The following is an 81,774-nucleotide window of genomic DNA, read 5'->3' on the forward strand; positions in this document are numbered from 1 at the left end:
ACAGACGCCACAGCACGTCGGTCGCCGACAGGTTGAACAGCTCTTCCGCTTTGACGGTTTCGGTCAGCGTCGCCAGGTGCTCAAAGTCGTTGGTCTGGGCATCCTGTGCAGGCAGAACCTGCAGCAGCATGCCGCCCGCAGCAGGCTGACCGTCCACTTCACCGGTGCGGATGAACAGACGCGTTGGCAGCTGTTCAGAACGCATGAAGTAGTCTTCCAGGCAGGCTGCCAGGGTATCGCCTTCCAGACCGACCACGCCCTGATAGCGCTCGCCTTCCTCCGGAGAGATGGTGATCACCAGATAGCCGTTGCCGACCAGCGTTTTCAGATCCGCATTTTCAGGGACTTCGCCCTGAACGCGCGCGACGCCGCGCATCTGCTGCTGGTTGTTGCCGTTGATCACCGCCAGCGTCATCGGGCCGTCCCCCTGCAGCTGCACGGTGATATCGCCAGCGAATTTCAGCGTGGCGGTCAGCAGGCTGGTGGCAACCAGCAGTTCGCCCAACAGGGTTTTCACCGGCAGCGGGTAGTTGTGGTTTTCCAGAATCTGTTTCCAGGTTTCGGATACGGTGACCAGCTCGCCGCGCACGGCGAATTGTTCAAACAGATAGCGGTGTAATTGGTCGTGTTGGGCCATTTTCATCTCTCGTGCAGGTGAGGGTTACTCGGTCTCACCGTGTTTAAATTTCATCAGATCGCGACGCTCTTTTTTATCCGGTCGCCGGTCCGGGTGAGGCATCGTCAGCGCGTTCATTTTGCGCGCCAGCGCGGTTTTCTCACGCTTTTCAATGCTTTCAGCTGTCTCTTCATAAAGCTGTGTGGCTTCGGTTGCGGGACGTCGCTGTTCGGTAATGGCTTTAATCACTACCGTTTTTTCATCATTACCCTGGCGCAGCGTTAAGGTGGCATTCAGCTCAACCATCTTGCTCGGTTTGCTGCGCTGACCGTTGTAATGCACTTTGCCACCATCAACCATTTCGCGGGCAAGGGCGCGCGTTTTATAAAAGCGGGCCGCCCATAGCCATTTATCCAGTCTTACCCCATCAGCGGGTTTTTCTTTCATGGCGTCTCCTTCACGGTGAGTGAGGGGATCATCCGGCGATAGTCGTTCATCCCCGGATGCCGCAGGTAGCTTTTTTCAGCCAGTCCGGAATCAGGATTGGTCACGCCCAGACAATAGCGAATGCCAAACGTCGCGGCGGCATCCAGAATCGGCTCGCTGTCATCAATAAACAGCGTACGTTCCGGCTGCAAACCGGTCTCTTCCACCACCGCATGCCACAACCGTTGATCCTCTTTCGGATAACCAAATGTGTGGGTGGAAAGTAATAAATCAAGGTGTGACGCCAGACCGGTATGTTCCAGCTTCACGGCCAGATTGTGGGGATGCGCATTAGTGAGCAAAATGCGGCGCTTACCGCTGGCTTTCAGGGCATCCAGGAAAGGAACCGTATCGTCGCGCAGCACCGCGCGCGGTCCCTGGGCGGTGGTCATGGCACAAATATCCAAACCGAGGCGCTCGCTCCAATAGTCCAGACAGTACCAGTTTAGCGTATGCTGCACCGCGCTATATTGCGAACGAATGAATTCCTGCGCTTCTGCCGGAGAGATACCCTGCTGTATACCGTATGTTTCGGGCACCAGCTGTTGCCAGAAAAAGTTATCAAAGGCGAGATCGAGCAGCGTGCCGTCCATATCCAGCAGGACGGTATCAACCTCCTGCCAGGCAATATCAAGATGCATTTAGGGGAACTCCAGCCAGAAGAAACGTGCGCGACAGGGTAGCACAACTTGCCGCGCAGTGACGTTATCCGATCAGGCTCTCGGAAGAGGAGATGAGTTTAGGATTGAGGCAATTTTCGTAATACTGCTGAATCTCAGCAAGCCGGGTGCGCGAACGCTGATAGCGGCGCAAGGCCATAAAGCCGTTCCAGAAAATGCATGCCAGCATCGCTATCATCAGCAGGGATGTGCCGATATAACGCCACAATCCTGCGCTGTCCGGCATCCGGTGCAGGTCGACATGGCGGGTGCCGTTAGCGTCTGTGAAGATACGTGTGACGATCCCTTCCGCGCTGAACGGCGTTTGCATCAGCATCTGAGCAAGGCGCTGGAATTCTCCCCACTGCTCCTGAGCCGGGTAGTCATATAACGCGACTTGCGGATAAGGCTGATCGACCAGATCGCTCCCCTCATCGCTGACAATTACAAAGCCGCCCGGTGCCGGGCTGTTTAACGCCTGGGCTGCACGGGTGGTTTCGCGCATCACAAACGGCGCGGTGGAGGTGGCGACGAGGTTATCCAGAGATTCGGCGCTGACCGGACGCAGCAGCACGTTGACGCCGTCCAGGCGTCCCGCTTCCGCGCGTTTCACCAGTGCATCCCAGTCCTTGCTGTTCCCGAGGTTCACCAGGGCATTTTTAAGCCGCACGCACTCGTCCTGGGCAGAACAGAGATCCTCTGTTTTCAGGACGATTTCACCAAAGTCGTCCAGCAGTACCATGCCAGATTTCTGAATCGCCGAGCGCAGGGCAGGGCTAACGCGGGAATCGTCATCCGGTTTCGGATGCAGCTGGCGGCTGACCGTCTCGGTGAGCGCCGTGGCCTTATTCACGACATCGGATTCCGGCAGCGGCAGCGGAGGCGCATCGTTCCAGATAATTTGCGAACAATCAAACGGCATAAACGGCGAATTCTGACGTGTGCTCCATGCGCCAGGCGCATGGATGTTACACATTCCGGTCCCTTGCAGACGCAGCGTATCGCCCACGCGTATGCCGGCATCTTCCAGCTGCTTCACGCTGGTGGCTTCAACCGTTTGCGCCCCTTTAATCCATGAAAGGGTGAACTTAATGGGCATATCCAGCGGCACGAAAAGGAGCAGCATCGCAAAGACCAGCGCTGCGCCGCCAGCAATGACCGTGCTGCGAAGCCAGTGCTGAAGCGGGAAGTTTTTCACTTCATCATGCAGAGACAGGAAGCGCCCCTGACGCACCACGTGGCGGTCAAGGTAGATATCGATATCGGTTTTATGCCCTAAATCCTGGGCGATCCACGGCTGCCAGTGGCGCGGATAGATGAGGTCGATAATACCGAGCGAGATATTATTGAGGTGCTCCTGATCGTTCTCGCCGAAGAGACCCCAGCGCTTTGGCGTGCCGCGCAGGCAGTGAATTTCACGCAGCGACGTTTTCGTCGGAGGGGCAAACAGACCCCACAATCCGGCGGCCAGAAGCAGAACTGCGCCGCCCGCCAGCCAGGGAACGAAAACATCTGGCGTGAGCAGGCAGAAGAAAAAGAGCAGAAATGCCGCAACGATCAGCACCGCTTCACGAATACCGTCCGGGCGGCTTAAGGCGTACTCTTCATGCGTCTCCTGACGAATGTTCAGCAGTTCAATCTGCTCTGTCTCTTCACCGCGAATGCTGGCCTGCGTTGAACTGACGCGTTCCAGCGCGAAGCGCGGCGCCTCATGTACGTACTCATTGAGGTGATGGCCGTTTAGCGAGATAACCAGCGGCAGGGAGTCGGTATGAATCAGCTCTACGCTGTTTTCATCATTAATGTACTGTTCCCAGAATGGCGGCAGATGGACCTCGACAGAATCCAGGTAATAACGCCATTTGTTGGGGTCGTCAGTGGTAATGCCGTAACGGGTGATCGAGCGCGTCACGCAGAGCACGGTGTCGCTTTGTGCGTTAAGATTGAGGGAAACTGGCGCAGCGCTGGCACCCGTTGGCCCCGGCGACTGCTGAGCGCGGTTCAGGTTATCGAGGTAGTGTTCAATGGCGCTGCGTTCTTCAGGCGCGAGCTTACGTGTCGTCGCACCCGCAAAAGCGTTTAAAAAGGGCAGTCGATATCGACGCTGTACGCGACGCCTGTACGCCCACCCTGCAACCAGCGCGGCGGCCAGCATAGCAGCGAGAACAATCAAAATGGTGCTCATGCTTTCCCCATCTTACTTATCTTACAGGTGTAGTCAGTAGCACCTTTAACATGAATGAGAGTCTGTGGTTGGCTATCGGCAAGTATGGAGTCGAACTTGAGCATTCTGAAGCGCATCCCAGTGACCGAAGATAATAGCAAAGCCTGTGGTGGCGCGATATCAGCAAATTCCTGGAAACATTTCAACCTCTTGACATTTGTTTTGAATTAAGGATTGATTCCAGTTACGTTGCATAAATGTAAATAAAGTACAATTGACATTGCCCAAACCGTGCGGCATATCGCACAATAACGCCAGTTCACACAGCAAAGACCCGTCAAGATGAGCAAACCACTACAAAAACCCACCATTCTGAGCGTTGAAACCGTCGCTAAATCGCGCCTGTTTAATGTGGAAAGTGTGGACCTGGAGTTCAGCAACGGTGTGCGTCGCGTTTATGAACGTATGCGCCCCTCTTCGCGTGAAGCGGTGATGATTGTCCCCATCGTTGACGATCACCTGATCTTGATCCGTGAATACGCTGTAGGAACTGAATCTTACGAACTGGGATTCTCCAAGGGGCTGATCGATCCGGGCGAGACCGTTTTCGAAGCCGCCAACCGTGAACTGAAAGAAGAGGTCGGTTTTGGCGCGAATGAGCTGTCGTTCCTGAAAAAACTGAGCATGGCACCGTCCTATTTTTCCAGCAAAATGAATATCGTGGTGGCGGAAGATCTCTATCCAGAATCGCTGGAAGGAGACGAGCCGGAGCCGCTGCCGCAGGTTCGCTGGCCGCTGGCGCATCTGATGGATTTACTGGAAGACCCGGACTTTAACGAAGCGCGCAACGTGAGCGCCCTGTTCCTGGTACGGGAGTGGTTGAAAGGGCAGGGGCGCCTGTAGTGGCCTGATGCCCTCACCCCAACCCTCTCCCACGGGAGAGGGAGCAAACACAAAAACGGCAACCTGAGGTTGCCGTTTTGCTTTGTTGTCAGAACAACTCGTGCGTTTCGCCGTTATCGATAATTTCTGTTCCCACCTCATGCACCGCCTGCCTGGTTGGCTGCGTGCCTTCGATGAAATACTCTTCACGGCTATTTCCGCCATTGGCGAGCTGCCCGGTGTTGCGGTCAATATTGACCGTCACAATGCCCGGCGGAGGCGTTAGCGGCTGCTCCGGCACGCCTTCCAGAACGGATTTCATGTAGGCATCCCACGCCGGTTGCGCACTCTTCGCGCCGCCTTCGTAACCGGAGATCTGATCTTTAATCGCGCCGGAGGCCGTGGTACGACCCAAATCGCGGCGGTGATCGTCAAAGCCGATCCAGACGGAGGTCACCACACCCGGCCCGTAACCGGAGAACCACGCATCTTTAGAGCTATTGGTGGTCCCCGTTTTCCCGCCGATGTCGCGGCGCTGCAAATCGCGTCCGGCACGCCAGCCGGTGCCTTGCCAGCCCGGCTCACCAAAGATATTGGTATTCAGCGCGCTCTTAATCAGGAACGACAGCGGCGTGTTGATCACGTGCGGGGCATACTCCTGCGCACCGGTCTGGGCAACAAGTGCCTGGTTAGCCTGCTCAAGCTGAGGCTTTGGTACCGCGGAGTTCTGCTGTTCCTGAGAAACGGCGACATCTTCCATGTCTTTGTTTTCAAGCACGTTGGACTTCTGCGTATCGCCGTAAATGACCGGAATATCGCACTCTGCACAGGCGATTTTCGGTTTCGCCTCGAACAGCACGCCGCCCTGGTCGTTCTCGATTTTACTGATGAAATACGGATCGATCAGGAACCCGCCGTTCGTCATTACCGCATAACCGCGCGCGACCTGAAGCGGCGTAAAGGACGCGGAGCCGAGCGCCAGCGATTCGGTATGGACGATATTCTGCGCCGGGAAGCCGAAGCGTTGCAGATACTCTGCCGCATAGTCAACGCCCATGGCGCGCATGGCGCGAACCATCACCACGTTTTTCGACTGTCCCAGACCCTGACGAAGACGGATTGGGCCTGCATATTGCGGTGGAGAGTTCTTCGGCTGCCAGTCAGAACCCGCCCCGGCATCCCAGCGGGAAATCGGTACGTCGTTGAGAATACTGGCGAGCGTCAGCCCTTTATCCATCGCGGCGGTGTAGAGGAACGGCTTGATGTTAGAGCCAACCTGACGCAGCGCCTGAGTGGCACGGTTAAATTTGCTCTGGTTGAAATCAAACCCGCCGACCAGCGCCATCACCGCACCATTTTGCGGATTAATGGAGACGAGCGCGGAGTTCACGTCTGGCACCTGCGCCAGCCACCACGCATCGCCCACCTGGCGAACCCAGATTTGCTGACCCGTCTGCACCGCGTCAGTCACTTTGCGCGGCGTCGGGCCTTGCAGCGTGTCAGAGCGGTACGGACGTGCCCAGCGGATCCCGTCCATACGCAGCGAGACGGACGTGCCGTCTGCCAGCAGTGCGACAGCCTCCTGCGGATCGGCCTGTGTAACGACCGCTGGCAGCAGCGGGCCATAGGTTGGCAGTGTTTTTAGCGAGTCGGTGATTTTCTTGCTGTCCCACGCGCTTTCGCCCACTTTCCACAACACGTTCGACGGGCCGCGGTAGCCGTGGCGCATGTCGTAATCCATCACGTTGTTACGCACTGCCTGCTGTGCCGCCTGCTGAACTTTGCGGGTCACCGTGGTGTATACGCGATAGCCGTCTTCATAGGCTTTCTCGCCATAACGGCTCACCATCTCCTGACGAACCATCTCGGTGAGATACGGTGAGGAGAAGGCGATTTCCGGCGCATGGTAGTTGGCGTCGATAACATCGCTGCGTGCCTGGTCGTACTCGGTCTGGCTGATGTAGCCTTCGCTCAGCATACGCGACAGCACCACGTTACGACGCGCAGTCGCACGGTCCATGGAGTAGAGCGGGTTGAACGTGGAGGGCGCTTTCGGCAGACCGGCGATGGTCGCCATTTCGCTCAGCGTCAGTTGCTCCACCGGCTTACCGAAGTACACCTGCGCCGCAGCACCGACGCCATAGGCGCGGTAACCGAGATAGATTTTGTTGAGGTAAAGCTCAAGGATCTCGTCTTTGCTCAGCAGCTGCTCGATGCGGATCGCGAGGAATACCTCTTTGATCTTACGCGTCAGCGTCTTTTCAGGGCTGAGGAAGAAGTTACGCGCCAGCTGCTGCGTAATGGTACTGGCCCCCTGAGAGGCATGACCGGAGAACAACGCAATGCTGGCGGCGCGGAAAATCCCCACCGGATCGACGCCGTGGTGCTCGTAAAAACGGCTGTCCTCGGTGGCGATAAAAGCGTTCACCATCACGGGAGGAATTTGTTTTAAGGTCAGCGGGATACGGCGTTTTTCGCCATATTGCGCCATGAGCTCGCCATCGGCGCTATAGACCTGCATAGGGATCTGGAGTCGCACATCACGAAGCGTGGCGACATCAGGTAGCTGCGGCTCAATATATTTGTACAAACCATAAATCGAGCCTGCTCCCAGCAGAATGCAACAGACTGCAAGGATCAATAAATACTTTACGAACTTCACCGGAGATTTCCCATCTGGTTTCACTTGGGCAGTTTCTAAACAATCGCGCGGTAGTATAAAGGCAAGCCTGATTCAATGATATAGCCGTCACTCTGACGGGCGATAAGGAGATCGTGAAGTATGGCTTTCAAGTCCTGGCAAACGGGCATTCATATTCAACAAGATAGGGTGCGCATCGTAGCGCTGACCAAAGAGAAGTCAGGGTGGCGTTTACGGCGCTGGTGGGCTGTTTCTCTGGCAGACGGCATTATCCGCGACGGGAAAATTCTCAAGCCAGAACACCTGGCTGACGCGTTGCGCGACTGGCGGCGGGCGTTGCCCCATTACCACCGGGTATTCCTCTCATTTCCCGCTGCGCGCACGTTGCAACGGTCGCTGCCGCGTCCGTCCATCGCCCTTCGTGACAGCGAGCAGGTTTCCTGGATGGGATCCACGCTGTCCCGGGAGCTGGAGATGTCCACAGACGGGCTGTGCTTTGACTATGTGGAGGACACGTTCAGCAACACATTTCATGTTACAGCGGCGCAAAACAACGAAGTCGAGGCCCTTTTACTGCTGGCAAAAACGCTGCGCTTGCGGTTAGCGGCAATCACGCCGGATGCAGGCGCGTTAGGGAATCTCCTCCCTGCCGTTGCCCCTGCTCAGTGCGTCGCCTGGCGGGATCGGCACCAGTGGTTGTGGGCGATGCGCCACCAGTGGGGGCGGCGCTACGCCACAGAAGCGAAAGACGTCACCGAACTGGCGGCACTGCTTGCGCTCTCTTCTGACGATATCGTTCAGTTCGATGCCACACGTGACCCCTGGAAACTGCTGGCCAGCTGCCAGCCTCCCTTGCCCGAGAGCGGGGCTGATTTTACCGTCGCGCTGGCGTTGGCCATGAGTGAGGGACCTGAATGAGCATGACGAATTTTTTACCGTGGCGACAGCAGCGTCGGGTGCGCTGCCTGCGATTCTGGGGCGTGTTGTTCATCACATCGTTGCTGGTGACGCTGGCCGTCGGGCTTGGCCTGCGGGTGAACCATGACGTGAGGCTGCGTGCGCTACAGAGTGAACTGGCGGGAATCCACGCGGTGCAAAAGATACTGAAAACTCGTCAGCCCCCCTCTGCGCCTCCAGCAGCGTCTGGGGTGGAATCGCGGCCCGTAGCATGGCAACCGGCGCTGGAATCACTCTCAGCCGTGATGCCAGCGCAGGCCTGGCTTTCAGCGCTACGTTATCAACCGCCTGTGCTTACGGTGAGCGGTTATGCCTCCGCCCTCCCGGCACTTGCGGCCATGACGGATGCGCTGAAACAGGTGGCTGGGTTCAGCTTCGGGTCTGCTGGTGAACTGCAGCAGGATAGCCAGGGCCGCTGGGTGTTCACTTTTCAGCTTAAGCGCCGGGGGTAGGCCGTGGAACAACGTTTGCAACGCTGGGTAGAAAGCCGCGCTTCTGTGCGGGTGATCTGCTGGTGCGTGGTGTCCGGGGTGATTGCAGTGGCCGTATGGGGGCTTCTGGTCCGGCCCGTCGACTTGAAGTGTAAAGAACTCGAGGCCTTATCCTTTCGCGCCAGGCAATTGAATGCCGCGTTGTGGCCTCAGGCCGGTCGGCAACCCGTAGCACCAGCCCAGCGCGAAACGCAGCCCGTCCAGCCCTTCTCGCCGCTGGATTTTCAGGACAAGAGAACCGCGCTGGTGTACTGGAAACCGCAGCTGAACGGCGGGGAACTGGTGCTGGATGCGCTATGGTCAGACATCCCCGCGCTGTTTTCCCGCCTGGCACAGCAGGCGGTGAGCGTCAGGGCGTTTAGCCTTGCACCTGAGGGCACAAGGCTACGCCTGAGCCTGCAGCTGGAGAGCGATCATGCGCGGTAAGGTGCGCTACCTGATTCTCTGCTTGCTGCTGTTTCTGACCGGAATGCGCGATCCCTTCCAGCCTCCGGAGGATAGCTGCGCGGTTGGGCAGCTCGCCCGGTGGCGTTATCAGGGAATGGTGAGTGGCAGCATGGATACCGGCATTTTGCGCGACGGGCAACAGCGCTGGCACCGGGTGAGAAGGGATGAACGTTTACCGCCTGGCTGGCGGGTGAGCAAGATGGATCAACAACAGCTGACCGTGGATGTCGGTGACATGTGTGAGCCGACGCAATGGACATGGCAACGAGAAGGAACGAATAAAAGTGACGTTAAGGATACTGCTGTTACTGCTGGCGTTGAGCCAGCCCCTGTGGGCCGCCGTGCCAAAACCGGTCAGCCTCGTGGTGGATGATGTCCCTGTCGTACAGGTGCTCCAGGCGCTGGTGGCACAGGAGAACCGTAATCTGGTGGTATCACCGGATGTGACGGGCTCGCTTTCGTTGAATTTAACGCGGGTGCCCTGGCGACAGGCGCTACAGACGGTGGTGAACAGTGCCGGGCTGGTCCTGCAGGAAGATGGCGGCATCTTTTATGTCCATACTGCCGCGTGGCAGCGCGAGCAGCAGGCACGGCGGTTGCTTGAGGCACCGCTCGTCTCACACAGCATTCCGTTCACCTGGGCGGATGCCGGAGACGTGCAAAAAGCGGCGGAAAAGCTTCTGAGCCCGAAGGGCAGTTTATCCGTCGATAAGCGCACGAACCGCCTGTGGGTGCGGGATAACCAGAGCGTCGTGGACGTGCTAAAGCGTTGGGCGGATCAGATGGACCTGCCCGTTGAGCAGGTGGAGCTTTCGGCCCATATCGTCACCATTAACGAAAAAAGCCTGCGTGAACTGGGGGTGAAATGGAATCTCGCAGAGGCTACGGAGGCTGGCAAGGTTGGGCAGGTCACGACGCTTGGGGCAGATCTGTCGGTCGCCAGTGCGACCACGCACGTCGGGTTTAACATCGGGCGCATCAACGGCAGGCTGCTGGATCTGGAACTGTCTGCACTTGAGCAAAAACAGCAGGTGGATATTATCGCCAGCCCGCGATTGCTGGCGTCCCATATGCAGCCGGCCAGCATCAAGCAGGGCAGCGAAATTCCGTATCAGGTCTCCAGCGGCGAGAGCGGCGCGACCTCCGTGGAATTTAAAGAGGCCGTGCTGGGGATGGAGGTCACGCCGGTGGTGCTGCCGGGAGGGCGCGTGCGTCTGAAGCTTCACATCAGCGAAAACATGCCGGGCCAGGTGCTTCAGCAGGCCGATGGCGAAACGCTGGCCATTGATAAGCAAGAGATAGAAACGCAGGTGGAGGTAAAAAGCGGAGAAACGCTGGCGCTGGGCGGCATTTTCTCGCAAAAGAATAAAACCGGGAGTGACAGCGTGCCGGGGCTGGGGAAAATCCCCTGGATTGGGCAACTGTTCCGTCATGACGGCAAAGATAACGAGCGGCGCGAGCTGGTGGTATTTATTACGCCACGCCTGGTCGGTATTCATTAACGGGTAACGATCCCCGCAATGATTTTGCATTCAGTTTGTTGCAGATGTTTGACGTGGGGCATGAATTAGCATACAAGGAGTACCGATTTGAGTTGGACTTACGTCTTATTACCTTATGCGTCTGGTGCGGTGATTTAATCAGTTGCCAAACAAGCCGGAGTATTGAGATAATTTTTAGTCTGACTCTCGCTCTATTGCATATGAGGTTTCAGTTCATGTCCTGCTACGCTGGGTGTCTGCGAAGCGGGGATTACCATTAACGAATAGTCTTAGTAGTACCGAAAAAATGGCAGAGAAACGCAATATCTTTCTGGTTGGGCCTATGGGTGCCGGCAAAAGCACTATTGGGCGTCAGTTAGCTCAACAACTCAATATGGAATTTTACGATTCTGATCAAGAGATTGAGAAACGAACCGGAGCGGATGTGGGCTGGGTCTTCGATGTAGAAGGCGAAGAAGGTTTCCGTGACCGAGAAGAAAAAGTGATCAACGAACTCACGGAAAAACAGGGCATCGTGCTGGCAACTGGCGGCGGCTCTGTTAAATCTCGCGAAACCCGCAACCGTCTCTCCGCCCGTGGTGTAGTGGTCTATCTTGAGACGACTATCGAAAAACAGCTGGCACGTACGCAGCGCGATAAAAAGCGCCCGCTGCTGCAGGTTGAAACGCCACCACGTGAAGTTCTGGAAGCCCTGGCAGGCGAACGCAATCCTCTGTACGAAGAGATTGCTGATGTGACCATTCGTACTGACGATCAGAGCGCTAAAGTGGTTGCAAACCAGATTATTCATATGCTGGAAAGCAACTGATTCTGGCTTTATATACACTCGCCTGCGGGTAAAAGCATTTAAGGTGGATGTCGCGTCATGGAGAGGATTACAGTTACTCTCGGGGAACGTAGTTACCCTATCACCATCGCGGCTGGTTTGTTTAACGACCCAGCTTCCTTCTTACCACTGAAAGCGGGTGATCAGGCGATGCTGGTCACCAATGAGACACTGGCTCCGCTTTATCTTGACCGCGTGCGCCACCTGCTTGAGCAGGCGGGCGTGAAGGTCGACAGTGTGATTCTGCCCGATGGCGAGCAGTATAAAAGCCTGACGGTGCTTGATACCGTCTTTACCGCACTTCTGCAAAAACCGCACGGTCGCGATACGACACTGCTCGCCCTCGGCGGCGGTGTTGTAGGCGATCTCACCGGCTTTGCGGCCGCCAGCTACCAACGTGGCGTGCGCTTTATTCAGATCCCAACGACCCTGCTGTCGCAGGTCGACTCTTCTGTTGGCGGCAAAACCGCGGTCAACCATCCGCTCGGCAAAAACATGATTGGCGCATTCTACCAGCCGGCATCGGTGGTGGTGGATCTCGACTGTCTGAAAACCTTACCTGAGCGTGAGCTGGCGTCTGGTCTTGCAGAAGTGATCAAATACGGCATTATTCTTGACGGTGAGTTCTTCACCTGGCTGGAAGAGAATATGGATGCCCTGCTGCGCCTTGACGGGCCAGCGTTGGCGTACTGTATTCGTCGTTGTTGTGAGCTGAAAGCAGAAGTCGTTGCAGCAGACGAGCGCGAAACGGGCTTACGTGCTTTACTGAATCTGGGGCATACGTTTGGTCACGCGATCGAAGCTGAAATGGGCTACGGCAACTGGCTTCATGGCGAAGCGGTCGCGGCCGGTATGGTCATGGCTGCGCGTGCGTCTGAGCGCCTGGGTCAGTTCAAACCGGAAGAGACAGCGCGCATTATTGCGCTGCTTGAACGTGCCGGGTTGCCAGTGACAGGGCCGCAGGAGATGTCTGCGCAGGCGTATCTACCCCACATGATGCGCGATAAAAAAGTATTGGCAGGTGAGATGCGTCTGGTACTCCCGCTTGCAATAGGGAAGAGTGAAATGCGCGGCGGAGTGCCGCACGATGTCGTTCTTGGCGCTATCGCTGATTGTCAGCAGGCGTAACAACTAGAAAGGTCAGGCCACTGTAACCGGTGGTCGTTTAGCTTCAGGTGAAATGCAAAGTCGTTGGCATAAGCCTTTGAGTGGGGTGTTAAATGGATGAATTCAAACCAGAAGACGAGCTGAAACCCGATCCCAGCGATCGTCGTACTGGTCGTTCTCGTCAATCTTCAGAACGTGATAACGAGCCGCAGATCAACTTTGACGATGTTGATCTGGATGCAGACGATCGTCGCCCTTCACGCAGCCGTAACGCGCGTGATGAGCGAGAAGAAGAGGATTATGAGTCCGAAGAAGATTCAATGGACGAAGAGCCTGTAGAGCGTCGCCCGCGTAAACGTAAAAAAGCGGTAGCGGCGAAACCGGCTTCCCGCCAGTACATCATGATGGGGCTGGGCGTTCTGGTACTGCTGCTGCTGATTGTCGGCATTGGTTCCGCGCTGAAAGCACCCTCAACGAATTCAGCCGATCAGACGGCGTCTACTGAGAAGAGCATCAACCTGTCAGGTAACGATGCGACCGATCAGGCAAACGGTGCGCAGCCAGCACCGGGTACCACGTCTGCTGAGCAGACTGCGGGTAATACAACGACTCCGCAGGATGTGTCTTTGCCGCCAGTCTCTTCTACCCCGACCGAGGGGCAGGCACCTGCTACGCCAGAGGGCCAGCAGCGTGTAGAGGTTCAGGGCGATCTGAATAACGCACTGACGCAGCCTCAGAACCAGGATCAGATGAACAACGTGGTGGTCAACTCTACGCTGCCAACTGAACCTGCAACCGTCGCGCCGATTCGCGGTAGCAATGCACAACCGCAAGCAACGGAAACCGCGCCGACAACGGAAACCAAGCCGCGCCAGACGCAGACTGCACCGCGTCAGGAACGCAAACAGGCCGTGATTGAGCCGAAGCGTGAAAGCAAGCCGCAGACTGTGGCTAAAGCGCCTGAAGTGAAAGCGCCAGCGCAGACCAAACCTGCAGTGAGCGAGCCGGTAAAAGCGCCAGCGGCAACAGCAGCGCCAAAAGCGACAGCAACCACAACGGCACCAGCAGCGACGGCAGCACCAGCAGCAACGGCGACCACGACCACTTCCAGCGCAGCAGCAGGTAAAACGGCAGGTAACGTGGGTTCTCTGAAATCTGCGCCATCCGGCAATTACACCCTGCAGCTGAGCAGCTCGTCTAACTATGACAACCTCAACGGTTGGGCGAAGAAATCAAATCTGAAAAACTACGTTGTTTATCAGACCACCCGCAACGGGCAGCCTTGGTATGTGCTGGTGAGCGGTGTGTATGCTTCTAAAGATGAAGCGAAACGCGCCGTTGCAACACTGCCCGCTGATGTCCAGGCGAAGAACCCGTGGGCGAAGCCGATTCATCAGGTGCAGGCCGATCTGAAGTAATGTTTAAAGCGCAGGATGCTGTCGGAGCTTTCTCCACAGCCGGAGAAGGTGTAATCAGTTAGTCAGCATGAAAAAAAATCGCGCTTTTCTGAAATGGGCAGGGGGGAAATACCCCCTGCTCGACGATATTAAAAAGCACCTGCCGAAAGGCGAGTGTCTTATCGAGCCCTTCGTGGGCGCTGGATCGGTATTCCTTAATACCGATTTTTCTCGTTATATCCTGGCGGATATCAACAGCGACCTTATCAGCCTCTATAACATTGTTAAGCTGCGTACCGATGAGTATGTGGAAGAGGCGCGGAAGCTGTTTACGCCTGAGAACAACCATCCTGACGTTTACTATCAGTTCCGCACTGAGTTTAATCAGAGCCAGGATCCGTTCCGTCGCGCACTGTTGTTCCTCTACCTCAACCGTCATGGCTACAACGGCCTGTGCCGGTATAATCTGCGCGGTGAATTTAACGTGCCGTTTGGTCGCTACAAGCGTCCTTACTTCCCGCAGGATGAGTTGTACCACTTTGCTGAAAAAGCGCAGAATGCAGAATTCCACTGTCTCTCCTATGAGGAGTGCATGGAGCTGGCAGGCGTAAACTCGGTCGTTTACTGCGACCCGCCTTACGCTCCGCTTTCTGCGACGGCGAATTTCACCGCTTATCACACCAACAGCTTCAGCCCTGCCGAGCAGGCGCGTCTGGCGGAGATGGCGGAAAAGCTGGTCAGCAAAAGAATTCCGGTGTTAATTTCGAATCACGATACCCCTGATACGCGCGAATGGTACAAAGCCGCGAAGCATTTTCAGGTCAAGGTGCGGCGTAGCATTAGCAGCAACGGCGGCACACGTAAAAAGGTGGACGAACTCCTGGCTCTTTATCGCCCCTGAGCCGTTTTGCCCGCCGGTAAATACATTTCAAGGAGATGCGGATGAAACAGTTTTTGATTGCTCCCTCAATTCTGTCGGCCGATTTTGCCCGCCTGGGTGAAGATACCGCCAACGCACTGGCGGCTGGCGCGGATGTCGTCCATTTTGACGTTATGGATAACCACTACGTTCCCAATCTGACCATCGGTCCGATGGTGCTCAAGGCGCTGCGTAGCTACGGCATTACCGCACCGATTGACGTGCACCTGATGGTAAAACCTGTCGATCGCATCGTGCCTGATTTCGCCGCTGCGGGAGCCAGCATCATCACTTTCCACCCGGAAGCCTCCGAACACGTTGACCGCACGCTGCAGCTGATCAAAGAGAACGGCTGTAAAGCGGGCCTGGTCTTTAACCCGGCCACGCCGCTGAGCTATCTCGACTACGTGATGGATAAGCTGGATGTGATCCTGCTGATGTCCGTTAACCCGGGCTTTGGCGGTCAGTCGTTCATTCCTCAGACGCTCGATAAGCTGCGTGAAGTGCGCCGTCGTATTGACGAGTCGGGTTACGATATTCGTCTGGAAGTGGATGGCGGTGTGAAAGTGAATAACATTGGTGAAATTGCGGCTGCGGGCGCGGATATGTTCGTTGCTGGCTCAGCTATTTTCGACCAACCGGATTACAAAAAAGTCATTGATGAAATGCGCCGTGAACTGGCGAAGGTAAGTCATGGATAAATTGCAGGCAATTCGGGGTATCGCATTTGACCTCGACGGCACGCTGGTGGACAGCGCGCCTGGCTTAACGAGCGCCGTCGATCAGGCGCTGTATGCTCTCGAATTACCCGTTGCGGGCGAAGAGCGCGTGGTGACGTGGATTGGCAACGGCGCAGATGTGCTGATGGATCGCGCCCTGACCTGGGCGCGTCAGGAACGCGCATCGCAGCGTTCCGCGCAGGGTAAACCGAGCGTTGATCACGCTGATATTCCTAAAGATGAGCAGCTGCGTATTCTGCGTAAACTGTTCGATCGTTTCTACGAAGAGACCGTTGAAGAGGGCAGCTTCCTGTTCCCGGATGTTGAACAAACGCTGAGCGCACTTCACGCCAAAGGCATCCCGCTGGGGCTGGTGACCAACAAGCCAACCCCGTTCGTTGCGCCTCTGCTGGAAGCGCTGGATATCGCGAAGTATTTCTCCGTGATTGTGGGCGGCGACGACGTGCAGAATAAAAAGCCGCACCCGGAACCGCTTCTGCTGGTGGCAGGAAAATTATCCTTAACGCCTGCGGAGCTGCTCTTTGTCGGTGATTCCCGTAATGATATTCTGGCTGCCAGAGCGGCAGGCTGTCCTTCCGTGGGATTAACCTATGGCTACAACTACGGTGAGGCCATCACGCTGAGTGAGCCGGACGTTGTGTTCGACCACTTCAAAGATTTGTTGCCCGCACTCGGGCTTTCGCACAGTGAACATCAGGAATTGAATAATGACTAAGCCCATCGTTTTTAGTGGCGCACAGCCTTCAGGTGAATTGACCATTGGTAACTACATGGGTGCGTTACGTCAGTGGGTTAGCATGCAGGATGACTACCATTGCATTTATTGCATTGTGGATCTCCATGCTATCACCGCGCGTCAGGATCCTGAGAAGCTGCGTAAAGCCACGCTGGATACGCTGGCGCTGTACCTGGCCTGCGGCATCGATCCTGAGAAAAGCACCATTTTCGTTCAGTCTCACGTGCCGGAGCACGCGCAGCTGGGCTGGGCGCTGAACTGCTATACCTATTTCGGCGAGCTGAGCCGCATGACCCAGTTCAAGGATAAATCCGCGCGCTACTCTGAAAACATTAACGCCGGTCTGTTCGACTATCCGGTGCTGATGGCGGCAGACATCCTGCTGTATCAAACCAACCAGGTGCCGGTGGGTGAAGACCAGAAGCAGCACCTTGAGCTGAGCCGCGATATCGCCCAGCGCTTCAACGCGATTTACGGTGATGTGTTTAAAGTGCCAGAGCCGTTCATTCCGAAATCCGGCGCACGCGTGATGTCGTTGCTGGAGCCGACCAAGAAGATGTCCAAGTCTGACGATAACCGCAACAACGTTATCGGCCTGCTGGAAGATCCGAAATCAGTGGTGAAAAAGCTCAAGCGTGCGGTCACCGATTCCGACGAGCCGCCTGTTGTGCGCTACGACGTGCAGAACAAAGCGGGCGTTTCCAACCTGCTGGATATTCTCTCCGGTGTCACCGGCCAGAGCATTCCTGAGCTGGAGCAGCACTTCGAAGGCAAGATGTATGGCCACCTGAAAGGTGAGGTTGCAGACGCCGTTTCCGGCATGCTGACCGAGCTTCAGGAGCGCTACAACCGCTATCGCAACGACGAAGCTTTCCTGCAAAAGGTGATGAAAGAGGGTGCGGAAAAAGCCAGCGCGCGCGCGTCCGAAACCCTGAAAGCGGTATACGAAGCGATTGGATTTGTTGCGAAGCCGTAAGTCTGCTTGCCGGGTGGCGGCTTCGCCTTACCCGGCCTACGGACAGTGTAGGTCGGGTAAGCGTTAGCGCCACCCGACAAAAAAAACGCTCTGCACCAACAAAAAAAACCGGGAAATCCCCGGTTTTTTTACGCCTGAAAAACGCTTACTGCTGTGACGCCGGGCCGCAGCCGCCGATGATCTTCGAAATGGAGATCGCCGGGTGCAGCAGATAATCGTAGCTGCAGTTATTTTTGGTGTTTTGAACGTGACCGGTGCAGGCGGTCAGAGTTGATAACAGGCCAACCAGAACGGCGGCTTTTGCCAGTTTGAACATACGCATTCCTTGTCTTGAAACTTAAATTGGATGTAACACGAGGGAATAAATGGAAAAGTTCCATTTCAGGGCGGTATGTTATCGACAGCGGTAACAGGGGAGTAGTCCGGTTAAGGACTACTCGAAGAAGGGCGGATATGCGTTAGTGATTAGAGAACCAGTTGAGCTTGTCGCGCAGTTCAACCACGCGGCCAACAATAATCAGCGCCGGGCTTTCAACCTGCTGTGCCAGTTCACCAAGCTGCGTCAGCACGCCATCCACCACGCGCTGCGTAATGGCGGTTCCGTTTTCCACCAGCGCAACCGGCATATCTGCCTCCATGCCGTGCTCCAGCAGCTTCGCCTGGATGGTCGCGGCCTGATTAAGCCCCATGTAGAACACCAGCGTCTGCTTTTCGGCGGCCAGGTTATGCCAGTCCAGCTCGCTGCCGGTTTTCAGGTGGCCCGTCACCAGACGCACGCTCTGGGCGTAGTCGCGATGGGTCAGCGGAATGCCAGAGTAGGCTGAACACCCGGACGCCGCAGTAATGCCCGGCACCACGGAGAACGGAATGCCTGCGTGACACAGGGTTTCCAGCTCCTCGCCGCCGCGGCCAAAGATAAACGGATCGCCACCCTTAAGGCGCACCACGCGCTTACCTTTCTGCGCCTCGCGCAGCAGGATCTGGTTAATCTCCTCCTGCGGCACGCAGTGGTAGCCCGCACGCTTGCCGACGAAAACGCGGTCGGCGTCGCGGCGCACCAGGTTCATGATGTCATCGGAGACCAGACGGTCGTAAACCACGATATCGGCCTGCTGGATCTGCTGCAGCCCTTTCAGCGTCAGCAAACCTGCATCGCCGGGGCCTGCGCCCACCAGCACCACTTCACCGCGATGATCCAGCGGTTCGCTTAGCAGCTGTTCGGTCGTCTCTTCAACGGCTTTCGCGTCCTGATTCGCCAGAGACTGTGCCAGCCTGTCGTTAACAAAGAATTTCTCCCAGAAGCGGCGACGCTCGCCCACGGTGGAGAAAGTTTGCTTCACGCGGGTACGAAGCTGCCCGGCGTAATGGGCTATCTGACCAAGATGCTGGGGCAGCACGGCCTCCAGCTTTTCCCGCAGCAGGCGGGCGAGAACCGGCGAGCGACCGCCGGACGACACCGCAATCATCAGCGGCGAACGGTCGATAATCGACGGCATGATAAAGCTGGCCTCTTTCGGCGCATCTACCACGTTGCAGAAGATGCGGCGCGCTTCACAGGCGTCGCTGACGCGCTGGTTCACTTCATCGTCATCCGTCGCGGCAATGGTCAGCCAGCAGGTATCCAGCAGGGATTCATTAAACTCACCCTGTTCCAGCGTGAGCATCCCTTCCTGAGCCCAGACCTCAAACTGTGGGGCGAAGTCGAGGGCGTTGACGGTCAAGCGAGCACCTGCCTCTAACAGCAGGCGTGCTTTGCGTTCAGCCACGTCTCCGCCGCCCACGAGCAGGCAGTCGCGGTTGCGTAATTGACAAAAAATCGGCAGGTGATCCACGACGTTACCTCGCAGCATTCATGGAGGGGGTAATAATTGACGTCAGGATAACAGCAGGAATCGTACAGAACATACGGTTTTTCCTGCCGTTACCCATAAGGGGTCATAAGCTTTTCGTATTGAAAAGGCGGGGGATTAGCCTTTCAGCTGCACCTTGCCGCCCTTCACGCGGGCGTCGTAGTGCTTCACGGAGACATTTTCGTCTTCCATGCAGCGTCCGTCAGTTAAGCTGAAACGCTGCTTTTTCAGCGGGCTGGCAACCCACAGTTCGCCCTGATGCTCGGCAATCAATCCACGGGAGAGCACGCTGGCCTCGAAGAACGGGTCAATATTGCTGATGGCAAAAACCTGTTCATCGTGGCGAGGGCGGAAAATCGCGACCTGTTCTTTGCCCAGCAGCGCGCACACGCCTGTGGCAGGAATGATGTCGTTAATATCGCAAATGTCTATCCACTGGCTCATGCGTTTTCCTCCACCAGCGTCACCGGAATACGTTCATACGGCGTCGCCGGACGGTGCTGTTCACGCTCCGGCACTACCTGCACGTTCGGGTCGCGCTGGGTGCTGTTGATAAAGTGTTTAAAGCGCGTCTGCGCCGCAGGCGTGTTCACGGTTTCAGTCCACTCGCAGATCACCGCCTCGCGCAGGCGAGCCATTTCGGCTTCCAGCTGTTCGTTCAGGCCCAACTTGTCGTCGATGATGACGGACTTCAGGTAGTCGATGCCGCCTTCCAGGTTATCCAGCCAGGAGGCGGTACGGGTCAGCTTATCGGCGGTGCGGATGTAGAACATCATGAAGCGGTCGAGATACTGAATCAGCGTGTCGCGATCGAGATCCGCTGCCAGAAGGTCCGCGTGGCGTGGTTTCATCCCGCCGTTGCCGCAGACGTACAGGTTCCAGCCTTTCTCGGTGGCGATGATCCCCACGTCTTTACCCTGCGCTTCCGCACATTCACGGGTACAGCCTGAGACGCCGAACTTCATTTTGTGCGGGGTGCGGATGCCTTTGTAGCGGTTTTCCAGCTCAACGCCGAAGCCCACGCTGTCGCCGACGCCGTAGCGGCACCAGGTGCTGCCCACGCAGGTTTTCGCCATGCGCAGCGCTTTGGCGTACGCGTGGCCGGTTTCAAAGCCCGCTTCAATCAGCTGACGCCAGATTTCCGGCAGGTCGTCCTTCTGCGCGCCAAACAGGCCGATACGCTGGGAGCCGGTGATCTTGGTGTACAGGTTAAATTCACGCGCAATACGGCCCACGGCAACCAGCCCTTCCGGCGTGATTTCGCCACCGGCTGAGCGTGGAATAACGGAGTAGGTGCCGTCTTTCTGGATGTTCGCCAGGAAGTTGTCGTTGGTGTCCTGCAGCGGCGTGTGTTCCGGCTTGAGCACGTACTCGTTCCAGCAGGAGGCCAGCAGAGAGCCGACGGTCGGTTTACAGACTTCGCAGCCGTAGCCCTGGCCGTGCTTCGCCAGCAGTTCGTCGAAGGACTTGATGCCCTCCACGCGGATCAGGTGGTACAGCTCCTGGCGAGAATACGCGAAGTGCTCGCACAGGTTGTTGTTCACTTCGATGCCCTGTTTCGCCAGCTCGGCGTTCAGCACCTGCGTGACCAGCGGAATACAGCCGCCGCAGCCGGTACCGGCTTTGGTTTCCGCTTTCAGCGCCGACACGGTGTGGCAGCCTTTGTTGATGGCGGAGATCAGCATGCCTTTGGTGACGTCGAAGCAGGAGCAAATCTGCGCGCTGTCCGGCAGTTTATCCACGCCGATAGACGGCTTGCCGCTGGAGGCGTGAGCCGGGAGGATCAGCGCGTCCGGGTTTTCCGGCAGTTCGATGGCGTTCAGCACCAGCTGCAGCAGGTTGCCGAAGTCGCTGGTGTCGCCCACCAGCACCGCACCGAGCAGGGTTTTATTGTCCTGGCTGACGATGAGGCGTTTGTAGACTTCTTTGCTTTCGTCGAGATAGACGTAGCTGCGGGAATTCGGGGTGCGGCCATGCGCATCGCCAATACCGCCCACGTCCACGCCCAGCAGCTTCAGCTTGGCGCTCATGTCTGCACCGGTAAATGCGTTTTCGCTGCCGAGGATATGGTCCACGGCGACCTGCGCCATTTTGTAGCCCGGCGCCACCAGGCCGTAAACGCGGTTGTTCCAGCTGGCACATTCGCCGATGGCGTAGATATCCGGGTCGGAGGTCTGGCAGGCATCGTTAATCATGATCCCGCCGCGCTGCGCCACGGCCAGACCACACTGGGTCGCCAGCTTGTCGCGGGGACGAATACCGGTGGAGAAGACGATGAAGTCCACTTCCAGCTCGCTCCCGTCGGCAAAGCGCATGGTTTTGCGCGCGTCGGTGCCTTCCTGCACGATCTCTTTGGTGTTCTTGCTGGTGTGAACCTTCACGCCCATGCTTTCGATTTTACGGCGCAGCTGGTCGCCGCCCATGTGGTCCAGCTGTTCGGCCATCAGCATCGGGGCAAATTCGATGACGTGGGTTTCAACGCCGAGGTTTTTCAGCGCGCCAGCCGCTTCCAGACCCAGCAGGCCGCCGCCGACGACCGCGCCGCGTTTGCTTCGACGGGCGCAGGATTCAATGGCGTTGAGGTCTTCAATGGTACGATAAACAAAGCAATCCTGCGTTTCCGAGCCTTTGATAGGTGGGATCCACGGGTATGAGCCAGTCGCCATGATCAGCTTGTCGTAAAAAACCGTACGCCCGGCGCTGGAGTGGATCACCTTTTCCTGACGGTTGATGGTGATGGCGCGTTCGCCCACCAGCACTTTTACGCCATGCTTCTCATAGAAACCTTCACGCACCAGAGAGAGCTCTTCGGCGGTATGATGGGAGAAGTAGGAAGACAGGTGCACGCGGTCGTACGCCTTGCGGGGTTCTTCACAGAACACGGTAATGTCGAAACGGTCGGCGTCGGCTTTATCGAGAAGATCCTCAATAAAGCGGTGGCCGACCATGCCGTTACCGATGATAGCGAGTCTGACTTTGCTCATTTTTGCCTCGATTTCTTTTCTATTACTGCCTACCTTAACGATTCAGCAGGGGCACTTATTGATGCAAATCAAATACGTCTTCGCCTACCCACAAGGTGGTATATAGCTGATTTGTCAGGATTTTTATAAGTTATGGAATTTGCTGGCTTTTCGTATTCGTCGATTTTGTGTACAAAATAGGGTGCGTTTTTTAAAAATGCGTACTCCTAAATATCAGCCGTGTTTTTCGGGAGAAAGGTATGTCTACAACACCGCTTTGGCTTGTCCAGAATGTTCGCTTACCGGGTCGGGAAGGGCTGTGGCAAATCGCCATTGAGAACGGTCGTTTTGGTGATATCACGCCAATGGACGATACCCATGCCGAAAGTTACGAAATCCTGAATGCGCGCGGCGGGCTGGCGATCCCCCCGTTTATCGAGCCGCATATTCATCTTGATACCACCCAGACGGCGGGGGAGCCGAACTGGAACCAGTCCGGGACCCTGTTCGAAGGCATTGAGCGCTGGGCCGAGCGCAAGGCGCTGCTCAGTCATGAGGATGTGAAAGCGCGCGCCTGGAAAACGCTGAAGTGGCAAATTGCCAACGGCATCCAGTTTGTCCGCACCCATGTGGATGTCTCTGACCCGACGCTGACCGCCCTTAAGGCGATGCTGGAGGTGAAGCAGGAGGTGGCCCCGTGGGTGACGCTGCAGATCGTCGCCTTCCCGCAAGAGGGGATCCTCTCTTACCCGAACGGCGCGGCGCTACTTGAAGAGGCGTTAAAGCTGGGGGCCGACGTGGTGGGGGCGATCCCGCACTTCGAGTTCACCCGTGAGTATGGTGTCCAGTCGCTGCATATTGCTTTCGATCTGGCGAAGAAATATGACCGCCCGCTGGATATCCACTGCGATGAAATCGACGACGAACAGTCTCGGTTTGTCGAGACGGTGGCGACGCTGGCATATGAAGCAGGTATCGGCCCGCGCGTGACGGCCAGCCATACCACCGCCATGCACTCCTACAACGGCGCGTACACCTCGCGGCTGTTCCGCCTGCTGAAAATGTCGGGGATTAACTTCGTCGCTAACCCGCTGGTGAACATCCACCTGCAGGGGCGCTTTGATGACTACCCGAAACGTCGCGGCATTACGCGGGTGAAAGAGCTGCAGGAAGCAGGCATTAACGTCTGCTTTGGTCATGACGATGTTTTTGACCCGTGGTACCCGCTCGGGACCGGCAACATGCTGCAGGTGCTGCACATGGGGCTGCACGTCTGTCAGATGATGGGCTATCCGCAAATCGACAGCGGCCTGAATTTGATCACCCACAACAGCGCCCGTACCTTTGGCCTGAGTGATTACGGTATTGCGACGGGGAACCCGGCAAACCTGATTATTCTGCCTGCGGAGAGCGGGTTTGAGGCGGTACGCTGTCAGGTGCCGGTGCGCTGGTCGATCCGTCAGGGACGCGTGATTGCCACAACGCAGCTGGCGCAGACGTGGATAAAAATGGACAGCGGGGGAGAAGAGTTGTTCTTTACCAAAAACAGCCCCTTTACCGAACGCAAAGGGGCGTAGAAATTAGTGAGACGCCGCGGCTACGTTGTGCTGGCGGTGGCGTGTCACGAAGCCCAGAACGAAACACATGATAAACACCACGGCATACAGGCCGTTCGCAGTGTGCAGCGCCGCCAGCGGACCGCTGTGGGCGACAATCGGGCCCGTCACCACGAAGGTCAGCATGGTGCCGATGGTGCCGCAGGTCAGGACGAAGTTAACCAGCTTCGGCGAGGCCACTTTGGTCTGCAGGGAACCCAGGGTGATGATCGAGGTGTAAATGGCGCTGGAGAAGAAGCCCAGGGTCAGAATGAACCACGGCATATGTTCCGGTGAACCGTTGATGAACAGGTACATCAGCACGGTCGCCATACCTGCCAGCACGGTCAGAATACGCTGCAGGTCGAAGAAGCGCAGAATGAAGCTAAACGCCCACATGCCGAACATGTAAGACATCCAGAAATCGCTCACCAGCTTACCCGCGTCGTTCAGGCTCATGCCCAGCCCTTTCGCGTATTCCGGTACCCAGGAGATAAAGCCCAGCTGGCCCAGGATGTAGCACAGGGCGGCAACGGAGAGGAACAGCACGCCGATGCCCCACTTTTCTTTCGCCACAGGCTCTGCGGTAGTTTGCGCTTTCTTGCCCAGCACCGGGAACTCACAGCCGAAGGTGAGAATAAAGATCGCCACGTAGACCAGACCGATGCAGGCATAAACCCAGTACCACTCGATGCTGCGCGCCAGCAGCGCGGCGGCCACCATCGGGAAAATCATCCCGGCCATGCTGAAGAAGGAGTCGGTAAATAGCAGACGCGCGCCGCGCTGGCGGCCTTCATACATATGGGTAATCAGGAACGTACCGATCGACATGGTGATCCCGCTGACCAGACCGAGCACGAACATGGCGGCGGAGAACAGCGCGATGCTGTGGCTCAGCATCAGGCCCGCCACGGCGGCGACCATCAGCACAAAACCAAAGCGCAGCTGGGTTTTCAGCGGCACAATTTCCATCAGCCAGGCATTCAGGAAGATAGAGATCAGGATCCCCGCGTTGAGGAAGGTAAAGGTGTTACTCATGCTGGAAACGGGCAGCTGGAAGTAGTCTGCGATATTTCCCATCACCATCCCGGTGACGATCACCAACGCGCCGGTCAGGGCGTAGGAGAAGAAGCTGATCCATGTGAGCTTGATGCGATTGCTGTTAGTCATGTCTGGCCTGTTCATAAAAAGAAAAGCGCCGGGAAGGCGCTGTGAGCGGGCAGATTTTAGACTTGAAAGTGATCTAATTAAATCTTTTCAGAAAATATTGATCGCATTTGCATATTTTTGTGTGATGCAGATCACGTAAAATGGCGCTATTACCAATCGTTTGCGCGGTAACAACTGTTTCAATTTCGTAAAATTAGGTAAAAGGCTGGTCTCCGTTCATACTGCTCTTTAGAATCAAGCCATTCGCTTTTTATACTGCGCTTTGTTAAGGAATTCTCATGCTCAAATCAACACTGGCGGCTGTTGCAGCTGTGTTTGCTCTTTCTGCCGTTTCCCCTGCTGCGCTGGCAGCCAAGGGTGACCCTCACGTCCTGCTGACCACCTCCGCAGGGAATATTGAGCTGGAACTGAACAGCCAGAAAGCCCCTGTTTCTGTGAAAAACTTCCTCGACTACGTGAACAGTGGGTTCTACAACAACACCACCTTCCACCGCGTGATCCCGGGCTTTATGGTGCAGGGCGGCGGCTTCAACGAGCAGATGCAGCAGAAGCAGCCAAACCCGCCGATTAAAAACGAAGCGGACAACGGCCTGCTGAACAAGCGCGGCACCATCTCCATGGCGCGTACCGCAGACAAAGACAGCGCGACCAGCCAGTTCTTCCTCAACGTGGCGGATAACGCCTTCCTTGACCACGGCCAGCGTGACTTTGGCTATGCCGTCTTCGGTAAAATCGTGAAAGGGATGGACGTAGCGGACAAGATTTCTCAGGTGCCTACTCACGACGTCGGCCCGTATCAGAATGTCCCGTCAAAACCGGTCGTTATCCTCTCCGCGAAAGTTCTGCCGTAACTCTTCTGAACGCGGGTTTCTTCTGCCCGCGTTATGTCACCCTCCCTGCGAAAGCGCGTTTTGCTGCTTATACTTGTGGCAAACGGACTATTCAGGGAGGCGTTAAGTGAAAAAACTCACCGACAAGCAAAAATCCCGTCTCTGGGAACAGCAGCGTAGCGTCAATTTGCAGGCCAGTTGTCTCCTTGAAAAAGGTCATGGTCCCTCAGCGCCCCATATTGAGACGCTGGCGCTTGGGCCATCCGCGCCCGGGTTGCCCCATCTGTGCCTGATTCACCGCCATCTGTACCACAGCGAGATGAAGCAGGCCGGCGAATTCCGTACCGACGATATTTTTAAGGGTGACATTCCCTTCTGCCATTTCGAGTACATCGAGAAGATGGGCAACGAGCTGATGGCGGCGCTGGAAAGCGAAAAGTATCTTGTGGGTCTTGAGAAGGCGGCGTTTGTTGACCGGGTTAGCCACTATTATTGCGAAATTAACATGCTGCATCCTTTTATGCGCGGCAACGGTATTGCCCAGCGCGTTTTCTTCGAGCAGCTGGCGCTCCACGCGGGCTACGCGCTGGACTGGCGCGATATCGATCCTGAGCAGTGGGTGGCGGCTAACCGAAGCGGCGCAACGGGAGATTTGACCGCGTTAAACGCTATCTTTGCCAAAGTAGTGAGCGAAGCGCGGGAATCTGAGTAGAATAGGGCGGCATTTTTTCGGGAGCCGCCATGATTCTGCTGATTGATAACTACGATTCCTTCACCTGGAACCTTTACCAGTATTTTTGCGAACTGGGTGCTGAGGTGGTTGTCCGCCGCAACGACGAGATCGATCTCGCCGATATCGAGACGCTGGCTCCGCAGAAAATCGTGATTTCGCCGGGGCCGTGTACGCCGTCGGAGTCGGGTATTTCTCTGGATGTAATCCGCCACTATGCCGGCAAGCTGCCGATTCTGGGCGTCTGCCTGGGCCATCAGGCGATTGCTCAGGCGTTTGGTGCCACCATCGTGCGCGCCGCCAAAGTGATGCACGGGAAAACCTCTCCGGTCACGCACTCCGGCACCGGAGTATTCACGGGGCTTAATAATCCGTTAACCGTGACGCGCTACCATTCTCTGGTTATTGACCCGCCTACGCTGCCCGCCTGCTTTGAGGTCACCGCCTGGAGCGAGACGCAGGAGATCATGGGTATCCGCCACCGCGAGTGGGATCTCGAAGGCGTGCAGTTCCACCCGGAAAGTATCCTCAGCGAGCAGGGGCACGCGCTGCTGGCAAATTTCCTCAATCGCTGAATATCTGTTGCCTTGCTGTGATTTTTTATGCATATTTTGTGATTATATTTTCACAATCACTGTGACATAAAAATGGATGGTCATGACATGGCAACTGAACAACCAGCAATTACCCGCGCAACATTTGATGAAGTGATCCTGCCGATTTATGCACCGGCTGAGTTTATCCCGGTGAAGGGGAAAGGCAGCCGCGTCTGGGATCAGCAGGGCAAAGAGTATGTTGATTTCGCGGGCGGCATTGCGGTGACGGCGCTGGGCCATTGCCATCCCGCGCTGGTGGAGGCGCTGAAAACCCAGGGCGAAACCCTGTGGCACACCAGCAACGTGTTCACCAACGAACCGGCGCTGCGCCTGGGACGTAAGATCATCGATGCCACTTTCGCGGAACGCGTGCTGTTTATGAACTCCGGCACCGAAGCCAACGAAACGGCGTTTAAGCTGGCGCGCTACTACGCCACAACGCGCCACAGCCCGTACAAAACCAAAATCATCGCCTTCCACAATGCCTTCCACGGACGCTCTTTCTTTACCGTCTCCGTTGGCGGCCAGCCGAAATACTCAGACGGATTTGGCCCGAAACCGGCCGATATCGTCCACGTGCCGTTTAACGATCTGCACGCGGTGAAAGCGGTAATGGACGACCACACCTGCGCGGTGGTGGTCGAGCCTATTCAGGGCGAAGGCGGCGTGACCGCTGCGACGCCGGAATTCCTGAAAGGGCTGCGCGAGCTGTGCGACGAACATCAGGCACTGCTGGTCTTTGATGAAGTCCAGTGCGGGATGGGGCGTACCGGGGATCTGTTTGCCTACATGCACTACGGCGTGACGCCGGACATCCTGACCAGCGCCAAAGCGCTCGGCGGCGGTTTCCCGGTGAGTGCGGTGCTGACGACGCAGGAGATTGCTTCCGCGTTCCACGTCGGCTCTCACGGCTCCACCTACGGCGGTAACCCGCTGGCGAGCGCCGTGGCGGGAGCCGCGTTTGATATTATCAATACGCCTGAGGTGCTGAACGGCGTTAGCGCGAAGCGTGAGCTGTTCGTGAAGCATCTCCAGCAGATTAACGATGAATATAATGTGTTCAGCGAGATCCGCGGCATGGGGCTGCTGATTGGCGCCGAGCTGACGCCGCAGTACAAAGGCCGCGCGCGTGATTTCCTGCACGCCGCCGCGCACGAAGGGGTGATGGTGCTCAATGCCGGGCCGGACGTGATGCGCTTTGCGCCGTCGCTGGTGGTGGAAGACAAAGACATCGAAGACGGGTTAACCCGCTTTGCCGCGGCGGTCGCGAAGATCGTTAAAGGCTAATACTCGGTTCGCTTTAACCGGCGCGTTAACCAAATACCGTGATGCGGGCGCTGACGCCATGCCACCGACGAAATGGTGTGCATGGTGTTCAGATGCCCGAGAACGCGCTGCAAATGCTGCTCCAGCGTGCTCATTGGCCCGTGGGTTAACGTCTCCGGCGCTTCCAGAATATTCGAATCCCCCGCCTCGCCCGGCGAGTCATACTCCAGACGCTGCTGGCACCGCTGCAACGCAATTTCACACGACTGCAAATAGCGCTGCGCCAGATCCGGCGTCAGCATCGTGTGCTCGCGCGCCAGTGTGGTCATGGCGTTAATGTGCTCGACGATAAACTGGCTGTGCGTCACCCACAGCTTCATGTCTGCCAGATAGTGCGAGTTAAAGCCCGGCTCCTGCATCGCCTGGTTGAGCGAGTTAAACAGGGCGTTGTGCGCCTGGTTGACCTTCATCCGCTGATACGCCAGCGGGGAGGGCTGCGGGTCGTCGCTGAGGATCAGGCGAATGGCCTGCTGGTCGGCCTCCAGCGCATCATGGGCGTTCTGCCTGAGCAATCCGCTCTGCCACTGCGGCCACAGCCAGACCATGCCGCCGAAGGCAATCAGGCAGCCAATCAGCGTATCGACCAGCCGAGCCACGATAAACTGCTCGCCGTTGAGCGTGAGCAGCTGCAGGGTGTACACCGCCGTGACCGTAAAGCCCACCATTGCCCAGCCGTAGTTTTTACGGATGATCAGATAGCTCACCATGGTGATCGCCAGCATCCCGACCAGCGTATAGCCTTCCGGCACGTGGAAGTGCAGCGTCACGCCCGCAATAATCAGCCCGGCCAGGGTTCCGCCAGCCCGGTGGAAGATACGCACTCGCGTGGCCCCGTAGCCGTTCTGCGTCACAAACAGCACGGTCATTAAGATCCAGTAGGGTTTCGGCAGGTGCAGCGCCATGCCCATCAGGCTGGCAATGCTCAGCATCACGCTTATCCGCGCCGCGTTGCGCAGGGCGGCGGATTTCAGTGACAGATAGCTTTTGAGCGCGGGCAGCAGCGGCAGACGTTTCTGCTTATCCGCCATCAGGTCACGCGGATAAAGCGGGCGCTGCGTGCGCAACACGCGGGCGATGCGGCTGAAGTGCCAGGCGGCAAACTGGCCTACCGGGTTATCCGGATGCTGACGGGCGATTTTCTCCAGCGCGCCGAGCTGTTTGTCCATGTTGAAGCGCGTGGGGTAGCGGTGATAGAGGATATCGTCAGCCAGAACCCTCAGCCGCGCGGCGACGGTCTGCGCGTTCCAGCGGATCACCGCTTCGGCATGGCTGCGCTCCACCAGCTTTTGCACCTCCTGCGGGTGGTGAAGGCTGACGGAGATATGCTCCTGCAGGTCCAGCCCCACCTGGAAGGTGCGCAGCAGCCGTTTGTATTCGTGGTTCTTGTTGGCGGCGAGCATGTGCAGCTGTTGGTAGCACTGGCTAATCAGGTCTACAACCTTTTGCTGGCGCGTCAGCAGCGGCGGCAGGGATTTCTCCGGGTCGGTATGCTGGGTGAGCAGGGTGTATTTGGCCTCGCAGTAATCCGCAAGCTGCACATAGAGCAGGCTCAGGGATTCACGCAGCGGCTGCTCCCGCCACAGCCAGAACCAAAACCAGTTAAACACCCCGTACCAGAGCGTGCCAAGGGCGTAGATCAGCAGCGGCTCCCACACCGGCATATTCCCGGCGAGGCTTAGCGTGAAAATGGCCGCAATCAGCGAGGCGGGCAGCAGTCGCGCGTGCAGCGAACTGATTTCCGCCGTCACGCCAAGCGTCATCGCCAGCACGGTCAGGATCAGCGGCAGCGGGATATCACGGGCAAGCAGGAGCTGTACCGCGAGACTACAGCCAGCAAACAGGCAGCCACCGATAATGAGGCGTTTGAAAAAGCGCTTATGCGGCGTGTCCAGACCGGCAATGTTGCAGCAGGCAGGCACGAGGGAAAACAGCAGACCTTGCTGAAGATGTCCGAGGATCAGGCCTATGGCCACAGGAAGGCACAACACCAGCGTTTGTCGCAGTGCGTAGTTAACTTCCGGGTGATAGATCAGCCTGCGCCACATGGGGAGTAGAGACAAAAACGGCGTGACACCTTGCGATGGCACGCCGTTTGAGCGGAATTAACGCGTTCCGTAAACCACGATGGTTTTACCGTGGGCGGAGATCAGGTTCTGGTCTTCCAGCATTTTCAGGATACGGCCCACTGTTTCACGGGAGCAACCGACGATCTGACCAATTTCCTGGCGGGTAATTTTAATTTGCATGCCGTCAGGGTGGGTCATGGCGTCTGGCTGTTTCGCCAGGTTCAGCAGGGTCTGCGCGATACGGCCGGTCACGTCCAGGAAGGCGAGGTTACCCACTTTCTCAGACGTCACCTGCAGACGGCGTGCCATCTGGGAAGAAAGACGCATCAGGATGTCAGGGTTAACCTGAATCAGCTGACGGAATTTCTTGTAAGAAATTTCAGCCACTTCACATGCTGTCTTTGCACGAACCCAGGCGCTACGTTCCTGGCCCTCTTCAAACAGGCCCAGTTCACCGATGAAATCGCCCTGGTTCAGATAAGAAAGGATCATCTCTTTCCCTTCTTCATCTTTGATCAGCACTGCCACCGAGCCTTTAACGATGTAATACAACGTTTCCGCTTTTTCACCCTGGTGAATCAGCGTGCTCTTCGATGGGTACTTATGAATGTGGCAATGAGACAAGAACCATTCGAGAGTCGGGTCTGTTTGCGGTTTGCCAAGCACCATGCGCTGTTATCCTCTGTTATAAGCTGTCACCAGAGTCATCAGATGCATCCGGACTCTGGGGTTGCAATCGAATTCTTACCCATACCCTGGGAAGTCGGCTGTCGTAACGTTTCGCAGCCAGTAAAGTTTGATGTCCTCTGCATACATGTGTAACGTCAATGTATTACTGTAGCATCCAGAGTGTTTTAGCATAGCTTTTGCCGCGTGTCTCCTGGTGTCTCGCTTCAGCATGATGCAGGTCGCCTTCCGTTGCGAGAAATGTAATGCACGCGTAATCTGTCACCAAAAATGCAACGTTGGAGTTAATGAATATGCAAGCGCGTGTGAAATGGGTTGAGGGTTTAACGTTCCTGGGCGAATCTGCTTCTGGACATCAGATTTTGATGGACGGTAACTCCGGCGACAAAGCCCCAAGCCCGATGGAGATGGTGCTGATGGCGGCGGGCGGATGCAGCGCAATTGACGTGGTGTCGATTTTGCAAAAAGGCCGTCATGATGTGACCGATTGCGAAGTGAAGCTTACTTCCGAACGTCGCGAAGAGGCGCCGCGCCTGTTCACGCACATTAATCTGCACTTTATCGTGACCGGTAAAGAACTGAAGGATGCCGCAGTATCGCGCGCCGTAGACCTTTCTGCGGAGAAATACTGCTCAGTGGCGTTAATGCTGGAGAAAGCGGTAAAAATCACGCATTCGTATGAAGTGATCGAGGCGTAAAAACAAAGCCCGGTGGCGCTGCGCTTACCGGGCCTACAACTGCACGAACGTAGGCCGGATAAGCGAAGCGCCATCCGGCAACAGACGTTACGCGATCTGCTTCCCTTCCATCAGTCGCTGGACCAGCGGCGTCATAATTAACTCCATCGCCAGCCCCATTTTTCCGCCCGGCACCACCAACGTATTCATGTGCGAAATAAACGAGCCCTGCAGCATCGCCAGCAGCCAGGGGTAATCAATGCCTTCGAGGTTGCGGAAGTGGATGACGACAAAGCTCTCATCCAGCGACGGGATGCTTTTAGCCGCAAACGGGTTGGAGGTATCTACCGTCGGCACGCGCTGGAAGTTGATGTGGGTGCGGGAGAACTGCGGCGTCAGGAAGTTAATGTAATCTTCCATGGAACGCACGACGGAATCCATCACCGCTTCGCGAGAATGCCCGCGCTCGCTCATGTCACGCGTCAGCTTCTGGATCCACTCAAGGTTAACGATCGGCACCACGCCGACCAGCAGATCCACGTGGCGCGCGACGTCATGTTGAGGCGTGACCACGCCGCCGTGTAGCCCTTCGTAAAACAGCACGTCGGTCGGCTCCGGCAGCGGCTGCCACGGGGTGAACGTCCCCGGTACCTGGTTCCAGGGAACTGCTTCGTCGTAGGTGTGCAAGTATTTGCGGGACTGCCCGGTCCCGCTCTGCCCGTATTCGCGGAAGGTTTGTTCCAGCAGGCCGAAATCGTTGGCTTCCGGCCCGAAATAGCTGATGTGCTTGCCCAAATCGCGCGCCTTGCGGATGGCCATGTCCATTTCCGGGCGCGTGTAGCGGTGAAAGCTGTCGCCCTCCACCTCTGCCGCCCGGAGATTCAGCTGTGCGAAAATCTTGCGAAAAGCGAGGCTAGTGGTGGTGGTTCCCGCCCCACTTGAGCCCGTAACGGCAATAACCGGATGTCTGGCAGACATAGCAACTCCCTGACTGGAAAGGTTTACAGATCAGCCGTGAAACGCGTTGCGGGGCATGATATTGACCGTCTCATGCAGTTCGGACCACACCAGCACCACGTCGCCGCTTTTCAGCTGGCGCTTAACATCGCTGACCTTTTGTTCGAGCGAACGTTCTTGTTCACCATAATCGGTGCCTTCACGTAATACAAAGCTTTCAATCAGATTATCGAGCGTTTCGGGAGCGAGATCCTGCCAGGGGATAATCATTTTTTACCGTCCAGAAAAGAGGTGAGCCAGTCAGGGATGCGGGTTTCCAGCCACATTTTCGGCCTGCGCAGCGTGCCGCCAACAAAGCCCACGTGCCCGCCGTACTCGGTGAGCTGATACTGCACGTTGGCCGGTAAATGCTCCGGTGCCGGAATGGAGTGATGATCCATAAACGGATCGTCTTTGGCGTGGATGATGAGCGTCGGCGTGGTGATTTGATTCAACAGCGGCATGGCGCTGCACTGACGGTAATAGTCAATCGCATCGGCAAAGCCGTGGATCTTCGAGGTGATCAGATCGTCAAACTCACGCAGACGCTTCACGCGCTTGAGCTGCTGCAGGCTAACGGGCAGGGTGTCCGGGTAGGCCTTCAGCTTGCGCGCGGCGTTGGCCTTCAGCAGGTTGAGCAGATAGCGCTGATAGACGCGGGAAAACCCTTTTTCCATGTGGTAGCTGCACTGCTCCAGCATAAAGGGGGCGGAGACAATAACAGCGGCATCCAGCGGGACCGCATCACCCTCTTTCGCCAGCAGGCAGGCCAGCATATTACCGCCCAGCGAGTAGCCCACCGCCGCCGTTGGCACCGTGCCAAAGTTTTCTCTCAGCCAGTGCAAAAACCAGGTGCCGTCTTCGGTTTCGCCGGAGTGATAAATGCGCTTCTGGCGATTCGGCTCGCCGCTGCAGCCGCGAAAATGCATCACCACCGCCAGCCAGCCGCGGGCTTTCGCCGCCTCGATTAAACCGTGGGCGTAGGGACTGTGCAGGCTGCCTTCCAGACCATGAAACACCACCAGGCGAGGTTTGTGTCGGGCCTGCTCCGGCGCTTCGCTCCAGGCGAGATCTAAAAAGTCGCCGTCCGGCAGATCCAGGCGCTGCCAGTGCGGGGTGAACTGCACCTTGCGGCGGATCAGGCGCGGCAGCATGGTTTGCAGGTGGGGGTTAGCCACGCCGCGCATGGGCACGAACTCTGCGCTCTCTTCGGCTGCAATGTCGAAGTCTGATGGAATGATTTGGGTCATAAGGGCGATGCTGATTCTTGTCAGAAATTTACTATACCTTCCGAATTGTACCCCGTTTAGCCTGGATTTCCGAACCATGAACTGATCCCGATCACAAATCTTTACCTTGATTATTACTCTCAGGCTAATGATTCAGCTCTACGCTTAATTGATGCCTTTCTCGCCAGAGCGCAGACTTTACTCAACGTTAAGCAAATCAGAATGATTAGCTGAATCAGGAGGTTAATAATGTTATCTGGGCAAACACCCACCCGGCACTGGAACACGCGACGCTCGGAAAAAGCGCGTCGCCTGGCCTCCGTACCGGTGCAGGGCAAAGTACTGCCAACCGGCGATCTTGTCGCCATGCTGGAAAAACTGATCGCCCCGGGCGACAAGGTCGTGCTGGAAGGCAACAACCAGAAGCAGGCGGATTTCCTTTCCCGCTCGCTCGCTGAAGTGAACCCGCAAATCGTTCACGACCTGCATATGATCATGCCAAGCGTTGGCCGCAGCGAGCATCTGGATATCTTCGAGAAAGGCATCGCCCGCAAACTGGACTTCTCCTTCTCCGGGACGCAAAGCCTGCGTATTTCGCAGCTGCTGGAAGACGGTCAGCTCGAAATCGGTGCGATTCACACCTACATCGAACTTTACTCACGCCTCTACGTCGACCTTTCGCCAAACGTGGCGCTGATTGCCGGTTTTAAAGCCGACCGCAAAGGCAACCTCTACACCGGGGCGAGTACCGAAGATACCCCGGCGCTGGTGGAAGCCGCCGCGTTCCACGACGGCATCGTCATCGCGCAGGTGAACGAGCTGGTGGACGACGAGTGCGATCTGCCGCGCGTCGATATTCCGGGCTCCTGGATCGACTACGTGGTCGTTGCGGACAAGCCGTTCTTTATCGAACCGCTGTTCACCCGCGACCCGCGCCTGATCAAACAGGAACATATCCTGATGGCGATGATGGCGATCAAAGGCATCTATGCGGAACACCAGGTGCAGTCCCTGAACCACGGTATCGGCTTTAACACCGCGGCGATTGAGCTGCTGCTGCCCACCTACGGCGAACAGCTCGGCCTGAAGGGCAAAATCTGTAAACACTGGACGCTGAACCCGCATCCGACGCTGATCCCCGCCATTGAAAGCGGCTGGGTGGAAAGCGTGCACTGCTTCGGCGGCGAGCTGGGGATGGAAGAGTACATCCGCGCCCGTCCTGATGTCTTCTTTACCGGTGCCGACGGCTCCATGCGTTCCAACCGCGCCTTCTGCCAGCTGGCAGGCCAGTACGCGGTGGATATGTTCATCGGCTCTACGCTGCAGGTTGACGGTTACGCCAACTCCTCAACCGTGACCCGCGGCCGTCTTTCCGGCTTCGGCGGTGCGCCAAACATGGGCCATGACCCGCACGGTCGTCGTCATGCGACCCCGGCCTGGCTGAACATGATCACCGAGCCGGACCCGATGCAGCGCGGTAAAAAACTGGTCGTGCAGATGGTGGAAACCTTCCAGGCAGGCGTGAAGCCAACCTTCGTGGAAAAACTTGATGCCGTTGACGTGGCGAAAGCCTCCGGCATGCCGCTGGCACCGGTGATGATTTACGGTGATGACGTGACCCACGTGCTGACGGAAGAGGGCATTGCCTACCTCTACCGGGCGAAAGATCTGGAAGAGCGTCGGGCCATGGTTGCCGCCGTCGCGGGGATCACCGATATCGGCCTGGGCGTTGACGCCAAACGCGTGGCGGAACTGCGCCAGAGCGGCAAGGTGGTTTATCCGGAAGATATGGGGATTCGCCGCACCGACGCCACCCGCTCTCTGCTGGCTGCTGGCAGCGTGTCTGACCTCGTGGAGTGGTCCGGCGGTCTGTATAACCCACCTGCGAAATTCCGGAGCTGGTAATGAAACTTCTGCCCCAGATTCAGGTTGAAGGCGGTGCCGAATGGCTGGCGCGAACCGCCACGCAGTGTCTGATTGACGAAGCACGTTTAAGCCCGAAACCCGGTCTGGTGGACAGTCGGGGGAACGGCGCGCACCACGATTTATCGCTTGCGCTGATGGAGCGCTCCGCGCACAGCCTGACCCCCACGTTTCAGGCGCTGGCACAGCAGAGCTGGCAGCGTCCGGCAGATATTGCGCTTCGGCAAAGCGTTGGCCGTCTTGGCCGCGAAGGCGAGCAGCAGATGATGGCAGCCACCGACGGGGTGAATACCCATCGTGGCGCGATCTGGGCGCTGGGATTGCTGGTGAGCGCGGTGGCGATGCTGGGCGGGGAGGCAACTGCGCAGGTCGTCGCGAATACCGCCGCTCAGCTGGCGAAACTCCCGGACGACGCGGCACCAAGGGTGTTCAGCAAAGGCCTGCGCGCCACGCACCGCTACCGCGTGCCGGGCGCACGCGAAGAGGCGCAGCAGGCGTTCCCGCACGTTATGCAGCGCGCATTGCCGCAGCTTCGCCTCAGCCGTCTCAACGGCAGCAGTGAAACGCAGGCCAGGCTCGACGCGCTGATGGCCATCATGACCTCCCTCACCGACACCTGCGTGCTGTCACGCGCCGGAATGGAGGGGCTGGACGCCATGCAGAGCGGTGCCCGTGCGGTACTGAACGCCGGAGGGTGTGCAACGGCGGCGGGCCAGCAGGCGCTGGCGAGCCTGGACCGTGAGATGCTGGCGCTTAACGCTTCACCGGGCGGCGCTGCCGACCTGCTTGCCGCCACGCTGTTTCTCGACCGCGTCGAAACGCCTTATTCAAAGCATTAAGAGGATGTTATGGAAAAAATTACATTAACCGTGCCCGCCAGCCGCGAAGTAAGCGGCAGGGCGCTGGCAGGGGTTGTCGGCTCCGGGGATATGGAGGTGTTGTTCGCCGCCAAACCGGGCCAGACCTTAACCATTGATATCACCACCTCAGTCGACAACAGCCGTGGCCGCTGGGAGGCGCTGTTCAACCGCCTGCAAACGGTCAGCAGCCTGCCGGCAGGCAAACTGACCATTCATGACTTCGGCGCGACGCCGGGCGTGGCGCGCATTCGCATCGAACAGGTTTTTGAGGGGGTGAGCCATGCGTGATGACAGCAGCTTTATCGAACTAAAAGCGCGCCAGCGCGCGCAGGCCCTGCTGGATGACGGCAGCTACCGCGAACTGCTGGATCCGTTTGAGGGCATTATTTCTCCGTGGCTTGGGCCGCAGGGCATTGTCCCGCAGGCCGATGACGGCATGGTGGTGGCGAAAGGCACCATCAACGGTCAGCCTGCGGTCGTGGTCGCGATTGAAGGCGCGTTCCAGGGCGGCAGCATGGGCGAAGTGTCCGGCGCCAAAATGGCGGCGGCGCTGGAGCTGGCGGCGGAAGATAACCGCAACGGCATTCCGACTCAGGCAGTGCTGTGCCTCGAAACCGGCGGCGTGCGTCTGCAGGAGGCTAACCTCGGCCTGGCGGCGATTGCCGATATCCACGCCGCGATCGTTGACCTGCGCCGCTATACCCCGGTGGTCGGGATTGTTGCCGGGACCGTGGGCTGCTTCGGCGGGATGTCCATCGCCGCGGCGCTGTGCAGCTACCTGATCGTGACCCGTGAAGCGCGTCTTGGCCTCAACGGCCCGCAGGTTATCGAGCAAGAAGCGGGCATTGAAGAGTACGACTCCCGCGACCGTCCGTTTATCTGGAGCATGACCGGCGGCGAAGTGCGTTATCAAAGCGGTCTGGTGGATGCGCTGGTAGGCGACGGCGTAAACGCGGTGAAAGCGGCGATGAACGAGGCGATAGCGAAAGGCGTACCGGCGAAACACCGCACCGATAACTACGACGATTACCTGAACCGTCTGACCCATTTCGACACCCGCAAACAGGCCGATGCCGAACAGATTAACGCGCTTTTTGCCCGGGAGGTGAAATGATGACTAACTCAATGAGCCGTGGCGAACTCTGGCTGGATATTCTCGCCCCGAATGCAAAACGTGTGGAAGGGCTATGCCCGTCCGTGCAGGCGGTAGACGCCGAGCTTAACGGCGAAGCGGTGCGCTTTGTTGCCGTGGTTCCGGATGCCAATAACCACTTCCCGCGCGCCGCGAAGGGTGAAGTCGGTCTGCTGGAAGGCTGGACGCTGGCGAAAGTGGTCAGCGAAACCGTCGCGGCGGACGCCGATAAGGCCGTTAAGCGCCCGATTGTGGCGGTGATTGACGTTCCAAGCCAGGCCTATGGCCGTCGTGAAGAAGCGTTTGGTATTCACCAGGCGCTGGCCGGTGCGGCGGCAGCCTATGCGAACGCGCGCCTGGCCGGTCATCCGGTGATTGGCCTGATCGTCGGCAAGGCGATGTCCGGCGCGTTTCTGGCGCACGGCTACCAGGCTAACCGCCTGATTGCCTTTAACGACAAAGGTGTGCTGATCCACGCGATGGGCAAAGAGTCTGCGGCGCGCATTACGCTGCGTACCGTCGAGGCGCTGGAAAAACTGGCGGCAACCATTCCGCCAATGGCGTATGACATCAGCAACTACGCCACGCTGGGGCTGCTTTCTAACCTGTTGGACATCAGCAACCCGGATGCCCCATCCGATAACGATCTGGCGCAGGTGAAAACCACCCTGCAGCAGGCCATCAGTGACGCACGTCAGGATATCACCTTGAAAAACCGTCTGGGTGCTGACAACCGCCGCAGCTCGGCGCTCGTACGCGAACGTATGCGAGCCAGCTGGTAAGTAAAAAAGAGACCTGCCAGAGATGCAACCCCCCGTGGGCGCGCGCGCTGCGCCCGCGTGGGAGCCTGCATCCTGAAAAATAATAAACATCGCACCAGTGCTAAAACTTTTTTTACTACAGGTGATTTATGACTTACGTAATTGTTCATGCTCTTGCACCGATTTTCGTCATCATGCTGCTGGGATTCTGGGCCGGTAAGGCAAAGATGGTCGATAACAAAAACGTTTCCCTGCTCAATATCTTCGTGATGGATTTTGCACTGCCTGCCGCGCTGTTTAGCGCCACCGTGCAAACTCCGTGGACCGGCATCGTGGCGCAGTCGCCGCTGATCCTGGTGCTGACCCTGGCGATGTGGATCACCTATGCGGTCATCTACTTCCTTGCCACCAAAATCTTTAAGAAATCCCCGCAGGACGCGGCGGTGCTGACGCTTACCGTTGCCCTGCCGAACTACGCGGCGCTTGGCCTGCCGATTCTGGGCAGCGTGCTGGGTGAAGGATCTTCCACGTCGCTTTCCGTTGCGGTCTCTATTGCCTGCGGTTCGGTGCTGATGACCCCGTTCTGCCTGCTGATCCTGGAGCGCGAGAAAGCGCGCGCCGAGGGGAATAATTCCGGCTCAACGCTCTCCATGCTGCCGGTGCTGATGTGGCGTTCCATTAAAAAACCGATCGTGATGGGTCCGCTGCTGGGCGTGATTCTCTCCGCCATTGGCATCAAAATGCCGGAACTGGTGCTTGCGGCGATTAAACCGCTGGGGCTGTCCGCCACCGCTGCGGCGCTGTTCCTGACCGGGGTGATCCTCTCTGCCCGCAAGTTGCAGATCAACACTATGGTGATTACCTCAACCATCGCCAAGCTGCTGATTCAGCCCGCGATTGCCTGGGGTATCGTGCTGATCTTCGGTCTGCACGGCTCGGTGGCGATTACCGCTATCCTGATGATTGCGCTCTCCGCGGGCTTCTTCGGCGTGGTGTTCGGTAACCGCTTTGGCGTGCAGTCGCCGGATGCTGAAGCCGTGCTGCTGTTAAGCTCCGTACTGTGTATCCTGTCGCTGCCGCTGTTTATCTCGCTGACTTCAGGAATGTAATCATGACTACAACATTACGCCCGCACGACCTCATCTGGCTTAGCGCGCGAGACGCGCTGGAAGGCATCACCGAATCCTGGGTGGAGGCGGCCTGGCATACCGGCCTGCCGGTGGTGGTGCGGCGTGATGTTGATAGCGAAGGCCGCATTCCCGTTGGCGTGCGCGGATTGCGCCGCGACCAGCGGGCGGCCGGGTGGGTGAAGCCCGAAAACGTGCTGCGCGTGGTGTCGCCGGAAGACCTGTGCGCCACCGCCGATCTGCTGCGTTCGCCGTTTGTCTCCCAGCCGCCGGTTCAGGTGGCGCTGCAGCTTGCGCAGCAGTCGTGGCCGTGGACGTGGGGCATCACCGGCAGCACCGGCTACGCGCTGGCGACCGGTATTCCGGTTATTCATGCCGACAGCGATCTTGATCTGCTGATCCGCGCGCCGCAGCCGATTTCCCTCGATGCTTTTACCGCATGGCAGTCGCAGCTGAGCCGCGCACTGTGTCGGGGGGATACGCAGGTCGATACCTCAGAAGGAGGCTTCGCGCTGGCGGAGTGGCTGCGCGACGGCAAAACGCTGCTAAAAACTCAATGTGGACCCCGCCTGGTGGCGGATCCGTGGAGCAGGGAGGAGTGATGAAAATACTGTTTACCTTTCCGGGACAGGGCACGCAGCATGAAGGAATGCTACAAAACCTGCCGGGAACGGAGCTGGAGCAGGCGCGAGAGGTGCTTGGCGACGAAGTGGATACGCTGGACAGCGTAGACGCGTTAACCCATACCCGCGCGGTTCAGCTTTCGCTGCTGATTACCGGCGTGGCCTGGGCGCGCGAGCTGGAACGTCGCGGCGTGACGCCGGATATCGTCAGCGGGCTGTCCATCGGGGCATATCCGGCGGCGGTTATCGCGGGCGCGCTGGATTTTTCGGACGCGCTGAGGCTGGTGGCGCTGCGCGGTGACCTGATGGAGCAGGCGTACCCGCACGGCTACGGCCTGACGGCAATCATGGGTTTAACCCTGCCGCAGGTGGAAACGCTGATTGAAGGCACCGGAACCTATATTGCCAACCTGAACGCTGAAACGCAGATCGTGATTGCCGGAAGTGATGACGGGATGGCGCAGGTGGCGGCGCGAGCGCTGGCAAAAGGGGCGAGCAAGGCCAAACGGCTGGCGGTAAGCGTGCCGTCCCACTGTGAACTGCTGGCGGAACCGGCACACAAGCTGGCGGCGGCGTTTGAGTCCGTCACGCTGGCACGTCCACGCTGCGCCTACCTTAGCGGCAGTACCGGCCGCGTGCTCTGGCAGCCGGAAAAGATTGCAGACGATCTGGCGATGAACATGGCGCGAACCGTGCGCTGGCAGGAGGCGGTGATTTCCGCTAACGAACGCGAAGCGCGGCTGGCGATTGAAATGCCGCCCGGCGGCATACTGACCTGCCTGACACGTCAGGCTGCGTGGGAAGGGGAGACTATCTCGCTGGAGCGCAGCGGGGTGGACGTGGCGGTGCATCTGGCGGGGGGGCTTCGTGCGTGAGTTTTTTTGCCGGGTGGCGGCTTCGCCTTACCCAGCCTACGGGTTCGGTTGTCTTATTTTGTATCACACACTTTCCTGTAGGCTGCGCGCATACATCCGCCCTTCGGCGGCTAATGCCCGCAGGCTCGGGTCCTGCTCGCGGTTACGGGCAAAGACAATCGCGATCAGTTGCTGCATCTGGTACGGCTCAGCCAGCTTCAACAGCTGCACCGAATTCTCGTAGACCTTCTTCATCCTGCCCGGCATCAGCGTAAAGCCAACGCCCGCCTGCACCAGACTCAGCATCGAGAAGATGTCATTCACCCGTGTGACGATTTCCGGCTCGAATCCGGCGATATGAAACGCATCCTGAAACCCTGCATAGGTGGCGAACCCTTCCGCCAGGGCGACAAATTTCTGGTCTTTATAATCACGCAGATCCGCAGGTCCGCTGGTATTCAGCGTGGCGGAAGCCGGTGCGGCAAGGAAAATGTCGTCGTGGAACAGGGGCAGCACTTCGAGGCTGTTACGGTCGATATCGCTTTCGGAGATGGAGATAAGAATCGCGTCAAGCGAGCCTTCGTCCAGCATGTGCAGCAGGGTGTCGTTGGAGCCCATCGTCAGATCCATCTCCAGATCCGGACGGCGCAGCTTCATGCCCATAATCAGGCGCGGCACGGTTTCCAGCGTCAGGGAGTAGAGCGTGCCCACGCGCAGCCGCCCCTGGCCGATTCCGGCAATTTTGCGGGACTCTTCCAGCCCGCGCTCCATCACCTGCATTACTTCCTGGCAATACTCCAGCAATGTCCACGCGGAGGGGAGCGCAATCAGGTTGCGCCCCTTGTGGGTAAAGAGCGGACAGCGCACGTTCTCTTCCAGCGTGTGCAGCGCGCGGTGCACGCTGACGCCGCTCAGCCCCAGCGTTTCGGCGGTACGCGCGATATTCCCTTTCTCCATAAAGGTCATGAAGATGCTGAGCTTGCGGAATGTAATATCGCTCGTGGTATCGAAACGCATAACCCTCCCGATGGTTTAGTCGGCCTGCAGCATGGCTTCCAGCTGTTCCTGCGCGTCCAGCCACGCCATTTCGCACTCTTCGAGGCTGGATTTGGCTTTCGCCTGGGTTTGCAGGCAGTCGGTCAGTTCCGCTTTGCGGCTCTGATCGTATAGTTCGCTGTCGCCCAGCTTCTCTTCCACGGTAGCCAGCGTGGCGTTGAGCTTTTCCATCTCCTTTTCAAGACGGGCAATCTCTTTACGCAGCGGCTGCGTCTGGGTGCGCAGCTCCGCTTCACGGCGCTTCTGGTCTTTACGCGACTGCGCGCTGTTGGCGTTGTCTTTCGCTGACTCTTCCGGCTGGTTTTCCTGCTTCTGCACGTCCGTCAGCCACTGCTGATAATCTTCCAGATCGCCGTCGAACGGTTCAACTTTACCGCCGTGCACTAAATAGAGATCGTCCGTGGTGGAGCGGATCAGGTGACGGTCGTGCGAGACGACAACCAGCGCGCCTTCGAACTCAATCAGCGCTTCGGTCAGCGCCTGGCGCATGTCGAGATCCAGGTGGTTAGTCGGTTCATCGAGCAGCAGCAGGTTCGGACGCTGCCAGACGATCAACGCCAGCACCAGACGGGCCTTTTCGCCCCCGGAGAAACGCTCGGTGTTTTCAGTTACCTTATCGCCCTGGAAGCCAAAGCCGCCGAGATAGTCGCGCAGCTTCTGCTCCATCTCCTGCGGCGCCAGACGCGCGAGGTGCTGAATCGGTGATTCATCCGCGCGTAAAAATTCCAGCTGATGCTGGGCGAAGTAGCCCAGCTTAATGCCCTTCGCCAGGCCGATTTCACCGCTGACCGGGTTAAGCTCGCCCGCAAGCAGCTTGATCAGCGTCGATTTACCGGCGCCGTTACGCCCCAGCAGGCCAATGCGAGAACCCGGCACCAGGTTGAGCTTGATGGAATCGAGAATAATGCGGTCGGCATAGCCCGCGCTGACCTTCTCCATCTTCAGCAGCGGGTTCGGCAGACTTTCCGGCTCGCGGAAGCTGAAGTGGAACGGGTTATCCACGTGCGCCGGGGCAATCATCTCCATGCGTTCCAGCATCTTGATGCGGCTCTGGGCCTGCTTGGCTTTTGAGGCCTTGGCCTTAAAGCGATCCACAAAGCTTTGCAGGTGCGCCACGCGCTGCTGCTGGCTTTCGTACATCGACTGCTGCTGGGCAAGACGCGTCGCGCGCTGGCGCTCGAAGGAGCTGTAGTTGCCGGTGTACTCGAACATCGTTTGCTGTTCGATATGAATGATTTTATCCACCACCGGGTCGAGGAAGTCGCGGTCGTGGGAGATCAGAATCAGAGTGCCCTGATAGCTCTTCAGCCACTTCTCCAGCCAAATAACCGCATCAAGATCGAGGTGGTTGGTCGGTTCATCGAGCAGGAGCAGGTCAGAGCGGCAGATCAGCGCCTGCGCAAGGTTGAGGCGCATACGCCAGCCGCCGGAGAAGTCGCTGACCGGGCGTTCAAGCTGTTCGTTGCTGAAGCCCAGGCCGTGCAGCAGGCTGGAGGCGCGGGAGCGGATGGTCCACGCGTCGATGGCGTCCAGCTTGCCGTGAACGGTGGCGATGGCGTGACCGTCGTTGCGCTCGTTCGCGGCGTTGAGCTCTGCCTCGAGCTTGCGGTATTCACGGTCGCCGTCGATAACATAGTCGAGCGCCGGTTCGCTCAGCGCAGGCGTCTCCTGGTTTACCCAGGCAAGCTGCCAGTTCCCCGGGAAGGTAAAGTTACCGCCATCCGCGCTAATCTCGTTTTTCAGCAGCGCCAGCAGGGTGGATTTACCGCAGCCGTTTTTGCCGACCAGGCCCACTTTTTGGCCTGGGTTGATGGTAGCAGTGGCGTTATCCAGCAGAACGCGCACGCCGCGACGAATTTGTAACGAGGAGAAAACAATCATAGAAGCGCCGTATGTTCCGACTATGTTAATTTGTCATTATGATAATGTAAGGTGTGGGCCATTTTCCGCACCGGGCCGCCATGGTAGCCCAAAACAGCGACGATACACAAAAACAGAAACAAGACCGGGAGGGGAATGATGTCTCAGACAGCAAAGGTGCTGCTGCTGTATGCCCATCCGGAATCTCAGGACTCGGTGGCGAACCGGGTGCTGCTTAAGCCGGCTACACAGCTCAGTAACGTAACGGTGCACGATCTCTACGCGCACTATCCTGATTTCTTTATTGATATTCCTTACGAGCAGGAACTGCTGCGTCAGCATGACGTCATTGTGTTCCAGCATCCGCTTTATACCTATAGCTGTCCGGCGCTGCTCAAAGAGTGGCTGGACCGCGTGCTGAGCCGGGGCTTTTCCAGCGGGGTGGGGGGCAACCAGCTGGCGGGAAAGTACTGGCGTAGCGTCATCACGACCGGTGAGCCAGAAAGCGCTTACCGTCACGACGGGCTGAACCGCTATCCGATGAGCGATATCCTGCGTCCCTTCGAACTGACGGCGGCGATGTGCCGTATGCACTGGATGAGCCCGATTATTATCTACTGGGCGCGGCGACAGAAGCCACAAGAGCTGGCGAGCCACGCCAGAGCCTACGGTGAATGGCTGGCCTCACCGATTCCGGCAGGAGGTCGTTGATGGAAGGATCGAATTTACTCCTTGCCGGAGTGCTGTTTTTATTTGCGGCGGTTGTTGCGGTGCCGCTTGCGGCACGTATCGGTATCGGTGCGGTGCTGGGGTATTTGTTGGCGGGGATCGCCATCGGCCCCTGGGGGCTGGGATTCATCAGCGATGTGGATGAGATCCTCCACTTCTCTGAACTGGGCGTCGTGTTCCTGATGTTCATCATCGGACTCGAGCTGAACCCGTCCAAGCTGTGGCAGCTTCGCCGCTCCATCTTCGGCGTGGGGGCGGCACAGGTGCTGTTCAGCGCCGCGATTCTGGGCGGGCTGCTCATGTTGACGCAGTTTTCCTGGCAGGCGGCGGTGATCGGTGGGATTGGCCTCGCGATGTCCTCCACGGCGATGGCGTTGCAGTTGATGCGCGACAAAGGGATGAACCGTAACGAAGCCGGACAGCTGGGCTTTTCGGTGCTGCTGTTCCAGGATTTGGCCGTCATCCCGGCGCTGGCGCTGGTGCCGCTGCTGGCAGGATCCGGTGACGATCATTTTGACTGGGTAAAAATCTCCATGAAGGTACTGGCCTTCGCGGGGATGCTGATTGGCGGGCGTTTCTTACTGCGTCCGGTGTTCCGCTTTATTGCCGCCTCGGGCGTTCGCGAGGTGTTTACCGCCGCGACGCTGCTGCTGGTGCTTGGCTCTGCGCTGTTTATGGACGCGCTGGGGCTGTCGATGGCGTTGGGGACGTTCATCGCCGGGGTGCTGCTGGCGGAGAGCGAATATCGTCACGAGCTGGAAACTGCCATCGATCCGTTTAAGGGGCTGCTGTTAGGTCTGTTCTTTATTTCGGTCGGCATGGCGCTGAACCTTGGCGTGCTTTATACCCATCTGCTGTGGGTGGCCGTGAGCGTGGCGGTGCTGGTGGCGGTGAAAACGCTGGTGCTCTACGTTCTGGCCCGTATTTACGGGCTGCGCAGCTCGGAACGCATGCAGTTTGCCAGCGTGCTAAGCCAGGGAGGAGAGTTCGCGTTTGTGCTGTTCTCGACTGCATCCTCCCAGAAGCTGTTTAAAGATGACCAGATGGCGCTGCTGCTGGTGACGGTCACGCTGTCGATGATGACCACGCCGTTGCTGATGAAGCTTGTGGATAAGCTGCTCTCGCGTCGGTTTAACCCGGCCGACGATGAAGACGAGGCGCCCTGGGTGGAAGATGATAAGCCACAGGTGATTGTGGTGGGGTTTGGCCGTTTCGGACAGGTGATTGGACGCCTGCTGATGGCGAACAAAATGCGCATCACGGTGCTGGAGCGCGATATCAGCGCGGTCAACCTGATGCGCAAATATGGCTATAAGGTGTATTACGGCGACGCGACCCAGCTTGAGCTGCTGCGCTCGGCGGGGGCGGAAGCGGCAGAGTCCATCGTGATTACCTGTAACGATCCGGAAGATACGATGAAGCTGGTGGAGCTGTGCCAACAGCATTTCCCGCATCTGCATATTCTGGCGCGTGCACGGGGACGTGTTGAAGCTCACGAATTGTTGCAGGCGGGTGTGAAACACTTCTCCCGTGAGACGTTCTCCAGCGCGCTGGAGCTGGGACGTAAGGCGCTGATCTCGCTTGGCATGCATCCGCATCAGGCGCAGCGTGCCCAAATGCACTTTCGCCGGCTGGATATGCGGATGTTGCGCGAGCTGATGCCGGTCCATACCGATACGGCGCAGATCTCCCGCGTGCGGGAAGCGCGTCGTGAACTGGAAGAGATCTTCCAGCGTGAAATGCAGCAGGAGAGACGCCAACTGGACGGCTGGGACGAATTTGAATAAAGGGTAACGAAAGATGGCTGTACGTAAACGCTTTATCGCGGGGGCAAAATGCCCGACCTGCCAGGCGCAAGATACTTTGGCAATGTGGCGTGAGAATAATATTGATGTTGTTGAGTGTGTTAAGTGCGGCCACCAGATGCGAGAGGCCGACAAAGAAGCGCGCGATCACGTTCGCAAAGAAGAGCAAGTGATCGGCATTTTTCATCCGGACTAGCGATATGCCCTGAGTTTTTTTAAGCTAAAGGGTACACGGGTGCAGATTTCCGCTACAATCTGCGCCAGCAATTTTCCCACGCTCAGGAGATATCATGAAAGTAGCAAAAGACCTGGTGGTCAGCCTGGCCTATCAGGTACGTACAGAAGACGGTGTGTTGGTTGATGAGTCTCCGGTGAGTGCGCCGCTTGACTACCTGCATGGTCACGGCTCCCTGATTTCTGGCCTGGAAACAGCGCTGGAAGGTCATGACGTTGGCGACAAATTCGACGTTGCTGTAGGCGCGAACGACGCTTACGGTCAGTATGACGATAACCTGGTTCAGCGCGTTCCTAAAGACGTCTTCATGGGCGTTGACGAACTGCAGGTTGGCATGCGCTTCCTGGCGGAAACCGACCAGGGCCCGGTGCCGGTTGAAATCACTGAAGTTGAAGACGACCACGTTGTAGTTGACGGCAACCACATGCTGGCTGGCCAGAACCTGAAGTTCAACGTAGAAGTTGTTGCGATCCGTGAAGCAACCGAAGAAGAACTGGCTCATGGCCACGTTCACGGTGCGCACGGTCACGACCATGACCACGATCACGGCCACGACGGCTGCTGCGGTGGTCACGGCCACGATCACGACCATGGTCACGACCACGGTAAAGGTGGTTGCGGCAACGGCGGCTGTGGCTGCCACTAATTCCGTCATGCGGAAAATAAAAAAGCGGGAGATTCCCGCTTTTTTTACGCCTCAATAATGAGGTGGTGGCGTCTCTTCAGCCTGAGAGGCGATGTGCGACGACTGTGTGGCCTTCACTTTTTCTGTGAGCAGGCGCATCAGATCGCGCAGTTTTGCCATTTCAAGTTCATGGGCGGTCACGGTCTGGTTAAGCTCTTCGATGGTGATGTCCTGAAAAGCCAGTCGGCTTTCCAGTTCAGCCAGTCTCGCTTCAATCAATGTGTCCTTCATGGTTCACCTCGTCAATTTCACACTCGCCATAATGGGCCTGCGGCGGCGAAGTTTAACTGAGTTTATCCCCAAGTGCAGTATCCATCCCTTTGGCAAGAAACTTATTTAAACAAAAATAGTCTGAAAAGAGACGAGAATCGGGAGAGTCTGTCTGTAGATTTCTTCCGCAACGATTTATAGTACGTCACTCATTTACGTTTAATGCTGGGGTGAAAGTCCCCAGGCCCTGGAGATATGGATGAAATCACTGTTCAAAGTAACGCTGCTGGCGACGACAATGGCTGTCGCACTGAATGCACCGCTGTCTTTCGCTGCTGACACCGCAGCGAAGCCTGCTGCAACTGCAGACAGCAAAGCGGCGTTCAAAAATGACGACCAGAAATCCGCCTACGCACTTGGCGCATCTCTGGGTCGTTACATGGAAAACTCTCTGAAAGAGCAAGAGAAACTGGGCATCAAACTGGACAAAGCTCAGCTGATCGCGGGTGTTCAGGATGCGTTTGCGAATAAAAGCAAACTGTCTGACCAGGAAATCGAACAGACTCTACAGGCGTTCGAAGCGCGTGTGAAAGGCGCTGCTCAGACCAAGATGGAAGCAGATGCCAAAGACAACGAAGCGAAAGGCAAAGCCTACCGCGATACCTTTGCTAAAGAAAAAGGTGTAAAAACCTCTTCTACTGGCCTGGTGTACAAAGTTGAGAAAGAAGGTACCGGTGATGCGCCTAAAGACAGCGACACCGTTGTGGTTAACTACAAAGGTACGCTGATCGACGGTAAAGAGTTCGACAACTCTTACACCCGTGGTGAGCCTCTTTCCTTCCGTCTGGACGGTGTGATCCCGGGCTGGACCGAAGGCCTGAAGAACATCAAAAAAGGTGGCAAGATCAAGCTGGTCATCCCACCGGATCTGGCTTACGGCAAAACCGGCGTTCCGGGTATCCCTGCGAACTCTACGCTGGTCTTTGACGTAGAGCTGCTGGACATCAAACCAGCACCTAAAGCGGATGCTAAGGCAGATGCTCCGGCTGACGATAAAGCCGCTGCTGCTAAGAAGTAATGCTGAAAAAAAACCGCCGCCTCTGAGGCGGCGGTTTTTTTATTGTGGGGCAGATATAATTAACACTGGAAAGCGCTATACACGCTGTATTAATTTAGTTGTCCGTGTAGATAATGAGCCTGCCCTGAAAACCTAACGACAGGCTCCTGAAAAGGAGTGTTTTTTTCATGTCCAGGTCGCTTTTAACCAACGAAACCAGTGAACTTGATTTGCTGGATCAACGTCCTTTTGACCAGACCGACTTCGATATTCTGAAATCCTACGAGGCGGTGGTGGACGGGTTAGCGATGCTCATTGGCTCCCACTGCGAAATCGTATTGCACTCCCTGCAAGATCTGAAGTGTTCCGCCATCCGCATTGCTAATGGTGAGCATACTGGCCGTAAAATTGGTTCGCCAATCACCGACCTTGCATTGCGTATGTTGCATGACATGACCGGCGCGGACAGCAGCGTCTCCAAATGTTACTTCACCCGCGCCAAAAGCGGTGTGCTGATGAAATCAGAAACTATCGCCATTCGAAACCGTGACCATCGTGTCATCGGTTTGCTGTGCATCAACATGAACCTTGATGTACCGTTCTCGCAAATCATGAGTACCTTTATTCCACCAGAAACGCCAGATGTGGGCTCTTCTGTGAATTTTGCCTCCTCTGTTGAAGACCTGGTGACCCAGACGCTTGAGTTCACCATTGAAGAGGTGAATGCCGACCGCAACGTCTCGAATAATGCCAAGAATCGTCAGATCGTACTGAACCTCTACGAGAAAGGGATTTTTGATATCAAAGACGCCATCAACCAGGTGGCCGATCGTCTGAACATCTCAAAGCACACGGTTTACCTCTACATTCGCCAGTTCAAAAGCGGTGATTTTCTGGGGCAAGACAAGTAATGCGTTTTGCGTTAATGGTGACAGGCCCGGCGTATGGCACTCAGCAGGCCAGCAGCGCGCTGCAGTTTGCTCATGCGCTGCTTGAGGCTGGACACGAACTGGCGAGCGTCTTCTTCTATCGGGAAGGTGTCTATAATGCGAACCAGTTTACGTCACCGGCGAGCGATGAATTTGACCTTGTCCGCGCGTGGCAGGCATTAAACGAAAAGCAGGGCGTTGAGCTGCATATCTGCGTGGCGGCGGCATTACGTCGCGGCGTGACGGATGCGGCTGAAGCGGGACGCCTTGGCTTGCCAGGGGCTAACCTGCAGCCCGGTTTTTCATTGAGTGGTCTGGGTGCACTGGCACAGGCGGCATTAACCTGCGACAGAGTGGTGCAATTCTGATGAAGCGCGTGGCATTTGTTTTTACGTCTGCGCCGCACGGCAGCGCTTCTGGTCGAGAAGGGCTGGATGCACTGCTCGCGACATCAGCATTAACCGAAGATATTGGCGTATTCTTTCTGGGCGATGGCGTATTCCAGCTTCTGGCGGGGCAACAGCCTCAGGCAATCCTGGCGCGTGATTACATCTCGACGTTCAAAGTGTTACCGCTTTACGACATTGAAACCTTCTACGTGTGTGCTGACTCTTTGGCTGCGCGTGGTCTCAATGATAAGACGCCTTTCGTGCTGGATGTCACGTTCCTCCCCGCTGGCGAGCTTCGCGAACAACTCTCTCATTATGATACTGTTCTGACTTTCTGAGGCTGACATGCTCCATACCCTGAGCCGTTCCCCGTGGCAATGTGATATCGACGCGTTACTGAGCATGTTGCGCGAAGGGGATGATTTGCTGCTGATTCAGGATGGCGTGCTCGCCGCACTTGAAGGCAGTCAGTTCGTTGAAATTCTCAGCCGCGCCCCCATATCCATCTCTGCGCTGAAAGACGATCTTGAGGCGCGAGGTCTTGCTGGTCAAATTTCAGCCAAAATTGACGTGGTTGGCTATACTGATTTCGTCAATCTTACTGTGACACACCCCAGTCAAATGAACTGGTGATTTGAGATCGCTGTATATTTCTTGACACCTTTTCGACGTAGCCCTAAAATTTCGCGTCCTCATATTGTATGAGGACGATTTATTACGTGTTTACGAAGCAAAAGCTAAAACCAGGAGCTATTTAATGGCAACAGTTAACCAGCTGGTACGCAAACCACGTGCACGCAAAGTTGCAAAAAGCAACGTGCCTGCACTGGAAGCCTGCCCGCAGAAACGTGGCGTATGTACTCGTGTATATACCACCACTCCTAAAAAACCAAACTCCGCACTGCGTAAAGTATGCCGTGTGCGTTTGACTAACGGTTTCGAAGTGACTTCCTACATCGGTGGTGAAGGTCACAACCTGCAGGAGCACTCCGTGATCCTGATCCGTGGCGGTCGTGTTAAAGACCTTCCGGGTGTTCGTTACCACACCGTTCGTGGTGCGCTCGACTGCTCAGGTGTTAAAGACCGTAAGCAGGCTCGCTCCAAGTACGGCGTGAAGCGTCCTAAGGCTTAATGGTTCTCCGTTAAGTAAGGCCAAACTGATTTATCTTAATGTCACACTAAACTCTTTGAGTTTTGGACAATCCTGAATTAACAACGGAGTATTCCCATGCCACGTCGTCGCGTCATTGGTCAGCGTAAAATCCTTCCAGATCCGAAATTCGGATCAGAACTGCTGGCAAAATTTGTAAATATCCTGATGGTAGATGGTAAAAAATCTACTGCAGAAGCAATCGTATACAGCGCGCTTGAGACCCTGGCTCAGCGTTCTGGTAAAAATGAACTGGAAGCTTTCGAAGTCGCTCTCGACAACGTTCGCCCAACTGTAGAAGTTAAGTCCCGCCGCGTTGGTGGTTCTACTTATCAGGTTCCAGTTGAAGTTCGTCCGGTTCGTCGTAATGCTCTGGCAATGCGTTGGATCGTTGAAGCTGCTCGTAAACGCGGTGATAAATCCATGGCTCTGCGTCTGGCGAACGAACTTTCTGATGCTGCAGAAAACAAAGGTACTGCAGTTAAGAAACGTGAAGACGTTCACCGTATGGCAGAAGCCAACAAGGCGTTCGCACACTACCGTTGGTAATCCCTTCGGAGTATTAGTCACCAGGCGGGCGCTTCAGCGAAGCTGCCCGCTCTGGGTAACTTAACTGAACGCCTAAAGAAACAAACGAGGAATCAAATGGCTCGTACAACACCCATCGCACGCTACCGTAACATCGGTATCAGTGCGCACATCGACGCCGGTAAGACCACTACTACCGAACGTATTCTGTTCTACACCGGTGTAAACCACAAAATCGGTGAAGTTCATGACGGCGCAGCCACCATGGACTGGATGGAACAGGAGCAGGAGCGTGGTATTACTATCACCTCCGCAGCGACTACTGCATTCTGGTCAGGTATGGCTAAGCAGTACGAACCGCATCGCGTAAACATCATCGACACCCCAGGCCACGTTGACTTCACCATCGAAGTAGAACGTTCCATGCGTGTTCTTGACGGCGCGGTAATGGTTTATTGCGCAGTTGGTGGTGTTCAGCCACAGTCTGAAACCGTATGGCGTCAGGCGAACAAATATAAAGTTCCACGCATCGCGTTCGTTAACAAAATGGACCGTATGGGTGCTAACTTCCTGAAAGTTGTTGGTCAGATCAAAACCCGTCTGGGCGCGAACCCTGTTCCGCTGCAGCTGGCAATTGGTGCTGAAGAAGGTTTCACCGGTGTTATCGACCTGGTGAAAATGAAAGCCATCAACTGGAACGAAGAAGACGCAGGCGTTACCTTCACTTACGAAGATATCCCAGCAGACATGCAGGACCTGGCTGACGAATGGCACCAGAACCTGATCGAGTCCGCAGCGGAAGCTTCTGAAGAGCTGATGGAGAAATACCTGGGTGGTGAAGAACTGACTGAAGAAGAGATCAAGAAAGCTCTGCGTCAGCGCGTTCTGAACAACGAAATCATCCTGGTAACCTGTGGTTCTGCGTTCAAGAACAAAGGTGTTCAGGCGATGCTGGATGCGGTAGTTGACTACCTGCCATCCCCAGTTGACGTACCTGCGATCAACGGCATCCTGGACGACGGTAAAGATACTCCGGCTGAGCGTCACGCAAGTGATGACGAGCCGTTCTCTGCACTGGCGTTCAAAATTGCTACCGACCCATTCGTGGGTAACCTGACCTTCTTCCGCGTTTACTCTGGTGTGGTTAACTCCGGTGACACCATCCTGAACTCCGTGAAAGCGGCGCGTGAGCGTTTTGGCCGTATCGTACAGATGCACGCTAACAAACGTGAAGAGATCAAAGAAGTTCGTGCGGGCGACATCGCTGCAGCTATCGGTCTGAAAGACGTGACTACTGGTGACACCCTGTGTAACCCAGATCACCCGATCATTCTGGAGCGTATGGAATTCCCTGAGCCGGTAATCTCCATCGCGGTTGAACCAAAAACCAAAGCTGACCAGGAAAAAATGGGTCTGGCTCTGGGCCGTCTGGCGAAAGAAGACCCATCATTCCGCGTATGGACTGATGAAGAATCTAACCAGACCATCATCGCTGGTATGGGTGAGCTGCACCTGGACATCATCGTTGACCGTATGAAGCGTGAATTCAACGTTGAAGCGAACGTGGGTAAACCTCAGGTTGCTTACCGCGAAGCGATTCGTGCGAAAGTTACCGATGTTGAAGGTAAACACGCTAAGCAGTCTGGTGGTCGCGGTCAGTACGGTCACGTTGTGATCGACATGTACCCACTGGAGCCGGGCTCTAACCCTAAAGGTTACGAGTTCATCAACGACATCAAAGGTGGTGTAATTCCTGGCGAATACATCCCAGCCGTTGATAAAGGTATCCAGGAGCAGCTGAAAGCGGGCCCTCTGGCTGGCTATCCGGTTGTTGACATGGGTGTTCGTCTGCACTTCGGTTCTTACCATGACGTTGACTCCTCTGAACTGGCGTTTAAACTGGCTGCGTCTATTGCCTTTAAAGAAGGCTTTAAGAAAGCAAAACCAGTTCTGCTTGAGCCAATCATGAAGGTTGAAGTAGAAACTCCTGAAGAGAACACCGGTGACGTTATCGGTGACTTGAGCCGTCGTCGCGGTATGCTGCGTGGTCAGGAATCTGAAGTAACTGGCGTTAAGATCCACGCTGAAGTTCCGCTGTCTGAAATGTTCGGATATGCAACTCAGCTGCGTTCTCTGACCAAAGGTCGTGCATCATACACCATGGAATTCCTGAAGTATGATGATGCGCCTAACAACGTTGCTCAGGCCGTTATTGAAGCCCGTGGTAAGTAATCCACAGGATTAAAACCTAAGTCCCGTGCTCTCTCCAAAGGGGAGAGCACTATAGTAAGGAATATAGCCGTGTCTAAAGAAAAATTTGAACGTACAAAACCGCACGTCAACGTTGGTACTATCGGCCACGTTGACCATGGTAAAACTACCCTGACTGCTGCAATCACTACCGTTCTGGCTAAAACCTACGGTGGTTCTGCTCGTGCATTCGACCAGATCGATAACGCACCAGAAGAAAAAGCTCGTGGTATCACCATCAACACTTCCCACGTTGAATACGACACCCCGACTCGCCACTACGCACACGTAGACTGCCCAGGCCACGCCGACTATGTTAAAAACATGATCACCGGTGCTGCGCAGATGGACGGCGCGATCCTGGTTGTTGCTGCGACTGACGGCCCAATGCCTCAGACTCGTGAGCACATCCTGTTGGGTCGTCAGGTAGGCGTTCCTTTCATCATCGTGTTCCTGAACAAATGCGACATGGTTGATGACGAAGAGCTGCTGGAACTGGTAGAGATGGAAGTTCGTGAACTGCTGTCTCAGTACGATTTCCCAGGCGACGATACCCCAATCGTTCGTGGTTCCGCGCTGAAAGCGCTGGAAGGCGAAGCAGAGTGGGAAGCGAAAATCATCGAACTGGCTGGCTTCCTGGATTCTTACATCCCAGAACCAGAGCGTGCGATTGACAAGCCATTCCTGCTGCCAATCGAAGACGTATTCTCCATCTCCGGTCGTGGTACCGTTGTTACCGGTCGTGTAGAGCGCGGTATCATCAAAGTTGGCGAAGAAGTTGAAATCGTTGGTATCAAAGAGACTGCTAAGTCTACCTGTACTGGCGTTGAAATGTTCCGCAAACTGCTGGACGAAGGCCGTGCTGGTGAGAACGTTGGTGTTCTGCTGCGTGGTATCAAACGTGAAGAAATCGAACGTGGTCAGGTTCTGGCGAAGCCAGGCTCAATCAAGCCACACACCAAGTTCGAATCTGAAGTGTACATCCTGTCCAAAGACGAAGGCGGCCGTCATACTCCGTTCTTCAAAGGCTACCGTCCACAGTTCTACTTCCGTACAACTGACGTGACCGGTACCATCGAACTGCCAGAAGGCGTTGAGATGGTAATGCCAGGCGACAACATCAAGATGGTTGTGACTCTGATCCACCCAATCGCGATGGACGACGGTCTGCGTTTCGCAATCCGTGAAGGCGGCCGTACCGTTGGCGCGGGCGTTGTTGCTAAAGTTCTGGGCTAATTAATTATCCCTGAATGAAAAAGGACGCTTCGGCGTCCTTTTTTGTTTTCTGGCGTTTTGAACCCGTCACAAATTTTCGCATTTTTTGCCTGCTTCCGTTTCGAATCCTGGTGTTTGTGCTATTGTAATCATAACCATTCTCACTTACACTTTGCGCATATTTTGAACGGGAGTTTTTATGTACGTTTGTTTATGTAATGGTGTGAGTGACAAAAAAATACGTCAGGCCGTTCGCCAGTTTCAGCCACAGTCTTTCCAGCAGCTTCGCAAGTTTGTTCCGGTGGGAAATCAATGCGGTAAATGCGTTCGCGCAGCGCGTGAGATTATGCAGGATGAACTGATGCAGATCCCGGAATTCAAAGAGATCGCGTAAGCCCGTATCTTTTTTTTGACATCCCTGTAGCCCGATCTACGCTTCAATGAGTGGAAGCGGAGGGACTATATAATGAAAGGTGATGTTAAAATCATAAGTTATCTCAATAAATTATTGGGAAATGAGCTTGTCGCAATCAATCAGTATTTTCTCCATGCAAGAATGTTCAAAAACTGGGGACTGACTCGCCTCAATGATGTTGAATACCATGAGTCCATCGATGAGATGAAGCACGCCGATAAATATATTGAGCGTATTTTATTCCTCGAAGGCATTCCAAACTTGCAGGATCTCGGCAAACTGGGCATCGGTGAAGATGTTGAGGAGATGCTGCGTTCCGACCTCAGACTAGAGCTCGAAGGCGCAAGAGATCTCCGTGAAGCCATCGCCTACGCGGACAGCGTCCATGATTATGTTAGCCGCGACATGATGATCCAGATCCTCGCCGATGAAGAAGGCCATATTGACTGGCTGGAGACTGAGCTGGATCTCATCGCCAAAATTGGCCTACAGAACTACCTTCAGTCGCAGATCAAAGTGGAAAACTAACCAGGTTTTCCCAGCCAACGCATAAACCCGCTGCCGCCAGAAATGGCCCAAAAGGCAGTGGGTTTTTTAATGTCTGTTTATCAGGGTTCAGTAAAGAGAGGATAAGAAGGCACAAAAGTGCCATCAGTGCGGCGACTAACGCAAGCAGTGGTAATACACACCAGCCATGCCAGGCGCCCAGTGCCGCCAGATATTTAACATCGCCATAGCCCATGCCTTCACGCCGAAAGATAAACCTATAGCCCCAGTAAATAACGGCAAAGCCAACATATCCCGCCATCGCGCCCACCACTGCACTCGGCAGAAAATTAGGATGGATACAAAGCTGAAAGAGCATGCCCGCCCATAGCAGCGGGCAGAGAAATTTATCGGGAAGCAGGCCGCAGCGAATATCTGCATGTACAAGCAAGGCAGTCAGCAAAAGATAGAACAGCAGAAAGGGGAGGGTGCTTAACATGGGAAAGGCCTCAACAGAATTTGAGCGCATACTCGTTATAATCGGCCTGGCAGACAATCTACAAAAACCGCAATTGCGTAGGGGTTCCAGACAAAGATGAGAGAAGGGATACATTGCGTAAAAAGTTGCGTGCCTCTACGCATACTGCGCCTTTAGCGCTTAATTTCTAAACGGCACTTGCGTCTTTCTCTGATTTACGTATAATGCGCGGGCTTGTCGTAATTGACGGCTGGTTCGAACTGAACCGGAGTAGCTCATTTTGTTACTCAACAATGCTCCCAATTGGGGAGCTACGTAAGAACGGTTACACTCTCCCATCAATCGTAATGGGTTTGAGGAGTAATCATTTTCGTTTATAAAATAATTGGAGCTCTGGTCTCATGCAGAACCAAAGAATCCGTATCCGCCTTAAAGCGTTTGATCATCGTCTGATCGATCAATCAACCGCGGAAATCGTCGAGACTGCTAAGCGCACTGGTGCGCAAGTCCGTGGTCCGATCCCGCTGCCGACCCGCAAAGAGCGCTTCACCGTTCTGATCTCCCCGCACGTCAACAAAGACGCGCGTGATCAGTACGAAATCCGCACTCACAAGCGTCTGGTTGACATCGTTGAGCCAACTGAGAAAACCGTTGATGCTCTGATGCGTCTGGATCTGGCTGCCGGTGTAGACGTGCAGATCAGCCTGGGTTGATCAGGTCATCGAGCGATTGAGAGGTTGATACAATGATTGGTTTAGTCGGTAAAAAAGTGGGTATGACCCGCATCTTCACAGAAGATGGCGTTTCTATCCCAGTAACCGTAATCGAAGTTGAAGCAAACCGCGTTACTCAGATCAAAGATCTGGCTAACGATGGCTACCGCGCTGTTCAGGTGACCACTGGTGCTAAAAAAGCTAACCGTGTAACCAAACCAGAAGCGGGTCACTTCGCTAAAGCTGGCGTTGAAGCTGGCCGTGGTCTGTGGGAATTCCGTCTTGCTGAAGGCGAAGAGTTCACCGTAGGTCAAGACATTAGCGTTGAGCTGTTTGCTGACGTTAAAAAAGTTGACGTAACCGGTACCTCTAAAGGTAAAGGTTTTGCTGGTACCGTTAAGCGCTGGAACTTCCGTACCCAGGACGCTACTCACGGTAACTCCTTGTCTCACCGCGTTCCGGGTTCTATCGGTCAGAACCAGACTCCGGGCAAAGTGTTCAAAGGCAAGAAAATGGCAGGTCAGCTGGGTAACGAACGTGTAACCGTTCAGAGCCTGGACGTAGTACGTGTTGACGCTGAGCGCAACCTGCTGCTGGTTAAAGGTGCAGTTCCGGGTGCAACCGGTAGCGACCTGATCGTTAAACCAGCTGTGAAGGCGTAAGGGGATAGCAATGGAATTAGTATTGAAAGACGCGCAGAGCGCGCTGACTGTTTCCGAAACTACCTTCGGTCGTGATTTCAACGAAGCGCTGGTTCACCAGGTTGTTGTTGCTTATGCAGCTGGTGCTCGTCAGGGTACTCGTGCTCAGAAGACTCGTGCTGAAGTAACTGGTTCTGGCAAAAAGCCATGGCGCCAGAAAGGTACCGGCCGTGCGCGTTCAGGTTCTATCAAGAGCCCGATCTGGCGTTCAGGTGGCGTGACCTTCGCTGCGCGTCCACAGGACCACAGTCAAAAAGTTAACAAAAAGATGTACCGCGGCGCGCTGAAAAGCATCCTGTCCGAACTGGTACGTCAGGATCGTCTGATCGTTGTCGAATCATTCTCTGTAGAAGCGCCTAAAACTAAGCTGCTGGCACAGAAACTGAAAGACATGGCTCTGGAAGATGTGCTGATCATCACCGGTGAGCTGGACGAGAACCTGTTCCTGGCCGCACGTAACCTGCACAAGGTTGACGTACGCGATGCGACTGGTATCGACCCGGTTAGCCTGATCGCCTTCGACAAAGTCGTAATGACTGCTGATGCTGTTAAGCAAGTTGAGGAGATGCTGGCATGATTCGTGAAGAACGTCTGCTGAAGGTGCTTCGCGCACCGCACGTTTCTGAAAAAGCGTCTACTGCGATGGAAAAAACAAACACCATCGTTCTCAAAGTTGCTAAAGACGCGACCAAAGCAGAAATCAAAGCTGCTGTGCAGAAACTGTTTGAAGTCGAAGTCGAAGTCGTTAACACCCTGGTTGTTAAAGGGAAAGTTAAACGTCACGGACAGCGTATCGGTCGTCGTAGCGACTGGAAAAAAGCTTACGTCACCCTGAAAGAAGGCCAGAATCTGGACTTCGTTGGCGGCGCTGAGTAAGTCGGAGGAGTAATACAATGGCAGTTGTTAAATGTAAACCGACATCTCCGGGTCGTCGCCACGTAGTTAAAGTGGTTAACCCTGAGCTGCACAAGGGCAAACCTTTTGCTCCGTTGCTGGAAAAAAACAGCAAATCCGGTGGTCGTAACAACAATGGCCGTATCACCACTCGTCACATCGGTGGTGGCCACAAGCAGGCTTATCGTATTGTTGACTTCAAACGCAACAAAGACGGTATCCCAGCAGTTGTTGAGCGTCTTGAGTACGATCCGAACCGTTCCGCGAACATCGCGCTGGTTCTGTACAAAGATGGCGAACGCCGTTACATCCTGGCCCCTAAAGGCCTGAAAGCTGGCGACCAGATTCAGTCTGGCGTTGATGCTGCAATCAAAGCAGGTAACACCCTGCCGATGCGCAATATCCCGGTTGGTTCTACCGTTCATAACGTAGAAATGAAACCAGGTAAAGGCGGTCAGCTGGCACGTTCCGCTGGTACTTACGTTCAGATCGTTGCGCGCGACGGTGCTTATGTCACCCTGCGTCTGCGTTCTGGTGAAATGCGTAAAGTCGAAGCAGACTGCCGCGCTACTCTGGGCGAAGTTGGCAATGCTGAGCATATGCTGCGCGTTCTGGGTAAAGCAGGTGCTGCACGCTGGCGTGGTGTTCGTCCTACCGTTCGCGGTACTGCGATGAACCCAGTCGACCACCCACATGGTGGTGGTGAAGGTCGTAACTTTGGTAAGCACCCGGTATCTCCGTGGGGCGTTCAGACCAAAGGTAAGAAGACCCGCAGCAACAAGCGTACTGATAAATTTATCGTACGTCGCCGTAGCAAATAATTTTAGAGGATAAGCCATGCCACGTTCTCTCAAGAAAGGTCCTTTTATTGACCTGCACTTGCTGAAGAAGGTAGAGAAAGCGGTGGAAAGCGGAGACAAGAAGCCCCTGCGCACTTGGTCCCGTCGTTCAACGATCTTTCCTAACATGATCGGTTTGACCATCGCTGTCCATAATGGTCGTCAGCACGTTCCAGTCTTTGTTACCGACGAAATGGTTGGTCACAAACTGGGTGAATTCGCACCGACTCGTACTTATCGCGGCCACGCTGCTGATAAAAAAGCGAAGAAGAAATAAGGTAGGAGGAAGAGATGGAAACTTTAGCTCAACATCGCCATGCTCGTTCTTCTGCACAGAAGGTTCGCCTTGTTGCTGACCTGATTCGCGGTAAGAAAGTGTCGCAGGCCCTGGACATCCTGACCTATACCAACAAGAAAGCTGCGGTATTGGTCAAGAAAGTACTGGAATCTGCCATTGCTAACGCTGAACACAACGATGGCGCTGACATCGACGATCTGAAAGTCGCGAAAATTTTCGTAGATGAAGGCCCAAGCATGAAGCGCATTATGCCGCGTGCGAAAGGTCGTGCAGATCGCATCCTGAAGCGCACCAGCCACATTACTGTGGTTGTGTCCGATCGCTGAGACTCTGGAGACTAGCAATGGGTCAGAAAGTACATCCTAATGGTATTCGCCTGGGTATTGTAAAACCATGGAACTCTACCTGGTTTGCGAACACCAAAGAATTCGCTGACAACCTGGACAGCGATTTTAAAGTACGTCAGTACCTGACTAAGGAACTGGCTAAAGCGTCTGTATCTCGTATCGTTATCGAGCGTCCAGCTAAGAGCATCCGTGTGACTATTCATACTGCTCGTCCTGGCATCGTTATCGGTAAGAAAGGCGAAGACGTAGAAAAACTGCGCAAGGTCGTAGCGGATATCGCTGGCGTTCCTGCACAGATCAATATCGCTGAAGTTCGTAAGCCTGAACTGGACGCTAAATTGGTTGCTGACAGCATCACTTCACAGCTGGAACGTCGTGTTATGTTCCGTCGTGCTATGAAGCGTGCTGTACAGAACGCAATGCGTCTGGGCGCTAAAGGTATCAAAGTTGAAGTTAGCGGCCGTCTGGGCGGCGCGGAAATCGCACGTACCGAATGGTACCGCGAAGGTCGCGTACCGCTGCACACTCTGCGTGCTGACATCGACTACAACACCTCTGAAGCGCACACCACTTACGGTGTAATCGGCGTTAAGGTATGGATCTTCAAAGGTGAGATCCTGGGTGGTATGGCTGCTGTTGAACAACCGGAAAAACCGGCTGCTCAACCTAAAAAGCAGCAGCGTAAAGGCCGTAAATAAGGAGCGTCGCTGATGTTACAACCAAAGCGTACAAAATTCCGTAAAGTGCACAAAGGCCGCAACCGTGGTCTGGCGCAGGGTACGGATGTTAGCTTCGGCACTTTCGGTCTGAAAGCTGTTGGCCGTGGTCGTCTGACTGCACGTCAGATCGAAGCAGCACGTCGTGCAATGACCCGTGCAGTTAAGCGTCAAGGTAAGATCTGGATCCGTGTATTCCCGGACAAACCGATCACCGAGAAGCCACTGGAAGTTCGTATGGGTAAAGGTAAAGGTAACGTGGAGTACTGGGTTGCCTTGATCCAACCGGGCAAAGTCCTTTATGAAATGGACGGTGTTCCGGAAGAGCTGGCCCGTGAAGCCTTCGGCCTGGCAGCAGCGAAACTGCCTATCAAAACCACCTTTGTAACTAAGACGGTGATGTAATGAAAGCAAAAGAGCTGCGTGAAAAAAGCGTTGAAGAGCTGAACGCTGAGCTGCTGAACCTGCTGCGTGAGCAGTTCAACCTGCGTATGCAGGCTGCAAGTGGCCAGCTGCAACAGACTCACCTGCTGAAGCAAGTGCGTCGCAATGTTGCACGCGTTAAGACTTTACTGACTCAGAAGGCGGGTGCGTAATGACCGATAAAATCCGTACTCTGCAAGGTCGTGTTGTTAGCGACAAAATGGAGAAATCCATTGTTGTAGCTATCGAACGTATTGTGAAACACCCGATCTACGGTAAATTCATCAAACGTACGACCAAACTGCACGTACATGACGAGAACAACGAATGTGGTATCGGCGACAAGGTTGAAATCCGTGAATGCCGTCCACTGTCCAAGACTAAGTCCTGGACGCTGGTTCGCGTTGTAGAGAAAGCGGTTCTGTAATACAGTACGCATTCTCAATACGAATAAACGGCTCAGCGATGAGCCGTTTATTTTTTCTACCCATATTGTAGAAGCGGTGTTATAATGCCGCGCCCTCGATATGGGGCTTTTTAACGGCTCTGATTTTAGAGTCTCAGGTAGTAGTTGACATTAGCGGAGCACTAAAATGATCCAAGAACAGACTATGCTGAACGTCGCCGACAACTCCGGTGCACGTCGCGTAATGTGTATCAAGGTTCTGGGTGGCTCGCACCGTCGCTACGCAGGCGTAGGCGACATCATCAAGATCACCATCAAGGAAGCAATTCCACGTGGTAAGGTCAAAAAAGGTGATGTGCTGAAGGCGGTAGTGGTGCGCACCAAGAAGGGTGTTCGTCGCCCTGACGGTTCTGTCATTCGCTTCGATGGTAATGCATGCGTTATTTTAAACAATAACAGCGAGCAGCCTATCGGCACGCGTATCTTTGGGCCGGTAACTCGTGAACTTCGTACTGAGAAGTTCATGAAAATTATCTCTCTGGCACCAGAAGTACTCTAAGGAGCGAATCATGGCAGCGAAAATCCGTCGTGATGACGAAGTTATCGTGTTAACCGGTAAAGATAAAGGTAAACGCGGTAAAGTAAAAAATGTTCTGTCTTCCGGCAAACTTGTCGTTGAAGGTATCAACCTGGTTAAGAAACATCAGAAGCCGGTTCCGGCCCTGAACCAACCAGGCGGCATCGTTGAAAAAGAAGCTGCTATTCAGGTTTCTAACGTTGCAATCTTCAATGCGGCTACCGGCAAGGCTGACCGTGTAGGCTTTAGATTCGAAGACGGCAAAAAAGTCCGTTTCTTCAAGTCTAACAGCGAAACTATCAAGTAATTTGGAGTAGTACGATGGCGAAACTGCATGATTACTACAAAGACGAAGTAGTTAACAAACTCATGACTGAGTTTAACTACAATTCTGTCATGCAAGTCCCTCGGGTCGAGAAGATCACCCTGAACATGGGTGTTGGTGAAGCGATCGCTGACAAGAAACTGCTGGATAACGCAGCAGCTGACCTGACAGCAATCTCCGGTCAAAAACCGCTGATCACCAAAGCACGCAAATCTGTTGCAGGCTTCAAAATCCGTCAGGGCTATCCGATCGGCTGTAAAGTAACTCTGCGTGGCGAACGCATGTGGGAGTTCTTTGAGCGCCTGATCACTATTGCTGTTCCACGTATCCGTGACTTCCGTGGCTTGTCCGCTAAGTCTTTCGACGGTCGTGGTAACTACAGCATGGGTGTCCGTGAGCAGATCATCTTCCCAGAAATCGACTACGATAAAGTCGACCGCGTGCGTGGTTTGGATATTACCATTACCACTACTGCGAAATCTGACGAAGAAGGCCGTGCTCTGCTGGCTGCCTTTGACTTCCCGTTCCGCAAGTAAGGTAGGGTTACTGAATGGCTAAGCAATCAATGAAAGCACGCGAAGTAAAGCGCGTAGCTTTAGCTGATAAATTCTTCGCTAAACGCGCTGAACTGAAAGCGATCATTTCTGATGTGAACGCTTCCGACGAAGATCGTTGGAATGCGGTTCTCAAGCTGCAGTCTCTGCCGCGTGATTCCAGCCCGTCTCGTCAGCGTAACCGCTGTCGTCAAACAGGTCGTCCACATGGTTATGTGGGCAAGTTTGGGTTGAGCCGTATCAAACTGCGTGAAGCCGCCATGCGCGGTGAAGTGCCAGGCTTGAAAAAGGCTAGCTGGTAATTACCAATTGAATCACGGGAGTAAAGACAGATGAGCATGCAAGATCCGATCGCGGATATGCTGACCCGTATCCGTAACGGTCAGGCCGCGAACAAAGTTGCGGTCACCATGCCTTCCGCCAAGCTGAAAGTGGCAATTGCCAACGTGCTGAAGGAAGAAGGTTTTATCGAAGATTTTAAAGTTGAAGGCGACACCAAGCCGGAACTGGAACTTACTCTCAAGTATTTCCAGGGTAAAGCTGTTGTAGAAAGCATTCAGCGTGTCAGCCGCCCAGGTCTGCGCATCTATAAGAAAAAAGATGAGCTGCCGAAAGTTATGGCTGGCCTTGGTATCGCAGTTGTTTCTACCTCTAAAGGTGTTATGACTGATCGTGCAGCGCGCCAGGCTGGTCTTGGTGGCGAAATTATCTGCTACGTAGCCTAATCGGAGGAAAGAATGTCTCGTGTTGCTAAAGCACCGGTCGTTATTCCTGCCGGCGTTGATGTAAAAATCGACGGTCAGGTTATTACGATCAAAGGTAAAAACGGCGAGCTGACTCGTACCCTCAACAAAGCTGTTGAAGTTAAACATGCAGATAACGCTCTGACCTTCGGTCCACGTGATGGTTTCGTGGATGGATGGGCTCAGGCTGGTACCGCGCGTGCCCTGCTGAACTCAATGGTTGTTGGTGTTACCGAAGGCTTCACTAAAAAGCTTCAGCTGGTTGGTGTAGGTTATCGTGCAGCTATCAAAGGGAATGCAGTAGGCCTGTCTCTGGGCTTCTCACACCCTGTTGAGCATCCGCTGCCGGCCGGTATCACTGCAGAATGTCCGACTCAAACTGAAATCGTGCTGAAAGGCGCTGATAAACAGCTGATCGGTCAGGTTGCAGCAGATCTGCGCGCCTACCGTCGTCCTGAGCCTTACAAAGGCAAGGGTGTTCGTTACGCCGACGAAGTCGTGCGTACCAAAGAGGCTAAGAAGAAGTAAGGTAACACTATGGATAAGAAATCTGCTCGTATCCGTCGTGCGACCCGCGCACGCCGCAAGCTCAAAGAGCTGGGTGCAACTCGCCTGGTGGTACATCGTACCCCGCGTCATATTTACGCACAGGTAATTGCACCGAACGGTTCTGAAGTTCTGGTAGCTGCTTCTACTGTAGAAAAAGCTATCTCAGAACAATTGAAGTACACCGGTAACAAAGACGCCGCTGCAGCTGTAGGTAAAGCTGTTGCTGAACGCGCTCTGGAAAAAGGCATCAGCAATGTTTCCTTTGACCGTTCCGGGTTCCAATATCATGGTCGTGTCCAGGCACTGGCAGATGCTGCCCGTGAAGCTGGCCTTCAGTTCTAAGGTAGAGGTGTAAGATGGCTCACATCGAAAAACAGGCTGGCGAACTGCAGGAAAAGCTGATCGCGGTAAACCGCGTATCTAAAACCGTTAAAGGTGGTCGTATTTTCTCCTTCACAGCTCTGACTGTAGTAGGCGATGGTAACGGTCGCGTTGGTTTTGGTTACGGTAAAGCGCGTGAAGTTCCAGCAGCGATCCAGAAAGCGATGGAAAAAGCCCGTCGCAATATGATTAACGTCGCGCTGAACAACGGTACCCTGCAACACCCAGTTAAAGGTGTTCACACGGGTTCTCGTGTATTCATGCAGCCAGCTTCAGAAGGTACCGGGATCATCGCCGGTGGTGCAATGCGCGCCGTTCTGGAAGTTGCTGGAGTTCATAACGTTCTGGCTAAAGCATATGGTTCCACCAACCCGATCAACGTGGTTCGTGCAACTATTGATGGCCTGGAAAATATGAATTCTCCAGAAATGGTCGCTGCCAAGCGTGGTAAATCCGTTGAAGAAATTCTGGGGTAATTGACCATGGCAAAGACTATTAAAATCACTCAAACCCGCAGTGCAATCGGTCGTCTGCCGAAACACAAGGCAACGCTGCTTGGCCTGGGTCTGCGTCGTATTGGTCATACCGTTGAGCGCGAGGATACTCCTGCTGTTCGTGGTATGGTCAACGCGGTTTACTTCATGGTTAAAGTTGAGGAGTAAGAGATGCGTTTAAATACTCTGTCTCCGGCCGAAGGCTCTAAAAAGGCGGGTAAACGCCTGGGTCGTGGTATCGGTTCTGGCCTCGGCAAAACCGGTGGTCGTGGTCACAAAGGTCAGAACTCTCGTTCTGGCGGTGGCGTACGTCGCGGTTTCGAGGGTGGCCAGATGCCACTGTACCGTCGTCTGCCGAAGTTCGGCTTCACCTCTCGCAAAGCAGCGATCACAGCGGAAATCCGTCTGTCTGACCTGGCGAAAGTTGAAGGCGGCGTTGTAGACCTGAACACGCTGAAAGCAGCAAACATTATCGGTATCCAGATCGAGTTCGCGAAAGTGATCCTGGCTGGTGAAGTTTCTACTCCGGTAACTGTTCGTGGCCTGCGTGTTACTAAAGGTGCTCGTGCTGCTATCGAAGCTGCTGGCGGTAAAATTGAGGAATAAGTAGCAGATGGCTAAGCAACCGGGATTAGATTTTCAAAGTGCCAAAGGTGGATTTGGCGAGCTGAAACGCAGACTGCTGTTTGTTATCGGCGCGCTGATTGTGTTCCGTATTGGCTCTTTTATTCCGATCCCTGGTATCGATGCCGCTGTACTTGCCAAACTGCTTGAGCAACAGCGAGGCACCATCATTGAAATGTTCAACATGTTCTCTGGTGGTGCTCTCAGCCGTGCTTCTATCTTCGCATTGGGTATTATGCCGTACATTTCGGCATCTATTATTATCCAGCTGCTGACGGTCGTTCATCCGGCCCTGGCAGAGTTGAAGAAAGAAGGGGAGTCTGGACGTCGTAAGATTAGTCAGTACACCCGTTACGGTACTCTGGTGCTGGCAATATTCCAGTCGATCGGTATTGCTACCGGTCTGCCGAATATGCCTGGTATGCAGGGCCTGGTGTTAAACCCGGGCTTTGCATTCTACTTCACCGCTGTTGTAAGTCTGGTCACAGGGACTATGTTCCTGATGTGGCTCGGCGAACAGATTACTGAGCGTGGTATCGGTAACGGTATCTCAATCATTATCTTCGCCGGTATTGTTGCGGGCCTCCCGCCAGCCATCGCCCATACTATCGAGCAAGCGCGTCAAGGCGACCTGCACTTCCTCCTGTTGCTGTTGGTTGCAGTATTAGTATTTGCAGTGACGTTCTTTGTTGTCTTCGTTGAACGTGGTCAACGCCGCATTGTGGTGAACTACGCTAAACGTCAGCAGGGTCGTCGTGTCTATGCTGCACAGAGCACACATTTACCGCTGAAAGTGAACATGGCGGGGGTTATCCCGGCTATCTTCGCTTCCAGTATTATTCTGTTCCCGGCAACCATCGCGTCATGGTTCGGGGGCGGTACTGGTTGGAACTGGCTGACAACAATTTCGCTGTATTTGCAGCCTGGGCAACCACTTTATGTGTTACTCTATGCGTCTGCGATCATCTTCTTCTGTTTCTTCTACACGGCGTTGGTCTTCAACCCGCGTGAAACAGCAGATAACCTGAAGAAGTCCGGTGCATTTGTACCAGGAATTCGTCCGGGAGAGCAAACGGCGAAGTATATCGATAAAGTAATGACTCGCCTGACTTTGGTTGGTGCGCTTTATATTACTTTTATCTGCCTGATCCCGGAGTTCATGCGTGATGCAATGAAAGTACCGTTCTACTTCGGTGGGACCTCACTGCTTATCGTTGTTGTCGTGATTATGGACTTTATGGCTCAAGTGCAAACTCTGATGATGTCGAGTCAGTACGAGTCTGCATTGAAGAAGGCGAACCTGAAAGGCTACGGCCGCTAAATGGTCGCCTGAGAAGTTACGGAGAGTAAAAATGAAAGTTCGTGCTTCCGTCAAGAAATTATGCCGTAACTGCAAAATCGTTAAGCGTGATGGTGTCATCCGTGTGATTTGCAGTGCCGAGCCGAAGCATAAACAGCGCCAAGGCTGATTATTTCGCATATTTTTCTTGCAAAGTTGGGTTGAGCTGGCTAGATTAGCCAGCCAATCTTTTGTATGTCTGTACGTTTCCATTTGAGTATCCTGAAAACGGGCTTTTCAGCATGGTGCGTACATATTAAATAGTAGGAGTGCATAGTGGCCCGTATAGCAGGCATTAACATTCCTGATCAGAAACATGCTGTGATCGCATTAACTTCGATCTACGGCGTCGGCAAGACCCGTTCTAAAGCCATTCTGGCTGCAGCGGGTATCGCTGAAGATGTTAAGATCAGTGAGCTGTCTGAAGAACAAATCGACACGCTGCGTGACGAAGTTGCCAAATTTGTCGTTGAAGGTGATCTGCGCCGTGAAATCAGCATGAGCATCAAGCGCCTGATGGATCTTGGTTGCTATCGCGGTTTGCGTCATCGTCGTGGTCTGCCAGTGCGCGGTCAGCGTACTAAGACCAACGCACGTACCCGTAAGGGTCCGCGCAAACCGATCAAGAAATAATCGGGGTGATTGAATAATGGCAAAGGCACCAGTTCGTGCACGTAAACGTGTAAGAAAACAAGTCTCTGACGGCGTGGCTCATATCCATGCTTCTTTCAACAACACCATCGTTACTATTACTGATCGTCAGGGTAACGCATTGGGTTGGGCAACAGCCGGTGGTTCCGGTTTCCGTGGTTCTCGCAAATCCACTCCGTTCGCAGCTCAGGTTGCAGCAGAGCGTTGCGCAGAAGCCGTAAAAGAATACGGCATCAAGAATCTGGAAGTTATGGTTAAAGGTCCGGGTCCGGGTCGTGAATCTACTGTTCGCGCTCTGAACGCCGCTGGTTTCCGCATCACGAATATTACTGATGTGACTCCGATCCCTCATAACGGTTGTCGTCCGCCGAAAAAACGTCGCGTATAACGCTCCGTTTTTTAGGTTAGTTGGAGATAGAAAATGGCAAGATATTTGGGTCCTAAGCTCAAGCTGAGCCGTCGTGAGGGCACCGACTTATTCCTTAAGTCTGGCGTTCGCGCGATCGATACCAAGTGTAAAATTGAACAAGCTCCTGGCCAGCACGGTGCGCGTAAACCGCGTCTGTCTGACTATGGTGTGCAGTTGCGTGAAAAGCAAAAAGTTCGCCGTATGTACGGTGTGCTGGAGCGTCAGTTCCGTAACTACTATAAAGAAGCAGCACGTCTGAAAGGCAACACAGGTGAAAACCTGCTGGCTCTGCTGGAAGGTCGTCTGGACAACGTTGTATACCGTATGGGCTTCGGCGCTACTCGTGCTGAATCACGTCAGCTGGTTAGCCACAAAGCAATCATGGTAAACGGTCGTGTTGTTAACATCGCTTCTTATCAGGTTAAAGCGAATGACGTTGTTAGCATTCGTGAGAAAGCGAAAAAGCAATCTCGCGTGAAGGCCGCTCTGGAGCTGGCTGAGCAGCGTGAAAAGCCAACCTGGCTGGAAGTTGATGCTGGCAAGATGGAAGGTACGTTCAAGCGTCAGCCAGAACGTTCTGATCTGTCTGCGGACATTAACGAACACCTGATCGTCGAGCTTTACTCCAAGTAAAGCTTAGTACCAAAGAGAGGACACAATGCAGGGTTCTGTGACAGAGTTTCTAAAACCGCGCCTGGTAGATATCGAGCAAGTGAGTTCGACGCACGCCAAGGTGACCCTTGAGCCTTTAGAGCGTGGCTTTGGCCATACTCTGGGTAACGCACTGCGCCGTATTCTGCTCTCATCGATGCCGGGTTGCGCGGTGACCGAGGTTGAGATTGATGGTGTACTTCATGAGTACAGCACCAAAGAAGGCGTTCAGGAAGATATCCTTGAAATCCTGCTCAACCTGAAAGGGCTGGCGGTGAGAGTTCAGGGTAAAGATGAAGTTATTCTTACTCTGAATAAATCTGGCATTGGCCCTGTGACTGCAGCCGACATCACCCACGACGGTGATGTTGAAATCGTCAAGCCGCAGCACGTGATCTGCCACCTGACCGATGAGAACGCAGCTATTAGCATGCGTATCAAAGTTCAGCGCGGTCGTGGTTATGTGCCGGCTTCTGCCCGAATTCATTCGGAAGAAGATGAGCGCCCAATCGGCCGTCTGCTGGTCGACGCATGCTACAGCCCTGTAGAGCGTATTGCCTACAATGTTGAAGCAGCGCGTGTAGAACAGCGTACCGACCTGGACAAGCTGGTCATCGAAATGGAAACCAACGGCACAATCGATCCTGAAGAGGCGATTCGTCGTGCGGCAACCATCCTGGCAGAACAACTGGAAGCTTTCGTTGACTTACGTGATGTACGTCAGCCGGAAGTGAAAGAAGAGAAACCAGAATTCGATCCGATCCTGCTGCGCCCTGTTGACGATCTGGAATTGACTGTCCGCTCTGCTAACTGCCTTAAGGCAGAAGCTATCCACTATATCGGTGATCTGGTACAGCGTACCGAGGTTGAGTTGCTGAAAACGCCGAACCTGGGTAAAAAATCTCTTACCGAGATTAAAGACGTGCTGGCTTCACGTGGTCTGTCTCTGGGCATGCGCCTGGAAAACTGGCCACCGGCAAGCATTGCTGACGAGTAACCGGATCACAGGTTAAGGTTTTACTGAGAAGGATAAGGTCATGCGCCATCGTAAGAGTGGTCGTCAACTGAACCGCAACAGCAGCCATCGCCAGGCTATGTTCCGCAACATGGCAGGTTCACTGGTTCGTCATGAGATCATCAAGACGACCCTGCCTAAAGCGAAAGAGCTGCGTCGCGTAGTTGAGCCGCTGATTACTCTTGCCAAGACTGACAGCGTTGCTAATCGTCGTCTGGCATTCGCCCGTACTCGTGATAACGAGATCGTGGCAAAACTGTTTAACGAACTGGGCCCGCGTTTCGCGAGCCGTGCCGGTGGTTACACTCGCATTCTGAAGTGTGGTTTCCGTGCAGGCGACAACGCGCCGATGGCTTACATCGAGCTGGTTGATCGTTCAGAGAAAGCAGAAGCTGCTGCAGAGTAATCTGTAGTAACGTAAAAAAACCCGCTCCGGCGGGTTTTTTTATATCCTCAGTATCACCACCTCTCTACAATATCTGTATCTTTTCTGTTCATCCGCGGAGATCATCATGTGGTTACTTGATCAATGGGTAGAGCGCCATATCAGCGATGCCCAACGCAAAGGTGAATTCGATAATCTTCCAGGAAGCGGCGAACCGCTCGTATTGGATGATGATTCGCACATTGCACCTGAATTACGTGCAGGATACCGCTTACTTAAAAATGCGGGCTGCTTGCCTCCTGAACTTGAACAGCGAAGAGAGGCCGTTGAGCTCCGTGATCTACTTAAAAGTGTTCGCAAAGACGACCCACGGCACAGTGAGCTCAGCCGCCGACTAACGCTGATTGAGCTTAAACTCCGCCAGGCTGGCATGAGCACTGACTTTTTGCACGGTGAATATTGTGGAAGGTTAATGCAGAGAATTAATGAGGAATAACGATGTATCGTATTGGTGAACTTGCAAAGCTTGCTAACGTAACTCCAGATACAATCCGTTACTACGAGAAACAGCAGATGATAGATCATGAGGTGAGAACGGAAGGTGGATTCCGTCTTTATACCGACAATGATCTCCAGCGTCTTCGGTTTATCCGCTACGCACGGCAGCTTGGTTTCACGCTGGAGTCGATCCGCGAGTTACTGTCGATCCGCATTGATCCGGCGCACCACACTTGCCAGGAGTCTAAAAGCATCGTCCAGGCCCGACTGGATGAAGTTGAAGCCCGAATTCAGGAATTGCAGACCATGCAGCGTTCCCTGCAAAGATTGAATGATGCATGCTGTGGTACTGCGCACAGCAGCATTTATTGCTCTATTCTTGAAGCCCTTGAACAGGGTGCCAGTGGCGAAAAGGAAACTCAGGGGTGTTGATTTTCCCTGAGCCCGGGCCTACACTCGCGTCAACATAAACCATGCTCAGGAGAAATTATGAGCCGCTATCAGCATACGAAGGGACAAATTAAGGATAACGCCATTGAGGCATTACTTCACGACCCGCTTTTCAGACAGCGCGTTGAGAAGAATAAAAAAGGGAAAGGGAGTTATCTGCGTAAAGGGAAACATGGGAATCGGGGTAGCTGGGAGGCCAGTGGCAAAAAAGCGAATCGCTTATTTACCACTGGCCTTCCTGCTTTTGGCATCCTGTCAGGAGCGGCTATTCTGCTCTTTTAACAGATCGCGAATTTCAGTCAGTAAAACTTCTTCTTTAGAGGGGGCTGGCGGTGCTGCTGCCGGTTCTTCTTTTTTACGGTTAAGCTTGTTGATGAGCTTGATGGCCATAAAAATGGCAAACGCCACGATCACGAAATCAAAGATATTCTGAATAAATACGCCATAGTGCATAACGACTGCCGGGATATCTCCCTGCGCATCCCGGAGCGTGACGGCGAACTGTTTGAAGTCAATGCCCCCAATTAATAGCCCCAACGGTGGCATAATAATGTCGGCAACCAATGATGAAACGATCTTACCGAACGCAGCACCAATAATGACACCCACAGCTAAATCTACTACATTCCCGCGCATCGCAAATTCGCGAAATTCTTTCATGAAACTCATTATGTTCTCCTTGTGCCAGCTGACGACTATAAGTTTAACAAATGATTAGCTAATTGCCATCGAGGATAAATAAAGGTTATGAAAAATAAAAGGCGCAGGAATTAAAAGGTTAATAATCAGGTGCTCTAACCCGAGCACCTGAATCATTACAGGAAGAATGGACTTGGCTGGAATAAACGTTCGACGTCTGTAATAAACTTTTTATCGGTAAGGAACATAATAACGTGGTCCCCTTGCTCGATGCGTAAATTATCATTGGCGATCATGACATCATTCCCGCGCACCACAGCCCCAATGATTGTGCCCGGTGGTAATTTGATTTCATCAATTGAACGACCCACAACGCGTGATGTCGTTTCATCACCGTGTGCCACTGCCTCAATGGCTTCAGCAACACCGCGACGAAGTGAAGAAACGCCGACGATATCCGCTTTACGGACATGGCTTAGCAGGGCTGAAATTGTCGCTTGCTGCGGTGAAATGGCAATATCAATAACGCTGCCCTGGACCAGATCGACATACGCCTTGCGCTGGATAAGCACCATGACCTTCTTTGCTCCCATTCGTTTGGCGAGCATTGCAGACATAATATTCGCTTCGTCGTCGTTGGTGACGGCAATAAACAGATCAACTTGATCAATATGCTCTTCAGCCAGCAATTCTTGATCGGATGCATCACCATAAAATACGATCGTATTCTGCAGCTTTTCAGCGAGTTCGGAAGCGCGCTGTTGATCGCGTTCGATCAACTTGACGCTATAGTCTTTTTCCAGTCGTCTCGCCAGACCTGCGCCAATATTCCCCCCCCCGACCAGCATAATGCGTTTATAGGGCTTTTCAAGACGCTGCAGTTCACTCATCACCGCGCGGATATGCTGCGATGCGGCAATAAAGAAAACCTCATCTCCGGCTTCAACAATCGTTGAGCCTTGCGGCCGAATAGGCCTGTCGTGGCGGAAAATGGCAGCGACGCGAGTATCGATATGTGGCATGTGCTCACGCATCGTAGACAAGGCATTACCAATCAGTGGGCCGCCGTAATAGGCTTTCACCACTGCCAGGCTTACTTTACCTTCCGCAAAATTCACAACCTGTAAAGCGCCCGGATATTCGATCAGGCGATAGATATTGTCGATAACGAGTTGTTCTGGCGCTATCAGATGATCAATCGGTACCGCTTCAGAATTAAACAGCTTTTCTGCATCGCGAACATAGTCCGGAGAGCGAATACGCGCAATACGGTTTGGCGTGTTGAAAAGCGAGTAGGCCACCTGACAGGCCACCATGTTGGTTTCGTCAGAACTGGTTACCGCAACCAGCATGTCGGCATCGTCGGCACCCGCTTCACGAAGAACGCGTGGGTGCGAACCATGACCCTGCACCACGCGCAGGTCAAACTTGTCCTGTAAGACACGCAGACGATCGCCGTTGGTATCAACAATTGTGATGTCGTTGTTTTCGCCAACAAGATTTTCCGCCAACGTTCCGCCAACCTGTCCTGCGCCCAGAATGATAATTTTCATATCTCGTGACCTGTTCTCTACATCACTCTTTGATTAGCTTAGCGTAAAAGAAGCCATCGCCCTCTTCGGCGCCGGGGAGATTCTGCTGGCCAGGACGTTCCGGCGTACCCGTATCGCGTAATGTCGCATCAGGTGTACGCTTAAGGAAGGCCGCAATTTGCTGGCTGTTTTCTTCCGGAAGTACGGAGCAGGTTGCATAGACCAGCGTTCCGCCGGGTTTAAGATGTGGCCAGATAGCATCGAGAATGTCGGATTGCAGTTGAGCCAACTCTGAAATATCGCGATCGCGGCGTAGCCATTTGATGTCCGGATGGCGACGAATCACGCCCGTCGCTGAGCAGGGAGCATCCAGCAAAATGCGATCGAATTGCGATTCGCCACACCATTCTGCAGGTTTACGTCCGTCGCCTTGCTTGACCTGAGCCTTCATTCCAAGGCGCTTCAGGTTATCGTAGACGCGAGAAAGACGTTGTTCATCAACATCTACTGCCATTACGTTCGCCTGCGGAGCAACTTCCAGAATATGCGTCGTTTTACCGCCAGGGGCAGCGCAGAGATCGAGGATCTGCTCACCATTTTGTGGCTCAAGCCAGGTCATACACCCTTGGGCAGAGGCATCCTGGACAGTGACCCAGCCGTCTTCGAAGCCGGGAAGCACGTGTACCGGTGCCGGAGAGGCTAAACGTACGGCATCCGGGTAGGCTTCATGTGTGAACCCGTTCATTCCAGCTTCTTCCAGCATAGCCAGCCATGCGTCCCGAGTATGATGATTACGGTTGACGCGTAACCACATCGGTGGACGTTGGTTATTGGCGTCAGCAATATCCTGCCACTGCTGCGGATAGGCTTTTTTCAGGCGCTTCAACAGCCATTCCGGGTGCAGGAAACGTGTTTCGCTTTGGGTGAATTCAGCCAGGAGCTCTTCCTGTTGTCGCTGGAACTGACGCAGTACGCCGTTGATCAAACCCTTGAGTTGAGGACGTTTAACCGCAACGGCACCTTCCACCGTTTCAGCCAGCGCAGCATGAGGAGGAATACGTGTATGAAGCAGTTGGTAGAAGCCAACCATGATCAAATAATGAATGGTACGTTGCTTGCCGGTCATGGGGCGTGACATCAGCTTGCTAATCAACCACTCAAGCTGAGAAAGGGTGCGTAGCACGCCAAAGCATAGCTCCTGAAGCAGAGCTTTGTCTTTATCGGACACTTTCTGTTGCAGTGGGGGCAGGACATTACTGAGTGACTGGCCCTGTTCGACAACTTGCTCAACGGCCTGTGCCGCCATACTGCGTAGATTTTGTTTTTTCATAGCCGTAAAAATAAAAATGCCCGGAAACACCGGGCCTTAAAAATGAAAGGGGTCAGGCAAGACGGTTGCCAGGAATAAACCATTCGCGACGGGAATTTAACAAATCCTGGGCGCTCATTGCTTTCTTACCCGCAGGTTGCAGAGACTCAAGACTTAGAATGCCTTTCGCGGTTGCGACCAGAATACCCTGCTTGCTGGCTTCAATAATCGTGCCGGGTTCTGCAGAGGTATCACCATCAATAATGGAGGCTTTCCAGACTTTCACCGGCTGATCGTCAATCATCATCCAGCTCATAGGCCACGGATTAAACGCGCGGATACAGCGTTCAAGTTGAGCTGCAGACAGTGACCAGTCGAGCTGAGCTTCTTCTTTGCTGAGTTTCTCGGCATAGGTTACCAGCGCTTCGTCCTGAACTTCAGGTGTCGCCGTATTATCAGCAAGTTGTTGCAGCGTCTCAATGAGACCCTGAGGGCCCAAATCTGCCAGTTTGTCGTAAAGAGTGGCACTGGTATCTTCTTTAGTGATTGGACAGGCCAGCTTATACAGCATGTCACCGGTGTCTAAACCTACGTCCATCTTCATGATAGTGACGCCAGTTTCAGCATCGCCAGCCCACAGAGAGCGTTGAATAGGTGCCGCTCCGCGCCAGCGTGGAAGAAGAGAGCCATGCACGTTGACGCAGCCCAGGCGTGGCATATCAAGCACGGCTTTTGGCAAGATTAAACCGTAAGCCACTACCACCATGACATCCGCGTTCAGGTCTGCTACCAGTTGCTGATTTTCCTGAGGACGCAAGGATGCGGGCTGGAAAACGGGTAAACCATGTTCTTCGGCCAGCACTTTCACCGGGCTCGGCATCAGCTTTTTCCCACGACCTGCCGGACGGTCCGGCTGGGTAAAGACGCCAACAACCTGGTGACCAGAAGATAACAGCGCGTCGAGATGACGCGCTGCAAAATCAGGGGTACCCGCGAAAATAATGCGTAGTGTTTTAGACACGTTGATCCTTGTATCCGGGGGGATCTTAGGCGCGAGAGCGCAAACGATCCAGTTTCTCTACTTTCTGACGAATACGCTGCTGCTTCAGTGGAGAGAGGTAATCGATAAACAGTTTACCGACCAGGTGATCCATCTCATGCTGAATACAAATCGCCAGCAGGTCGTCTGCTTCCAGCTCGAACGGTTTACCGTCACGGTCCAGAGCGCGAATCTTCACTTTTTCCGCACGCGGTACTAAAGCACGTTGTTCCGGAATGGAGAGACAGCCTTCTTCAATACCCGTTTCTCCGCTCTTTTCAAGCAGTTCAGGATTGATCAGCACCAGGCGCTCATCGCGATTCTCAGAGACATCAATCACGATAATACGCTTGTGAATGTCTACCTGAGTCGCCGCCAGGCCAATACCTTCCTCGGCGTACATGGTATCGAACATATCATCGACGATACGCTGAATTTCTGCATTCACTTCTTTAACCGGTTCAGCGACGATGCGAAGGCGCTCGTCCGGAATATGTAACACTTGCAAAACTGCCATAAATTTCCAGAGTCGTGTTCAGGAGTTGATAAGAATACTATCTCTATTCTAGACAAATCCCTCATCGATTGACAGCATCAGTGACCAATCGCAATGATTGCGGAGGCTGCTTGTGGCAGGGGAAAGGATGACATCGACAGAGATATGGTTACGGTTAATTCACATAGGTCCTCTTTGTGGTGATGCAATGCTGGAGGTCGCATCACAGCTCAGTAAACAGACAACGATTGATGGCGTGACGCTCCGTGAAGCCGGATTATCAGCAACGCATGCTGGGCGATTTCTTGCTCTCAGTGAAGATGAACTTGAGCGTAGCCTGGTGTGGCTGGAGCAGCCGGGAAACCATCTCTTAACTGCTGACCATCCCCTTTATCCCCCTTTGCTTCGCACTTTTCCTGATTATCCCGGGGCATTATTCGTGACGGGGAACCTCGAGGCGCTTAATGGCGTTCAACTTGCTGTTGTCGGAAGTCGTGCGCCCTCCTGGTATGGTGAGCGATGGGGAAGGATCCTGAGTGAACAGCTCTCACAATGCGGTTTCACCATCACCAGCGGTCTGGCCTGCGGCATTGACGGTGTGGCCCACAACGCTGCATTGTCAGTACAAGGCGCGAGTGTGGCCGTGTTGGGGAATGGGCTTTTTAGCATTTATCCCCGTCGGCATCAGACCCTGGCTAAGCGGCTTATTCATTCGGAGGGGGCGGTAGTGTCTGAGTTCTCTCTTTCTACGCCCCCAAGACCAGCGAATTTCCCTCGACGTAACAGGATTATTAGTGGGTTAAGTCAGGGCGTGCTGGTCGTAGAGGCTGCTTTGCGAAGCGGTTCGTTGGTTACGGCAAGATGTGCGCTTGAACAGGGGCGAGAAGTCTTTGCTTTACCTGGCCCTATAGGAAATCCAGGATGTGAGGGGCCGCACTGGCTAATAAAGCAAGGCGCAACGCCTGTGACTTGCATAGAGGATATCCTGGAAAATTTACGGTATGGCTTGAACTGGTTAACAGATGAACCTAAAAAGCAACATTATTCGTCAGATCAGGAGAAGGTGGCATTGCCATTTCCCAAGCTCCTGGCTAACGTAGGAGATGAGGTAACACCTGTTGACGTTGTCGCTGAACGTGCCGGCCAACCTGTGCCAGTAACGGTAGCACAGCTACTTGAACTGGAGTTAGCAGGGTGGATCGCAGCTGTACCCGGCGGCTATGTCCGATTAAGGAGGGCATGCCATGTTCGACGTACTGATGTATTTGTTTGAGACTTACATCCACAACGAAGCAGAAATGCGCGTGGATCAGGACAAATTGACACGGGATCTTACCGAAGCAGGATTTGAGCGGGAAGATATTTACAATGCGTTGATGTGGTTGGATAAACTGGCTGATTATCAGGACGGCCTCGCCGAACCGATGCAGCTTGCTTCCGATCCCTTATCTGTACGCATTTACACCGCTGAAGAGTGTGAAAGGCTGGATGCCAGCTGCCGGGGATTCATCTTATTCCTTGAGCAGATTCAGGTGCTAAACCTCGAAACGCGAGAAATGGTGATAGAGCGCGTCATGGCGCTGGATACGGCAGAATTCGAACTGGAAGACCTTAAGTGGGTGATCCTGATGGTTCTGTTCAATATCCCAGGCTGTGAAAATGCCTATCAGCAAATGGAAGAATTACTCTTTGAAGTGAATGAAGGTATGCTGCACTAATTCAATGTGCGGGACCAAGAGTTGTTATGGCCAAATCAGCACTATTCACGGTGCATAAAAACGAGCCCTGCCCACAGTGCGGGGCTGAGCTCGTCATTCGGTCCGGGAAACACGGCCCGTTTCTCGGTTGTTCACAGTATCCGGAATGTGATTATGTCCGTCCCCTGAAAAGCCAGGCGGATGGACATATCGTGAAAATTCTGGAGGGTCAGCATTGCCCACTCTGCGGTGGCGAATTAGCACTGCGGCAGGGTCGTTTCGGCATGTTTATTGGATGCAGCCGCTACCCTGAATGTGAGCATACGGAACAAATTGATAAGCCAGATGAAACGGCAATTGCGTGTCCTCAGTGTCAGTGCGGTCAGCTGGTACAACGCCGTTCCCGTTATGGTAAGAACTTCCATTCGTGCGATCGCTACCCTGAATGCCAGTTCGTTATCAATTTTAAACCGGTAGCGGGAACCTGCTCTCATTGCAATTATCCGCTGCTTATAGAAAAGAAAACCGCGCAAGGCATGAAACGCTTCTGCGCCAGTAAACAATGTGGAAAGCCGGTTTCGGCGGATCAAAACAGTGAATAATAACCTGCCATCAGGCTCCATTGCCCATGCTGTGGACGTACTGAGAAATGAACAAGTCATCGCCTATCCAACAGAAGCTGTTTTTGGGGTCGGTTGCGATCCTGACAGCGAGACCGCTGTGAGCCGATTGCTCACCTTAAAGCAAAGACCTGTCGAGAAAGGGCTAATTTTGATCGCTGCGAATTACGAGCAGCTTAAACCCTATATCGATGACTCCATGTTGACGTCGGCGCAGCGCGAAACCATCTTCTCCGCGTGGCCTGGGCCGGTGACCTTCGTTTTCCCGGCGCAGCCGACTACGCCGCGCTGGTTAACCGGACGCTTTGATTCCCTCGCCGTTCGCGTAACTGACCATCCGCTGGTGGTTGAGCTTTGCCAGGCATTTGGTAAACCGCTAGTCTCAACCAGCGCCAACCTGACCGGATTGCCACCTTGTCGGACAACCGAAGAAGTACTGGCACAGTTCGGGAATGACTTCCCTGTCGCTGTCGGTGAAACGGGAGGGCGCCTGAATCCGTCTGAAATTCGCGACGCTTTGACCGGCGAACGTTTTCGCCAGGGGTAATCTCATGGAAACCTATGCTGTTTTTGGTAATCCGATTGCACACAGCAAGTCACCGTTGATTCATCAACTGTTTGCTGAACAACTGCAGATAGATCATCCTTATGGTCGCGTGCTGGCCCCTGTCGATGCGTTTGTGACGACGCTGAATGCCTTTTTCGAGGCGGGAGGTAAAGGTGCGAATGTAACAGTCCCCTTTAAGGAAGAGGCTTTTGAACGCGCGGATGAATTGACTGAGCGTGCGGCGCTTGCTGGTGCGGTAAATACGCTTAAACAGCTTGAGGATGGTCGACTTCTGGGTGATAACACCGATGGGATTGGTTTACTCAGCGATTTAGAAAGACTCTCATTTATTAAGCCTGGTTTCCGGATCCTGCTGATTGGCGCGGGCGGGGCATCACGGGGCGTGCTGCTTCCTCTTCTTTCAATGGATTGTGCGGTAACGATTACCAACCGAACATTCTCCCGTGCAGAAGAGCTGGCTGCGCTGTTCGCCCATACCGGTAGCGTCAGTGCTGTAGCGCTTGATGACCTTGCCGACCATGAGTTCGACCTTGTCATTAATGCGACTTCCAGCGGTATTGGCGGTGAAGTGCCCGCGATCCCTGCTTCGTTGGTTAGTGCCCACGTCTATTGCTACGACATGTTCTATCAGAAAGGTAAAACACCTTTTCTGGCCTGGTGTGAACAACACGGCGCGAAGCATCTGGCTGATGGTCTGGGCATGCTGGTGGGCCAGGCGGCTCATGCAGTACTGCTCTGGCACGGAGTGTTGCCTGCAGTCGAACCCGTGATCGAAAACCTGAAACAGGAATTGATGGCGTGAATCAGGCGATCCACTTTCCTGACAGAGAAGTCTGGGATGAAAATCAGCAAGCGGTTTGTTTCCCGGTGCTGGTGCACGGAATGCAGCTGACTTGTGCGATTACTGGAGAAACGCTACTGCGTCGTTTTGGCGGTTCAGACCCGTTGGCGGTATTTTGCGAAAATCGCTGGGATCTTGAAGAGGAAGCCAGCGATTTAATCCGCGATCAGCAGGAAGACGATCAAGGCTGGGTCTGGTTGTCCTGATTCAGATAGTCATTCTTCCATTTGACGTAGTTATTTGCTGAGTATTTTAATCCTTCGATTTCCGCTTCTTTTAAGGGGCGGATCTGTTTTACCGGGCTGCCTAAATAGAGATAGCCGCTTTCCAGACGTTTATTTTGCGGGACCAGACTACCAGCCCCAATCATCACATCATCTTCTACTGTTACGCCATCCAGTAAAATTGAACCCATACCAACAAGCACCCTGTTACCTATCGTGCAGCCGTGGAGCATCACTTTGTGACCGACGGTAACGTCTTCTCCAATGATCAGAGGATTACCTTCCGGATTATAAGAAGATTTATGCGTCACATGCAGAACGCTACCGTCCTGGATATTGGTGCGTGCACCGATGGACACAAAGTTAACATCTCCCCTGACCGCAACCAGTGGCCAGATACTCACATCATCGGCTATGCGGACATCACCAATCACCACGCTGCTGGCATCGATCATCACGCGATCGCCTTTTTGGGGGAACAGATCTTTATAAGGGCGGAGTACTGCAGACATATCTACCTCGACAGATGGGCACTATACAGAAGACTTTGATCATATTTCGAGATCGTGGCAAGGCAAAATACGTCAATATTTAAGCAGATCGGGCGGGATTTCAGCGAAAAGCGCGGAAAATCAACAGTTGGAAAAAAAGATCTAAAAAACACTTGTGCTAAAAATTGGGATCCCTATAATGCGCCTCCATCGACACGGCGGATGTGAATCACTTCACACAACAAGCGGTTCGGTTGAAGAGAAAAATCCTGAAATAACGGGTTGACTCTGAAAGAGGAAAGCGTAATATACGCCACC

At 54.7% G+C, this 81,774-nt stretch carries 104 protein-coding genes (1 of these 104 cut by a window edge); 79 read left to right on the forward strand and 25 right to left on the reverse strand.

Annotated elements, in window-relative coordinates; all coding sequences use genetic code 11:
- From hslO to K5E19_RS15930, 4 genes are all read right to left on the reverse strand, one after another.
- A protein-coding gene (gene hslO, locus K5E19_RS15915) for an Hsp33 family molecular chaperone HslO (RefSeq protein WP_010436401.1) crosses the window boundary here: on the reverse strand, positions 1-637 show its 5' portion. The gene continues 242 nt to the left of window position 1, outside the view; 637 of the gene's 879 nt are visible here — the first part of the coding sequence; the start codon lies at positions 635-637; its stop codon lies beyond the left edge, outside the window.
- Positions 638-661: 24 nt separating this feature from the next.
- Complete coding sequence (hslR, locus tag K5E19_RS15920; RefSeq protein WP_221552063.1) at positions 662-1,063, reverse strand: ribosome-associated heat shock protein Hsp15; 402 nt, start codon at positions 1,061-1,063, stop codon at positions 662-664.
- Entirely contained in the window at positions 1,060-1,743 is a 684-nt protein-coding gene (yrfG, locus tag K5E19_RS15925; RefSeq protein WP_221552064.1) for a GMP/IMP nucleotidase, read from the reverse strand. Before yrfG ends, hslR begins: the two co-directional genes overlap by 4 nt.
- Positions 1,744-1,807: 64 nt before the next feature.
- Positions 1,808-3,946 (reverse strand): intracellular growth attenuator family protein, encoded by a 2,139-nt coding sequence (locus K5E19_RS15930; protein WP_221552065.1) that lies wholly within the window; start codon positions 3,944-3,946, stop codon positions 1,808-1,810.
- Between the two features lie 321 nt (positions 3,947-4,267).
- Here K5E19_RS15930 and nudE point away from each other — a divergent pair, with 321 nt between their 5' ends.
- The gene (gene nudE, locus K5E19_RS15935; RefSeq protein WP_010436390.1) at positions 4,268-4,828 is read left to right on the forward strand and encodes an ADP compounds hydrolase NudE; all 561 of its coding nucleotides are present in this window, start codon (positions 4,268-4,270) and stop codon (positions 4,826-4,828) included.
- An 88-nt stretch (positions 4,829-4,916) separates the two neighbouring features.
- Here nudE and mrcA read toward each other — a convergent pair whose 3' ends face one another.
- Positions 4,917-7,469, reverse strand: coding sequence for a peptidoglycan glycosyltransferase/peptidoglycan DD-transpeptidase MrcA (gene mrcA / locus K5E19_RS15940; RefSeq protein WP_221552066.1), 2,553 nt, complete (start codon positions 7,467-7,469; stop codon positions 4,917-4,919).
- Between the two features lie 120 nt (positions 7,470-7,589).
- Here mrcA and pilM point away from each other — a divergent pair, with 120 nt between their 5' ends.
- The 12 genes from pilM (at position 7,590) to trpS (ending at position 17,546) form a co-directional block, all read left to right on the forward strand.
- Entirely contained in the window at positions 7,590-8,366 is a 777-nt protein-coding gene (pilM, locus tag K5E19_RS15945; RefSeq protein ID WP_221552067.1) for a pilus assembly protein PilM, read from the forward strand.
- On the forward strand, positions 8,363-8,857 hold the full coding sequence (locus K5E19_RS15950) for a PilN domain-containing protein (protein WP_221552068.1): 495 nt from the start codon (positions 8,363-8,365) through the stop codon (positions 8,855-8,857). Before pilM ends, K5E19_RS15950 begins: the two co-directional genes overlap by 4 nt.
- A 123-nt stretch (positions 8,858-8,980) precedes the next feature.
- The gene (locus K5E19_RS15955) at positions 8,981-9,322 is read left to right on the forward strand and encodes a DNA utilization protein HofO (RefSeq protein ID WP_260411824.1); all 342 of its coding nucleotides are present in this window, start codon (positions 8,981-8,983) and stop codon (positions 9,320-9,322) included.
- Positions 9,312-9,716: a HofP DNA utilization family protein gene (locus K5E19_RS15960; RefSeq protein ID WP_221552070.1), complete on the forward strand. Its 405-nt coding sequence runs from the start codon at positions 9,312-9,314 to the stop codon at positions 9,714-9,716. The genes K5E19_RS15955 and K5E19_RS15960 overlap by 11 nt, the downstream gene beginning before the upstream one ends.
- On the forward strand, positions 9,628-10,845 hold the full coding sequence (gene hofQ, locus K5E19_RS15965; RefSeq protein ID WP_221552071.1) for a DNA uptake porin HofQ: 1,218 nt from the start codon (positions 9,628-9,630) through the stop codon (positions 10,843-10,845). The genes K5E19_RS15960 and hofQ overlap by 89 nt, the downstream gene beginning before the upstream one ends.
- A gap of 286 nt (positions 10,846-11,131) precedes the next feature.
- Positions 11,132-11,653: a shikimate kinase AroK gene (gene aroK / locus K5E19_RS15970; protein WP_010436374.1), complete on the forward strand. Its 522-nt coding sequence runs from the start codon at positions 11,132-11,134 to the stop codon at positions 11,651-11,653.
- Positions 11,654-11,710: 57 nt separating this feature from the next.
- Complete coding sequence (gene aroB / locus K5E19_RS15975; protein ID WP_042715390.1) at positions 11,711-12,799, forward strand: 3-dehydroquinate synthase; 1,089 nt, start codon at positions 11,711-11,713, stop codon at positions 12,797-12,799.
- A 92-nt stretch (positions 12,800-12,891) separates the two neighbouring features.
- Positions 12,892-14,196 (forward strand): cell division protein DamX, encoded by a 1,305-nt coding sequence (damX, locus tag K5E19_RS15980; protein ID WP_221552072.1) that lies wholly within the window; start codon positions 12,892-12,894, stop codon positions 14,194-14,196.
- Positions 14,197-14,263: 67 nt separating this feature from the next.
- Positions 14,264-15,076 carry an adenine-specific DNA-methyltransferase gene (gene dam, locus K5E19_RS15985; RefSeq protein WP_042715393.1) on the forward strand — a complete coding sequence of 271 codons (813 nt, stop codon included), beginning with the start codon at positions 14,264-14,266 and terminating at the stop codon, positions 15,074-15,076.
- Positions 15,077-15,117: 41 nt separating this feature from the next.
- Positions 15,118-15,795, forward strand: a complete 678-nt coding sequence (rpe, locus tag K5E19_RS15990) for a ribulose-phosphate 3-epimerase (RefSeq protein WP_010436362.1) — start codon at positions 15,118-15,120, stop codon at positions 15,793-15,795.
- Positions 15,788-16,549, forward strand: a complete 762-nt coding sequence (gene gph / locus K5E19_RS15995) for a phosphoglycolate phosphatase (protein ID WP_221552073.1) — start codon at positions 15,788-15,790, stop codon at positions 16,547-16,549. Before rpe ends, gph begins: the two co-directional genes overlap by 8 nt.
- The gene (gene trpS / locus K5E19_RS16000; protein ID WP_047345753.1) at positions 16,542-17,546 is read left to right on the forward strand and encodes a tryptophan--tRNA ligase; all 1,005 of its coding nucleotides are present in this window, start codon (positions 16,542-16,544) and stop codon (positions 17,544-17,546) included. The genes gph and trpS overlap by 8 nt, the downstream gene beginning before the upstream one ends.
- A 145-nt stretch (positions 17,547-17,691) precedes the next feature.
- On the opposite strand, the gene K5E19_RS16005 is transcribed toward trpS, so the two are convergent.
- From K5E19_RS16005 to nirB, 4 genes are all read right to left on the reverse strand, one after another.
- Positions 17,692-17,862 (reverse strand): YhfL family protein, encoded by a 171-nt coding sequence (locus tag K5E19_RS16005; protein ID WP_221552074.1) that lies wholly within the window; start codon positions 17,860-17,862, stop codon positions 17,692-17,694.
- A gap of 142 nt (positions 17,863-18,004) precedes the next feature.
- Positions 18,005-19,378, reverse strand: coding sequence for a siroheme synthase CysG (gene cysG / locus K5E19_RS16010; RefSeq protein WP_221552075.1), 1,374 nt, complete (start codon positions 19,376-19,378; stop codon positions 18,005-18,007).
- A 135-nt stretch (positions 19,379-19,513) separates the two neighbouring features.
- A complete protein-coding gene (gene nirD, locus K5E19_RS16015) occupies positions 19,514-19,840 on the reverse strand; it encodes a nitrite reductase small subunit NirD (protein WP_221552076.1) in 327 nt (108 codons plus the stop codon).
- Positions 19,837-22,380, reverse strand: a complete 2,544-nt coding sequence (gene nirB / locus K5E19_RS16020; RefSeq protein ID WP_221552077.1) for a nitrite reductase large subunit NirB — start codon at positions 22,378-22,380, stop codon at positions 19,837-19,839. The genes nirD and nirB overlap by 4 nt, the downstream gene beginning before the upstream one ends.
- Positions 22,381-22,619: 239 nt before the next feature.
- Between nirB and K5E19_RS16025 the strand changes: the two genes are divergently transcribed.
- Complete coding sequence (locus tag K5E19_RS16025; protein ID WP_221552078.1) at positions 22,620-23,936, forward strand: cytosine deaminase; 1,317 nt, start codon at positions 22,620-22,622, stop codon at positions 23,934-23,936.
- Between the two features lie 3 nt (positions 23,937-23,939).
- On the opposite strand, the gene tsgA is transcribed toward K5E19_RS16025, so the two are convergent.
- Complete coding sequence (gene tsgA, locus K5E19_RS16030; RefSeq protein WP_221552079.1) at positions 23,940-25,124, reverse strand: MFS transporter TsgA; 1,185 nt, start codon at positions 25,122-25,124, stop codon at positions 23,940-23,942.
- A gap of 278 nt (positions 25,125-25,402) precedes the next feature.
- On the opposite strand from tsgA, the gene ppiA reads away from it, so the two are divergent.
- From ppiA to K5E19_RS16050, 4 genes are all read left to right on the forward strand, one after another.
- Positions 25,403-25,975 (forward strand): peptidylprolyl isomerase A, encoded by a 573-nt coding sequence (gene ppiA / locus K5E19_RS16035; RefSeq protein ID WP_023309471.1) that lies wholly within the window; start codon positions 25,403-25,405, stop codon positions 25,973-25,975.
- Between the two features lie 106 nt (positions 25,976-26,081).
- Complete coding sequence (locus K5E19_RS16040; RefSeq protein ID WP_221552080.1) at positions 26,082-26,666, forward strand: putative adenosine monophosphate-protein transferase Fic; 585 nt, start codon at positions 26,082-26,084, stop codon at positions 26,664-26,666.
- Between the two features lie 29 nt (positions 26,667-26,695).
- Positions 26,696-27,259, forward strand: coding sequence for an aminodeoxychorismate synthase component 2 (gene pabA / locus K5E19_RS16045; protein WP_221552081.1), 564 nt, complete (start codon positions 26,696-26,698; stop codon positions 27,257-27,259).
- Positions 27,260-27,346: 87 nt separating this feature from the next.
- Positions 27,347-28,567: an aspartate aminotransferase family protein gene (locus tag K5E19_RS16050; protein WP_221552082.1), complete on the forward strand. Its 1,221-nt coding sequence runs from the start codon at positions 27,347-27,349 to the stop codon at positions 28,565-28,567.
- On the opposite strand, the gene K5E19_RS16055 is transcribed toward K5E19_RS16050, so the two are convergent.
- Both K5E19_RS16055 and crp read right to left on the reverse strand, forming a co-directional pair.
- Positions 28,564-30,651 carry a YccS/YhfK family putative transporter gene (locus tag K5E19_RS16055; RefSeq protein WP_221552129.1) on the reverse strand — a complete coding sequence of 696 codons (2,088 nt, stop codon included), beginning with the start codon at positions 30,649-30,651 and terminating at the stop codon, positions 28,564-28,566. The genes K5E19_RS16050 and K5E19_RS16055 overlap by 4 nt on opposite strands.
- Positions 30,652-30,708: 57 nt before the next feature.
- Entirely contained in the window at positions 30,709-31,341 is a 633-nt protein-coding gene (gene crp / locus K5E19_RS16060) for a cAMP-activated global transcriptional regulator CRP (protein ID WP_000242758.1), read from the reverse strand.
- A 311-nt stretch (positions 31,342-31,652) separates the two neighbouring features.
- Here crp and K5E19_RS16065 point away from each other — a divergent pair, with 311 nt between their 5' ends.
- On the forward strand, positions 31,653-32,057 hold the full coding sequence (locus K5E19_RS16065; protein ID WP_010436331.1) for an OsmC family protein: 405 nt from the start codon (positions 31,653-31,655) through the stop codon (positions 32,055-32,057).
- Positions 32,058-32,144: 87 nt separating this feature from the next.
- Here the strand turns inward: K5E19_RS16065 and K5E19_RS16070 are convergent, their stop codons facing one another.
- Genes K5E19_RS16070 through K5E19_RS16080 form a run of 3 tightly spaced genes read right to left on the reverse strand, consistent with a single transcriptional unit; the run spans position 32,145 to position 34,282 of the window.
- On the reverse strand, positions 32,145-33,014 hold the full coding sequence (locus K5E19_RS16070) for a phosphoribulokinase (RefSeq protein ID WP_003861663.1): 870 nt from the start codon (positions 33,012-33,014) through the stop codon (positions 32,145-32,147).
- 30 nt (positions 33,015-33,044) lie between these two features.
- Entirely contained in the window at positions 33,045-33,263 is a 219-nt protein-coding gene (locus K5E19_RS16075; RefSeq protein WP_126545829.1) for a YheU family protein, read from the reverse strand.
- Positions 33,260-34,282, reverse strand: a complete 1,023-nt coding sequence (locus K5E19_RS16080; RefSeq protein WP_126545828.1) for a hydrolase — start codon at positions 34,280-34,282, stop codon at positions 33,260-33,262. The genes K5E19_RS16075 and K5E19_RS16080 overlap by 4 nt, the downstream gene beginning before the upstream one ends.
- A 228-nt stretch (positions 34,283-34,510) precedes the next feature.
- Here K5E19_RS16080 and mdcA point away from each other — a divergent pair, with 228 nt between their 5' ends.
- The 8 genes from mdcA to mdcH all read left to right on the forward strand — a co-directional run bounded on the left by mdcA (position 34,511) and on the right by mdcH (position 41,562).
- Entirely contained in the window at positions 34,511-36,166 is a 1,656-nt protein-coding gene (gene mdcA, locus K5E19_RS16085; RefSeq protein WP_221552083.1) for a malonate decarboxylase subunit alpha, read from the forward strand.
- Positions 36,166-37,023: a triphosphoribosyl-dephospho-CoA synthase gene (locus K5E19_RS16090; RefSeq protein ID WP_221552085.1), complete on the forward strand. Its 858-nt coding sequence runs from the start codon at positions 36,166-36,168 to the stop codon at positions 37,021-37,023. The genes mdcA and K5E19_RS16090 overlap by 1 nt, the downstream gene beginning before the upstream one ends.
- A 9-nt stretch (positions 37,024-37,032) precedes the next feature.
- Entirely contained in the window at positions 37,033-37,332 is a 300-nt protein-coding gene (gene mdcC / locus K5E19_RS16095) for a malonate decarboxylase acyl carrier protein (RefSeq protein ID WP_221552087.1), read from the forward strand.
- Complete coding sequence (locus tag K5E19_RS16100) at positions 37,325-38,158, forward strand: biotin-independent malonate decarboxylase subunit beta (protein WP_221552089.1); 834 nt, start codon at positions 37,325-37,327, stop codon at positions 38,156-38,158. Before mdcC ends, K5E19_RS16100 begins: the two co-directional genes overlap by 8 nt.
- On the forward strand, positions 38,158-38,958 hold the full coding sequence (gene mdcE / locus K5E19_RS16105) for a biotin-independent malonate decarboxylase subunit gamma (protein ID WP_221552131.1): 801 nt from the start codon (positions 38,158-38,160) through the stop codon (positions 38,956-38,958). The genes K5E19_RS16100 and mdcE overlap by 1 nt, the downstream gene beginning before the upstream one ends.
- A gap of 128 nt (positions 38,959-39,086) precedes the next feature.
- Complete coding sequence (locus K5E19_RS16110) at positions 39,087-40,046, forward strand: AEC family transporter (RefSeq protein WP_010436318.1); 960 nt, start codon at positions 39,087-39,089, stop codon at positions 40,044-40,046.
- Between the two features lie 2 nt (positions 40,047-40,048).
- Entirely contained in the window at positions 40,049-40,666 is a 618-nt protein-coding gene (locus K5E19_RS16115; RefSeq protein ID WP_221552091.1) for a malonate decarboxylase holo-ACP synthase, read from the forward strand.
- Positions 40,666-41,562 carry a malonate decarboxylase subunit epsilon gene (gene mdcH / locus K5E19_RS16120; protein WP_221552093.1) on the forward strand — a complete coding sequence of 299 codons (897 nt, stop codon included), beginning with the start codon at positions 40,666-40,668 and terminating at the stop codon, positions 41,560-41,562. The genes K5E19_RS16115 and mdcH overlap by 1 nt, the downstream gene beginning before the upstream one ends.
- 63 nt (positions 41,563-41,625) lie before the next feature.
- On the opposite strand, the gene K5E19_RS16125 is transcribed toward mdcH, so the two are convergent.
- Positions 41,626-42,558, reverse strand: coding sequence for a LysR substrate-binding domain-containing protein (locus tag K5E19_RS16125; RefSeq protein ID WP_221552095.1), 933 nt, complete (start codon positions 42,556-42,558; stop codon positions 41,626-41,628).
- Positions 42,559-42,573: 15 nt separating this feature from the next.
- Positions 42,574-44,478, reverse strand: a complete 1,905-nt coding sequence (locus K5E19_RS16130; RefSeq protein WP_221552097.1) for an ABC transporter ATP-binding protein — start codon at positions 44,476-44,478, stop codon at positions 42,574-42,576.
- A 135-nt stretch (positions 44,479-44,613) separates the two neighbouring features.
- On the opposite strand from K5E19_RS16130, the gene kefG reads away from it, so the two are divergent.
- From kefG to slyD, 4 genes are all read left to right on the forward strand, one after another.
- A complete protein-coding gene (kefG, locus tag K5E19_RS16135; protein WP_221552098.1) occupies positions 44,614-45,168 on the forward strand; it encodes a glutathione-regulated potassium-efflux system ancillary protein KefG in 555 nt (184 codons plus the stop codon).
- Positions 45,168-46,973 carry a glutathione-regulated potassium-efflux system protein KefB gene (gene kefB / locus K5E19_RS16140; RefSeq protein ID WP_221552100.1) on the forward strand — a complete coding sequence of 602 codons (1,806 nt, stop codon included), beginning with the start codon at positions 45,168-45,170 and terminating at the stop codon, positions 46,971-46,973. Before kefG ends, kefB begins: the two co-directional genes overlap by 1 nt.
- A gap of 13 nt (positions 46,974-46,986) precedes the next feature.
- On the forward strand, positions 46,987-47,187 hold the full coding sequence (locus K5E19_RS16145; RefSeq protein WP_010436300.1) for a YheV family putative zinc ribbon protein: 201 nt from the start codon (positions 46,987-46,989) through the stop codon (positions 47,185-47,187).
- 94 nt (positions 47,188-47,281) lie between these two features.
- On the forward strand, positions 47,282-47,872 hold the full coding sequence (gene slyD, locus K5E19_RS16150) for a peptidylprolyl isomerase (RefSeq protein ID WP_089598586.1): 591 nt from the start codon (positions 47,282-47,284) through the stop codon (positions 47,870-47,872).
- Between the two features lie 51 nt (positions 47,873-47,923).
- On the opposite strand, the gene K5E19_RS16155 is transcribed toward slyD, so the two are convergent.
- Complete coding sequence (locus K5E19_RS16155) at positions 47,924-48,142, reverse strand: protein SlyX (protein WP_126545816.1); 219 nt, start codon at positions 48,140-48,142, stop codon at positions 47,924-47,926.
- 238 nt (positions 48,143-48,380) lie between these two features.
- Here K5E19_RS16155 and fkpA point away from each other — a divergent pair, with 238 nt between their 5' ends.
- The 11 genes from fkpA (at position 48,381) to bfr (ending at position 56,582) form a co-directional block, all read left to right on the forward strand.
- Positions 48,381-49,199, forward strand: coding sequence for an FKBP-type peptidyl-prolyl cis-trans isomerase (fkpA, locus tag K5E19_RS16160; protein WP_221552102.1), 819 nt, complete (start codon positions 48,381-48,383; stop codon positions 49,197-49,199).
- 167 nt (positions 49,200-49,366) lie between these two features.
- The gene (locus K5E19_RS16165; protein ID WP_023333674.1) at positions 49,367-50,089 is read left to right on the forward strand and encodes a transcriptional regulator; all 723 of its coding nucleotides are present in this window, start codon (positions 49,367-49,369) and stop codon (positions 50,087-50,089) included.
- The gene (gene tusD / locus K5E19_RS16170) at positions 50,089-50,475 is read left to right on the forward strand and encodes a sulfurtransferase complex subunit TusD (protein ID WP_221552103.1); all 387 of its coding nucleotides are present in this window, start codon (positions 50,089-50,091) and stop codon (positions 50,473-50,475) included. Before K5E19_RS16165 ends, tusD begins: the two co-directional genes overlap by 1 nt.
- Positions 50,475-50,834 carry a sulfurtransferase complex subunit TusC gene (tusC, locus tag K5E19_RS16175; RefSeq protein ID WP_221552104.1) on the forward strand — a complete coding sequence of 120 codons (360 nt, stop codon included), beginning with the start codon at positions 50,475-50,477 and terminating at the stop codon, positions 50,832-50,834. The genes tusD and tusC overlap by 1 nt, the downstream gene beginning before the upstream one ends.
- 7 nt (positions 50,835-50,841) lie before the next feature.
- The gene (gene tusB, locus K5E19_RS16180) at positions 50,842-51,129 is read left to right on the forward strand and encodes a sulfurtransferase complex subunit TusB (RefSeq protein ID WP_221552105.1); all 288 of its coding nucleotides are present in this window, start codon (positions 50,842-50,844) and stop codon (positions 51,127-51,129) included.
- A gap of 124 nt (positions 51,130-51,253) precedes the next feature.
- Complete coding sequence (gene rpsL / locus K5E19_RS16185) at positions 51,254-51,628, forward strand: 30S ribosomal protein S12 (protein WP_000246815.1); 375 nt, start codon at positions 51,254-51,256, stop codon at positions 51,626-51,628.
- A 96-nt stretch (positions 51,629-51,724) separates the two neighbouring features.
- Positions 51,725-52,195 (forward strand): 30S ribosomal protein S7, encoded by a 471-nt coding sequence (gene rpsG / locus K5E19_RS16190; RefSeq protein WP_003861706.1) that lies wholly within the window; start codon positions 51,725-51,727, stop codon positions 52,193-52,195.
- 96 nt (positions 52,196-52,291) lie between these two features.
- On the forward strand, positions 52,292-54,406 hold the full coding sequence (gene fusA / locus K5E19_RS16195; RefSeq protein WP_010436278.1) for an elongation factor G: 2,115 nt from the start codon (positions 52,292-52,294) through the stop codon (positions 54,404-54,406).
- Positions 54,407-54,475: 69 nt separating this feature from the next.
- Complete coding sequence (tuf, locus tag K5E19_RS16200; protein ID WP_014068448.1) at positions 54,476-55,660, forward strand: elongation factor Tu; 1,185 nt, start codon at positions 54,476-54,478, stop codon at positions 55,658-55,660.
- Between the two features lie 178 nt (positions 55,661-55,838).
- Positions 55,839-56,033 (forward strand): bacterioferritin-associated ferredoxin, encoded by a 195-nt coding sequence (gene bfd, locus K5E19_RS16205; RefSeq protein WP_003863268.1) that lies wholly within the window; start codon positions 55,839-55,841, stop codon positions 56,031-56,033.
- 72 nt (positions 56,034-56,105) lie between these two features.
- Complete coding sequence (bfr, locus tag K5E19_RS16210; protein WP_221552109.1) at positions 56,106-56,582, forward strand: bacterioferritin; 477 nt, start codon at positions 56,106-56,108, stop codon at positions 56,580-56,582.
- Here bfr and K5E19_RS16215 read toward each other — a convergent pair.
- Entirely contained in the window at positions 56,566-57,039 is a 474-nt protein-coding gene (locus K5E19_RS16215) for an A24 family peptidase (RefSeq protein WP_221552110.1), read from the reverse strand. The genes bfr and K5E19_RS16215 overlap by 17 nt on opposite strands.
- Before the next feature lie 380 nt (positions 57,040-57,419).
- Here K5E19_RS16215 and rpsJ point away from each other — a divergent pair, with 380 nt between their 5' ends.
- From rpsJ to K5E19_RS16370, 31 genes are all read left to right on the forward strand, one after another.
- Positions 57,420-57,731, forward strand: a complete 312-nt coding sequence (rpsJ, locus tag K5E19_RS16220; protein ID WP_001181005.1) for a 30S ribosomal protein S10 — start codon at positions 57,420-57,422, stop codon at positions 57,729-57,731.
- Between the two features lie 32 nt (positions 57,732-57,763).
- Entirely contained in the window at positions 57,764-58,393 is a 630-nt protein-coding gene (gene rplC, locus K5E19_RS16225) for a 50S ribosomal protein L3 (protein ID WP_042714858.1), read from the forward strand.
- A gap of 10 nt (positions 58,394-58,403) precedes the next feature.
- Positions 58,404-59,009 carry a 50S ribosomal protein L4 gene (gene rplD / locus K5E19_RS16230; RefSeq protein WP_003031119.1) on the forward strand — a complete coding sequence of 202 codons (606 nt, stop codon included), beginning with the start codon at positions 58,404-58,406 and terminating at the stop codon, positions 59,007-59,009.
- On the forward strand, positions 59,006-59,308 hold the full coding sequence (gene rplW / locus K5E19_RS16235; RefSeq protein ID WP_000617546.1) for a 50S ribosomal protein L23: 303 nt from the start codon (positions 59,006-59,008) through the stop codon (positions 59,306-59,308). The genes rplD and rplW overlap by 4 nt, the downstream gene beginning before the upstream one ends.
- 17 nt (positions 59,309-59,325) lie before the next feature.
- A complete protein-coding gene (gene rplB / locus K5E19_RS16240) occupies positions 59,326-60,147 on the forward strand; it encodes a 50S ribosomal protein L2 (protein WP_008457150.1) in 822 nt (273 codons plus the stop codon).
- A gap of 16 nt (positions 60,148-60,163) precedes the next feature.
- Complete coding sequence (rpsS, locus tag K5E19_RS16245; protein WP_001138117.1) at positions 60,164-60,442, forward strand: 30S ribosomal protein S19; 279 nt, start codon at positions 60,164-60,166, stop codon at positions 60,440-60,442.
- Positions 60,443-60,456: 14 nt separating this feature from the next.
- Positions 60,457-60,789 carry a 50S ribosomal protein L22 gene (gene rplV, locus K5E19_RS16250; RefSeq protein ID WP_002919773.1) on the forward strand — a complete coding sequence of 111 codons (333 nt, stop codon included), beginning with the start codon at positions 60,457-60,459 and terminating at the stop codon, positions 60,787-60,789.
- A 17-nt stretch (positions 60,790-60,806) separates the two neighbouring features.
- Complete coding sequence (gene rpsC / locus K5E19_RS16255; protein WP_000529945.1) at positions 60,807-61,508, forward strand: 30S ribosomal protein S3; 702 nt, start codon at positions 60,807-60,809, stop codon at positions 61,506-61,508.
- Between the two features lie 12 nt (positions 61,509-61,520).
- Positions 61,521-61,931, forward strand: a complete 411-nt coding sequence (gene rplP / locus K5E19_RS16260; protein ID WP_002919759.1) for a 50S ribosomal protein L16 — start codon at positions 61,521-61,523, stop codon at positions 61,929-61,931.
- On the forward strand, positions 61,931-62,122 hold the full coding sequence (rpmC, locus tag K5E19_RS16265; protein WP_003863282.1) for a 50S ribosomal protein L29: 192 nt from the start codon (positions 61,931-61,933) through the stop codon (positions 62,120-62,122). The genes rplP and rpmC overlap by 1 nt, the downstream gene beginning before the upstream one ends.
- Positions 62,122-62,376, forward strand: coding sequence for a 30S ribosomal protein S17 (gene rpsQ, locus K5E19_RS16270; RefSeq protein ID WP_008503489.1), 255 nt, complete (start codon positions 62,122-62,124; stop codon positions 62,374-62,376). The genes rpmC and rpsQ overlap by 1 nt, the downstream gene beginning before the upstream one ends.
- Before the next feature lie 166 nt (positions 62,377-62,542).
- Positions 62,543-62,914, forward strand: a complete 372-nt coding sequence (rplN, locus tag K5E19_RS16275) for a 50S ribosomal protein L14 (RefSeq protein WP_002919748.1) — start codon at positions 62,543-62,545, stop codon at positions 62,912-62,914.
- A 10-nt stretch (positions 62,915-62,924) separates the two neighbouring features.
- Entirely contained in the window at positions 62,925-63,239 is a 315-nt protein-coding gene (gene rplX / locus K5E19_RS16280) for a 50S ribosomal protein L24 (RefSeq protein ID WP_003863287.1), read from the forward strand.
- Positions 63,240-63,253: 14 nt separating this feature from the next.
- Positions 63,254-63,793 (forward strand): 50S ribosomal protein L5, encoded by a 540-nt coding sequence (rplE, locus tag K5E19_RS16285; RefSeq protein ID WP_001096206.1) that lies wholly within the window; start codon positions 63,254-63,256, stop codon positions 63,791-63,793.
- A 14-nt stretch (positions 63,794-63,807) separates the two neighbouring features.
- Positions 63,808-64,113 carry a 30S ribosomal protein S14 gene (gene rpsN / locus K5E19_RS16290; protein ID WP_003863291.1) on the forward strand — a complete coding sequence of 102 codons (306 nt, stop codon included), beginning with the start codon at positions 63,808-63,810 and terminating at the stop codon, positions 64,111-64,113.
- Positions 64,114-64,143: 30 nt separating this feature from the next.
- Positions 64,144-64,536, forward strand: a complete 393-nt coding sequence (gene rpsH / locus K5E19_RS16295; protein ID WP_006178918.1) for a 30S ribosomal protein S8 — start codon at positions 64,144-64,146, stop codon at positions 64,534-64,536.
- A 12-nt stretch (positions 64,537-64,548) separates the two neighbouring features.
- Positions 64,549-65,082 carry a 50S ribosomal protein L6 gene (gene rplF, locus K5E19_RS16300; protein WP_003863296.1) on the forward strand — a complete coding sequence of 178 codons (534 nt, stop codon included), beginning with the start codon at positions 64,549-64,551 and terminating at the stop codon, positions 65,080-65,082.
- 9 nt (positions 65,083-65,091) lie between these two features.
- Positions 65,092-65,445: a 50S ribosomal protein L18 gene (gene rplR / locus K5E19_RS16305; RefSeq protein ID WP_003863297.1), complete on the forward strand. Its 354-nt coding sequence runs from the start codon at positions 65,092-65,094 to the stop codon at positions 65,443-65,445.
- A gap of 14 nt (positions 65,446-65,459) precedes the next feature.
- On the forward strand, positions 65,460-65,960 hold the full coding sequence (gene rpsE, locus K5E19_RS16310; RefSeq protein WP_003863299.1) for a 30S ribosomal protein S5: 501 nt from the start codon (positions 65,460-65,462) through the stop codon (positions 65,958-65,960).
- Positions 65,961-65,966: 6 nt separating this feature from the next.
- Positions 65,967-66,146: a 50S ribosomal protein L30 gene (gene rpmD, locus K5E19_RS16315; RefSeq protein ID WP_003863301.1), complete on the forward strand. Its 180-nt coding sequence runs from the start codon at positions 65,967-65,969 to the stop codon at positions 66,144-66,146.
- Between the two features lie 3 nt (positions 66,147-66,149).
- A complete protein-coding gene (rplO, locus tag K5E19_RS16320) occupies positions 66,150-66,584 on the forward strand; it encodes a 50S ribosomal protein L15 (RefSeq protein WP_003863304.1) in 435 nt (144 codons plus the stop codon).
- 7 nt (positions 66,585-66,591) lie between these two features.
- Positions 66,592-67,923: a preprotein translocase subunit SecY gene (gene secY, locus K5E19_RS16325; protein WP_003863305.1), complete on the forward strand. Its 1,332-nt coding sequence runs from the start codon at positions 66,592-66,594 to the stop codon at positions 67,921-67,923.
- A 31-nt stretch (positions 67,924-67,954) separates the two neighbouring features.
- Positions 67,955-68,071 carry a 50S ribosomal protein L36 gene (rpmJ, locus tag K5E19_RS16330; RefSeq protein WP_000868187.1) on the forward strand — a complete coding sequence of 39 codons (117 nt, stop codon included), beginning with the start codon at positions 67,955-67,957 and terminating at the stop codon, positions 68,069-68,071.
- A 146-nt stretch (positions 68,072-68,217) separates the two neighbouring features.
- Positions 68,218-68,574: a 30S ribosomal protein S13 gene (rpsM, locus tag K5E19_RS16335; protein WP_003863308.1), complete on the forward strand. Its 357-nt coding sequence runs from the start codon at positions 68,218-68,220 to the stop codon at positions 68,572-68,574.
- Between the two features lie 16 nt (positions 68,575-68,590).
- Positions 68,591-68,980 carry a 30S ribosomal protein S11 gene (gene rpsK / locus K5E19_RS16340; protein ID WP_003863312.1) on the forward strand — a complete coding sequence of 130 codons (390 nt, stop codon included), beginning with the start codon at positions 68,591-68,593 and terminating at the stop codon, positions 68,978-68,980.
- Positions 68,981-69,013: 33 nt separating this feature from the next.
- Complete coding sequence (rpsD, locus tag K5E19_RS16345) at positions 69,014-69,634, forward strand: 30S ribosomal protein S4 (protein ID WP_004868345.1); 621 nt, start codon at positions 69,014-69,016, stop codon at positions 69,632-69,634.
- Positions 69,635-69,659: 25 nt separating this feature from the next.
- A complete protein-coding gene (locus tag K5E19_RS16350) occupies positions 69,660-70,649 on the forward strand; it encodes a DNA-directed RNA polymerase subunit alpha (RefSeq protein ID WP_002919219.1) in 990 nt (329 codons plus the stop codon).
- A 40-nt stretch (positions 70,650-70,689) separates the two neighbouring features.
- Positions 70,690-71,073: a 50S ribosomal protein L17 gene (gene rplQ / locus K5E19_RS16355; RefSeq protein ID WP_001216368.1), complete on the forward strand. Its 384-nt coding sequence runs from the start codon at positions 70,690-70,692 to the stop codon at positions 71,071-71,073.
- Positions 71,074-71,179: 106 nt separating this feature from the next.
- Positions 71,180-71,548, forward strand: coding sequence for a DUF1992 domain-containing protein (locus K5E19_RS16360; protein WP_221552111.1), 369 nt, complete (start codon positions 71,180-71,182; stop codon positions 71,546-71,548).
- A gap of 2 nt (positions 71,549-71,550) precedes the next feature.
- On the forward strand, positions 71,551-71,982 hold the full coding sequence (gene zntR, locus K5E19_RS16365) for a Zn(2+)-responsive transcriptional regulator (protein ID WP_221552112.1): 432 nt from the start codon (positions 71,551-71,553) through the stop codon (positions 71,980-71,982).
- A gap of 57 nt (positions 71,983-72,039) precedes the next feature.
- Positions 72,040-72,282, forward strand: coding sequence for an alternative ribosome-rescue factor A (locus K5E19_RS16370; protein WP_221552113.1), 243 nt, complete (start codon positions 72,040-72,042; stop codon positions 72,280-72,282).
- On the opposite strand, the gene mscL is transcribed toward K5E19_RS16370, so the two are convergent.
- The 5 genes from mscL to def form a co-directional block, all read right to left on the reverse strand.
- The gene (gene mscL, locus K5E19_RS16375; protein ID WP_221552114.1) at positions 72,256-72,669 is read right to left on the reverse strand and encodes a large-conductance mechanosensitive channel protein MscL; all 414 of its coding nucleotides are present in this window, start codon (positions 72,667-72,669) and stop codon (positions 72,256-72,258) included. The genes K5E19_RS16370 and mscL overlap by 27 nt on opposite strands.
- 146 nt (positions 72,670-72,815) lie before the next feature.
- Positions 72,816-74,192 carry a Trk system potassium transporter TrkA gene (gene trkA, locus K5E19_RS16380; RefSeq protein ID WP_126546505.1) on the reverse strand — a complete coding sequence of 459 codons (1,377 nt, stop codon included), beginning with the start codon at positions 74,190-74,192 and terminating at the stop codon, positions 72,816-72,818.
- Positions 74,193-74,214: 22 nt separating this feature from the next.
- A complete protein-coding gene (gene rsmB, locus K5E19_RS16385) occupies positions 74,215-75,501 on the reverse strand; it encodes a 16S rRNA (cytosine(967)-C(5))-methyltransferase RsmB (RefSeq protein ID WP_221552116.1) in 1,287 nt (428 codons plus the stop codon).
- 52 nt (positions 75,502-75,553) lie between these two features.
- Positions 75,554-76,501 carry a methionyl-tRNA formyltransferase gene (gene fmt / locus K5E19_RS16390; protein WP_221552118.1) on the reverse strand — a complete coding sequence of 316 codons (948 nt, stop codon included), beginning with the start codon at positions 76,499-76,501 and terminating at the stop codon, positions 75,554-75,556.
- 25 nt (positions 76,502-76,526) lie between these two features.
- Positions 76,527-77,036, reverse strand: a complete 510-nt coding sequence (gene def, locus K5E19_RS16395; protein ID WP_221552119.1) for a peptide deformylase — start codon at positions 77,034-77,036, stop codon at positions 76,527-76,529.
- 127 nt (positions 77,037-77,163) lie between these two features.
- Here def and dprA point away from each other — a divergent pair, with 127 nt between their 5' ends.
- Genes dprA through K5E19_RS16425 form a run of 6 tightly spaced genes read left to right on the forward strand, consistent with a single transcriptional unit; the run spans position 77,164 to position 80,947 of the window.
- On the forward strand, positions 77,164-78,288 hold the full coding sequence (gene dprA / locus K5E19_RS16400) for a DNA-protecting protein DprA (RefSeq protein WP_221552120.1): 1,125 nt from the start codon (positions 77,164-77,166) through the stop codon (positions 78,286-78,288).
- Complete coding sequence (smg, locus tag K5E19_RS16405) at positions 78,260-78,733, forward strand: DUF494 family protein Smg (protein WP_042717081.1); 474 nt, start codon at positions 78,260-78,262, stop codon at positions 78,731-78,733. Before dprA ends, smg begins: the two co-directional genes overlap by 29 nt.
- Before the next feature lie 26 nt (positions 78,734-78,759).
- Complete coding sequence (locus K5E19_RS16410) at positions 78,760-79,314, forward strand: type I DNA topoisomerase (protein WP_221552121.1); 555 nt, start codon at positions 78,760-78,762, stop codon at positions 79,312-79,314.
- Positions 79,307-79,879 (forward strand): L-threonylcarbamoyladenylate synthase type 1 TsaC, encoded by a 573-nt coding sequence (gene tsaC / locus K5E19_RS16415; protein WP_221552122.1) that lies wholly within the window; start codon positions 79,307-79,309, stop codon positions 79,877-79,879. Before K5E19_RS16410 ends, tsaC begins: the two co-directional genes overlap by 8 nt.
- 4 nt (positions 79,880-79,883) lie before the next feature.
- Positions 79,884-80,702 carry a shikimate dehydrogenase gene (aroE, locus tag K5E19_RS16420; RefSeq protein WP_221552123.1) on the forward strand — a complete coding sequence of 273 codons (819 nt, stop codon included), beginning with the start codon at positions 79,884-79,886 and terminating at the stop codon, positions 80,700-80,702.
- The gene (locus K5E19_RS16425; RefSeq protein WP_221552124.1) at positions 80,699-80,947 is read left to right on the forward strand and encodes a DUF1488 domain-containing protein; all 249 of its coding nucleotides are present in this window, start codon (positions 80,699-80,701) and stop codon (positions 80,945-80,947) included. The genes aroE and K5E19_RS16425 overlap by 4 nt, the downstream gene beginning before the upstream one ends.
- Here K5E19_RS16425 and K5E19_RS16430 read toward each other — a convergent pair.
- Entirely contained in the window at positions 80,923-81,477 is a 555-nt protein-coding gene (locus K5E19_RS16430) for a gamma carbonic anhydrase family protein (RefSeq protein ID WP_221552125.1), read from the reverse strand. The genes K5E19_RS16425 and K5E19_RS16430 overlap by 25 nt on opposite strands.
- Between the last annotated feature and the right edge of the window lie 297 nt (positions 81,478-81,774).

The sequence above is a fragment of the Enterobacter sp. RIT637 genome, from assembly GCF_019718755.1.
Classification (GTDB): Bacteria; Pseudomonadota; Gammaproteobacteria; order Enterobacterales; family Enterobacteriaceae; genus Enterobacter.

Bases quoted from the DNA above. Each gene is read 5' to 3' on its own strand.
- mdcA (WP_221552083.1), top strand. From the start codon at position 34,511: ATGTTATCTGGGCAAACACCCACCCGGCACTGGAACACGCGACGCTCG.
- rpsL (WP_000246815.1), top strand. From the start codon at position 51,254: ATGGCAACAGTTAACCAGCTGGTACGCAAACCACGTGCACGCAAAGTT.
- K5E19_RS16350 (WP_002919219.1), top strand. From the start codon at position 69,660: ATGCAGGGTTCTGTGACAGAGTTTCTAAAACCGCGCCTGGTAGATATC.
- K5E19_RS16360 (WP_221552111.1), top strand. From the start codon at position 71,180: ATGTGGTTACTTGATCAATGGGTAGAGCGCCATATCAGCGATGCCCAA.
- rpsN (WP_003863291.1), top strand. From the start codon at position 63,808: ATGGCTAAGCAATCAATGAAAGCACGCGAAGTAAAGCGCGTAGCTTTA.
- secY (WP_003863305.1), top strand. From the start codon at position 66,592: ATGGCTAAGCAACCGGGATTAGATTTTCAAAGTGCCAAAGGTGGATTT.
- fkpA (WP_221552102.1), top strand. From the start codon at position 48,381: ATGAAATCACTGTTCAAAGTAACGCTGCTGGCGACGACAATGGCTGTC.
- rplP (WP_002919759.1), top strand. From the start codon at position 61,521: ATGTTACAACCAAAGCGTACAAAATTCCGTAAAGTGCACAAAGGCCGC.
- dprA (WP_221552120.1), top strand. From the start codon at position 77,164: ATGACATCGACAGAGATATGGTTACGGTTAATTCACATAGGTCCTCTT.
- nudE (WP_010436390.1), top strand. From the start codon at position 4,268: ATGAGCAAACCACTACAAAAACCCACCATTCTGAGCGTTGAAACCGTC.
- rplR (WP_003863297.1), top strand. From the start codon at position 65,092: ATGGATAAGAAATCTGCTCGTATCCGTCGTGCGACCCGCGCACGCCGC.
- mdcE (WP_221552131.1), top strand. From the start codon at position 38,158: ATGACTAACTCAATGAGCCGTGGCGAACTCTGGCTGGATATTCTCGCC.
- K5E19_RS16155 (WP_126545816.1), bottom strand. From the start codon at position 48,142: ATGAAGGACACATTGATTGAAGCGAGACTGGCTGAACTGGAAAGCCGA.
- rplE (WP_001096206.1), top strand. From the start codon at position 63,254: ATGGCGAAACTGCATGATTACTACAAAGACGAAGTAGTTAACAAACTC.
- K5E19_RS16110 (WP_010436318.1), top strand. From the start codon at position 39,087: ATGACTTACGTAATTGTTCATGCTCTTGCACCGATTTTCGTCATCATG.
- K5E19_RS16075 (WP_126545829.1), bottom strand. From the start codon at position 33,263: ATGATTATCCCCTGGCAGGATCTCGCTCCCGAAACGCTCGATAATCTG.
- crp (WP_000242758.1), bottom strand. From the start codon at position 31,341: ATGGTGCTTGGCAAACCGCAAACAGACCCGACTCTCGAATGGTTCTTG.
- K5E19_RS15950 (WP_221552068.1), top strand. From the start codon at position 8,363: ATGAGCATGACGAATTTTTTACCGTGGCGACAGCAGCGTCGGGTGCGC.
- K5E19_RS16025 (WP_221552078.1), top strand. From the start codon at position 22,620: ATGTCTACAACACCGCTTTGGCTTGTCCAGAATGTTCGCTTACCGGGT.
- K5E19_RS16145 (WP_010436300.1), top strand. From the start codon at position 46,987: ATGGCTGTACGTAAACGCTTTATCGCGGGGGCAAAATGCCCGACCTGC.
- bfd (WP_003863268.1), top strand. From the start codon at position 55,839: ATGTACGTTTGTTTATGTAATGGTGTGAGTGACAAAAAAATACGTCAG.
- rpmJ (WP_000868187.1), top strand. From the start codon at position 67,955: ATGAAAGTTCGTGCTTCCGTCAAGAAATTATGCCGTAACTGCAAAATC.
- rpsE (WP_003863299.1), top strand. From the start codon at position 65,460: ATGGCTCACATCGAAAAACAGGCTGGCGAACTGCAGGAAAAGCTGATC.
- rplN (WP_002919748.1), top strand. From the start codon at position 62,543: ATGATCCAAGAACAGACTATGCTGAACGTCGCCGACAACTCCGGTGCA.
- rpsD (WP_004868345.1), top strand. From the start codon at position 69,014: ATGGCAAGATATTTGGGTCCTAAGCTCAAGCTGAGCCGTCGTGAGGGC.
- tusD (WP_221552103.1), top strand. From the start codon at position 50,089: ATGCGTTTTGCGTTAATGGTGACAGGCCCGGCGTATGGCACTCAGCAG.
- mdcC (WP_221552087.1), top strand. From the start codon at position 37,033: ATGGAAAAAATTACATTAACCGTGCCCGCCAGCCGCGAAGTAAGCGGC.
- rplV (WP_002919773.1), top strand. From the start codon at position 60,457: ATGGAAACTTTAGCTCAACATCGCCATGCTCGTTCTTCTGCACAGAAG.
- kefB (WP_221552100.1), top strand. From the start codon at position 45,168: ATGGAAGGATCGAATTTACTCCTTGCCGGAGTGCTGTTTTTATTTGCG.
- mscL (WP_221552114.1), bottom strand. From the start codon at position 72,669: ATGAGTTTCATGAAAGAATTTCGCGAATTTGCGATGCGCGGGAATGTA.
- pabA (WP_221552081.1), top strand. From the start codon at position 26,696: ATGATTCTGCTGATTGATAACTACGATTCCTTCACCTGGAACCTTTAC.
- K5E19_RS16100 (WP_221552089.1), top strand. From the start codon at position 37,325: ATGCGTGATGACAGCAGCTTTATCGAACTAAAAGCGCGCCAGCGCGCG.
- gph (WP_221552073.1), top strand. From the start codon at position 15,788: ATGGATAAATTGCAGGCAATTCGGGGTATCGCATTTGACCTCGACGGC.
- rplC (WP_042714858.1), top strand. From the start codon at position 57,764: ATGATTGGTTTAGTCGGTAAAAAAGTGGGTATGACCCGCATCTTCACA.
- def (WP_221552119.1), bottom strand. From the start codon at position 77,036: ATGGCAGTTTTGCAAGTGTTACATATTCCGGACGAGCGCCTTCGCATC.
- rpmC (WP_003863282.1), top strand. From the start codon at position 61,931: ATGAAAGCAAAAGAGCTGCGTGAAAAAAGCGTTGAAGAGCTGAACGCT.
- rpsC (WP_000529945.1), top strand. From the start codon at position 60,807: ATGGGTCAGAAAGTACATCCTAATGGTATTCGCCTGGGTATTGTAAAA.
- rplO (WP_003863304.1), top strand. From the start codon at position 66,150: ATGCGTTTAAATACTCTGTCTCCGGCCGAAGGCTCTAAAAAGGCGGGT.
- pilM (WP_221552067.1), top strand. From the start codon at position 7,590: ATGGCTTTCAAGTCCTGGCAAACGGGCATTCATATTCAACAAGATAGG.
- yrfG (WP_221552064.1), bottom strand. From the start codon at position 1,743: ATGCATCTTGATATTGCCTGGCAGGAGGTTGATACCGTCCTGCTGGAT.
- damX (WP_221552072.1), top strand. From the start codon at position 12,892: ATGGATGAATTCAAACCAGAAGACGAGCTGAAACCCGATCCCAGCGAT.
- trpS (WP_047345753.1), top strand. From the start codon at position 16,542: ATGACTAAGCCCATCGTTTTTAGTGGCGCACAGCCTTCAGGTGAATTG.
- rpe (WP_010436362.1), top strand. From the start codon at position 15,118: ATGAAACAGTTTTTGATTGCTCCCTCAATTCTGTCGGCCGATTTTGCC.
- K5E19_RS16115 (WP_221552091.1), top strand. From the start codon at position 40,049: ATGACTACAACATTACGCCCGCACGACCTCATCTGGCTTAGCGCGCGA.
- K5E19_RS16080 (WP_126545828.1), bottom strand. From the start codon at position 34,282: ATGACCCAAATCATTCCATCAGACTTCGACATTGCAGCCGAAGAGAGC.
- rpmD (WP_003863301.1), top strand. From the start codon at position 65,967: ATGGCAAAGACTATTAAAATCACTCAAACCCGCAGTGCAATCGGTCGT.
- tsgA (WP_221552079.1), bottom strand. From the start codon at position 25,124: ATGACTAACAGCAATCGCATCAAGCTCACATGGATCAGCTTCTTCTCC.
- mdcH (WP_221552093.1), top strand. From the start codon at position 40,666: ATGAAAATACTGTTTACCTTTCCGGGACAGGGCACGCAGCATGAAGGA.
- nirD (WP_221552076.1), bottom strand. From the start codon at position 19,840: ATGAGCCAGTGGATAGACATTTGCGATATTAACGACATCATTCCTGCC.
- K5E19_RS16410 (WP_221552121.1), top strand. From the start codon at position 78,760: ATGGCCAAATCAGCACTATTCACGGTGCATAAAAACGAGCCCTGCCCA.
- slyD (WP_089598586.1), top strand. From the start codon at position 47,282: ATGAAAGTAGCAAAAGACCTGGTGGTCAGCCTGGCCTATCAGGTACGT.
- rplB (WP_008457150.1), top strand. From the start codon at position 59,326: ATGGCAGTTGTTAAATGTAAACCGACATCTCCGGGTCGTCGCCACGTA.
- zntR (WP_221552112.1), top strand. From the start codon at position 71,551: ATGTATCGTATTGGTGAACTTGCAAAGCTTGCTAACGTAACTCCAGAT.
- rplD (WP_003031119.1), top strand. From the start codon at position 58,404: ATGGAATTAGTATTGAAAGACGCGCAGAGCGCGCTGACTGTTTCCGAA.
- K5E19_RS16125 (WP_221552095.1), bottom strand. From the start codon at position 42,558: ATGCGTTTCGATACCACGAGCGATATTACATTCCGCAAGCTCAGCATC.
- hslR (WP_221552063.1), bottom strand. From the start codon at position 1,063: ATGAAAGAAAAACCCGCTGATGGGGTAAGACTGGATAAATGGCTATGG.
- rpsG (WP_003861706.1), top strand. From the start codon at position 51,725: ATGCCACGTCGTCGCGTCATTGGTCAGCGTAAAATCCTTCCAGATCCG.
- nirB (WP_221552077.1), bottom strand. From the start codon at position 22,380: ATGAGCAAAGTCAGACTCGCTATCATCGGTAACGGCATGGTCGGCCAC.
- K5E19_RS16065 (WP_010436331.1), top strand. From the start codon at position 31,653: ATGCAAGCGCGTGTGAAATGGGTTGAGGGTTTAACGTTCCTGGGCGAA.
- rplQ (WP_001216368.1), top strand. From the start codon at position 70,690: ATGCGCCATCGTAAGAGTGGTCGTCAACTGAACCGCAACAGCAGCCAT.
- aroK (WP_010436374.1), top strand. From the start codon at position 11,132: ATGGCAGAGAAACGCAATATCTTTCTGGTTGGGCCTATGGGTGCCGGC.
- rpsH (WP_006178918.1), top strand. From the start codon at position 64,144: ATGAGCATGCAAGATCCGATCGCGGATATGCTGACCCGTATCCGTAAC.
- K5E19_RS16050 (WP_221552082.1), top strand. From the start codon at position 27,347: ATGGCAACTGAACAACCAGCAATTACCCGCGCAACATTTGATGAAGTG.
- trkA (WP_126546505.1), bottom strand. From the start codon at position 74,192: ATGAAAATTATCATTCTGGGCGCAGGACAGGTTGGCGGAACGTTGGCG.
- K5E19_RS16090 (WP_221552085.1), top strand. From the start codon at position 36,166: ATGAAACTTCTGCCCCAGATTCAGGTTGAAGGCGGTGCCGAATGGCTG.
- K5E19_RS15960 (WP_221552070.1), top strand. From the start codon at position 9,312: ATGCGCGGTAAGGTGCGCTACCTGATTCTCTGCTTGCTGCTGTTTCTG.
- K5E19_RS16430 (WP_221552125.1), bottom strand. From the start codon at position 81,477: ATGTCTGCAGTACTCCGCCCTTATAAAGATCTGTTCCCCCAAAAAGGC.
- K5E19_RS16165 (WP_023333674.1), top strand. From the start codon at position 49,367: ATGTCCAGGTCGCTTTTAACCAACGAAACCAGTGAACTTGATTTGCTG.
- rplF (WP_003863296.1), top strand. From the start codon at position 64,549: ATGTCTCGTGTTGCTAAAGCACCGGTCGTTATTCCTGCCGGCGTTGAT.
- K5E19_RS16055 (WP_221552129.1), bottom strand. From the start codon at position 30,651: ATGTGGCGCAGGCTGATCTATCACCCGGAAGTTAACTACGCACTGCGA.
- K5E19_RS16215 (WP_221552110.1), bottom strand. From the start codon at position 57,039: ATGTTAAGCACCCTCCCCTTTCTGCTGTTCTATCTTTTGCTGACTGCC.
- fusA (WP_010436278.1), top strand. From the start codon at position 52,292: ATGGCTCGTACAACACCCATCGCACGCTACCGTAACATCGGTATCAGT.
- dam (WP_042715393.1), top strand. From the start codon at position 14,264: ATGAAAAAAAATCGCGCTTTTCTGAAATGGGCAGGGGGGAAATACCCC.
- tusB (WP_221552105.1), top strand. From the start codon at position 50,842: ATGCTCCATACCCTGAGCCGTTCCCCGTGGCAATGTGATATCGACGCG.
- K5E19_RS16130 (WP_221552097.1), bottom strand. From the start codon at position 44,478: ATGATTGTTTTCTCCTCGTTACAAATTCGTCGCGGCGTGCGCGTTCTG.
- smg (WP_042717081.1), top strand. From the start codon at position 78,260: ATGTTCGACGTACTGATGTATTTGTTTGAGACTTACATCCACAACGAA.
- K5E19_RS16370 (WP_221552113.1), top strand. From the start codon at position 72,040: ATGAGCCGCTATCAGCATACGAAGGGACAAATTAAGGATAACGCCATT.
- rsmB (WP_221552116.1), bottom strand. From the start codon at position 75,501: ATGAAAAAACAAAATCTACGCAGTATGGCGGCACAGGCCGTTGAGCAA.
- K5E19_RS16005 (WP_221552074.1), bottom strand. From the start codon at position 17,862: ATGTTCAAACTGGCAAAAGCCGCCGTTCTGGTTGGCCTGTTATCAACT.
- kefG (WP_221552098.1), top strand. From the start codon at position 44,614: ATGATGTCTCAGACAGCAAAGGTGCTGCTGCTGTATGCCCATCCGGAA.
- rplW (WP_000617546.1), top strand. From the start codon at position 59,006: ATGATTCGTGAAGAACGTCTGCTGAAGGTGCTTCGCGCACCGCACGTT.
- tusC (WP_221552104.1), top strand. From the start codon at position 50,475: ATGAAGCGCGTGGCATTTGTTTTTACGTCTGCGCCGCACGGCAGCGCT.
- bfr (WP_221552109.1), top strand. From the start codon at position 56,106: ATGAAAGGTGATGTTAAAATCATAAGTTATCTCAATAAATTATTGGGA.
- rpsS (WP_001138117.1), top strand. From the start codon at position 60,164: ATGCCACGTTCTCTCAAGAAAGGTCCTTTTATTGACCTGCACTTGCTG.
- rplX (WP_003863287.1), top strand. From the start codon at position 62,925: ATGGCAGCGAAAATCCGTCGTGATGACGAAGTTATCGTGTTAACCGGT.
- K5E19_RS15930 (WP_221552065.1), bottom strand. From the start codon at position 3,946: ATGAGCACCATTTTGATTGTTCTCGCTGCTATGCTGGCCGCCGCGCTG.
- K5E19_RS16070 (WP_003861663.1), bottom strand. From the start codon at position 33,014: ATGTCTGCCAGACATCCGGTTATTGCCGTTACGGGCTCAAGTGGGGCG.
- aroB (WP_042715390.1), top strand. From the start codon at position 11,711: ATGGAGAGGATTACAGTTACTCTCGGGGAACGTAGTTACCCTATCACC.
- rpsJ (WP_001181005.1), top strand. From the start codon at position 57,420: ATGCAGAACCAAAGAATCCGTATCCGCCTTAAAGCGTTTGATCATCGT.
- aroE (WP_221552123.1), top strand. From the start codon at position 79,884: ATGGAAACCTATGCTGTTTTTGGTAATCCGATTGCACACAGCAAGTCA.
- rpsK (WP_003863312.1), top strand. From the start codon at position 68,591: ATGGCAAAGGCACCAGTTCGTGCACGTAAACGTGTAAGAAAACAAGTC.
- ppiA (WP_023309471.1), top strand. From the start codon at position 25,403: ATGCTCAAATCAACACTGGCGGCTGTTGCAGCTGTGTTTGCTCTTTCT.
- rpsQ (WP_008503489.1), top strand. From the start codon at position 62,122: ATGACCGATAAAATCCGTACTCTGCAAGGTCGTGTTGTTAGCGACAAA.